Source organism: Steroidobacter flavus, from assembly GCF_042651805.1.
Taxonomy (GTDB): domain Bacteria; phylum Pseudomonadota; class Gammaproteobacteria; order Steroidobacterales; family Steroidobacteraceae; genus Steroidobacter; species Steroidobacter flavus.
On record NZ_JBHSDU010000001.1, the window covers coordinates 864,549 to 979,891 of the forward strand.

The 115,343-nt window shown below is 61.9% G+C and carries 110 protein-coding genes and 1 tRNA gene (2 of these 111 cut by a window edge); 31 read left to right on the plus strand and 80 right to left on the minus strand.

The features are described 5' to 3' along the window. Nucleotides 1-9: the 5' portion of a hypothetical protein gene (locus tag ACFPN2_RS03380; protein ID WP_380594964.1), read on the minus strand. The gene continues 426 nt to the left of window position 1, outside the view; 9 of the gene's 435 nt are visible here — the first part of the coding sequence; it begins with the start codon at nt 7-9; the stop codon falls past the left edge of the window. Nucleotides 10-39: 30 nt separating this feature from the next. Here ACFPN2_RS03380 and ACFPN2_RS03385 point away from each other — a divergent pair, with 30 nt between their 5' ends. Beyond that, entirely contained in the window at nt 40-744 is a 705-nt protein-coding gene (locus ACFPN2_RS03385) for a TetR/AcrR family transcriptional regulator (RefSeq protein ID WP_380594966.1), read from the plus strand. Here ACFPN2_RS03385 and ACFPN2_RS03390 read toward each other — a convergent pair. From ACFPN2_RS03390 to ACFPN2_RS03400, 3 genes are all read right to left on the minus strand, one after another. Beyond that, a complete protein-coding gene (locus ACFPN2_RS03390) occupies nt 734-1,894 on the minus strand; it encodes a PEP-CTERM sorting domain-containing protein (protein WP_380594968.1) in 1,161 nt (386 codons plus the stop codon). The two genes, ACFPN2_RS03385 and ACFPN2_RS03390, sit on opposite strands and share 11 nt — an antisense overlap. Nucleotides 1,895-2,008: 114 nt before the next feature. Then, a complete protein-coding gene (locus ACFPN2_RS03395; RefSeq protein WP_380594970.1) occupies nt 2,009-2,638 on the minus strand; it encodes an alpha-ketoglutarate-dependent dioxygenase AlkB family protein in 630 nt (209 codons plus the stop codon). A 58-nt stretch (nt 2,639-2,696) separates the two neighbouring features. Beyond that, nucleotides 2,697-4,643, minus strand: a complete 1,947-nt coding sequence (locus tag ACFPN2_RS03400) for an alpha/beta hydrolase family protein (protein ID WP_380594972.1) — start codon at nt 4,641-4,643, stop codon at nt 2,697-2,699. Nucleotides 4,644-4,783: 140 nt separating this feature from the next. On the opposite strand from ACFPN2_RS03400, the gene ACFPN2_RS03405 reads away from it, so the two are divergent. Further along, entirely contained in the window at nt 4,784-5,047 is a 264-nt protein-coding gene (locus ACFPN2_RS03405; RefSeq protein ID WP_380594974.1) for a hypothetical protein, read from the plus strand. Nucleotides 5,048-5,177: 130 nt separating this feature from the next. Next, nucleotides 5,178-7,538, plus strand: a complete 2,361-nt coding sequence (locus tag ACFPN2_RS03410) for a TonB-dependent receptor plug domain-containing protein (protein ID WP_380594976.1) — start codon at nt 5,178-5,180, stop codon at nt 7,536-7,538. Here the strand turns inward: ACFPN2_RS03410 and ACFPN2_RS03415 are convergent. Then, nucleotides 7,535-8,551: an AraC family transcriptional regulator gene (locus tag ACFPN2_RS03415; RefSeq protein ID WP_380594978.1), complete on the minus strand. Its 1,017-nt coding sequence runs from the start codon at nt 8,549-8,551 to the stop codon at nt 7,535-7,537. The genes ACFPN2_RS03410 and ACFPN2_RS03415 overlap by 4 nt on opposite strands. Between ACFPN2_RS03415 and ACFPN2_RS03420 the strand changes: the two genes are divergently transcribed. Continuing rightward, on the plus strand, nt 8,550-9,365 hold the full coding sequence (locus tag ACFPN2_RS03420; RefSeq protein ID WP_380594980.1) for an SDR family oxidoreductase: 816 nt from the start codon (nt 8,550-8,552) through the stop codon (nt 9,363-9,365). The two genes, ACFPN2_RS03415 and ACFPN2_RS03420, sit on opposite strands and share 2 nt — an antisense overlap. Before the next feature lie 66 nt (nt 9,366-9,431). After that, the gene (locus ACFPN2_RS03425; protein ID WP_380594982.1) at nt 9,432-9,809 is read left to right on the plus strand and encodes an MmcQ/YjbR family DNA-binding protein; all 378 of its coding nucleotides are present in this window, start codon (nt 9,432-9,434) and stop codon (nt 9,807-9,809) included. Nucleotides 9,810-9,812: 3 nt separating this feature from the next. On the opposite strand, the gene ACFPN2_RS03430 is transcribed toward ACFPN2_RS03425, so the two are convergent. The 18 genes from ACFPN2_RS03430 to flgB all read right to left on the minus strand — a co-directional run bounded on the left by ACFPN2_RS03430 (nt 9,813) and on the right by flgB (nt 24,329). Next, a complete protein-coding gene (locus ACFPN2_RS03430) occupies nt 9,813-10,070 on the minus strand; it encodes a hypothetical protein (RefSeq protein WP_380594984.1) in 258 nt (85 codons plus the stop codon). Nucleotides 10,071-10,205: 135 nt separating this feature from the next. After that, nucleotides 10,206-11,255, minus strand: coding sequence for a hypothetical protein (locus tag ACFPN2_RS03435; protein WP_380594986.1), 1,050 nt, complete (start codon nt 11,253-11,255; stop codon nt 10,206-10,208). 6 nt (nt 11,256-11,261) lie between these two features. Further along, nucleotides 11,262-12,425, minus strand: coding sequence for a hypothetical protein (locus ACFPN2_RS03440; protein WP_380594988.1), 1,164 nt, complete (start codon nt 12,423-12,425; stop codon nt 11,262-11,264). A 91-nt stretch (nt 12,426-12,516) separates the two neighbouring features. Beyond that, the gene (locus ACFPN2_RS03445; RefSeq protein WP_380594990.1) at nt 12,517-13,677 is read right to left on the minus strand and encodes a serine hydrolase domain-containing protein; all 1,161 of its coding nucleotides are present in this window, start codon (nt 13,675-13,677) and stop codon (nt 12,517-12,519) included. 29 nt (nt 13,678-13,706) lie between these two features. After that, nucleotides 13,707-14,012 (minus strand): hypothetical protein, encoded by a 306-nt coding sequence (locus ACFPN2_RS03450; RefSeq protein WP_380594992.1) that lies wholly within the window; start codon nt 14,010-14,012, stop codon nt 13,707-13,709. Nucleotides 14,013-14,092: 80 nt separating this feature from the next. Next, entirely contained in the window at nt 14,093-14,638 is a 546-nt protein-coding gene (locus tag ACFPN2_RS03455) for a GNAT family N-acetyltransferase (RefSeq protein ID WP_380594994.1), read from the minus strand. Nucleotides 14,639-14,658: 20 nt separating this feature from the next. Then, a complete protein-coding gene (locus ACFPN2_RS03460; protein WP_380594996.1) occupies nt 14,659-15,654 on the minus strand; it encodes a hypothetical protein in 996 nt (331 codons plus the stop codon). A 12-nt stretch (nt 15,655-15,666) separates the two neighbouring features. Further along, complete coding sequence (locus ACFPN2_RS03465; RefSeq protein WP_380594998.1) at nt 15,667-16,578, minus strand: flagellin N-terminal helical domain-containing protein; 912 nt, start codon at nt 16,576-16,578, stop codon at nt 15,667-15,669. Nucleotides 16,579-16,590: 12 nt separating this feature from the next. Beyond that, nucleotides 16,591-17,970 carry a flagellar hook-associated protein FlgK gene (gene flgK / locus ACFPN2_RS03470; protein ID WP_380595000.1) on the minus strand — a complete coding sequence of 460 codons (1,380 nt, stop codon included), beginning with the start codon at nt 17,968-17,970 and terminating at the stop codon, nt 16,591-16,593. Nucleotides 17,971-18,015: 45 nt separating this feature from the next. Continuing rightward, nucleotides 18,016-18,312: a rod-binding protein gene (locus ACFPN2_RS03475; protein ID WP_380595002.1), complete on the minus strand. Its 297-nt coding sequence runs from the start codon at nt 18,310-18,312 to the stop codon at nt 18,016-18,018. 3 nt (nt 18,313-18,315) lie between these two features. After that, a complete protein-coding gene (locus tag ACFPN2_RS03480; protein ID WP_380595004.1) occupies nt 18,316-19,446 on the minus strand; it encodes a flagellar basal body P-ring protein FlgI in 1,131 nt (376 codons plus the stop codon). 12 nt (nt 19,447-19,458) lie between these two features. After that, nucleotides 19,459-20,118, minus strand: a complete 660-nt coding sequence (gene flgH, locus ACFPN2_RS03485; protein ID WP_380595006.1) for a flagellar basal body L-ring protein FlgH — start codon at nt 20,116-20,118, stop codon at nt 19,459-19,461. A 5-nt stretch (nt 20,119-20,123) separates the two neighbouring features. After that, nucleotides 20,124-20,912: a flagellar basal-body rod protein FlgG gene (gene flgG, locus ACFPN2_RS03490; RefSeq protein WP_380595008.1), complete on the minus strand. Its 789-nt coding sequence runs from the start codon at nt 20,910-20,912 to the stop codon at nt 20,124-20,126. A 21-nt stretch (nt 20,913-20,933) separates the two neighbouring features. Beyond that, the gene (locus ACFPN2_RS03495; protein ID WP_380595010.1) at nt 20,934-21,662 is read right to left on the minus strand and encodes a flagellar basal body rod protein FlgF; all 729 of its coding nucleotides are present in this window, start codon (nt 21,660-21,662) and stop codon (nt 20,934-20,936) included. 10 nt (nt 21,663-21,672) lie between these two features. Next, nucleotides 21,673-22,860 (minus strand): flagellar hook protein FlgE, encoded by a 1,188-nt coding sequence (locus tag ACFPN2_RS03500; RefSeq protein WP_380595012.1) that lies wholly within the window; start codon nt 22,858-22,860, stop codon nt 21,673-21,675. 21 nt (nt 22,861-22,881) lie between these two features. Continuing rightward, nucleotides 22,882-23,535, minus strand: a complete 654-nt coding sequence (locus tag ACFPN2_RS03505; protein WP_380595014.1) for a flagellar hook capping FlgD N-terminal domain-containing protein — start codon at nt 23,533-23,535, stop codon at nt 22,882-22,884. A 2-nt stretch (nt 23,536-23,537) separates the two neighbouring features. Further along, complete coding sequence (flgC, locus tag ACFPN2_RS03510) at nt 23,538-23,960, minus strand: flagellar basal body rod protein FlgC (RefSeq protein WP_380595016.1); 423 nt, start codon at nt 23,958-23,960, stop codon at nt 23,538-23,540. A 3-nt stretch (nt 23,961-23,963) separates the two neighbouring features. Beyond that, nucleotides 23,964-24,329, minus strand: coding sequence for a flagellar basal body rod protein FlgB (gene flgB, locus ACFPN2_RS03515; protein WP_129779124.1), 366 nt, complete (start codon nt 24,327-24,329; stop codon nt 23,964-23,966). Nucleotides 24,330-24,339: 10 nt separating this feature from the next. On the opposite strand from flgB, the gene flgA reads away from it, so the two are divergent. Next, complete coding sequence (flgA, locus tag ACFPN2_RS03520; protein WP_380595019.1) at nt 24,340-25,044, plus strand: flagellar basal body P-ring formation chaperone FlgA; 705 nt, start codon at nt 24,340-24,342, stop codon at nt 25,042-25,044. 3 nt (nt 25,045-25,047) lie between these two features. Here flgA and flgN read toward each other — a convergent pair whose 3' ends face one another. From flgN to ACFPN2_RS03600, 16 genes are all read right to left on the minus strand, one after another. After that, entirely contained in the window at nt 25,048-25,479 is a 432-nt protein-coding gene (gene flgN, locus ACFPN2_RS03525) for a flagellar export chaperone FlgN (RefSeq protein WP_380595021.1), read from the minus strand. Continuing rightward, on the minus strand, nt 25,476-25,745 hold the full coding sequence (flgM, locus tag ACFPN2_RS03530; protein ID WP_380595023.1) for a flagellar biosynthesis anti-sigma factor FlgM: 270 nt from the start codon (nt 25,743-25,745) through the stop codon (nt 25,476-25,478). The genes flgN and flgM overlap by 4 nt, the downstream gene beginning before the upstream one ends. Before the next feature lie 30 nt (nt 25,746-25,775). After that, the gene (locus tag ACFPN2_RS03535; protein ID WP_380595025.1) at nt 25,776-26,768 is read right to left on the minus strand and encodes a flagellar motor protein MotB; all 993 of its coding nucleotides are present in this window, start codon (nt 26,766-26,768) and stop codon (nt 25,776-25,778) included. Beyond that, a complete protein-coding gene (gene motA, locus ACFPN2_RS03540; RefSeq protein WP_380595027.1) occupies nt 26,749-27,681 on the minus strand; it encodes a flagellar motor stator protein MotA in 933 nt (310 codons plus the stop codon). Before motA ends, ACFPN2_RS03535 begins: the two co-directional genes overlap by 20 nt. Before the next feature lie 16 nt (nt 27,682-27,697). Then, on the minus strand, nt 27,698-28,408 hold the full coding sequence (locus ACFPN2_RS03545; RefSeq protein WP_380595029.1) for a FliA/WhiG family RNA polymerase sigma factor: 711 nt from the start codon (nt 28,406-28,408) through the stop codon (nt 27,698-27,700). 15 nt (nt 28,409-28,423) lie between these two features. Next, nucleotides 28,424-28,900, minus strand: a complete 477-nt coding sequence (locus ACFPN2_RS03550) for a flagellar basal body-associated FliL family protein (protein WP_380595031.1) — start codon at nt 28,898-28,900, stop codon at nt 28,424-28,426. Next, nucleotides 28,897-30,012: a flagellar hook-length control protein FliK gene (locus ACFPN2_RS03555; protein ID WP_380595033.1), complete on the minus strand. Its 1,116-nt coding sequence runs from the start codon at nt 30,010-30,012 to the stop codon at nt 28,897-28,899. Before ACFPN2_RS03555 ends, ACFPN2_RS03550 begins: the two co-directional genes overlap by 4 nt. Then, nucleotides 30,009-30,320: a hypothetical protein gene (locus ACFPN2_RS03560; protein WP_380595035.1), complete on the minus strand. Its 312-nt coding sequence runs from the start codon at nt 30,318-30,320 to the stop codon at nt 30,009-30,011. The genes ACFPN2_RS03555 and ACFPN2_RS03560 overlap by 4 nt, the downstream gene beginning before the upstream one ends. A gap of 4 nt (nt 30,321-30,324) precedes the next feature. Continuing rightward, nucleotides 30,325-30,711, minus strand: coding sequence for a flagellar export chaperone FliS (fliS, locus tag ACFPN2_RS03565; RefSeq protein ID WP_380595037.1), 387 nt, complete (start codon nt 30,709-30,711; stop codon nt 30,325-30,327). 33 nt (nt 30,712-30,744) lie between these two features. Then, nucleotides 30,745-32,097, minus strand: coding sequence for a flagellar filament capping protein FliD (gene fliD / locus ACFPN2_RS03570; RefSeq protein ID WP_380595039.1), 1,353 nt, complete (start codon nt 32,095-32,097; stop codon nt 30,745-30,747). 82 nt (nt 32,098-32,179) lie between these two features. Further along, complete coding sequence (locus ACFPN2_RS03575) at nt 32,180-32,608, minus strand: flagellar FliJ family protein (RefSeq protein WP_380595041.1); 429 nt, start codon at nt 32,606-32,608, stop codon at nt 32,180-32,182. Continuing rightward, entirely contained in the window at nt 32,605-33,915 is a 1,311-nt protein-coding gene (gene fliI / locus ACFPN2_RS03580) for a flagellar protein export ATPase FliI (protein WP_380595043.1), read from the minus strand. The genes ACFPN2_RS03575 and fliI overlap by 4 nt, the downstream gene beginning before the upstream one ends. Further along, entirely contained in the window at nt 33,912-34,610 is a 699-nt protein-coding gene (fliH, locus tag ACFPN2_RS03585) for a flagellar assembly protein FliH (protein ID WP_380595045.1), read from the minus strand. The genes fliI and fliH overlap by 4 nt, the downstream gene beginning before the upstream one ends. Beyond that, nucleotides 34,607-35,626 carry a flagellar motor switch protein FliG gene (locus ACFPN2_RS03590; protein ID WP_380595047.1) on the minus strand — a complete coding sequence of 340 codons (1,020 nt, stop codon included), beginning with the start codon at nt 35,624-35,626 and terminating at the stop codon, nt 34,607-34,609. Before ACFPN2_RS03590 ends, fliH begins: the two co-directional genes overlap by 4 nt. Continuing rightward, a complete protein-coding gene (fliF, locus tag ACFPN2_RS03595) occupies nt 35,610-37,244 on the minus strand; it encodes a flagellar basal-body MS-ring/collar protein FliF (protein ID WP_380595049.1) in 1,635 nt (544 codons plus the stop codon). The genes ACFPN2_RS03590 and fliF overlap by 17 nt, the downstream gene beginning before the upstream one ends. 70 nt (nt 37,245-37,314) lie before the next feature. Continuing rightward, nucleotides 37,315-37,671 carry a flagellar hook-basal body complex protein FliE gene (locus ACFPN2_RS03600; protein ID WP_380595051.1) on the minus strand — a complete coding sequence of 119 codons (357 nt, stop codon included), beginning with the start codon at nt 37,669-37,671 and terminating at the stop codon, nt 37,315-37,317. 399 nt (nt 37,672-38,070) lie between these two features. Between ACFPN2_RS03600 and ACFPN2_RS03605 the strand changes: the two genes are divergently transcribed. From ACFPN2_RS03605 to flhA, 7 genes are read left to right on the plus strand one after another with little or no spacing between them, the layout of a single operon-like run. Next, nucleotides 38,071-38,949: a FliM/FliN family flagellar motor switch protein gene (locus ACFPN2_RS03605; RefSeq protein ID WP_380595053.1), complete on the plus strand. Its 879-nt coding sequence runs from the start codon at nt 38,071-38,073 to the stop codon at nt 38,947-38,949. A 9-nt stretch (nt 38,950-38,958) separates the two neighbouring features. After that, nucleotides 38,959-39,333 carry a FliM/FliN family flagellar motor switch protein gene (locus ACFPN2_RS03610; RefSeq protein ID WP_380595056.1) on the plus strand — a complete coding sequence of 125 codons (375 nt, stop codon included), beginning with the start codon at nt 38,959-38,961 and terminating at the stop codon, nt 39,331-39,333. Continuing rightward, entirely contained in the window at nt 39,330-40,106 is a 777-nt protein-coding gene (gene fliP / locus ACFPN2_RS03615; protein ID WP_380595058.1) for a flagellar type III secretion system pore protein FliP, read from the plus strand. Before ACFPN2_RS03610 ends, fliP begins: the two co-directional genes overlap by 4 nt. Before the next feature lie 15 nt (nt 40,107-40,121). Then, nucleotides 40,122-40,394, plus strand: a complete 273-nt coding sequence (gene fliQ / locus ACFPN2_RS03620; RefSeq protein ID WP_129779088.1) for a flagellar biosynthesis protein FliQ — start codon at nt 40,122-40,124, stop codon at nt 40,392-40,394. 11 nt (nt 40,395-40,405) lie between these two features. Beyond that, nucleotides 40,406-41,176, plus strand: coding sequence for a flagellar biosynthetic protein FliR (gene fliR, locus ACFPN2_RS03625; protein ID WP_380595060.1), 771 nt, complete (start codon nt 40,406-40,408; stop codon nt 41,174-41,176). Nucleotides 41,177-41,180: 4 nt separating this feature from the next. After that, entirely contained in the window at nt 41,181-42,305 is a 1,125-nt protein-coding gene (locus ACFPN2_RS03630; RefSeq protein ID WP_380595062.1) for an EscU/YscU/HrcU family type III secretion system export apparatus switch protein, read from the plus strand. Between the two features lie 6 nt (nt 42,306-42,311). After that, nucleotides 42,312-44,414, plus strand: a complete 2,103-nt coding sequence (flhA, locus tag ACFPN2_RS03635; protein ID WP_380595064.1) for a flagellar biosynthesis protein FlhA — start codon at nt 42,312-42,314, stop codon at nt 44,412-44,414. Here flhA and ACFPN2_RS03640 read toward each other — a convergent pair. From ACFPN2_RS03640 to prpB, 6 genes are all read right to left on the minus strand, one after another. Further along, a complete protein-coding gene (locus ACFPN2_RS03640; RefSeq protein ID WP_380595066.1) occupies nt 44,395-45,675 on the minus strand; it encodes a hypothetical protein in 1,281 nt (426 codons plus the stop codon). The genes flhA and ACFPN2_RS03640 overlap by 20 nt on opposite strands. Before the next feature lie 130 nt (nt 45,676-45,805). Further along, on the minus strand, nt 45,806-46,705 hold the full coding sequence (locus ACFPN2_RS03645; RefSeq protein WP_380595068.1) for a flagellin N-terminal helical domain-containing protein: 900 nt from the start codon (nt 46,703-46,705) through the stop codon (nt 45,806-45,808). Between the two features lie 170 nt (nt 46,706-46,875). After that, nucleotides 46,876-48,066, minus strand: coding sequence for a 2-methylaconitate cis-trans isomerase PrpF (gene prpF, locus ACFPN2_RS03650; protein ID WP_380595070.1), 1,191 nt, complete (start codon nt 48,064-48,066; stop codon nt 46,876-46,878). 54 nt (nt 48,067-48,120) lie between these two features. Beyond that, entirely contained in the window at nt 48,121-50,715 is a 2,595-nt protein-coding gene (gene acnD, locus ACFPN2_RS03655) for a Fe/S-dependent 2-methylisocitrate dehydratase AcnD (protein WP_380595072.1), read from the minus strand. A gap of 39 nt (nt 50,716-50,754) precedes the next feature. Next, nucleotides 50,755-51,918, minus strand: coding sequence for a bifunctional 2-methylcitrate synthase/citrate synthase (prpC, locus tag ACFPN2_RS03660; protein WP_380595073.1), 1,164 nt, complete (start codon nt 51,916-51,918; stop codon nt 50,755-50,757). Between the two features lie 47 nt (nt 51,919-51,965). Further along, complete coding sequence (prpB, locus tag ACFPN2_RS03665; RefSeq protein ID WP_380595075.1) at nt 51,966-52,844, minus strand: methylisocitrate lyase; 879 nt, start codon at nt 52,842-52,844, stop codon at nt 51,966-51,968. A 198-nt stretch (nt 52,845-53,042) separates the two neighbouring features. On the opposite strand from prpB, the gene prpR reads away from it, so the two are divergent. Then, nucleotides 53,043-54,974, plus strand: a complete 1,932-nt coding sequence (gene prpR / locus ACFPN2_RS03670; protein ID WP_380595077.1) for a propionate catabolism operon regulatory protein PrpR — start codon at nt 53,043-53,045, stop codon at nt 54,972-54,974. Here the strand turns inward: prpR and ACFPN2_RS03675 are convergent. The 5 genes from ACFPN2_RS03675 to ACFPN2_RS03695 all read right to left on the minus strand — a co-directional run bounded on the left by ACFPN2_RS03675 (nt 54,971) and on the right by ACFPN2_RS03695 (nt 60,798). Continuing rightward, nucleotides 54,971-55,336, minus strand: coding sequence for a hypothetical protein (locus ACFPN2_RS03675; protein ID WP_380595079.1), 366 nt, complete (start codon nt 55,334-55,336; stop codon nt 54,971-54,973). The two genes, prpR and ACFPN2_RS03675, sit on opposite strands and share 4 nt — an antisense overlap. Before the next feature lie 8 nt (nt 55,337-55,344). Further along, on the minus strand, nt 55,345-56,898 hold the full coding sequence (locus tag ACFPN2_RS03680; protein ID WP_380595081.1) for a S41 family peptidase: 1,554 nt from the start codon (nt 56,896-56,898) through the stop codon (nt 55,345-55,347). Nucleotides 56,899-56,999: 101 nt separating this feature from the next. Then, the gene (locus tag ACFPN2_RS03685; RefSeq protein ID WP_380595083.1) at nt 57,000-58,346 is read right to left on the minus strand and encodes a M20/M25/M40 family metallo-hydrolase; all 1,347 of its coding nucleotides are present in this window, start codon (nt 58,344-58,346) and stop codon (nt 57,000-57,002) included. 120 nt (nt 58,347-58,466) lie between these two features. Beyond that, nucleotides 58,467-60,137: a flotillin family protein gene (locus ACFPN2_RS03690; RefSeq protein ID WP_380595085.1), complete on the minus strand. Its 1,671-nt coding sequence runs from the start codon at nt 60,135-60,137 to the stop codon at nt 58,467-58,469. A 31-nt stretch (nt 60,138-60,168) separates the two neighbouring features. Then, nucleotides 60,169-60,798: a YqiJ family protein gene (locus tag ACFPN2_RS03695; protein WP_380595087.1), complete on the minus strand. Its 630-nt coding sequence runs from the start codon at nt 60,796-60,798 to the stop codon at nt 60,169-60,171. A gap of 179 nt (nt 60,799-60,977) precedes the next feature. On the opposite strand from ACFPN2_RS03695, the gene ACFPN2_RS03700 reads away from it, so the two are divergent. From ACFPN2_RS03700 to ACFPN2_RS03710, 3 genes are all read left to right on the plus strand, one after another. After that, the gene (locus ACFPN2_RS03700; protein WP_380595089.1) at nt 60,978-61,502 is read left to right on the plus strand and encodes an SRPBCC family protein; all 525 of its coding nucleotides are present in this window, start codon (nt 60,978-60,980) and stop codon (nt 61,500-61,502) included. Between the two features lie 69 nt (nt 61,503-61,571). Then, nucleotides 61,572-62,180, plus strand: a complete 609-nt coding sequence (locus ACFPN2_RS03705) for a TetR/AcrR family transcriptional regulator (protein ID WP_380595091.1) — start codon at nt 61,572-61,574, stop codon at nt 62,178-62,180. After that, complete coding sequence (locus ACFPN2_RS03710) at nt 62,177-63,385, plus strand: glycosyltransferase (RefSeq protein ID WP_380595093.1); 1,209 nt, start codon at nt 62,177-62,179, stop codon at nt 63,383-63,385. Before ACFPN2_RS03705 ends, ACFPN2_RS03710 begins: the two co-directional genes overlap by 4 nt. Here ACFPN2_RS03710 and ACFPN2_RS03715 read toward each other — a convergent pair. The 5 genes from ACFPN2_RS03715 to napE are packed head-to-tail and all read right to left on the minus strand — an operon-like array spanning nt 63,374 to nt 67,487. After that, on the minus strand, nt 63,374-64,027 hold the full coding sequence (locus ACFPN2_RS03715; protein ID WP_380595095.1) for a cytochrome c3 family protein: 654 nt from the start codon (nt 64,025-64,027) through the stop codon (nt 63,374-63,376). The genes ACFPN2_RS03710 and ACFPN2_RS03715 overlap by 12 nt on opposite strands. Next, nucleotides 64,024-64,506, minus strand: coding sequence for a nitrate reductase cytochrome c-type subunit (locus tag ACFPN2_RS03720; protein ID WP_380595097.1), 483 nt, complete (start codon nt 64,504-64,506; stop codon nt 64,024-64,026). The genes ACFPN2_RS03715 and ACFPN2_RS03720 overlap by 4 nt, the downstream gene beginning before the upstream one ends. A gap of 11 nt (nt 64,507-64,517) precedes the next feature. Beyond that, nucleotides 64,518-67,016 carry a nitrate reductase catalytic subunit NapA gene (gene napA / locus ACFPN2_RS03725; protein ID WP_380595099.1) on the minus strand — a complete coding sequence of 833 codons (2,499 nt, stop codon included), beginning with the start codon at nt 67,014-67,016 and terminating at the stop codon, nt 64,518-64,520. Continuing rightward, a complete protein-coding gene (locus ACFPN2_RS03730) occupies nt 66,982-67,335 on the minus strand; it encodes a chaperone NapD (protein WP_380595101.1) in 354 nt (117 codons plus the stop codon). The genes napA and ACFPN2_RS03730 overlap by 35 nt, the downstream gene beginning before the upstream one ends. 8 nt (nt 67,336-67,343) lie before the next feature. Next, on the minus strand, nt 67,344-67,487 hold the full coding sequence (gene napE / locus ACFPN2_RS03735; protein WP_380595103.1) for a periplasmic nitrate reductase, NapE protein: 144 nt from the start codon (nt 67,485-67,487) through the stop codon (nt 67,344-67,346). A 188-nt stretch (nt 67,488-67,675) separates the two neighbouring features. Between napE and fdnG the strand changes: the two genes are divergently transcribed. The 5 genes from fdnG to selB are packed head-to-tail and all read left to right on the plus strand — an operon-like array spanning nt 67,676 to nt 75,156. Beyond that, entirely contained in the window at nt 67,676-70,777 is a 3,102-nt protein-coding gene (fdnG, locus tag ACFPN2_RS03740; RefSeq protein WP_380595105.1) for a formate dehydrogenase-N subunit alpha, read from the plus strand. A 10-nt stretch (nt 70,778-70,787) separates the two neighbouring features. Beyond that, nucleotides 70,788-71,702, plus strand: coding sequence for a formate dehydrogenase subunit beta (fdxH, locus tag ACFPN2_RS03745; RefSeq protein WP_380595107.1), 915 nt, complete (start codon nt 70,788-70,790; stop codon nt 71,700-71,702). Further along, on the plus strand, nt 71,695-72,360 hold the full coding sequence (locus ACFPN2_RS03750; RefSeq protein ID WP_380595109.1) for a formate dehydrogenase subunit gamma: 666 nt from the start codon (nt 71,695-71,697) through the stop codon (nt 72,358-72,360). The genes fdxH and ACFPN2_RS03750 overlap by 8 nt, the downstream gene beginning before the upstream one ends. Continuing rightward, complete coding sequence (gene fdhE, locus ACFPN2_RS03755) at nt 72,329-73,267, plus strand: formate dehydrogenase accessory protein FdhE (protein ID WP_380595111.1); 939 nt, start codon at nt 72,329-72,331, stop codon at nt 73,265-73,267. The genes ACFPN2_RS03750 and fdhE overlap by 32 nt, the downstream gene beginning before the upstream one ends. Then, on the plus strand, nt 73,264-75,156 hold the full coding sequence (selB, locus tag ACFPN2_RS03760) for a selenocysteine-specific translation elongation factor (protein WP_380595113.1): 1,893 nt from the start codon (nt 73,264-73,266) through the stop codon (nt 75,154-75,156). Before fdhE ends, selB begins: the two co-directional genes overlap by 4 nt. A gap of 43 nt (nt 75,157-75,199) precedes the next feature. Here the strand turns inward: selB and ACFPN2_RS03765 are convergent, their stop codons facing one another. The 8 genes from ACFPN2_RS03765 to ACFPN2_RS03800 all read right to left on the minus strand — a co-directional run bounded on the left by ACFPN2_RS03765 (nt 75,200) and on the right by ACFPN2_RS03800 (nt 86,770). Beyond that, nucleotides 75,200-76,858 carry a hypothetical protein gene (locus ACFPN2_RS03765; protein ID WP_380595115.1) on the minus strand — a complete coding sequence of 553 codons (1,659 nt, stop codon included), beginning with the start codon at nt 76,856-76,858 and terminating at the stop codon, nt 75,200-75,202. 21 nt (nt 76,859-76,879) lie between these two features. Beyond that, nucleotides 76,880-78,175: a conjugal transfer protein TraF gene (gene traF / locus ACFPN2_RS03770; protein WP_380595117.1), complete on the minus strand. Its 1,296-nt coding sequence runs from the start codon at nt 78,173-78,175 to the stop codon at nt 76,880-76,882. A 110-nt stretch (nt 78,176-78,285) separates the two neighbouring features. After that, the gene (locus ACFPN2_RS03775) at nt 78,286-79,581 is read right to left on the minus strand and encodes a peptide MFS transporter (RefSeq protein ID WP_380595119.1); all 1,296 of its coding nucleotides are present in this window, start codon (nt 79,579-79,581) and stop codon (nt 78,286-78,288) included. Then, entirely contained in the window at nt 79,578-80,576 is a 999-nt protein-coding gene (locus ACFPN2_RS03780) for a dipeptide epimerase (protein ID WP_380595121.1), read from the minus strand. Before ACFPN2_RS03780 ends, ACFPN2_RS03775 begins: the two co-directional genes overlap by 4 nt. 21 nt (nt 80,577-80,597) lie before the next feature. After that, nucleotides 80,598-82,535 (minus strand): serine hydrolase domain-containing protein, encoded by a 1,938-nt coding sequence (locus ACFPN2_RS03785; protein WP_380595123.1) that lies wholly within the window; start codon nt 82,533-82,535, stop codon nt 80,598-80,600. Beyond that, the gene (locus ACFPN2_RS03790; RefSeq protein ID WP_380595125.1) at nt 82,535-85,114 is read right to left on the minus strand and encodes a TonB-dependent receptor; all 2,580 of its coding nucleotides are present in this window, start codon (nt 85,112-85,114) and stop codon (nt 82,535-82,537) included. The genes ACFPN2_RS03785 and ACFPN2_RS03790 overlap by 1 nt, the downstream gene beginning before the upstream one ends. Nucleotides 85,115-85,206: 92 nt before the next feature. Continuing rightward, nucleotides 85,207-86,241: a FecR family protein gene (locus ACFPN2_RS03795; protein ID WP_380595127.1), complete on the minus strand. Its 1,035-nt coding sequence runs from the start codon at nt 86,239-86,241 to the stop codon at nt 85,207-85,209. Continuing rightward, nucleotides 86,234-86,770: an RNA polymerase sigma factor gene (locus ACFPN2_RS03800; RefSeq protein WP_380595129.1), complete on the minus strand. Its 537-nt coding sequence runs from the start codon at nt 86,768-86,770 to the stop codon at nt 86,234-86,236. Before ACFPN2_RS03800 ends, ACFPN2_RS03795 begins: the two co-directional genes overlap by 8 nt. A 147-nt stretch (nt 86,771-86,917) precedes the next feature. Here ACFPN2_RS03800 and ACFPN2_RS03805 point away from each other — a divergent pair, with 147 nt between their 5' ends. Both ACFPN2_RS03805 and ACFPN2_RS03810 read left to right on the plus strand, forming a co-directional pair. Then, complete coding sequence (locus tag ACFPN2_RS03805) at nt 86,918-87,604, plus strand: DUF3313 family protein (RefSeq protein ID WP_380595131.1); 687 nt, start codon at nt 86,918-86,920, stop codon at nt 87,602-87,604. A 16-nt stretch (nt 87,605-87,620) separates the two neighbouring features. Continuing rightward, on the plus strand, nt 87,621-88,424 hold the full coding sequence (locus tag ACFPN2_RS03810; RefSeq protein ID WP_380595133.1) for a hypothetical protein: 804 nt from the start codon (nt 87,621-87,623) through the stop codon (nt 88,422-88,424). 6 nt (nt 88,425-88,430) lie between these two features. Here ACFPN2_RS03810 and ACFPN2_RS03815 read toward each other — a convergent pair whose 3' ends face one another. After that, nucleotides 88,431-89,993 carry a phospholipase D family protein gene (locus ACFPN2_RS03815; protein ID WP_380595135.1) on the minus strand — a complete coding sequence of 521 codons (1,563 nt, stop codon included), beginning with the start codon at nt 89,991-89,993 and terminating at the stop codon, nt 88,431-88,433. Between the two features lie 25 nt (nt 89,994-90,018). Between ACFPN2_RS03815 and ACFPN2_RS03820 the strand changes: the two genes are divergently transcribed. From ACFPN2_RS03820 to ACFPN2_RS03845, 6 genes are read left to right on the plus strand one after another with little or no spacing between them, the layout of a single operon-like run. Beyond that, nucleotides 90,019-90,564 (plus strand): glutathione peroxidase, encoded by a 546-nt coding sequence (locus ACFPN2_RS03820; protein WP_380595137.1) that lies wholly within the window; start codon nt 90,019-90,021, stop codon nt 90,562-90,564. A 15-nt stretch (nt 90,565-90,579) separates the two neighbouring features. Further along, nucleotides 90,580-91,932, plus strand: coding sequence for an SWIM zinc finger family protein (locus ACFPN2_RS03825; protein WP_380595139.1), 1,353 nt, complete (start codon nt 90,580-90,582; stop codon nt 91,930-91,932). Nucleotides 91,933-91,935: 3 nt separating this feature from the next. Then, on the plus strand, nt 91,936-93,477 hold the full coding sequence (locus ACFPN2_RS03830) for a DUF5691 domain-containing protein (RefSeq protein ID WP_380595141.1): 1,542 nt from the start codon (nt 91,936-91,938) through the stop codon (nt 93,475-93,477). Continuing rightward, nucleotides 93,474-94,559: an AAA family ATPase gene (locus ACFPN2_RS03835; RefSeq protein WP_380595143.1), complete on the plus strand. Its 1,086-nt coding sequence runs from the start codon at nt 93,474-93,476 to the stop codon at nt 94,557-94,559. The genes ACFPN2_RS03830 and ACFPN2_RS03835 overlap by 4 nt, the downstream gene beginning before the upstream one ends. 1 nt (nt 94,560) lies before the next feature. After that, nucleotides 94,561-96,768 carry a DUF5682 family protein gene (locus ACFPN2_RS03840; protein WP_380595145.1) on the plus strand — a complete coding sequence of 736 codons (2,208 nt, stop codon included), beginning with the start codon at nt 94,561-94,563 and terminating at the stop codon, nt 96,766-96,768. Continuing rightward, nucleotides 96,765-97,892, plus strand: a complete 1,128-nt coding sequence (locus ACFPN2_RS03845; RefSeq protein ID WP_380595147.1) for a VWA domain-containing protein — start codon at nt 96,765-96,767, stop codon at nt 97,890-97,892. The genes ACFPN2_RS03840 and ACFPN2_RS03845 overlap by 4 nt, the downstream gene beginning before the upstream one ends. Before the next feature lie 6 nt (nt 97,893-97,898). On the opposite strand, the gene ACFPN2_RS03850 is transcribed toward ACFPN2_RS03845, so the two are convergent. From ACFPN2_RS03850 to ACFPN2_RS03870, 5 genes are all read right to left on the minus strand, one after another. Beyond that, the gene (locus tag ACFPN2_RS03850) at nt 97,899-98,816 is read right to left on the minus strand and encodes a pyridoxal-phosphate dependent enzyme (protein ID WP_380595149.1); all 918 of its coding nucleotides are present in this window, start codon (nt 98,814-98,816) and stop codon (nt 97,899-97,901) included. A 57-nt stretch (nt 98,817-98,873) separates the two neighbouring features. Continuing rightward, on the minus strand, nt 98,874-100,037 hold the full coding sequence (locus ACFPN2_RS03855; protein ID WP_380595151.1) for a tetratricopeptide repeat protein: 1,164 nt from the start codon (nt 100,035-100,037) through the stop codon (nt 98,874-98,876). Then, entirely contained in the window at nt 100,027-100,485 is a 459-nt protein-coding gene (locus tag ACFPN2_RS03860) for a hypothetical protein (RefSeq protein ID WP_380595153.1), read from the minus strand. Before ACFPN2_RS03860 ends, ACFPN2_RS03855 begins: the two co-directional genes overlap by 11 nt. A 203-nt stretch (nt 100,486-100,688) precedes the next feature. Continuing rightward, entirely contained in the window at nt 100,689-101,528 is an 840-nt protein-coding gene (locus ACFPN2_RS03865; protein WP_380595155.1) for an FRG domain-containing protein, read from the minus strand. Between the two features lie 301 nt (nt 101,529-101,829). Beyond that, nucleotides 101,830-102,591, minus strand: a complete 762-nt coding sequence (locus ACFPN2_RS03870) for an ABC transporter permease (protein ID WP_380595157.1) — start codon at nt 102,589-102,591, stop codon at nt 101,830-101,832. Nucleotides 102,592-102,815: 224 nt separating this feature from the next. On the opposite strand from ACFPN2_RS03870, the gene ACFPN2_RS03875 reads away from it, so the two are divergent. Continuing rightward, nucleotides 102,816-102,892, plus strand: a tRNA-Met gene (locus ACFPN2_RS03875). Nucleotides 102,893-103,116: 224 nt separating this feature from the next. On the opposite strand, the gene nuoN is transcribed toward ACFPN2_RS03875, so the two are convergent. The 11 genes in view from nuoN to ACFPN2_RS03930 are tightly spaced (at most 38 nt apart) and all read right to left on the minus strand, a layout consistent with a single transcriptional unit that may run on beyond the window. Further along, on the minus strand, nt 103,117-104,559 hold the full coding sequence (gene nuoN, locus ACFPN2_RS03880; RefSeq protein ID WP_380595159.1) for an NADH-quinone oxidoreductase subunit NuoN: 1,443 nt from the start codon (nt 104,557-104,559) through the stop codon (nt 103,117-103,119). A gap of 19 nt (nt 104,560-104,578) precedes the next feature. Beyond that, on the minus strand, nt 104,579-106,114 hold the full coding sequence (locus ACFPN2_RS03885; RefSeq protein ID WP_380595161.1) for an NADH-quinone oxidoreductase subunit M: 1,536 nt from the start codon (nt 106,112-106,114) through the stop codon (nt 104,579-104,581). Nucleotides 106,115-106,133: 19 nt separating this feature from the next. Next, nucleotides 106,134-108,257, minus strand: coding sequence for an NADH-quinone oxidoreductase subunit L (nuoL, locus tag ACFPN2_RS03890; RefSeq protein WP_380595163.1), 2,124 nt, complete (start codon nt 108,255-108,257; stop codon nt 106,134-106,136). 18 nt (nt 108,258-108,275) lie between these two features. Next, entirely contained in the window at nt 108,276-108,581 is a 306-nt protein-coding gene (gene nuoK / locus ACFPN2_RS03895; protein WP_129649173.1) for an NADH-quinone oxidoreductase subunit NuoK, read from the minus strand. Beyond that, on the minus strand, nt 108,578-109,201 hold the full coding sequence (locus ACFPN2_RS03900) for an NADH-quinone oxidoreductase subunit J (protein ID WP_380595166.1): 624 nt from the start codon (nt 109,199-109,201) through the stop codon (nt 108,578-108,580). Before ACFPN2_RS03900 ends, nuoK begins: the two co-directional genes overlap by 4 nt. A 2-nt stretch (nt 109,202-109,203) precedes the next feature. Beyond that, complete coding sequence (gene nuoI / locus ACFPN2_RS03905; protein ID WP_380595168.1) at nt 109,204-109,695, minus strand: NADH-quinone oxidoreductase subunit NuoI; 492 nt, start codon at nt 109,693-109,695, stop codon at nt 109,204-109,206. Nucleotides 109,696-109,714: 19 nt separating this feature from the next. Continuing rightward, nucleotides 109,715-110,734, minus strand: a complete 1,020-nt coding sequence (gene nuoH / locus ACFPN2_RS03910; protein WP_380595307.1) for an NADH-quinone oxidoreductase subunit NuoH — start codon at nt 110,732-110,734, stop codon at nt 109,715-109,717. Between the two features lie 38 nt (nt 110,735-110,772). After that, nucleotides 110,773-112,953, minus strand: a complete 2,181-nt coding sequence (nuoG, locus tag ACFPN2_RS03915; RefSeq protein ID WP_380595170.1) for an NADH-quinone oxidoreductase subunit NuoG — start codon at nt 112,951-112,953, stop codon at nt 110,773-110,775. Nucleotides 112,954-112,964: 11 nt separating this feature from the next. Next, nucleotides 112,965-114,299, minus strand: a complete 1,335-nt coding sequence (nuoF, locus tag ACFPN2_RS03920) for an NADH-quinone oxidoreductase subunit NuoF (protein WP_380595172.1) — start codon at nt 114,297-114,299, stop codon at nt 112,965-112,967. 35 nt (nt 114,300-114,334) lie between these two features. Further along, a complete protein-coding gene (nuoE, locus tag ACFPN2_RS03925) occupies nt 114,335-114,925 on the minus strand; it encodes an NADH-quinone oxidoreductase subunit NuoE (RefSeq protein WP_380595174.1) in 591 nt (196 codons plus the stop codon). Next, nucleotides 114,922-115,343: the final stretch of an NADH-quinone oxidoreductase subunit D gene (locus tag ACFPN2_RS03930; protein WP_380595176.1), read on the minus strand. 832 nt of this gene lie beyond the right edge of the window; the window shows 422 of its 1,254 coding nt (coding positions 833-1,254); its start codon lies off the right edge, out of view; the stop codon is at nt 114,922-114,924. Before ACFPN2_RS03930 ends, nuoE begins: the two co-directional genes overlap by 4 nt.

A 115,343-nucleotide genomic window follows, 5' to 3' on the forward strand; every position in this document is an offset into this window, starting at 1 on the left:
CGCAAACATTGAGCCCGCCCAAATGACTCCTCCGAGAATGTGAAGTACGCGGGCGAGCAGCAGGAGCGTGACGGTGGCCATGGGTCCCTCGAATGGCGAATTGAATATACACACTGTATAACTAATTTTATGGCAGTCAAGTCGAAACGCAGGACTTATCGCAGCGACGTGCGCGCGGCATCGGTTGATGAAGGACGGGCACGAATGATCGAGGCGGGACGGAAACTACTGAACGGCGGCAAGGGAATGCCGGCGTTCTCGATCGACGCTGTGGCTCGCGAAGCGGGCGTCACGCGCGCGACGGTCTACAATCAGTTCGAATCGAAGCACGTGTTGCTGGCAGCGATCTTCGATGACATCGCCCAGAAAGGCGGGCTGTTCGAGCTGTCGCAAGTCTTTTCAGAACCGGATCCCGAGAAGGCGCTACGGCGCGCCGTAGCGATCTTTGCGAAGTTTTGGGGAATGCATGCGCAGAGCATGCCGAAGTTCACGGCATTCAGTCAGCTGGACGAGGAAGTCGCGACCATGCTGAGCGAGCGCGCGGAACGCCGACGCAAGTTGTTGACCGCAATCGTGGAGCGAATCAGCGCTGTGCGCTCCCCCGCCGATCTCGTCGACGTGTTGTACGCGCTGACCGGCCCGGAATTTTACCGCTTGCTCGCGATACACGGCCGCGGCGCCAAGGCTGTCGAAGAGCTCACCTGGCAAGCCGTGACCGATGCAGTGAGACGATTTACGAAGTAGCAGCCTCGCGACGCCGCCGAGCAAACATCATTCCCGCCGCGCTCGCGAGCAACAACCCGAGCGTGCCCGGCTCGGGCACGTTGTGAGGAACGTTGTTGATCGTGAAGGTGCCGGTCCAGTCGGTGCCGAAGGTGAATCGATTGCTGAACCAGTTGCCGTCGAGCAGGTAGCCGCTCAACAAGCCGTTGACGAAGGTGAGATCCCAGCCGGTCACGCTGAAGTTCGATAGGTCGTCAAAGAAAAAACCCAGACCCGCTTCGTTGTAGCCCCACTGACCGCCGAAAATGTCGAGCGAAGCCGCCGACGAGCTCCAGCTCAACGAGTTCGACATCGAGAACAGATAATCGCCCGCCACCGTATCGAAGCGCCCGCCCGTCACGTCCAGACTGCTACCGCTGCTGGTATTGCCGTAGAACTCCATGCCACCGTCGATCTTGCCACCGCTGATCGTGCCGTCGACATCGTCGCCGGTGCGAAATCCGTTGGCGATGTAGCCGCCCGTCATCGACAGGTCGACGAGCCCGGCAGCGCCGCGAAATCCACCGAGAATCGCACCGCCTGACATGTTGAATGCATAGTCGTTCAAGCCGCCGAACGAAACGGCGCCCGCGACTTCGCCACCGGTCATGTTGAGTCGGATGCTGCCATTCTCGGCATTGACGATATTGCCGTTGATGCGGCCCTGATCGTGCAGATCGATGTAGCCGGCGTAGCGAACGTTGCCGTTGATCGTGGCCTGGTTTTGCACGATCAGGTGGGTACCGACGGTGTAATCCATGACGACATTGCCATTCACGGTCGCTTGATCGGACAGCCTGACGGTTGCAGGTTGGCCGCGCATGCTGATCGCCACTTCCTGGCCGACGCCTGCCTCGATCCGGCCGTTGCCGGAGACGTTCAACGTTCCGGCTTGAGTGCGCACTGCGCCGAGCAACGTCGGATCGTTCACTCCCTGCACCACGCCGCCCGACTGCACGTTGAGGACGGCAGCGCTGTTATTGACGATGATGTTGTCGGTGACCGTCGTGTTGATGACGTAGGTCGTCGGGCCGGTGTAGATGATGGTTGCGTTGGCCGCCGACGCGAGACACGTCGCGATCGCCAAACCGAGAAGAGCCGAGGTTCGAATCTTTCCGTGCCGAGCGCTCATGCGTTCCTTGGAGCTGATGAGAACGCCGCGTACCGCAGCAAGTCGTGTGCCACAGCAAAAGAAACAAAGTCTCCTCAGGACATTGAGTTAAGGAGCAACGATGCGGAGCGACCGCTATGTAGCCCCTGTCGACACCAGTATCTGCCGAAAAGTCAGATTCACCCGCGGGCCGCACGGGCGCGCGAGCTTGTTGATTCCATGTTTCCAATGATGCTGAGTCGCGCCTTTCATCAGCAGCAGGCTGCCCGACTCCAACGTCAGCTGAACGGACTTCAGATCCTTCTTGAATTTGTGTTTCAGGACGAACGTTCGCTGCTCACCGAAGCTCAGCGACGCGATCGTTGGATTCCGTCCCAGCTCCGGCTCATCGTCGCTGTGCATGCCCATGCTGTCGCGATGATCCCGGTAGTAGTTCAGAAGCACGCTATTGAAGGAAGCTTCAGACAACGCCTCGACGCGACTTCTCAGCGTCGACAGCAAATCGGTCCACGGCAATGGCTCGAGCGACAATCCCGAGTAGGTGTAACGCGCGCCCGCGTCTCCGAACCACGCGGCCAGACGGGGTTGCTGGTATTCCTTACCCCAAAGATTGATGACCTCGCTGCGCCAGGGAATCTGCTCGATGAGCTGTTTTAGAACGAAGTCGGGCGCCGCGCCAAAATCAACGCGCGGCGCGTAATAGATTTCGGCGTCTGGAATATCGAGCAGGTCCAGGCCGCCGCTCGCGAACAGGTCTTGGGTCACCCGCGCACACTAGCGCAAGCCGAAGGAATCCTCTACGTGGAGGATGCACCCGATCCTCTCAGCTCCCCGTCCCCAGGTTCTGTGCCAGGAACTTCTCCAACTCCGTCAGCAACGTCACGCGATCGGACTTTCGATTCAGCTGATGACCGGCGTTTTTGAGGAAGATGGCCTGATGGGGCTTGCCGGCGCTCTTCAGGGCCGAGGCCATCTGGCGGGAATGGTCCACATCCACCTGGACGTCTCGGTCGCCGTGGATCAGGAACACCGGGATGGAGATGTTCGCCACGTGACGCAACGGCGAATCTTCCTTGAGCTTGTCCTTGTTGGTACCGAGCTGCTCCCGCACGATGGCGCGGTTGCTGAAGGCACGGGCCTCGGCCAATAGATCCTTCAAGTCGCTGACGCCCGCGATGCTCGCCGAGCAGCGATACAAATCGCTGTTACGAACGGCGGACAGCAGCGCCGCGTAGCCGCCGAAACTCCAGCCGACGACGCAGACCCGTTTCGGATCGGCGATGCCTTTCTCGATGGCCCACTTGGTGCCGTCGGTGATGTCGGTATAGGTCAAGCCACCCCAATCCTGGTGTGCGGCGTGAAACCAGTCGCCGCCGTAGCCGGACGAGCCCCGGAAATTCATCTGTAACACCGCGTAGCCGCGACTCACCAGAAACGCACGCAGGAAATCGAAGTCCCAGGAGTCGCGAGCGATCGGGCCGCCATGAGGCATGACGATCAGCGGCAACTTCTCGGCCCGCACGCCCGGCGGCACTGTGAGATAGCCGGGAATCTCCACGCCATCGCTGGCCTTATATGAAATCGATTGCATACGACCGATGGTTTTCGGATCGAGCTCCGGATAGGCCGTATCGATCTTGTAGATCTTCTTGTCGCCGGCGCGTAACAGATAGTAAGTCGGGCCTTTTACATCGCTATAGGAGCGCACGACATACACTTTCCGATCGTCGGAATAGTCGCTGAGCACATTGAAGGTGTCCGGCAACACGCGATTGATCACGTCGACCTGCGCTCGCGTCGCGTCGTCAGTGTAGTGCACGAACGGCCGATCGGTCTCGTAATAGATGCCGATCAGTTTTCGATCCGGCGTGAGAATCGGGTCCGACGCGTCGACATGCGGATGGGAGAACACCAGCTTCGGCTCGACCTGGTCCGTCAGATCCATTTCCCAGAGCGCATCGCGGCCCTCGTAAGTCCCCTGCGCGAATGCGCGATTGGTACCAGGAAGAATGGCAATCGGCACGAGCTCGTCACTGCCGCCGAACGCTTTGACTTTGGCGAGCGGCAGCCATTTCTTCTCGTTGTCCATGCGCGCGAAATATTCCAGCACCGGGCTGTCGCGCCGGTAGCCGTAGCCGAAGCGGACGTTGCCGGCACCGTCGGTGGCATAGCCGCGGATCGGGTAGTAGTCACGGTTGCGTATCAGGCGACGGCCGCTGTTTACGTTGACCTCGTAGATCGCCGGGTAACCGGTGCGTTCCATATCGAGCGCCATCAACACCGTGTCAGGCTCGTTCGGGGTCCAGTCGAGGATGTCGTCCTGGAACTGCGTGCGCCCTGCTTCGGATTCCTGGAGCAGGACTTTCTGGTTGGCACCGTCGGCATCGACGCCCACCATGCGCGAGATACTGTAAAGGACCGTGCCCTCGCGCACCGTCGCCGTCACACCGCAAAGAATGCGTTTGTTATTCGCCCAGCCGCACCAGCTCAGATCGTAGTCGCCGGGCTTGGATGCGAAGATGAATTTCGGCGCGCCACTGAAATCGACGGACACGGTTGCCACGGCTTCCTGGTCGTCGACGCCGGCGATCAGCAGGAGCTGCTTGCCATCCGGCGAAACGGCGACGTTGCGAATGGCAGGAAGGCGGGCGAAGGCGTCGATGGGCGACGGCGTGGCGGTGTCGGCGTAGGCCGAGGTCACCCCAGCCAACAGACACAGCGACAGAAAAAGAAACTTTCGAGGACTAATTCCGTTAGTGCTGGCGTTCATTGTGTCCGACCCGCTGCAGGGACCGCGCGATTCTATACAAACGGATGACTCCTGATATAGTCGCTCGCCTGCCCCGCGCCCAAACAATGAGAACTCTCCCGCAGTCCTGGTCTCTGAACCGCCGATCCCGACATCGGTTCATGGCCATTGCGGTCGTCGCGCTGTTCGCCTGGCTGCTCGAGTTCGCGACTCATAGTCACAACAGCGATCCCGTCAGCCAGACGTCGACGCAGAGTATTCATTGCCACGTTTGCGCGGGCTTCCAGGCTGGCGCGGGGCCGATGCCCTCGCTGCCGACGCTCGAGTGGGTAGCACCCTCCTTCGAACCCATCGCGCTGCCCGAGTTTCCGCCCTCCGCAACCACTGTCTCTCCTTATCGCAGCCGCGCCCCACCTCGCGCGTGATCCTGCGACTTAGTTTCCAACGCTGAATTCATTGGCGACCGCCAAGGTCCGCACGCTCCAACGCGCGCGGCCATGAGCGCGCTCGCGTGTCTTTTTAAAGCCCGAGCGTCAGCTTGGGAGGAGAGCTTTTGTGCGTGTGTTTTTCAGGAACTCTGCCGCGGCCGCCGCGGTGATGTCGGCTACGTTGAATCCAGTCTCTGCGCAGGAACCGGAGAATGAGGTCGAGGAAGTTGTGGTGACGGGCACGAACCTGCGCGGCCTGCCCAGGGAGTACGTGGCCAGCCCCGTGTTCACTTATTCGATCAAAGAGATGGAGCAGTCGGGACTGGGCTCGCTCTCGGAATACATACAAACGCTGCCACAGAACTTCATCGGCGACTTGAGCGAAGCGGCCACCACCGGCGTCGGATTCGGCACCGGCCTGGGCGGCGCAGTCTCGGAGAATCAGTTCGACGGCTTCTCCGCTTTCAGCCTGCGAGGCCTCGGCTCGGATGCGACGCTCACACTGCTAAACGGTCGACGCCTGGCCAATGCCGGCATGACGGAAACGCCCACCGTCTCCTTCATTCCCGCCGCGCTGATCGAGCGCATCGAAATCGTTCCCGACGGAGCCTCGGCCAACTACGGCGCCGATGCCGTCGGTGGCGTAGTCAACCTCGTGACTCGACGCGAGTTCGACGGCGTGGAGATCCGGCTGCGAGGCTCCTCGGCCACCGAAGTCGATCGCGACGAGTATCAAGGCAGCATCGCGGCCGGCCACACCTGGGATGGCGGCAATGTTTATGGCGCAGCGGCCTGGCAGGATCGCGAGCCCTTCGTGGACGATCCGGTGCGAGTGGGCAGCAACGATTATCAAATCACTGCCACGCCCGACGAAACCGTGCAAAGCATTTTCGCGGGCGCCAGTCAGCAGTTCGGTCCGGCCAAGCTCACCGTCGAAGGCATGTACTTCGACAGCGATCGCAGCTCCTACCAGCTGACCCTGCCCGCCAACCGTCGCACGTTCCTCACCGAGTCCGACGGCTATTCGCTCTACAGCACGCTCGAGTGGCAAGTCGGCCGGGCCACGTTCTTCGACGTGATGCTGGATTATCACGAGAACGAAACGTTGAATGAAACGCGCCGGCGCGGCACGCTGCAAGCCCGTCGCAATCATCACAACCGACTCGTCTCCGCCGAAGCACGAGGACAAACAGAACTGTTCGACCTGCCCGGCGGCACGATGCGCACAGTCGGCGGCCTGCAGTACCGACGAGAGACGCTGCGCACCGACGCGCTGATTTTCTTCTCGAACGGCGGCGGCGAAACGGAAGTAACGTCGGGGTTCGTCGAAGCTTACTTTCCGATAATGAAATCGCTGGTGCTTTCCACCGCCGCGCGCTACGACGACTTCGGCTCGAAGCTCGGCTCGCAGGTGTCGCCGAAGTACGGCCTGCGCTGGGGAGTGACCAAGGATCTGAGCCTGCGCGCCACCTACTCCCAATCGTTCCTCATTCCCAAGCTGAGAGATCGGGCCGGCGTCGCAGAGCAGGTTTCCTTCCAGGCGGTGCCGGATGCTTATCTGGATCCAGCCAACCAGGACCCTCGCCTGCCGCAGGGCTACGCGCTCGCAATGTTTCGCGCCGGCTCCAATCCGGATCTGGAATCGCAAGATGCGGAAACGTTGACCGCGGGATTCGATTACTCGCCGGCATTCATCGACGGGCTCGATATCAGCCTGGGCTATTACCGCACGAAATTGACCGACCGGGTGTCCAGTCCTTTTCCGGATGACATGCTCATCGAGCCCGGCTTTCAGATCTTCGTGACTCGCGATCCGAGCACGACTCAGCTCGCCGCCCTGCTGAACAATCCCCAGGTCAATCGGATCTTCGCGGCCGACGTGCCCTTCATTGCCAACGGCGAGGTGCAGATCTTTTCCGGCCCGGACGCGGTGCCAGCAGAGCTGCTGTCGAACGTGCACGTGGTTGCTGACTCGCGCAGTCAGAACTACGCCACGCAATTCACCGATGGCATCGATCTGGATGTGAGTTACGCGACACCGCTACTCGGCGGCGACGCGTCGGTGCGGCTGCGAAGCCAATACATTCTGACGTTGGAAAGTCAGACCACGCCAGGCGTACCGGCCACGTCGCGACTCGGGACCATCTACAACCCGACCGATCTCACGCTCACCAGCACCTTCGGATGGCGGCGCGGCCCGTTGTCGCTCGGGTCGGTGGTGTATCACAGTGCCGGCTTCAAGGACGTGCGCTCGGGACAACAGAACGCTCGCATAGGCTCTTACACGACAGCGAGCATCGCGGTCGGTTGGAACTTCGATCGTGCGCACTCCTCTGCATGGCTCGCCGACTCTTCCATCGCACTGGTCGTGTCGAACGTGTTCGATCGCGAGCCGCCGCGCGTCGAAGATGAAGTGCTCACTTATAGCCCGCTGAACACACCTGCGAATCCCCGCACGGTCGCATTGGTGTTGAACAAGAAGATCTAGCGAGGCTCGGATCGGCCGCCAGGGACGGCGGCCACGAACTCTTTCGGCGACGTGCCCGTTTCCCGACTGAACGCCGTACTGAATGCGCTCGCCGACTGATAACCCACCGCCAATGCGGTTTCGGCCACCGACATCTGCTCATGCGCCAGCAGGTTCTTGGCGACCGCGATCCGCCATTGCAGTAAATAATTGAGCGGCGTGGTGCCGATGATCCGGGCGAATCGATCGGCGAAGGACGATCGGGACATGCCCGCCTGACGCGCGAGGGAATCCAGCGTCCACGGATGCGATGCCTTCATGTGAATACCGCGTAACGCGATGGCGAGCTGCGTGTCCCGAAGGCCCGCCAGCAACCCGCCCGATTTCGGCTCAGACGGCGCCGAGCGCAATGCTTCGACCAGCATGATCTCGATGAGACGGGTCAGCACCAGCGCCTGCCCCGGCCGCTTGTCGCTCGCTTCTCGTTTGATGAGCTCGACGATGGGTGCAACGTTGCGGCTCGCAGGAGCGCTGGCCTGGATGTGCAACATCGGCGGTAACAGATCGACCAGCATCGACGCGTTGATCGGATCGAACGCGAAGTAGCCGCCGAGCAGCGTCACAGACGGCGCGACGCTCACATCGCCATGAACGATCTCGTCGACGTGCTCGGTTGGAATCTTCAGCAGCTTTGGCTTCACTTGCAGATCGCTGGCCAGCGCAAAGCCGGGCGTCGCAGGAAACAAGATGAAATCGCCAGTCTCGAGCTTGGTCGGCCGCGCCTTCTCCGCGGTGAGCCAGCACGGTCCAGCAATGACCAACGCAAAGCTCGGTTGCCCGAACGCGGGATAACGAATGCCCCAGCGACCGCCGCCGCGGACGACCTTGGACAAAATGGTTTGTGGCTTCAGCAGCGTGACGACAGCGGCCAGCGCATCCATTTCGGACTCTCGCAAACGAAACTTGGACTGCCTCTTATAGCTCGTCCAGCGAGCCGGGGCTACTGTCTCGCCATCAACCACGGAGACATCCATGACTCACACCGTCCTCATCACCGGCTGCTCTTCTGGCTTCGGCCTCGCGAGCGCGAAACTGTTTCTGGCCCGCGGCTGGAATGTGATTGCCACGATGCGCTCGCCCGACCCGACGCTGTTCGAAAGCCATGACCGGCTGCTGGTGACCGCACTCGATGTCACAGCTCCCCACAGCATCGCAGAGGCCGTCGCGAAAGGGATCGCGCGCTTCGGACGCATCGACGTCCTGGTCAACAATGCGGGCGTCGGATTGTTCGGTGCCGCCGAAGCGACGCCCGCCGAACTCACCCAGCAAGTGTTCGAAACAAACACCTTCGGTGTGATGGCTGTCGCTCGCGCCGTGATCCCTCACATGCGAGAGCGTGGATCGGGCACGATTGTGAATGTGACCTCGAGCGTCGGCATCGCGCCGATGCCGCTGGTTGCGGTCTACACCGCGAGCAAATATGCGATCGAGGGTTACTCCGAAGCACTGGCGCATGAGCTGGCTGAGTTCGGCGTTCGCGTGAAGATCGTCCAACCCGGCTTTGCGCCGACCACGAGCTTCGCTGCCAAATCCGGCGGTCGCAGGGACGATCTGCTTCCGTCCGCTTACACCTCCTTCGCGGGGCGCTATCTCCAGTCGATGCAGAATTATCCGACTGCGTACACGGCCGAGGCAGATGTTGCCGAAGCTACCTACGCCGCAGCGCTCAGCAGTGACGACAAGCTACGCTACCCGGCCGGCGCCGACAGCGTCATGCTCGCTCAGTTGCGCCAATCGCTTCCCGAAGCCGATTTCATGAGCAGGATGCGAACGATGACCGGCGGCTGATTGTAATTTCCCAGGCTGCGGTGTAACCATCCGGCACGGAGACCCTCGCAAGGAGCCGTGCCGTTCATGAGCCGAAAGCCTTCCGCCGATAAGGTCCGCACCCGGGTCGCCGCGATCGTCGAGCGCTTGCCCGAAGCCAAAGCCGTGCGCTCCGGCGAGCATCTGAGCCTGGAAGTTCGTCAGCGCAGATTCGGCTGGTTCCTCGCCGATCATCATGGCGACGGTCGACTGGCGCTCAGTTGCAAAGCGCCGCCCTTGCTCGTGGGGCAACTCCAGCAGCTCGTGCCGGAACAATTTCATCTGCCCAAGTACGTCGCCAGCAAAGGATGGATTGGCCTGTGGCTGGACGTGCCCAAGGTCGACTGGGATCAGGTGGAGATTTGCCTGGTGGAGGCGTATCGAATGGCGGCGCCAAAGACGCTGGCGGCCCAGCTCAGCGGCTGATCGTTATTCGCTTTTTTCTTTCTTCATGGCGCGCTTCGCTTCTTTCGCGCCTTCTTTGACAGCCTCGCCCACATCTTTGGCGGCAGCGCCGACGGCCTTGCCAACCTGCTTGGCACCGTCACCCACTTCGCGCGCGGCGGTGCCAACGGCCCGGCCAACGTCCTTGGCGCCTTCTTTGAGCGTGTTTTCCTCGGCAAAGCTCGGAGCGGCCAGACTGGCGGCCAGCAATACAGTGACACTCAGCAAGGCGGGCAATTTCATGTTGCAGGCCCATCCATCAAGAAAGAAGGCACATGTACCTCCGCCCGGGGCGATTGTCCATAGTGCGGTCCCCGAAATGGGGACACCCTTCCTATATTGGCCCGACCCGCTGACTGGCGCCTGAACGCGGCTCCGTCATTGCAGGGGCTGCACCAGATCGCCGCGCTTGAAGTGGTCGTTGAGCCCCGGGATCGCGCGCCACAGGAAATCGATTCGAAACTCCTTCGGCTCGAACGGCTGCGGGGCGTCGGAGGCGACGGCATAGAAATACGCGCGCGTCCGGTCGTGATGGCGCTCATTCAACAGCGCGATCATGCGCGACGATAACGCCGGCGTGCCGTCCACTTCCCACTCCTCGCCGTCCCATTGGAATGTCACCAGCTCCGGCCAGTTGGGAACATTGGGCGGCGTGGTCGGATTGAGCGTGCGGAAGCTGCGTGCCGCCGGCAATGTGCCGAGCGGATGGACCGCCGTAATCATCTCGCCCCAATGCGAATGGATGTAGCAGTCGTAGAGCGTGCCGTCGCGCTCGACGATAGGTCCGTCCACTTTGTATGGAACGGTGCGCATGGCAAGCAACTTCCGTAACGCCGCTCGATACCGCTCCGTGAGCAAGCGCGGTCGATCCGACGCGAGCGACAGATAGTCAGCCACGGGCACACGCTGCTCGAAACTCGCGGCCGTCGCTTCGATCAGCTTGATTTGGTCTTGAGTGGAGAACGAGCGCTTCACCCATGTCATGTGACCGATCGTCAGCTGACGATCCGGGAATTCACGCACGACGATGCGAGCATCGTGCTTGCTGGTATTTACTTCATGCACGCCTTCGCCGACGCGGTACTCGCCTTGTGTAGTCCACTTGATGTTGTCGGTGCGATCGGCGACGCGAGTCGTCAACGACTTCAAAGCGGCGGCTCGACTATCTCGATGCCACGCGGCGATCGCGAGCACTTCCGAGACCGGCCGGTTGCTGCCCATCAAGAAAATGGAATTCGGCGTCTGATCGAACGAGAACAAGGCGTAGCCCTCGCCTTCCCGGGTCGCATAGGGATCGAGGCGGCTCGGCACATCTACGAACCCCAGCTCGGCCAGCGGCTGACGCTTGGAGCCCGATCCAAAGAACATGCCCGCGCTGGCCACGGAAATGCCGCCGATCACGAGCGCCACGATCCAATAGAGATGCATAGGTCCTCAGGAAACGAACCAGGCGAGCGGACCCGGCGCATCGAACAGCAACGGCTGCCAGGTCCAGCCGGCCTCGGTGACGGTGCGAATCAACGGCCCCGTCATCTGTTGTAAATCAAGGCCCGGGCCCTGACGGAAGAACGTGATGCCCATCTGCAACTTCCAGTTGTACTCACCGGAGGGCGATGCACGACTGCCCAGGTACTCGAGCACCTTGACTCGATGATTCGACTCGTCGAGCTCGAGGACATATCGATGCGTGCCGACCTCGCCGGTGGTGTCGTAATTGACCCGCACCTCCCATCGCCCATCGCTCAGGCGAGTGACCGGCACCGTGGCCGAAGCAAGCGTTGCGATACGTTGATCGAGCTCGGCTGCGCTGGCGGGCATTTGTACGACACTGCTCGGCTCGACGCGCCCTGCCCAAGCCGCACCTTTCAAGAACCAGAACGAGGCGACGATGACCAGGATCGCGAGGGCCGCACCCGCCACGCGCCAGCTGTCGAATGCGGTAATCCATGCCGGACGAGCGTCGCTCGGTGTCGTCATCACGCGGGCCTGACGCATGCGATCTTCAATCGCCGCACGGTCCGGCCCTGTCCACATGAAAACCGCGCGACCGAGTCGTTGAAGCGCAATTTTGTCACCGATGGGCGTGCGGGTGCCGAAGGTCGTCGTGCCATCGCCGGAGGTGTTTCTGGGCGAGAACATCGTCCACAACGCAGCGGCGCCGACGCGAGCCGCCTCTTCATCGGCGAATCGGGCAGCGACTACCGTTTCGCCATTGAAATGTATCAACAGCTGCGCGACCTCGGCCCCGCTCAACGCTTCGACGAACACTGCCCGCGCATCCTGCAGACGAGCCCGATCGACCTCGGTACCGAAGATCAATTCCGGCCGGGCAAACGCCCCGACGCCGGCAATCGCGGCCTCGTCGAGTGCGGGTTTTGCCTTAGGCCAAAGAGCCATCGCCCCGTGCCCGAGGAGTTGGGGCACACAGATAATGGCGAAAAACACGCCGATGAAGACCACCGGCCGCAGCGACAGCCCGGCACTGCGCATTAACAATGCAACGGCGGCCAACACCAGGGCGGCGACCAGCATCACTGCACTGACGATGACCAGACCCAAATGGTTCTGGACCAGATTGTTTTGAATCAGAGCGCCCACCCGGCCCCGCAGTGTTGTTATTTGTCGGTCGTGGCGCGGGGACTGTAGTCAGGCGCGGGCGGCGGTTCAAGTGCCGCTTGGTACGAGGCGACTACGGCGGGGGTGGAAACGTCCGCGCGACGCGCCCCATCCAATCCTTCAAAGCGCCGGAACGCAGATCCTTCTCCGGCGTCATGCCGAGGCGCACGACGATGAGATCTTTGGACGGCACGACGAGCGTGTACTGGCCTTCGAAGCCTTGCGCGCTGAAGCCGTCGCGTTCCGGTCCCGTATCGACATAGATAGGATACGGCCGCCCGCCTCCTTCCTTCGGTGCGAGCCACCAGCCCGCGCCATAGATATCGGCGTTCTGACCGGTGCCATGCGTGCGCGCGAAGTCGACCCATCCTTCCGGCAGGACCCGTCGTCCGTCCCACATTCCATCGCGCAGGTAGAGCAAACCGAATCGCGCGAAATCGCGCGCCGATGCATAGATCAACGCGCTGCCATACAACAGGCCGGTGGCATCGAACTCCGGCTGGGGCTTCATGCCGATGACATCGAACAAACTCACATTCATCCACTTCATCATCGTCGCACGACGTTGTTCCGGCGATGCAGGATTGGGAACAATGGCGCGTGTGAGCGCATCCGCTGTGAGCACGATGCCGCAGGAATTGTAATTCCAGTGCGTACCCGGCTCGTGGATCAGCGGCAAGCCGGCGCAGTAATTTGCGACATCCAGACGACCCGGACCGAACAACTTTCGCGAGGCGTCGCTCTCAGCAATGGCCTTCGCTTCGATCTCGAGATATCGCTGCCCATCCGTCATTTGCAGCCACTGACGCCACGGAATCTGCGAACGACGATCGTCAGCGCTCCAATGCGGGCTGCCCATGGGCTTGTCGATATCTATTTTTCCCTGCGCGACGGCGACGCCCACCAACGCTTGCGTGATCGATTTGGCCATCGACCACGAGACCAGTCGCATGCTCGTGCTGTAACCGGGCGCGGCACGCTCATAGATGAGTCGCCCGCCGCGAATGATGACGACCTCGCGCGTCTCTCCCAGCCCGGGAGCGTGGTTATCGAAGGCGTCCGCAATCGCGGCGCTGAACGCTGCTGTATCCATCTGCGCTGGCAACGAGCCGACCGGCCATTCCGTGGTCGGCCAGGGCACGTCGGGCGCTTGCGCAGGCAACGGCACCAATTGCGCATTCGCATGCGATAACGGTGCGGCCAGCAACATCGTGACTAACAGAGATCGCAACATCGCGAGTTCCCTCCCGCTCGAGTCGAGCCTCAGTTCACCGGATGGCAGCCGTATTCTTTTTCGAACTGCGCCCGCGACGAGATCAAGCCGCCGAGCGCCGAGACTGTTACAGCACTACCGCCGATGACAACATCGAGCGGTCGCAGTGCTTCGGGATCGAAATCGGTGCGGCAGGAATCGAGAGGACGGCCGGCGACAAACAGGCACGAGCAGGTTTGTTTGGCGACGTAGGTTGTACCGATGCGTGCGGTGGCAAATGTATCCCTGGCGCTCCATACACCAATACCGACCAGCAGCACGAGCATGCTGGCGAGCAGCTGCCATTTGCGCTTCATGCGGCCTCCATGCGCTTGAATGAGCGCGCCGATCCTAGCGCAATTACTTCATGAGTAACAGGCGGGGCCGGGGCGCCCGTTCAGGTCGCCGAGCGCTGCTTCGTCATCGGCACAAAGGTGATGCTCAACCCGCCCGGCAATGGATGCTCGAGCGTTTGGTCGCCGACATAGCCGCAGACTTCATAAAGACGTTTGCCGGGCAACGTCGCCATCAACGCAAACCGGGTGAAGCCGGCCCGCGCAGCTTCGGCTTCACAGCGATCCAGCAACATGCGTCCCAGCCCGCGACGGGCGTGGCGTGAATCGATGAAGAACGCGCGAACGCGAGCGGCGTCGACAGCAGGGTCCAGATAGGAATCATCCCGGATCTCCCGGGTGTCGCTGCCGAACAGTGTTTTGCGCCGGCTCCAGCCGCCGCAGCCGACGATCTCGCCGGCGTCGGATTCAATGACGAAGTAGGTTTGATCTCGAATCAGCGCGGTGTCGACGCCGAATGCTCCGAGCAGCGCGGCTTCGATTTGTGCCGGCGTGTAGTCGTCTGCGCCCAGGTCGCGAATGGAGCGCGCGATCAGGTCGTGAAGAACGGGTTCGTCGGCGAGGGTTGCCAGCCGCAATCGATAGTCCATGCTACCGATGCTAGCAAAAGTTAAGTCGGCGGAGCGGCCAGCAACGACGAAACTGTACGCTTGGAAATGCCGGCAACTGTCCGGACAGTCGTTGTAATCGCTTCGCCGTCGGCCCGTTCGAGCGTGTCAGCAAATCCATCCGCGAAGCCTTGCCAGTAGGCACCGCGAGCATCGGCCACCGTGCCGCCATCGATACTCTGAGCGGCCTCTGCCAACACGCCGCGCACGTCGCCGTACGACTTGCGAATCAGCAACTGAGCCTGGGAAATGTCTTGCAGCGCCTTGCGGGGATCCGCGGCATTCCATTGCGACGGTTGAATCGCCTGCTCCGCCACCACGGTGCGAACATGATTGAACTGACCGGTCGGAAAGCGTCGACCGCCGCCGCGAATGGCAAGCGAGTCGCGAATCTGCGGCCAGTCCTTTTCCGAGACACTAAACGCCAACTCCCCTTTCGCATCGCGCGTCGCGCGCACGCCCATGGGAGTCAATGCTCGATCCAGCGCGGTAACCATTGCTGCATCGGATTGAGTGGGATCGACCGTAACGGAGCTGGCCTGACGCGACCATTTGCCGACCGCGAAGCTCAGCGTTTCGGTATCGCCATTACGCAATGTTTCGAAGCTCAGGCCGCGCACGGAGAATTCCTGCTTCGCCTTCGCGTCCGAGTTGAACTTCAGATTGCCGTCCAGTGTGCCCGCGCTCGCGGCCGAGCGCTGCTGCCAGAACTGATTGAACTTCTCGATGGCGGCAGCCGCGTCGCCGCTGTTCATTTCCTTGCGAAGCACGCGCAGTCGCGCATCGGCTTCGGACAGAAACTGCAGCGCCTGCTGTGCGCCCGAGACCTGACGATTCAGCTGGCCATCGTAGGATTTGAGCCCGGGGCGCAGCGTGGTCGGAGCAACCGGCTCGACCTTGGCGACCGGCGCCGGCAATTCAGTACGGGTGAGCGAGACGCTCTCAACGGCGCCCCGCGACGTAACCTGACGGCCTGAATCGACGACTGAAAGTTGCATGAGAAAGAGAGATTAGATCGCGTTGAACAACGACAGCTTGCTCACCTGCGCGTACGCCTTCTGCGTCGCCTGCACCGCTGTCGTGTAACCGTTCAATTTCACCGCCGCGTCGCTGTAGTCGAGCTGACCCAACGTCAACGCCGCCTGCTTGTTCGCCAGACTGACGTTGGCATGGCTGGTCTCCAGCGTCGAAAGAATGTTCTGCGCGCCGCCCAGGCCCGCGATACGGCCGCTGATACTCTCGATCACATCGTCCAGCGAAGCCATCGCCGATTCGATATCGGCGCGCACCACCGGATCGTTCGCGGTAGAGCCGGTCTGTAACGTCGTGAGCGCCTGCTCCAGCCGATTGAGCATGCCCGCAACTTCCGGCAATGTGACATTCGAAGGCTGCGTCACGCCCGGACCGACCGCCACTCGCTGCGATTCAGTGTTGCCCGTGAAGGTGTAGCGCGAGCCCATCGGCGCGGCCGGATCGTAAGTGATGGTCGCCGAGTCGACTGCCGTGCCCGAGAAAACGTAGCGACCTTCCGCATCGGAGCTGTTCGCCACATAGAACATGCTGTCGAGCAGTGGCTGCAACGATCCAGCCATGGCGGCAATGTCTTCCGAGGTATTGGCGCCGTCGCCGGCCCACACCAACAGGTCGCGGGCACTCAACATGTCGTTCGACATGCTGGTGAGATAAACCTCGTTCTGCGTCAGACGGCTCTGCAAGGCGCCGATGTTGTCGCGATATTGATCGAGCGCGGCTTCTTCCCGGTACAGGCGCGACAGGCGCACCGTGGTCACGGGATGCTCGGAGGGCAGTGAGTATTTTTCGCCGCTGGCCATCTTCTGCAGAATGTCCTCCAGACGGAAGGACGCCTTCTGCAAGGCCGAGTTCATCGTGGTGTGATATTGCGTGCTGGAGATGCGCATCATGACTGGCTAGCCTCAACCCAACATGGCAAGCGTGTTATCGAACAGCTCGTTCGCGACCGCGATCACTTTCATGTTCGCCTGATACATCTGCTGGTACTGCATCAGGTTGATCGCCTCTTCGTCCTGGTTCACACCGCTGGTCGACTTCCAGCTCTCCTCCGCCTGATTGCGCACGGTCGTCGCGGTGTCCATGGCGGCCTGGTTCTGCTGACTGTCCATGCCCAGCTTCGCGACCAGCTGCGTCGAGGCGTCGGACAGCGTCACCGAGCCGAGTCCCGGCAACGTGATCGGCGAGGAGCGCACGCCGATCAGCGCCAGCAAGTTATCGCTGTTACCGCCGGCAGTGGCCGACGATGAGAATGCAAGTTGGCTGCCCTGAATACCCGGAGTCACGCGGAGCGTGCCGGTCGCGGTCGTCGAATCGTACACAAACAACGGGACACCCGGCGTACCGTCAGGCGCGAAGCCCGCGGCCAGCTGTGTGTTGACGGCATCCGCCAACTGCTCGGCCATATCGCCGATCGATTCGATCATCGGCATCAACGTCTTGGTCTCGTAATCTTCGAGACCGCCGAGCTCACCGCCCAAACCAGTTCTCGGCAGGACGAACGATTCCGACGCGAAGGCGACCTGCAATGTCTGCGAGCCGTCCGGATTGGTGACCGCACTCATGGTCGCGGAGCGTCCACCGACCACCAGCGGCTGACCGCCGCGCAACGAAATGCTACGGGTGCCGTCGGCCTGATCGACCACCTGCAGGGCCACGAGGCCGGCGAGCTCGTCGATCTTGTTATCGCGCGCATCCATGAGCGCCGACGGATTCACGCCGGTGCCCTGAGTAGCCGCGATCTCTTTGTTCAACTCGGCGATGTCTTTGGACAGGCCGTTGATCTGGGTGATCGTGGTGTTCCGCTGCTGCACGATCGCCTGGCGCTGATTCGACAGCACCTGCGTGAGGCTGTTGAAACGCTGCGCGAGCGCGTCGGCGGCGGTAATGATCTGTTGACGCAACGGGGTCGAGGTGGGATCGACGCTCGCGGCGTTCAGCGCGCCGAAGAACGCATCGAGTCCGTTGTTGATGCCGGACTCCTCATCGCCCATCACCTGCTCGAGCTGCGTGAGATACGGCTGCGCGGTCGTGCGCTGGCCCAGCTCGGAGGCGGAACTCCACATCTGGAGGCTCTTGTATCCGTCGCTGAAGCGAATCAGTGCCGGCACTGCCACGCCGCTACCGGCGCTGAGTACGCCCGTCTGCCGAGGCGCAATCGACGCCAGCAGCACGCCCTGGCGCGTATAGCCCGGCGTCATGATGTTGGCCACGTTCTGGCTGGTGGCGGCCAAGCCCGCCTGCGCTGCCAGCGCTCCCGACAATGCGTTATAGATGATGCTCATTGCTGGAATGGAAAGCGACCAGCGCCGCTCAAAACTTAAACTTTGTTATTTACTATTTTGCGGAAGCAGCTGACGCACGATCACGTCCGCGATACCGAATGCACGCTGCCTGGACATCACATCGGCAACCGACGTGTCCGCGTAGTCGAGCATGTCGCTGTTGGTGTTCTTGCCGTAGATGCTGTCTTCGCCGGCGATCTCTTTGGTCGCGCTACGCATCTGACGGAGCATCTGCGAAATGAAGAAGCTTTCGAACTTCTCCGCCGCCTGCTGCACCTTGGCACGATAGATAGTGTCCTCGTCGGACGGCGTGACTTGCGATGAGAGGGCGTTGACGTTCATGACTTAGATCACCGTCAGCTCGCCTTCGATCGCGCCCACTTGATCCAGCGCCTGCAGAATCGCCATCAGATCGTCCGGCGTGGCGCCCGTGCTGTTGACCGTATCGATGATGGCCTGGAGGCTCACGCCCTCGGGCCACTGGAACATCCGACCTTCATCCTGCGTGACCGACACATCGGACTGCGGCGTCACGACGGTCTGGCCCTGGCTCAGCGGATTCGGCTGACTCACCTGCGGATTCTCGCTGATGATGACTTTCAAGCCACCGTGAGAGATCGCAGCGGAACGCACCCGCACGCCTTCGGAAATCACCACCGTGCCGGTGCGCGAATTGAATACAACTTTAGGCAGCTGCGTGCCGACATCAACCGGCAACGCTTCCAGGCCGGCGACGAACGCAACTCGCTGCGTCGGGTCCATCGGCGCGGTCACTTCGACGCTCGTGGCATTGCGCGTCGTGGCGACAGTGCCGTATCGCTTGTTGATGGCTTGAACGATGTTAGTAGCCGTCTGGAAGCTAGGCAGCTTCAAGCTCAACAGCACGGTCGGACGCGTGTCGAAGTCGGTCTCGATCTCACGTTCGATGGTGCCGCCGTTCGGCACGCGGCCCGAAGTTGGCGAATTCACAGTGACGCTTGAACCGCTCTGCCCTTGCGCCGACAGACCGCCGACGACGAGGTTGCCCTGCGCGAGCGCGTAGACTTCAGAGTCAGCGGCACGCAGCGGCGTGAGCAGCAACAGGCCGCCACGCAAGCTCTTCGCATCGCCCATCGAAGAAACGGTGATGTCGATCTTCTGACCGCGACGATAGCCCGGCGGGAACACGGCGCTGACCATGACAGTCGCGACGTTACGCAGTCGAGGATCGGTCCCCTCGGGGAGCTTCACACCGAACTGCTTGAGCATGTTGGCCACGGACTGGCCGGCGAACTTCACCTGCGTGCCGTCACCGGTGCCCTGCAGGCCGACGACCAAGCCATATCCGAGCAACTGGTTCTCACGAACGCCTTCGATGCTGACCAACGAGCGCAATGGCTTGGTCGGCGGCAGCGGCGCCTTGGCGGTCGCATTGACGCTCGGAGCGCCGATCAGGAGCGCGAGCGCCAACGTGAGGAGAATTCGTTGCATCAACATGAATCCAGGTCCTTAGAACGGCATCCACGGACTGTTGAAGAAGCGTGTCAACCAGCCCGCCCGATTGGAATCGGCCAAGCTGCCCCGACCTGAATAGGCAATGCGTGCGTTTGCCACGCGTTGTGACGAAATACGGTTCTCGGCGTCGATATCCTCGGCGCGCACATACCCGGACACGCGCAGGAACTCTTCACCCTGATTCAAATTCAGGCTCTTCTCGCCATGCACGCGCAACAGCCCGTTCGGCAGCACTTCCTGCACGATGACGGTCAGCGCGCCCTGCAGAGCGTTCTGCTGAGTGCTGGTCGCGCCGCCCTGGAACGAACGGTCCGCCTGGATGCTGGTGTTCGCATCGATGGTGCTGTGACCGATCGTGAAGGCCGGAATGTCGACGCTGCTGCTCTTGTTGATGTTGGTGTCGGCGCTCTTGCGAGCCTGAGTCGTTTCCGACAGCACCACAGTCAACACGTCGCCCGGACGGAACGCACGCACGTCCGCCACCAATGCCCACGGCCGTTCCGTTGTAAACACACCGCCTGAAGTGCCCTTCGGCAAAGCAGTGAACTCGGGAACCGGCGGCTCCTCCTGCTTCGGCTGCACCCGAGACATCATCGAGCAGCCCGACAGCAGCAGTGCCGCACCGACGGCGACGAGCAACGTGCGAACGTTCATGATCATTACCGGACAGCCGCCGCCAGGTACTGGAGCATGTTGTCGGCCGAGGTCAGCACCTTCGTGTTCATTTCGTAGGTACGCTGAGCCGCGATCATGTCGACCATTTCTTCCACGACCTGCACGTTCGAGCCTTCCAGCGCGCCCTGCTTGAGCTTGCCCAGCGCGTCCTGACCGGGCGTGCCTTCGGTGGGCGTGCCGCTCGCGACCGTTTCCTGATACAGGTTGTCGCCGAGCGCCAGCAGGCCCGCGGGATTCATGAAATTCACCAGCGTGATCTGACCGACCTGCACCGGCTCGGTCTGGCCCGGCACGTTCGCGGACACCTGACCGTCCTGACCGATGACGATGTTGCTGGCGTTGGCGGGAATCGTGACTTCCGGCGCAATGGGCATGCCCGTCGCGGTGACCAGGCGCCCCTGATCGTTGACCGTCAGCGCGCCCGAGCGCGTGTACGCGAACTCGCCGTTCGCCTGCTCGACCTGGAAGAACCCCTGGCCTTCGATCGCCACGTCGTAGGTCTGACCGGTGGTCTGCAGATTGCCGGTGGTGAACACCTTCTGCGTACCGACCAGACGCGTGCCGTTACCGAGCTGCACGCCCGACGGCGACACGGTGTTGTCGTCGTTACGCGCGCCCGGCGGACGCTCGACCTGATAAAACAAATCCGCGAACACCGCGCGATCGCGCTTGAAGCCCACGGTATTCACGTTGGCGAGGTTGTTCGCGATGGCCTGCAGCTTGGCGTCCTGCGCCTGCACGCCCGTCTTGCTGATCCACATTGCCGGATTCATGGAAACTCCAAAAGCTATTCGTTAACCGCCGACCAGGCGATTGCCGGTCTCGGCCATGCCGTCCGCCGCGCGGTACAGCTTCATTTGAATCTCGAACTCGCGAGTGAGATTCATGACGGCGATCATTTCCTCGATGGCGGACACGTTGCTGCCTTCGAGATGACCGCTGCGGACAGTAACGGTCTCATCGCCCGCGAATGGCTGGCCGTTGCGCGCGACGATCAAACCGGCGGGATTCTTGGTCACTTCAGCCGCGTCCGGCTTTACCAGCCGCAGACGATCGACCTGTTGCATCTCGGTCGAGCCGGGCGACTGAATTGAAATCACACCGTCGCTGGCGATTTCCACGCGAGTGAACTGCGGCAGAACGATCGGGCCGCCGTCGCCGAGCACCGCACGACCGTCGAGCGTCAGCTGGCCATCCTGATCGACGACGAAATGACCGGCGCGCGTATACGCCTCGCCTTCGCCGAACTGCACCGTGAAGTAACCCTGGCCAGAGATCGCGACATCGAGATCCTGGCCGGTCTGACGCAACACGCCTTCGCGCGAGGCCACCGAGTTCGCTTGCAGCTGACTCATGTGGCGAGCGTCGTAGCCGTAGCCGGTGTTCACCGCCTTGCTGGTCGCCAGTTCTAGGTCGGCGCGAAAGCCGCCGGTCTCGAGATTGGCGAGGTTGTTGGCGTGAATCTGCTGAGCGCGCATCCCGCGCTCGGCACCGCTCATCAATGTAAAGATCAACGCATCCATGTAGGCTTACTCAGATCGCCTGCATCAGCGACTGCATCATCTCGTTCTGGGCCGTGATGACTTTGGAGTTGGCCTGATAGTTACGCTGCGAGTTCATCAGCTGCACCAGTTGCGAGGTCATGTCGACGTTCGACTGCTCCAGCGTGCCCGGGGTCAAACCGCCGGCCATGCCGACGCCCGGGGTCGAGTACAACGGCTGACCGGAGGCGCTCGAAGTCGTCCAGGCCGTATCGCTGACCTGGATCAGTGCGCCTTCCGCCGGGAAAGTGGCGACGGCGAGCGTGCCGATGCGCTGCTTCTCACCATTGCTGTACTGAGCCAGCACACCGCCGTCTTCGGCGAGCTGCAGGCCGAGATACGTGCCGGCGGGATAGCCGTTGGTGGAGTTCGTAGTCGTCGTCGCTTCACCGGCCGACTGCGTCGTGCCCGCGTAGCTCACGTTGAGCGTCAGCGGAGCCGCGCCGGTAGGAGTACCCAGTGCCAGCGCCACCGTGCCGGCCGGCGCAGTGAGTTGACCGCTGGTGTTGAAGTCGAGCACCGTCGTCGTCGGCAAAGCCGTGCCATCGGTGGTGTAGTGAACCGTCACCTGGTTGGTGCCGGTCCTCACAAAAAATTGAGTCACGCTGTGCTGAACACCGAGCGAGTCATATGCAACCGACACCATCGAGCCGTTGAACGACTGCGGATCGGTCGCGTCGAACGGCACCACCGTCGGCGTGGTCCAGTCAGCGGACAGGTTGCCGACGTAGTTCAGCGTCGTGCTGGCCTGTGCGGGAATCTGACCGGTCGACACTCGCAAGTCGCCGAACGCACCGAGCGCCGTGCTGTTGGCAAGAGCCGCGTAGCCCTGCACGCGACGACCGAAGCTGTCGGAGAGATAACCTTCTTTGTCGACCGAGAAGATGCCGACGCGCGTATAAACTTCGGCGCCCGACGTATCGCGCGTGACGAAGAAACCGCGGCCTTGCAAAGAGGCATCGAGGCTGCGACCCGTCGTGAGCACGCCGCCACCGACATCGATGCTCTGAGTCAGCGACGATGCTTCGGTACCCATCGCCTGCGAGCCCGCATACATCGCGGCGAAGTTGGCGCGGCTGGATTTGAAACCGTACGTGCCGGCGTTGGCGATGTTGTTGCTGATCGCGTCCAGCTCGGTGTTGATCGCGTTGATGCCGGACAGTGCAATGTTGAAGCTCATGGGCGCTCCTGAAAATAAAACTTACTGAGGACGGCCGTTGAAGGCCGTGATCGCGCTGGCACTGATGCTGCCCAGGGTGCTGACCTGGAGCACCGCGCCGTCGGTCGCGGAGATACGCACGCTCTGCAAGGTGCCCTGCACTTCGATGGCAGGCGTTTCCTTGCTCGCGGTCTCCACGCGCATTGAATACGTGCCGGGCGCGAGGCCCAGCGCTTCGGGATCGATCTGGAAATTGACTTCGCCGGGCTTGTGTGTGCCGAGCTGAATCCGGCGCTGCTGACCCGTGGAGTCTTCCAGCACGACAGTCGTCGTGGCGCTGGCGGATTCCAGCGTGAAGCGACCCGGGATCACCTCGTCGCCCACCACGACGCGGTCTGCCACCGCAGTCACATTCGAGCCGACCTGCGCACCGAGCGCCATGACCTGCATGCTCTCGAGCATCGAGGCGCTGGCCTTGGTCTGCGCGGCCATCTGCTGCATGGACTCGACCTGCGACAGCTGGGTCAGCTGACTCACGAACTGGCTCGGGTCGGTGGGCTCGAGCGGGTTCTGGTTCTTGATCTGCGCGATCAGCAGCTTGGTGAACAGCTGCGACATATCGCCGTTGCCGGTGATCGAGTTGGACGAGCTGCCGACGTTGCTGCCGGAATTCACTTCGTTGGTGGCGGCGGTCATGATTACTCCTCGCCCAGTCGCAGCAGCGACGTCTGCATCGACTTGAGCCGACTGAGCACTTCGACGTTGGTTTCGAACGCGCGCGAGGCAGCCATCATGTCGGTCATCTCGGCGACGGAATTCACATTGGGGTAGAACACCACGCCTTCGGCGTTGGCGAGCGGGTTGTCCGGCTCGTACGACTCGCGCACCGGCTCCGTGCTTTGCACGACATCCAGCACCTGGACCTTGGCACCGGCCATGGCTTCGTCGGTCGCGTTCCGCTCGAACACGGCGGCGAACACCGGCTTGCGAGCGCGATACGCTTCGGCTTCCGAGCTTGCGGCCGTATCCGCATTAGCCAGGTTGCTGGCGATGGTATTGAGCCGCACACTCTGTGCATTCATCGCGGAGCCCGCGATGTTGGCGATATCACGAAATGACATGCTTTAACCCTCGATGGCCTTGGCCAGCCCGCGCAGCTTCATGCCGATGAAGGTCAGGGAGGTTTGGAAGTCGGAGGCATTCTGCGAGAATGCCGCCTGCTCAACGCCCAGCTCGACGGTGTTGCCGTCGGCCGAGGGGTGGTTGGGCACGCGATACATCGTCTCGGCCGCACCGGTGTCGAGCACCAGGCCGCCCTCTTCGCTCGCCGCCGTGGCGCGAGCCAGGCTGGCGGCGAAGTCGATGTCGCGAGCCTGATAACCGGGCGTGCTCTCGTTCGCGAGATTCGACGCCAGGACTTTGGTGCGCTCGGCGCGCAGCCGCAGGGCGTCGGCGTGAATGCCCAGTGCTTTGTCGAAGTTGATGGCCATGGTCTTGTCTATGAAACCGTTCGAAACGTCGTGTTACTCGTTACTGCTGTTGCTGCTGCCCGCATCCGGTGCGTGGTCGGCCAGCTCGGTGGAGAGCGCAGTCGAACGAGTCGCACGAGAGCACGTAAATCGATACGCCGAATCCATCGGCTGGGCCGAGCCACAACTTAAGCTCAAATTGACTACAGGGAATCTCGGTGGGTGTCCCGACGATGCGAACATAGAAACAATTGACGTCCGACATCCGTCACGCATGCGCTTCGCGGCGATATGTAATGGCGAGAAGCGCGAGGTCGTCGTGCGAGCAACCATTGCAGCCAATGTCGTCGTATCTGCAGAGGATCTGAAAGCCGGCACACCGATCGATGCGTCGTCGTTGAAGCTGGAACGTCGCGATGTGACTGCGACACCCGGTGCCGTCACCAACATCGACGAGGTCGCCGGCAAGACCAGCCGACGCGCCATGCGAGCCGGACAGCTCGTGGATCGCCGCTGGTTGAACGAGAGCGTGCTGGTGAAGCGCAACGGCAAAGTCACCATCATCGCGCGCAACGCAGGCGTCGAAGTGCATGTGGCCGCGGAGGCTTTGCAAAACGGTCGGCGCGGCGAAGTCATCTCGGTCAAGAACTCAGCCAACGGCACTGTGCTACGAGCGCGCGTCATCGGGCCCGATGCTGTCGAGCCGCTCGAAATTCCTTCCGGAACGACTCGATAGCGCTCAGGCTGGCGCATATGTGCCACCGCCGTCCGTCTGCAGCACCCGCTGCAGGATTTCGTGCTGATTCATCAGCAGGTCGCAATTGCGCTGGTTGAGGCGCTTGCACTCCTGCACCAGCGTCTCGAGCGTCTGCCACCACTCGTCGAACGCCGGACGCGCATTCGCCGGCAATCGGGCCGAGACCGCTGAAATCGTCACAGCGCCCGGCTGCTTGCCGACCAGCACCTTGGCAAGCGCCAAACGCTCGGCGCGACGCTTTTCCATCTGAGTCGTCAGCACGGAGATGCGATCGGCGATGTCCGTGATCACGGCGGAGCGATGCTTGAGCGCAGCTTCGAACTGCACGTCCAGCAACTCACGCAGCGTGCGGTAGTCGCCGAGATCGGCGTGCACGCCTTTGATCAGACGGCCGAGCGCCTCGCGCACTGTCATCTACCGCTCCGGTGATAACGCTCGATCAAGGCCGCGAGCTTGGTCGGATTGAACGGCAGCTCGCCGCGCTCGAGCGCCGTCTTCAACGCCGCGACCTTTTCATGATCGATGTCGGGCATCTCGCTCATCGCCGCCATCGCGGGCTGAAGCACGCTCGACTGCAATTTCGACGCTGCACTGGACGCCGTCGTCACCGGCGTGCGGATTTCTGCGGCGGGGGCAATACCTGCGACCGGTGTGGCGGCAGAGCCCGGAACGACCTTCATGTTGGATCCTCGAGACTTGGTACGCATGACTCACATGTCCCTGTTATGCAGCTGGCCGCGCAGCTCTTCCAGAGCGGCGCTATCGGGCAAACTTGTGCTCACGTCATCGCCCAGCAGCGGCTCGGTGTCGGTGGCCGCGCCAAACATCTGAGTGATGCTGTGCGCCTGGCCGCGAGTGAGAATGAGCAGTTCGATACGACGGTTCTCAGAAGCCGTCGTGTCGTCGGTATTGATCGGAGCGGTGTCAGCCTGGCCGACCACCTGCAAGACGCTCTTCGCCGGCATGCCGCCCGCCAGCAGATAACTACGCGCCGCCATCGCGCGCTCGCTCGACAGCGTCCAGTTCGAGAACGCGTTGTAGCTTTGATCGGCGTACTGCAAGGAATCCGTGTGACCGACGATCAACAACTGATTGTCGATCTGCTTGAACAGCGGCCCGAGCTTCTTCAACAAGCGCAGGAAGCGCTCGTTCGGCATCGAGCTGCCCCGTTGGAACATGCCCCGCTTGTCCGTGTCGTGCATCAGCACGCGCAGACCGTACGGCGTAATGATGGTGCGAATGTTGCTCGACAGGCCGACTTCCTCGCCGAGTGCCTTCAGCACATCGGACAGCTCGACCATGTCGGCATGCGACTCGTAATGATGTTTCGACAGGCGCATGCCCTCGCCCGGACCGGCGGGATCGCGCTCGCCCGTATTGGCGGCGCGCTTGGAGAGCGTGTCGCCATCGCTCGGCAACGGATTGCGATCGATCAGACTGCCGCGCGGGCCGCCCATCGACATGGACACCTTGCCGCGACCTTCGTCGATCAGACTGCCGCCGGCCGCCTTCAACAAGTCCTGCAAATGCTCCTGCTGCCGCGAAGCCATCAGCCACATGACCAGGAACAATGCCAGCAACGCGAGACAGAAATCCGCGAAGGCGACTTTCCATGCCGCGCCACCGTGCCCCTCCTCGCCATGACCGCGGGAGACGCGCTTGACGATGGTCTGGTGACCTTTATCAAGCTGCTTGTTGAGCACGTAAGTCTCCCTTACGACGACGCGGCGTAGCCGGCTCTTCCGCCTCTTCGTCCCCGTTGTTCAGCTTGTCGATCCAGCCTTCCAGGCGCGCGAAGCTCGGCTTGGTATTCAACTGCACCAGACGACGGCCCGCGTCGATCGCGAGCAGCGGCGGCTTGCCCGCGACGTGAGTCACGAGCACGACCTTCACCGAGTCGAGCGCCATGCGCTCGTCGTCCACCAGCTGACGCATACGATTGGCGATCGGATCGAGCACGCCGTAACACATGAAGATGCCGATGAAGGTACCGACCATCGCGGCCGCCACCGCCATCGCGACTTCGCCCGTATCGGCGCCAGCGGCCACCGAGTTCATCGCCATCACGATACCGAGCACCGCGGCCAGAATGCCGAAGCCCGGCATGGCATCGCCGACTTTGCTCAAGGAGCGGGCCGGCTGCGCCATCTCTTCATGGATCGCGCCGATTTCCTGATCCAGCACGCCTTCCAGCTCGTGCGCGCTGATCTTGCCCATGGCCATCAATCGGAAGTTGTCGACAATGAAGTGCAACAGCTTGGGCTCGTGCAGGATCATCGGATAACGCTTGAACAGCTCGCTCTCATGCGGCGCTTCGACGTGCGCGTCGAGCGCCTTCAGACCGCCGGCCGCCGTCTGCAACAGTTCATACATCAGCAGCAGCAACTGGCGCTGGAACTCTTCGCCGTCTTTGCGACGACCGAGCACTTCCTTCACCTGCAGCCACATCTCGCTGAGCACGTGACGGGGATTGCCGAGAATGATGGTGCCGGCGCCGGCGCCGATGATGATGATCAGCTCGACCGGCTGCCAGATGACACCCATGTCACCACCGTGCAGCATGAAGCCGCCGAACACACACAGCAGAATGGTGGCTATGCCAATGAGCGACTGCATCGATCTATCCTCGCTGCTACTGCAGCAGCTCCCGTAACTTCTTCAGCGCCAGCTTGTTGATCTGGCACACCCTCGCCTCGGTCAGGTCCAACACGCGGGCAATCTCTTTCAGGCTCAAATCGAACTCGTAATACAGCTGCACGACGCGCTGTTCACGATCGTTCAAGCGACGCAGCGCCTGTTCGATGCTGCGTTGGAGCAGCAGATGCGACTCCGGCGAATGGCGCCGATCGCCCGACTGCTCGGTGAGCTGCTGTAACAGCTCATCGAAGTTGGCCAACTGCTCGGCGCTCTGCGCCAGCTGATATTCCTGGTACTGCTCGACCGTCAGGCCCAGCGCCTGCTGAGTCTCGGCAGGCGTCGGCTCGCGACCCAGCTTTCTCGCCAGCTCGCGCACACCATCGCGCACTCGATGCGTCTCCTGACGCACCGTTCGCGGACGCCAATCCTGCCGGCGCAGCTCATCGAGAATCGCTCCTCGCACGCGCACCGAGGCGTACGCAGGAAACTTGTCGTCGGGCGTGCCATAGCGACGAACCGCATCCAGCAATCCCATCAATCCGATCTGCTGCAAGTCCTCGCGATCGATGCCGCCGCCGGTCTGCAGCTCGAGCTGCTTGACCACGCGCTTCACCAGCGGCGCGAATGTCACGAGCAGACGTTGCTCATCGGCGGCGCTCAGGGGCGCTGCGACGAACTCATCCGCTACTGCATATCCAGCTTGCATGCTCGTATTCAAAACTTATTCGACGATGAGCTTGCCGATCATCACATCGGTGAACGGCCGGTCAGCCCGGTCCTTCGCATAGCGGTCCGCGAACGCCTTTTCCATCGTGGCGGTCAGCTCTTCCACCGTCATCTTGCCGGCGCGATCCATCGTCAGCGTCGACAGCTCTTTGACGGCGAGGCTGCGCAGCAGCGGCAGCTGTTCACGCGTGGCTTTCTCGTCTTCCTCGGGCGACTTGAACACCAGGTCGAGCGCGAGGTAGTGAGGCGCAGGTTCGCCTTCCACACCACGCAACATCACGATGACCTTTTCCAGGCTCACATACTTATAGATGCGGTCGTCGACCGGCTCCTCTTCCTTCGGCGCGGGCGCCGCTTCGGCCGAGGCGATGGCACTGCCACCTTTCATGAACCACCAGGTCGCGCCGGCACCGACGCCGACTGCAAGCACCGTCACTCCCAGGAGCGCGGCTACGATCTTTCCGAAACTCATGCGCCACGCTCCTCATCCACCGCGAGCGTGAACGACTTGGCTGACTCTTCATTCGATTCCGACAGCGCGCGGCCCGGGGCGGCGTCGCGCTGTGACTGAGACTGACGCTGGCCCTGCTGGCCGGCGCTCTGCTGTTCGCGCGAGCTGTCGGACACGTGCACGGACACATCGCCGTTCTGACGATGAATCAGGTCCTGACGCAACGAGTCGCCGATGCCCTGCAACTGACGCGCGACTTCAGAGTTGCTGGCGCGCAGATGAACCTGGATGTTGCCGGCTTCACGCTGAATCACGATCTCGATGGTGCCCATGGACGGCGGATCGAGACGAATGACCGCATGCTCGCTGCGCTGAGTGATCTGCAACTGCAAACGATCGCCCAACGCGACTTCGAGCGCCGAGCGCTGGATGTTCAAGGGCTGCGCGGGCTGGGTCGTAACGGGCGCCAGCACACCGGGCTGCTGGTTGAAACCTTCGACCAGCGCCTGCGCCAGGCCGGCATTGGTCAGCGACGCGAGCTGAGTCACAGGCAGCGTCGACTGATTGTCTGAAAGCAACGTGGCCGGATTGGCTTTCGTGGCCACCGACAACGCAGGAGCGTTGATCGTCATGGCGCCCAGCGCCGATGTTTCAGGCACCGCCGCCAGCACACTCAACAATGTTTGCTCGCGCGGAGCGACCGACTGAGCCGGCTGCGACACCGGTGCGATCGGCAACAGGTTCTGCGGGTTCGACGCCTGCTGAGAGAAATTCGTCGAGCGCTGTGCGTACTCGAGCGGCACCGCCACCGGCTGCGTAAACGTAATCAGGTTCGGGAATACGGGCAGCACGTCGGTCGACGCGGTGTCTTCCGCTCCCTCTTCGCTCTGCTCGACCGGCGCGCCATCGAACTTCGGCTGATCCGTCACGCGCGGCGTGAGGTTCAACGTAGCGAGCGCTTCGACACCGAGCGACTGACGCAACTGTTCGCCAAAGCGAATCGGCGTGATCTGTGCGGTCGGAGTCGACAACGCCGGCGTCTGAGCGACCGGCAGCAACGGCAACCCGGGCTGTGCTCCGGCAGTCGGAGCATCGATGCTGACGAGAGCTGCACCGAATGCGATGGCGGTCATGCCCGCTCCTCGGCGACTTCGCCGTGCATCGCGTAAGCCAGAAAGCCGGCTTTGTGCTCGCGCATCTGACCGAGTCGCGTCTGCATGGCCTGCGTTTCAGTGATACAGAGTTCGCGAGCCTGCTCGTGCGCCCGCTGTACGGCGGCGAGCGCCATCATTTCCTGCTGCGACCACTGGCCCCACTCGGAACGGCGGGTCAGCAGCTCGGCCAGCTGACGATCGACGCTTTCCAACAGCGTCCAGTCGCCGCGCTGAGAAGCGCTCAGCAGGTTACGGGCAATGCTCATGAGTTTGGCGTATCGATCCATGGCATCAACCCAGGCGCTGCTGCATACCCTGCCAGCCGCGACGCAAAGTCGTCAGCAGGCCAGACACCTCATCGATCAGGGCCGGATTCAGGTCGACACCGGCGCGATACAAGCGCTCGGCGCAATAGTCATAGAGCCGGCTCAGATTTTCGGACACCTCACCGCCCTTCTCGATATCCAGCGCGCTCGACAGGCCATTCAACATGTCGACGCAACGGTCGAGGCTGCGCGCCTTCAACTCGTAACGACGATGCTCGATATGCGCACGGGCGCGCACCAGCTCTTCGAGCAGGCCGTCGGTCAACAACAGCACCAGCTTCACTGGCGAGGCATGCGCGACCTGCGCACCCAGGTTGACGCTGTGATAATTGCGGTAGGCTTCTTGATTCACGGTCGTGTTTGCTCCTTAGGGGTCGCGCGGGACTTAGCCGGTGCTCACCTGCGCGAACAGGCCCGACGTCTGCTCCATCTGCGCCTGCAGCGTCGCCAGTTGCGTGAACTGCTGCAGATAGCGCTGATAGGCGCTGTTGTACTGGGCATCGAGACGCGTCTGACGCGTCGTGAGATTCTTTTGCAGGATCTGAATGCTGTTCTGGCGACTGGCGATCTGACCGCTGCCGCTGGTGAGCCACTGATCCAGATATTTGCTCATGCCGCCCAACAAGCCGGTGGGCGCGGACAGGCTGGCTTTGCCGAACACCTTGTCGAGCGCGGCCGGATCGGCTTGCAAAGCTTTTTCGAGGCGTGTCTTGTCGAGCGACAACTGGCCGTTGCGATCGGCTTTCACGCCCAGCTCGGTCAGGCTGATGCCGCTGTATTCGGTGCGCAGCAGGCTGTTGAGCTTGCTGCCCAGCGAGCGAATACCCGCATCCGAAGCGAACACGCCAGCGGTCGAATTTTCGCCGCCCGCCTTGGTGAGCGTATCGAGCGCGGTGCGCAGCGTGTTGTACGCCTTGATGAACTCTCCGACCTTGTCCGCAGTGCCGGACATGTCGTCACTGACAGTCAACGTAAGCGGCGACTCGCTCGCGGTCATGGCGCGAGTGAAGGTCAGACTCACGCCTTCGATGCTGTTGAACGTATTCGACGCCTGCTGCATGCGGACGCCGCCCTGACCGCCCAGCCACACCACCGCATCCTGAGCGGCAGTGAGCTCGCGCGGCGCATTGAACGCGTCCTGCAACGCGCCGGCCGGCAAGCTGCTCGCGTTGACGGTGATCTCGCCGCCTTCGCCGGTCTTGCCCGCGCTCAACAACAGCTGGGTCTGACCGCCGCTGGTGACCACCGAGGCAACGACCTTGCCCTGGTTATCGTTGGCCTGGTTGATGGCACGGGCGATCTCGGCTTGTGAGATCGTGCCGTTGGAATCGGAGTCCGCGGCCACCAGATTCACATTGAACGAGCTGCCGTCTTGCAGCTGGACCGTGATCGGCCCGCCCAGCGCCACCGGCACCGCCGGCAGATCTTCGAACACGACCTGGTGCGCCGTGGCGAGCTGCTCCACATGGAACTGATAGCTGCCGGCCTGCGCCGTCGACGACGTGGTCGCGGTGGCGATGCCGGAGTTGTTGAAAGAAGCGCTGAACTGCTTCAAGCCCTTGCTCGAGGACAGCGACGACAACGCGGTATCGAACGCGCTCAGCGCCGAGCGCAGCGTGTTCAGCGCGGTCGACTCTTTCTGCGCGGTCTGCGTCTGAGTCGTCAGGCGGGTCTGCGTCGCCTGCGTGTACGCCGTTGCCAGCTGGGTGGCTGTAGTGACTGGATCGAGTGTGGCCATTTGGTTCTTCCTCGGAAGCGGACTCCATCAGTCGTTGAAAGGCGACAGGAACCGCGAGGAAATTAAATTTTCGTCTGGGTCTTTACTTGTTACGCCACCAGACCTGCGACGCCAGCTCGTCCTGATGTTTCTGCTCCTTCACCTTTGTGACGTGCCGCACATTCGAGTGCTCACGTTGCAGAACCTGGTCCAGCGCTTCGTGACGGCGGGCCGCGTTGGCCAGCTCGCGCTGTGACAAGGCGAGCTCCGATTCGTGTAATGACAAATCGAGCCGGTGGTTGGCCGCCATTCTTAACATAGCCTGTTTGTAACCCGCCCGATTCATGGCCAGCACCGGCGAGCCGCCGGTCGGACCGCTGCCATGAGCCAGCTGTTCCAGCGTGGACAGATTGCGTAGAAAACGTTCGCGAGTCGCGCGCTTCTCGGCGACATCGGCACTGAGCCGATCCACCTCGCGACTCTGCAGATCGACCAGGCGACCCAGACTGCGCAAGCGCTGACGTTCGCTCATGCCATCAATCCTTCAAGTGCCGAAATGGTCTGCGTCAGCGGCGCCGCTTCACGCGTGCCCTGATGCAGGAAGGCTTCAATCTTCGGATACAGCTCGACGGCCTTGTCAGTTGCTGGATCGGCGCCGGGCACATACGCGCCCAGCGGCAACAAGTCACGAACCTGCGCATGCTTTGCAACCATCGCAAGCAGCGCACGCGAGGCGCGTTGATGCTGCTGAGTTGCAACCAGCGACATACAACGGCTGACGGATTGTGAGATATCGATGGCAGGGTAATGACCGCGCTCGGCGAGCTGACGGGTCAATACGATGTGTCCATCGAGAATGGCTCGCGCGGTATCGACGACCGGATCCTGTTGATCGTCGCCTTCGGCAAGCACGGTATAGATGGCGCTCATGCTGCCCTCCTCGCGCTCGCCGTTGCCAGCAGTCTCGACGAGTTGCGGCAACAGGCTGAACACTGAAGGCGGGTAACCGCGAGTTGCAGGCGGCTCACCGAGCGCCAGTGCAACTTCACGGCGCGCCATCGCGTAACGAGTCAATGAATCCACGAGCAGCAGCACGTCTTTGCCTTGATCGCGAAAATGCGCAGCGATCGAGTGGCAGATTTCAGTGGCGCGCAAACGCATCAGCGGCGATTCATCGGCCGGCGCGACAACGACGATCGCGCGCTTCATGCCCGCTTCGCCAAGCGACAGGTCGATGAACTCGCGCACTTCGCGGCCGCGCTCGCCGATCAGTCCCACGACGACGACGTCGGCGACGGTCTGGCGTGTGATCAATCCGAGCAGCACGCTCTTGCCGACGCCGCTGCCCGCCATCAAGCCAACGCGTTGACCTTTTCCAAGTGTGAGAATGCCGTTGATCGCGCGCACGCCCACATCGAGCGCTTCCTTCACCGGCTTCTTCTTGAGCGGATTGACTCGCGGCGGCTGCATGTCGAGCACATGCTCGCCGCCCAACCGACCGCGACCGTCAACGGGCTCTCCCAAGCCGTTGACGATGCGCCCCAGCCACGACGGTCCAATGCGCAGAACATCGCGATCTGTCTGCGGCAACACGCGTGCGCCGGTGGCGAGCCCTTCCGGTCGCTTGAAGGGCATCAGATAAGAAACATCTTCGCGAAAGCCCACGACCTGCGCGTCGATCCAAGCGCCGTTACCGGTCTCGACGCTGCAGCGCTGACCCGTGCTCAACGGACAGCCGCGGCTTTCCAGCAGCAGTCCGGACGCACCGACCAGGCGGCCGGTCGGTGTCGCAATCGGCACCGACTCCAGCTCGAGTCCCCGTAAGGCGGCACCGATCATGCAGCCACCTGCTCATCCTGGTGCGGCAACAACTGTTCTTCGATCTGTTCCATGCACGCGGCCAGGCGCTGACTGCAACCGGCATCCGCCTCGCGATGGCCTGCCTTCACGCGGCACTCGCCGAGCTCCAGCTTGTCGTCGGCCCACAAATTCCAACGCTCCGCCTGCGCCGGATCGAGCTCGATGATGCGCTCGAGATCCTGCGGATTCAGGTAGACGGCAATCTCATCCGCGGCGACGCGCGGCATCGTCAAAAGCGCTTCGTCGACCAGGGCCAGCAGCTGCATGGGCTGCATCTGGATTTCTTTGCGAATCACCTGGTGCGCGACTTTGGCGACCAGATCGATCACTTCCTTACGCATGGCCGTCTGATAGTCGGCCTGCATATGTTTCAACGCCTCGAGCATTTCAGTAACGGGCGCCGAGATCCGCTCGAAGCGAGCCAACGCTTCTTGTTTGCCGGCTTCGTGCCCCTGCTGTTTGCCCTCTTCCCGACCTTCGACACGACCGGTGTCCATACCCGAGCGCATGCCGGCCTCGTGGCCTTCGCGATAGCCGCGCTCCATGCCGCGCTGATAGCCATCGTGCATGGCCGATGTGACTTGCGACGGCATCGCACCCGGCCCGGCCCAGGCGTTCGGGTCCGCCAGCTGCGCCAGCGCAGTGAATCGATGTGAGCGCCAGACGCGGCTCATTCCAACACCGCCTCGGCGAACAGCTGCACTTCGATCTCACCGGCATCGGCCAGCGCTTTGACCTGCGCCATGATCTCGTCGCGCGCCTGCTCGACTCGGCTGCGCGAGACTGGACCACTGCGACGCATGGTTTCTTCGAAGCTCTGCGCCTGACGACGCGGCATCGCCCTGATGATGGAATCGCGAACGGCGGGCTCGGCACCCTTGAGCGCAATCGCCCACTGCTCGACCGGCACTTCTTCCATGATTCGCAACAGAGTCGCTTCGGACTGGCGCGACAGAATGAAGAAGTCGTACATGCTGCGCTCGATCTCGGCGACCACTTCGGCATCGTGACTGCGCAACACTTCGACCATCTTGGCGCGGTTGTCCGGCAGGCGATTGAGAATCTCCGCCACCTGACGCACACCCTCCACGCTCGTGCTCTGCAAGCCCAGGCTCGCGAGGCAGCGCTCGACCAATTCATCCAGCTCGACCAGCAACTCGTGATCGACTTCGTTCAAGCGTGCCAGGTTCACGAGCACCAGATCGCGAGTACCGGCCGGCAATGCGCCGATGACCTGACCTGCGAGTGCCGGCGGCAGGAACGCGAGGAACACGGTCTGCATGCGCACGTGTTCCTGGCTGATGCGCTCGGCCAGCCACTTCGGCGATGCCCACTGCAAACGCGCGAGCTTCGGACGAATGGCATCGCCATAAATGCTGTTCAAGACACTGTCGGCAATGTCCGAGCCGAGCGCCAGGTCCAGCGAACGTTTCAGATAAGAGCGGGACGCGCCGTGCACACCGCTCTGCTGACGGTATTCATCGAAGAAACGTTGCAGCGAGTTCTTCACCGCTTCGACTTTGATACCGCTGATTCGTGACATCACTTGCGTCACTTCCAGCAGCTCGTCGCGAGACAGGCAACGAAGCACGGCCGCGGCCGGCTCCTCGCCCATGCTCAGCAACACGATGGCGGCCTGCTCCAGCGGAGACGCGGCCACTTGAGCGACTGCATTACTCGCGTCGGACATTCTTCTGCACCCACTGCTTCACGACTTCGGCGACACGCTCCGGCTCCTTGGCCGCCAGCGCACGCAGATGATCAACCATCACGTCGACCGGCGAGCCCGGAGGCGGCAGGTCGTAATCTTCCAGGAGCGGACCGACCGGGATCGGGCCCTTGCTCGTATTCGGGGTCGGCAGCGCGGCCGCCGCGACAGCAGCGCCCGCAGGAGCCGCGGCCGGGACCGGCGTCGCTTCAATCTGTTGCACCGTCGGCGCCGGCAATTCCAGGCGCTGCTTGGCCATGCGCAACAGCGGACGCGCGATGAGCAGATAGGCGAACAACGCAGCCAAGGCGTACGCCACATACACACCGATATCGACCATGCGCTCAGGCTGCTGCCACCACACCGGCGGAGCCGCCGGCTTCGGGAAGCCGAGCGAAGAAACAACCAGGCTGTCGCCGCGAGCCGTGTCGATGCCGAGACCGCTGCGAAGAATCTTGTCGATGTTCGCGAGCTGAGCTTCGCTCCAGGCATTGCCACTCGGAGCGGCAGCGTCGTTGAGCACAACCGCGACGCTCAGTTTCTTCAGGCGGCCCTTACTGCGCTGAATCTGCGTGACGCTACGGTCATAGGCGAACTGGCGGGTCGCGGCGTTCCGCTGCGTACTGCTCTCCTGACCCGCCGCTTGCGTATCCGCGCCGACATCGATGGGCCGATTGCTCAGCGAGCCCGGCACGCCGAGCGCCAGCGGATCGGTGTCGTTCTCGGCACGCGTCGATTCATTAGTAACTTTGGGCGTATCGCCGTACTGCTCGTGGGTCTCCTGGACCTTGTCGTTGTCGACATCGGCGGTGACGCTGAGCTTGAAATTGTCGTTGCCGACGATAGGCGCGAGCAGATTCTCGGCGCTGTGCAGAGTCTCGTCCCGATAGTGACCGGCGGCGTCGTTGACCTGCGCCTCGAAGCCTTCCGCCAGATCCACCCGCGACGACAACAGGTTGCCCGATTGATCGACCAGAGTGACGTTGGCGGGATCGAGTCCGGTGGCGCTGCTCGCGACCATTTTCACGATGGCGGCGATCTGCTCATTGGACAGCTTGCGACCCGCCTTCAGGCCGAGCACCACCGACGCGGAGCTGGGCTCGGCGGTGTTGACGACGAACGACGAAGACTTGGCGATCGCGATGTGAACCCGCGCCGTCTCGACGGCGTCGATGGTCATGATGCTCTGAGCGAGCTCGCCTTCGAGGCCGCGACGGAAGCGCACGTCCTGCACGAACTGGCTGACGCCGAGCGGATCGCTGCGATCCATGAGCTCGAGACCGGCGGGCAGCTGTGCGACCACACCTTTCGATGCGAGCAGCATGCGCACTTCGCCGAGTCGATTGCCGGGCACCAGCACCTGACCGGTGTCGGGATGAATGCGATACGGGATGCCGGCGCCATCGAGCACCGTCATCATGTCGGCGGCCGCGACTTTCTCGCGTGCACCGAATAGAGGCTTGAATGAAGACTGATCGCGCCACGCGAACATCAACACCACGGCGGTGATGACCGTCGCCAGCAACACCAGAGGCGCGAGGCCGCGTAACAACGCGGACAATTCGAACGGGGCCGGTGCGCTGGCAGTGCCGTTTGGCACGCTCGCAGCACCATTGCGTGGCCAGAACCTGGCCACTGCCGATTTCAACGTGTTCGTCACTGGGTCGGGCCTACAGCGGCAGCTTGATCAGATCTTCCATGGCCCCGACCACTTTGTTTCGGGCCTGCATCAGCATGGAGAAGGACAGACTCGCCTGTTGGCTGGCCAGCATGGCGCCGACCAGATCGTCGCTGCGACCGGCATCGACAGCAGCCATCTTGTCGGCGGCGGCGCGATCCTGGGCATCGACGTTGTGCACGGCTCGCTCGAAGAACGAGCCGAAGCCGGCGATGGGTTGAGCTTGATCGCTCGCGACAGCGGGCGATGGCGCGAATTGCCGAAGGGATGCGGCGTCGTCGGTAATTCTCGATTGGACCGCTTCGATCGCGGCCGCCATCGGACTGTGAGAAAACTGCGTTACGGGCATCGCTTCATCCTTTGACTCGTCTGGGTCGCTCAGAGTCGCCGCAGTGCGCTGAGCCGTCCGTAGCATCGACGCGCGCTTGACCCAAGTTAAGGACGCGTCCGGCCTTTTGCTACGCGACGCACACTTTTCCTCGTGAATTCAGCGCATTCGAGCACACTCATCTACGACCAACCCTTAGCGGGCTACTGAGGCCGAACATGATCGCGTCATCAGCGGCGCAAATCGCAGACACTATTGCGCCTGCAACGGGCCCATAGCGGCCGGACTGCACTGTCGATTAAGCCGGCGAGCTCAGTTAGTGACGTGAATCACAAGAGAACAGCACTTAGTGGTTCGCCTCATAAAGAATTTCTAACGCACACGCGATAAGAGGCTCGTTAGTTTTTTTGACGACATGCGATGACAAACAAACAGCCCACCGTCCGCGCGCATACAGTCATCGACCCGCGCACGATGGGTCGTCCGGTGCATTTGCTGGGCGGCTTCGCCAACCAATTGCGGGACGATGTTGCCGATTTCTTACGATCGCGCATCAATCGTCGTTACAAAGCAAACTTTCAAATCGATGCAATCTCCTTTGTAGCGGCTCCGGCGGACTCGCAACGCTGGTTGAGCTACAGCGCGAATGACGGACGTATTCACTTCTCAATCGAGCGGCCGCTGCTGCTGTGTTTGTTACGTTATCGTTACGGCTCGGTGATGCCCGAATCCAGTGCACCGGTCGAGAGCAGCGCGCCGCCTCCGACGCCGCTCACCGATGAGCCCGAGACCGCGACCGAAGAGCGTCTCGGCACCATGTTGGGTCAACAACTCTCCGAGCTCGCCGTGCGACGGATCGAATCCGTGCAACGCGAGCCGGTGGAAACACCCGCCGCAGTCACGTTTACCGAAGCCGCCCTGCAAGGCGCGAGCGACGGCGAGTGGCTGATGACACTGACGCTCAGCGAAACCCGCTGGAACGTCAGCGGACATATCCTGCTGAAGATTTCCGCGGTCTGGATGAATCGCCTGTTACAGGCGCTCGCTCCCAGCCGCGACCGGCGAAAAGAACGTACGGCCACGAAGCCGTTTCCAGCCCGTCTGCAGCTGACTTTGCGGGCCCGGATGCTGGAGAAGGAAGTGTCGCTCGGGACACTGCTCGATCTACGCCTGGGGGATGTATTGCCGATCAGCGTGGGAGATGCCGATGTCCTGATCGGCGACTCGCGCCTCTTCACCGCCAGCGTCGCCGAACATCACGGCAAGCTGTGCCTCACTTCATTAGCCGATGTAGATTGACCCCAGGGATTGAACACCGTGAATACCGCATCGAATCCTTCCGACGACAATTTGCTGGCTGATCTGGAAGACGTGCTCGAGGACGAAGCGCCCACGGCTGCCCCGCCCGCTCCCGCTCCGGCGAAGCGCAACTTCGCCGCGATGATGCGCCGGATCCCGGTGACGCTGACGCTCGAAGTCGGCTCCGCCAAGCTGTCGCTGCAGGATCTCGCCGATATCGAGCGTAGCAGCGTCATCGAGCTGGACACCCTCGCCGGCGAACCGCTGATCATCAAGGTCAACGGCACCGTCATCGGCCGCGCCGAAGTCGTGGTCAGCGGCGAGAACTACGGCCTCAAAGTGGTCGAGCTCAGCGATCTGGATCTGGATTCGCTGACGCCATGATCTTTACGCAAGCGCAGGCTCTCCTGCGCTGGAAGTGGTCGCGCGTAATCGCAGCGGCCGCGGTGCTGCTCGGCCTGTGTTCGGTGGCGGGCGCGGCGCCTATCGAGATCATCGGTACCAGCGCCGACGGCAACACCACCGAGTTCACGGTGAAGACGCAAGTCCTGATCATCATGACGCTGCTTGGGCTGCTGCCCATTCTGGCGTTGATGATGACCTGCTTCACGCGCTTCGTGATCATCCTCGCGTTGTTGCGTCAGGCGCTCGGTCTGCAACAGGGCCTGCCGAACCGGATCATCACCGGCGTCGCGCTCATTCTGACGTTGCTGGTCATGCGCCCGGTCGGCGAGCAGATCTACAACGAAGCGCTGGTGCCGTTCGACAACGAGCAGATCTCTTTTCAACAGGCGCTGAAGAATGCCGAAGAGCCGCTGTCCCGCTTCATGCTGGCGCAGACTCATAAAGGAGCGCTGACTCAGATGGCGCAGCTCGCCGGCGAAGCGCACATCACCGATCCGAAACAACATGGCTTCCTGGTGAAGCTGTCCGCATTCGTGCTGAGCGAGCTGAAGACCGCGTTCCAGATCGGCTGCATGCTGTTCGTGCCGTTCCTGATCATCGACCTGGTCGTGTCCTCGGTGCTCATGGCGATGGGCATGATGATGCTGTCGCCACTAGTCATCTCGCTGCCTTTGAAGCTGCTGCTGTTCGTGCTGGTGGATGGCTGGACGCTGACGGTGCAGACACTGGTCGGCAGTATTCAGGCGTATTAGCGAGGCGAACCGCAGATGAATGCCGATATCGCCGCCGACCTGGTCGCCTCCGCGCTCCGACTGACGATGCTGTTGGTCAGCGTGCTGGTCGTGCCCGGCATGCTGGTGGGTCTGGTGATCGGTTTGTTTCAAGCCGCGACCCAGATCAACGAGCAGACGCTGAGCTTCCTGCCCCGCTTGCTGGTGACGTTGCTGGCCATTGCTTTGACCGGTCACTGGATGGCGGCGCAACTCATGGACTTCTGTGTCGCCGTGTTCAGAGGCGCCGCGCAGTTGGCGGGCGGCTGAGACGACACACCATGGAAGCGGTGCTGCTCCAACAACTGCCGAATCTGCTCAGCGCGGTGTGGTGGCCATTCTGCCGCGTGCTGGGCATGCTCAACGCGGCGCCCATCATCGGCGAGAACATGGTGCCCATCACCGTGCGCGTCCTGCTGTCAGTGGTGCTCGCGGTGATTTTTATTCCCGTGGCCCAGCCGGCGACGCCGATCGACCCGATGTCGCTGCAAGCCATCGTCCTGTCCGCGAACCAGGCGCTGATCGGTTTCGGCCTCGGCCTCGCCTTTCATCTCACGATGGCGGTGATGCAGATGCTGGGCTTCGTGGTGTCCTCACAGATGGGCCTGTCCATGGCCGTCATGAACGATCCAATGACTGGCACGTCATCGGATGTGATCGCCACCATGCTTTATCTGCTGAGCGTGCTCGTGTTCTTCAGCATCGACGGTCATCTGGTGATCGCGCAGGTCATCGGCGCGAGCTTCCACACCTGGCCGGTCGGCGGACCGCTCGACATCAACACACTGCGCGATATCGCGTACAACGTCGCCTGGGTTTTCTCAGCCGCGTTGTTGCTCGCCATCCCCATCGTGTTCTCGACGCTGGTGGTGCAAATGGGCTTCGGCTTGTTGAACCGCATCGCGCCGGCGCTGAATCTGTACTCGCTCGGCTTCTCGGCCATCATCATGTTCGGGCTGTTCATGCTGGGCTATCTGGCGCGAGTGGTGCCCGGCCATTATTTGCGACTGACGCAGCAAGTGCTCGAGCTGCTGCGCCTGAAGACGGGGTGACGCCATGTCAGAAACCTCGCAAGACGATAAGAGCGAAAAAGCATCAGCCCAAAAGCTGCGCAAATCCCGAGAGCAAGGTCAGGTTGCGCGCTCGCGCGACTGGACCACGGCGCTCGGCATCTTTCTGTGTCTGCAGCTGATCGTGTTTCTGCTCCCCGGCTATCTGCAGGACTTCCGCGAGCTGTTCGCGCGTAGCTTCGTGCCCATGCCGCAGGCCGGCGATCTGGAGAACGCGAACTCCACGCTGTTCTCCGCCAGCATGGTGCTGCTGTTCAAGATGGTGCTGCCGCTGCTGGTCATTCCGTTGCTGGTGGGCATCGGCTCGCTGTTCCCGGGCGGCTGGGTGATGAGCCTGGAGCCGATGAAGCCGAAGCTCGACAAGCTCAATCCCCTCTCCTATTTCAAGCGCATGTTCGGCCAGCGCCACATGATCGAGACGCTGACGTCCATGGTCAAAGCCACGGTGCTGATTGCGGTGTTGTGGTGGGTGGCTCGTGGCAGCGTCGTCGATTACTTGCAGCTGCAGACCCGCCCGCTGCCCGATGCGATCAAGGGTGGCGCCGATCTGATGCTCGGCGGTGTCATGGCGCTGTGCGCGGTGTTTGTCGTGTTCGCCCTCATCGACCTGCCGGTGCAGACCTTCGTGTTCTTGCGCGAGCAGCGCATGACCAAGCGCGAAGTCAAGGAAGAGCACAAGACCAGCGAAGGCCGGCCCGAAATCAAACAGCGCATCCGACAGATTCAACAGAAGATGTCGCGCGGCGCGGTTCGCAAAGCCGTGCCGACCGCCGATGTGGTCATCGTGAACCCCGAGCACTACGCCGTCGCCGTGAAATACGACGAGAAGCGTGCGCAAGCGCCGTTCGTCATCGCCAAGGGCGTCGACGAGATGGCGCTGTTCATCAAAGCCGTGGCCATCGAGCACGACGTCGAAGTCGTGACGCTGCCGCCGCTGGCCCGCGCCGTTTACAACACCAGCCAGGTGAATCAGCAGATTCCGGCGGCGTTGTACGAAGCGGTCGCCAGCGTGCTGGCGTATGTGCTGCAGATCCAAGCTTTCCGCAAGGGCCGTCGCAACGTGTTGCCGACGCTGCCCAGCGATCTTTCATTTCCACGTTTCGAAGGGTAGCCGTGCATGAGCGCGCCACCGCCTGACAATTTCCTGAGTCGCGCCGTCCACTCGCTGCGGCAGCATCGCGCGGCCGTGCCCATCTTCCTGATGGCTCTGCTGGCAATGATCATCTTGCCGCTGCCGCCGCTGCTGCTGGACGTGCTATTCACGTTCAACATCGTGCTGGCTTTGATCGTGGTGCTGGTCAGCGTCACCAGCCGTCGGCCGCTGGACTTCTCGATCTTCCCGACCATCATTCTCGCCACGACCTTGATGCGACTGGCGCTGAACGTCGCCTCGACGCGCGTCGTGTTGTTGCACGGTCATGAAGGCACGCACGCCGCCGGTAGCGTCATCGAAGCGTTCGGTCATGTGGTGATCGGCGGCAACTTCGTCGTCGGCCTGGTGGTGTTCGTCATCTTGATGATCATCAACTTCGCGGTCGTGACCAAGGGCGCGGAGCGCATCTCGGAAGTGTCGGCGCGCTTCACCCTGGACGCGTTGCCCGGCAAGCAGATGGCCATCGACGCCGATCTGAACGCCGGCCTGATCAATCAAGAGAAGGCGCAGCAGCGCCGTCGTGAAGTCGCGATGGAAGCGGACTTCTACGGCGCGATGGACGGTGCGTCGAAGTTCGTGCGCGGCGACGCCATCGCCGGCATCCTGATCCTGCTGATCAACATGATCGGCGGCGTGCTGATCGGCTCGCTGATGCACGACCTGTCGTTCGGCGAAGCGTTCAAGCTGTACGCCCTGCTCACCATCGGTGACGGCCTGGTCGCGCAGATTCCGGCGCTGTTGCTGTCCGCCGCGGCGGCCATCATCGTCACTCGTATCAGCGACTCGGGCGATTTCGAGCAGCAGGTCGGCTCGCAGATGCTCGCGTCGCCGAGCGTGTTGTGGGGCGCGGCCGCCATGATGTTGGTGCTGGGCTTGATCCCCGGCATGCCTTGGCTGACGTTCCTGTCGTTCGCTGCCGTGCTGGCATTTGCCGCGTGGCGCATGACCAAACATGCGCAAGAGAAGCCCGATACGAATGCAGCGGCCGAAGCTGCGATCCTTGCGCAGCCGGCACCGGAACTGGATTGGCGCAGCCTGCCGTTCGTCGAGCCGCTCGCCGTCAGTGTCGGCTACAAGCTCGTGAATCTGATCGATCGCGGTCAAGGCGCGCCGCTCGACGGCCGTCTCAAAGGCATTCGTCAACAGATGAGCGAGTCGATGGGCCTGTTGCTGCCGCCGATTGGCGTGCGTGACGATCTCACATTGCCGCCGACTCAATATTCCGTGCTGTTGAATGGCAGCGTGATCGCCGAGGCTGAGATTCAACCCGACAAGCTGATGGCCATTGCGTCGGCGCAGGTGTACGGCCCCATCGATGGCGTCCCCGGCGTCGAGCCGGCGTATGGCATGCCGGTGATCTGGATCGCAGCGTCGGAGCGCGCCAATGCGCTGGGCCTCGGCTATCAAGTCGTCGATAGCGCCAGCGTGATCGCCACGCATGTTTCCAAGCTGGTTCGCGAGCACTTGTCGGAAGTGATTCGTCACGAGGACGTGCCTGCCCTGCTCGAACGACTGGCGGCGATGTCTCCCAAGCTCTCGGCCGCGGTCGAGAAGGCGCTCACCCACAGTCAGCTGTTGAAAGTATTCCGACTGTTGCTGGCCGAGAACGTGTCGTTGAAGGACATCGTGCCCATCGCCACGACACTGCTGGAAAGCGCCGAGACCACCAAGGATCCGATTCTGCTCGCCGCCGAGGTGCGCTGTGCCCTGCGCCGGCAGATCGTGAGCTCGATCCTGGGCAAGTCGCCGCAGATGAGAGCATTCAACCTGACCGGCGAGCTGGAAAACATGTTGCTCGGCTCGCTCAATCAAGCGACTCAGTCCGGCAAGGTCGCTCTGGACAACTACCCCGTCGATCCGAATCTGTTGTCGCAACTGCAGACCAACATGCCGGTCATGCGCGAGCAGATGAAGCAGCAAGGCGTCCCGCCGCTGTTGCTGGTGATGCCACAGATTCGTCCGCTGCTCGCGAGATACGCGAGGTTGTTTGCGCCGGGACTTTCGGTGCTTTCGTACAACGAGATTCCGGAGCACAGGGACATCAGCATCATCGGGTCGCTTGGTTAAGCTCTGCTCTGGGTCGTAGCTGCAGGATCACGATCGCGGCTTCGGCCGCGGATCGAAACAGCGACGACGACGGCAACTCGACATCGAGATGCTGTGGCAGCATGCTCGATGTGTTCTCATTCACCACGCTCAGCAAGGCGTTGCCCTGAGTGACCTGCGCCCGTCGCAGTCGCAGCCCTGCCCGGCTCAATGCCGAAGCGATGCTCGGCAACGCCTGTTGAATCGCGAGCAAGCTCGGACGCTGCTCGCAGGCGACCAACAATTCCACATCCTCACCCGAGGATTGAAGATGCAGCACGATGCCGCCCATCGACGGGGGCGACAGGCCGAGCTGCAACGCCAACGGCAAGCCCTTACGCTGCGGCTTGCGGCGCGCCCGATCGATCGCAACGACCAGACGTAACATCAACTGCATTCCCGCCCACGCGTAGACCGGCAGCACCCACCGGTCTTGCGTCGTGGGATTCGCCATGAAGGCCGGCTCACGAAATAGCGCGGCTGTGCCCGCCCGCGCCGCCGCCGAGTCAGCGCCAGTGAAATCCGCCGCACGAGCCCACTGTTCTCCTGTCGCACGCGCCCATTGCTCGCCCGCCTGGCGTGTCCCTTGCTCTCCTGGCGGTCGCGTCCAATGATCGCCTGCCGGGCGCGGTCCCTGCTCTCCGCTCGATCGTGTCCATGGATCGCCTGCGGGGCGTGGCCCCGACTCCCCTGTCGTACGAGTCTGTTCGCCTGCCGGGCTGGGTCCTGGCTCTCCTGCGGGCCGTGCCCAATACGCTCCGGTCGCATGTGCCCATTGCTCTGCTGGGGGTCGCGTCCAGTGCTCTTGGGCGAGCAAGCGCCACGCTGTCGCCAGTGCGGCTGGATCGGGCAATTGCCAGGCGATCTGCTTCAGCACGGCTTGGTCCAACTGCATGGCTCTGTATTGAGCCAGCGGCGGCGCGGAGTTGCCGCTGGAGGTGTTCGCGCTCGAGGTTGAATTCGGACTGGGCGATTCGCGGAATCCCAGCTCCAGATGCGGCTCGGTCGCGAGCACCTGCATCGTCAGGGTATCGCCACGTCGCAATCCCTCGGTCAGGCGATTCAATCCCACCAATCGCAGCTCGGTGCCGTTGGCCATGGTCACGAGCAGGTCGTCGCCGGCAACGTCGGCCAGCGTCAGTAACAAATTCTCGCCGGGCGTGGGCAGCGTTCTGCGTTCGCCGGCGCGCTGTTGCGCGATGCGCGGCTGAACTATTGCGGCGACTCTATCCACCACTGCCATGTCATCCCCGGGGTCTTATGTCGCCCTGTTATAAACAAAAGGAGCCAACCGTTTGCAGGGTTGGCTCCCCCAGTTCTGCGTGAACCAGTATCGTGAGTGCCGCGCCATCAGGACCGCGGCGGCTCACTTATTACTGCATCAGAGACATGACCAGCTGCGACAAGCTGCTGCTCTGCTTGAGGGCCGACGTACCAGCCTGCAACAGCAGCTGCTTGCTGGTCGAGTTCGACGTTTCCGAGGCATAGTCCACGTCCATGATGCGACCCTTCGAAGCGGTCGTGTTGGTCATCATGTTGCCCAGGTTGTTGTACACGTGGTCGAGGCGGTTCGAAGCAGCACCGAGCTGCGCACGCACCACGCCGACAGCGTCGATCGCGTCGTTGATGTCACCGATGATGGCATTGGTACCACCCGTCAGTTCCGTGCCCACGGCCGGAGCGGCAGCAGCGTAGTTGCCGCTCACTGCGTCCAGCGCGCTCGCCAGATCCTGCAGACCCGTTTCAGTGTCGACCACCATCGTCTCGTTCGCGGTGGCGCCGATCTGGAACGTGATACCGCCAGCGGTACCGAGCAGACCAGCAGCGGCACCCGCGGCCGGCACAGCCGTACCGTCGGTGCTGAACAGGTTCTGGCCGCCGAACGCGGTGCTCTTGATGATGTTCGCAACTTCAGAGCCCAGCGCGTCGTATTCAGCCTGCAGGGCGTCCTTGTCGTCCGCCGTCGAAGAGGCGTTGAACGCTTCGGTCGCGAGGTCTTTCATACGCAGCAGCACGTTGGTCAGCTCGGAGAACGCGCCTTCGGCGGTCTGCATCATGGAGATGCCGTTCTGCGTGTTGCGCTGAGCGACGGCCATGCCGCGGGTCTGCGCATCGAGACGGGTAGCGATCTGCAAGCCGGCGGCGTCGTCCATCGCGCTGTTGACGCGGAAGCCGGTGCCGAGGCGGGTCAAAGAAGTGGTCAGGGACTTCTGGGTGCTGCCGACCGAGTTCTGCGAGGACAGAGCCGCGGCGTTAGTGTGAAGAGAAAGCATGTCTGAAACTCCTGGTGGTTGTCGTGTTGAGCGCGACAACCGTTCGGTTCCTCGCGCTCTCAGACCTTGAAGGCGGCGAACCGTCCGGAGTTCTTAAATGGCGACACCGCAAGAATTTTTGTGACGGGTGTCACAGTTGGAGCGGCCCGAAGGCCGCGCCATACATATTGTTAGAATGCGTCGCCCGGGATGCGCACCCAACCTTCCATGAGTACGCGGGCGCTGCGGCTCATGATGGCCTTCGTGACCGTCCATTCGCCGTCGACCTTGCCGGCCTCGGCGCCCACCCGCAGCGTGCCGGACGGGTGACCGAAGCGAACCGTGTTCCGCTCTCCCCCACCCGCCGCGAGATTCACCAGCGTGCCTGGGATCGCCGCCGCTGTGCCGATGGCCACAGCAGCCGTGCCCATCATCGCGTGATGCAGCTTGCCCATCGACAACGCGCGCACCAGCAAATCGACATCGCCCGCCTGCACGTGCTTGCCGCTGGAAGACACATAACTCTTCGGAGGCGCGACGAACGCCACCTTCGGCGTGTGCTGACGCTTCGCGGCTTCTTCCAGCGTCTTGATGAGGCCCATGCGGATCGCACCGTGCGCACGAATGTTTTCAAACATCGCGAGCGCCTTGCCATCGCTGTTGATCGCTTCCTGCAGCTCGATGCCGGTGTAGCCGATGGCATCGGCATTCACAAAGATGGTGGGAATGCCGGCATTGATCATCGTGACTTTGAGCGTGCCGACGCCCGGCACCTCAAGGTCATCGACCAGATTGCCGGTAGGAAACATCGCGCCGCCCGCGCCTTCTTCATCGGCGGCCGGGTTGATGAACTCCAGCTGCACTTCAGCGGCCGGGAACGTCACGCCGTCCAGTTCGAAATCGCCGGTCTCCTGCACGGCGCCGTCGGTGATCGGCACGTGCGCGACGATGATCTTGCCGATGTTCGCCTGCCAGACACGAATCGTCACCGTGCCGTTCTTGGGAATACGGCTCGGATCGATCAATCCGTTGCTGATGGCGAACGGCCCGACCGCGGCGGACAAGTTGCCGCAGTTACCGCTCCAATCGACGAACGGTTTGTCGATGGACACCTGGCCGAACAAATAATCGATGTCGTGATCCGCGTTCGTGCTCTTCGAGACGATCACGGTCTTGCTGGTGCTGGAAGTCGCGCCGCCCATACCATCGATCTGCTTGCCATACGGATCGGGGCTGCCGATCACGCGCTGGAGCAACGCATCCCGCGCCGGCCCCGGCAACTGAGCCGCCGCCGGCAGGTCCTGCAAACGGAAGAACACGCCCTTGCTGGTACCGCCACGCATGTAGGTGGCGGGGATTTTGATCTGAGGTGCGTTGGCCATGATGTCAGCGCTTACTCTATTTCGTGACGCTCGTATGCATTACCGAAGGCGGCGCTATGCCACCTTCGATGACTCCAAGAAGTCCTGCGCGAATCTTTGCAGGACCCCGCCGGCCTCATAGATGGATACTTCTTCGGCAGTATCCAGTCGGCACGTCACCGGGACATCGACGCGCTCGCCGTTGCGGCGATGGATCACCAATGTCAGATCCGCACGCGGCTTGCGCTCGCCGATGACGTCATAGGTCTCGGTGCCGTCGATGTTGAACGTCTTGCGATTCACGCCCGGCTTGAATTCCAGCGGCAGCACGCCCATGCCGATCAGGTTGGTGCGATGAATGCGCTCGAAGCCTTCGGCAACGATGGCTTCCACACCCGCGAGACGCACACCCTTCGCCGCCCAGTCACGCGACGAGCCCTGACCGTAGTCAGCACCCGCGATGATGATCAGCGGCTGTTTGCGATCCATGTAGGTCTCAATCGCTTCCCACATACGCGTGACCTTACCTTCCGGCTCGATACGCGTGAGCGAACCTTTCTTGACCTGGCCATCCACGACAGCCATTTCATTGACCAGCTGCGGATTCGCAAACGTCGCACGCTGCGCGGTCAGATGATCGCCACGATGGGTCGCGTAGGAATTGAAGTCTTCCTCCGGCAAGCCCATCTTCGCGAGATATTCACCCGCGGCGCTGTCCAGCAGAATCGCGTTGGACGGCGACAAATGATCGGTCGTGATGTTATCTGGCAGCACCGCCAACGGACGCATGCCTTTCAACGTGCGCTCACCCGCGAGCGCGCCTTCCCAATACGGCGGACGGCGAATGTAAGTGCTCTGCGGCCGCCACTTGTACAGCGGATCGATCTTCACAGCGCTCGCCGCGCTCGGCGCAAACATCGGCTCGTACACCGTGCGGAAGTGCTCGGGCTTGACGCTCTTGGCGACGATGGCGTCGATCTCCGCATCGCTCGGCCAAATGTCCTTCAGGTAAACCGGCTTGCCACTCTTGTCGTGACCCAGCACGTCTTTCTCGATATCGAAACGAATAGTGCCCGCGATAGCGTAAGCAACCACCAACGGCGGCGAGGCAAGGAACGCCTGCTTCGCATACGGATGGATACGACCGTCGAAGTTACGATTGCCGGAGAGCACCGCCGTCGCATACAGATCGCGATCGATGATTTCCTGCTGGATCTTCGGATCCAGCGCGCCGGACATGCCGTTGCAGGTCGTGCAGGCAAACGCGACGATGCCGAAGCCCAGGCTTTCCAGATCGGGCAGCAGCTTCGCCTCTTCCAGATACAACTGCACTGCCTTCGATCCCGGCGCGAGCGAAGACTTCACCCACGGCTTGCGAGTGAGGCCGCGAGCGTTTGCGTTACGCGCGAGCAGGCCCGCAGCGATGACGTTACGCGGATTGCTGGTGTTCGTGCAGCTCGTGATCGCTGCGATGATCACCGCGCCGTCGGGCATCTGGCCGGGGACTTCTTCCCACTTGCCAGCGATGCCGCGCTTGGCCAGCTCAGCGACCGGCAGGCGCTTGTGCGGGTTCGAAGGACCCGCCATGTTACGAACGACCGAAGACAGATCGAACTTGAGCGTGCGCTCGTACTCGGCAGTCGTCAGGCTGTCCGCCCACAGACCGGTCAACTTTGCGTAGTTCTCGACCAGCTTCACCTGCTCGTCGCTGCGGCCAGTGAGCTTGAGATAGTCGATGGTCTGCTGGTCGATGAAGAACATCGCCGCCGTGGCGCCGAACTCCGGCGTCATGTTGGAAATGGTGGCGCGATCGCCCAGCGTCAGCGCCGAAGCACCTTCGCCGTAGAACTCGATATACGCACCGACGACCTTCTCTTTACGCAGATACTCCGTCAGCGCGAGCACCACGTCGGTCGCGGTGATGCCCGGCTGAGGCTTGCCCGTCAGCTCGACGCCGACGATGTCCGGCAAGCGCATCCAGGACGCGCGACCGAGCATCACGCTCTCCGCTTCCAGACCGCCGACGCCGATGGCGATCACGCCAAGAGCGTCGACGTGCGGAGTGTGACTGTCGGTGCCGACCAGCGTGTCCGGGAAAGCCACGCCGTCCACCGCATGAATCACCGGCGACATCCGCTCCAGATTGATCTGGTGCATGATGCCGTTGCCCGGCGGAATCACATCCACGTTCTGAAACGCCAGCTTGGTCCAGTTGATGAAATGGAAACGATCGTCGTTGCGACGATCTTCCACCGCCCGGTTCTTCGCAAACGCATCCTTGTCGTAGCCCCCGTATTCGACCGCCAGCGAGTGATCGACGATCAGCTGCGTCGGCACGACCGGATTGATCTGCGCGGGATCGCCGCCCTTGTCGGCGATGGCGTCACGCAAACCGGCCAGGTCGACCAGCGCCGTCTGCCCCAGGATGTCGTGACACACGACGCGGGCCGGGAACCACGGGAAGTCCAGATCCCGCTTGCGCTCGATGAGCTGCTTCAACGACGCGGTGAGCGTCGCTGGATCGCAGCGACGCACCAGGTTCTCGGCGTGCACCCGTGAGGTGTACGGCAACTTGGCGTAAGCATGCGGCTTGATCGCATCGACGGCTTCACGCGCGTCGAAGTAATCCAGCTGGGTTCCCGGCAGACGTTTGCGATGAGCTGTATTCATAAACCTTTGGCGATGGCGATTGGCTTACTTGCGCCGGTCTTACTTACGATCAGCGATGGGCACGAACTTCTGGTCCTCTGGACCGGTGTAGTTGGCGCTCGGTCGGATGATTTTACCGTCAATGCGCTGCTCGATGATGTGCGCGCTCCAGCCTGAGGTGCGGGAGATCACGAACAACGGCGTGAACATGGCGGTCGGCACGCCCATCACGTGATAGCTGACGGCGCTGAACCAGTCCAGGTTGGGAAACATCTTCTTGATTTCCCACATCACCGTTTCCAGGCGCTCGGCGATATCGTACATCTTCGTGTTGCCTGCCTCCTTCGAGAGGTCCAGTGCCACCTGCTTGATGACTTTATTGCGCGGGTCGGAGATCGTGTAGACGGGATGGCCGAAGCCGATCACGACTTCCTTGCGCTCGACGCGGGCGCGGATGTCCGCTTCCGCCTCGGCCGGCGTGTCGTAGCGCTTCTGGATCTCGAACGCGACCTCGTTGGCACCGCCGTGCTTCGGGCCACGCAGGGCGCCGATGCCGCCGCAAATCGCCGAGAACATGTCGGAGCCGGTGCCAGCGACGACGCGAGACGTGAACGTCGACGCGTTGAATTCGTGCTCGGCGTACAGGATCAGCGACGTATGCATCGCACGCACCCACGAGCGCGGCGGCTTCTGCTGATGCAACAGGTGCAGGAAGTGACCGCCGATGGAGTCTTCATCCGACTCTGTCTCGATGCGCTTGCCGTTGTGAGCGTAGTGATACCAGTACAGCAGCATGGAGCCGAGCGACGCCATCAGCTTGTCGGCGATGTCACGCGCGCCGGCGTGATTGTGATCGTCCTTCTCAGGACTCACACAGCCGAGCACAGACACGCCCGTGCGCATCACGTCCATCGGATGAGCCGACGGCGGCAACTGCTCGAGCGCCGTCTTCACCGCAGCCGGCAGGCCACGCAACGCCTTCAGCTTGGTCTTGTAAGCCGCCAGTTCAGCGCCGGTGGGCAACTTGCCGTGCACCAGCAGATGGGCGATTTCTTCGAACTCGGACTGAGCGGCGAGATCCAGAATGTCATAGCCGCGATAGTGCAGATCGTTGCCGCTGCGACCGACCGTGCAAAGCGCGGTGTTGCCGGCGACGGTGCCGGACAGTGCAACTGACTTTTTCGGTTTGAACCCAGCCTGAGTGGGAGCGTCGGTCATCTTCATGTCTCCTGGTCGTTTGTTACTTAAGGGCGCCCGGTTATTTCTTCGCTTTACTTTTTAGATTTGAAGAGCGCATCGAGATGCTGTTCGTAAGCGTGATAACCGATGCGCTCATACAGTTCTTCGCGCGTCTGCATCGTGTCGATCACATTCTTCTGATGACCGTCGCGGCGGATCGCTTCATAAACATTCTCCGCGGCCTTGTTCATGGCGCGGAAGGCGCTGAGCGGATACAGGACCATCGCCACACCCGCACTCTTCAGCTCGGGCACGGAGAACAATGGCGTCTTGCCGAACTCAGTGATGTTCGCCAGCACCGGCACCTTCACCGCATCGACGAACTTCTGATATGTCGGCAGATCGTAGGCCGCTTCGGCGAAGATGGCGTCGGCGCCCGCTTCGACACATTTGATCGAACGCTCGATCGCGGCGTCGATGCCGAACGAGGCGATCGCGTCGGTGCGCGCAATCAAATAAAACGACGGGTCGGTCTTCGCATCGGCGGCGGCCTTCACGCGATCCACCATCTCTTCGGTGGACACGAGCTCTTTGCCGGGACGATGGCCGCAACGCTTGGCGCCAACCTGATCTTCGATGTGACAGCCGGCGGCGCCGAACTTGATCAGGCTCTTCACGGTGCGGGCGATGTTGAACGCGCTCGGGCCGAAGCCGGTGTCGATGTCGACGATCAGCGGCAGATCGCACACATCGGTGATGCGACGGATGTCGGTCAGTACGTCGTCGAGGTTGTTGATTCCTAAGTCGGGCATGCCCAGCGAACCGGCCGCCACGCCGCCGCCCGACAGATAGATCGCGCGATAACCGGCCCGCTTGGCGAGCAGCGCGTGATTCGCATTGATCGTGCCGACGATCTGCAGCGGTTGCTCGGCGGCCAGGGCGGAGCGGAAGTTTTGTCCGGCGGATGCCATGGAAGTCTCCTGCGAAACGGTCGAAAGCTCGGGTTGCAGAGGGAGAGCAAGACTTATGCCACGCGCCTGGCGCCAAGACTCGCGCTTAACCCATTGATTGGCCGCTGAATGCCGTGTGCGCCCCGGCGCAGCCGGCCGCTGGCAGTTTCATTTCTGAAACGCTACAGTTTCGCCACTGTAACAGATGCAACCCCGGCCATGAACGCCAGCGTCGTACGCCCCAATGACCCGCTCCGGATCGTCGCCGTCGGCCTGCATCGGCTGAAGGATCTGTTCCGGGACCTCGCCCCCACTTACGCCCAGGTTGCCCGGGTCGAAGTGCTCGACAGCGGCTTCGAGACCGCCGTCGACACTATTAATGAGCTGAGCCGCCAGCAGCCCATCGATGTGCTCGTGGCCGCCGGGTCCAACGGCGCCTACCTTCGACAACACGTCGAGCTGCCGGTGGTGCTGGTCCGAGTCGGCGGCTTCGACATCCTGAGCGCGCTCGGTCGGGCTCGCGGTATCTCGTCGCGGATCGCGTTGGTGACGCACGGCGCCCTGCCCGTCGAGCTCGAACGATTCAATGAACTGTTTGGGCTCGGCATCGAGCAGCGGAGTTATCGAACCACCGACGAGGCCAGGAACTGCGTGCTCGAGCTGCGCGCTCGTGGCATCGAAGTCGTCGTCGCGCCGGGCTTGATCGCGGATCTCGCCGAAGCGGCCGGCATGGCCAGTGTCTTTCTCTACTCTGAAGACGCTGTTCGCGAAGCGCTCGACGACGCGGTCGAAATGGCTCGCCTGTCACACATGGAAGGCGCGAAGCGCGAACGGTTGAACACGATCATTGGCCAGCTGCGCGATGGCGTGGTCGCGGTCGATATGGATGAGCGGATCGAGATCTTGAATCCCGCGATGGCGCGGTTGTTGGAACGGCCGGCATCCGATCTCATCGGTCACAAGCTCAGTGACATTGCACCGGAGCTGTCACTGGCCCGCACGCTGCGCGAGCCACGCGCCGAGATCGATGAGCTGCAGAAGCTAGGTTCGCGAGCTGTGCTCACGAGTCGGCTGCCGATTACTGAGCAAGGCACGCAAACAGGGGCCGTGCTCACCGCCCAGGATCCGGAATCGATTCAACGCGTCGATCGTGACCTGCGCGCCCGCCGTCACAAGCCCGCCGCCAATGTTCGTTATCGACTCACCGATCTGGTCGGCACCACGCCCGGCATCGTTCACACCCGTTCATTGGCGGCCCAATACGCTCGCAGCGATGCGACTGTGCTGGTCTTCGGCGAAAGCGGCACGGGTAAAGAACTGCTCGCTCAAGGTATCCACGCCGCGAGCAAACGCGCGAATCAACCTTTCATCGCCATCAATTGCGGCGCCTTTCCGGAGGCGCTGTTGGAAAGCGAATTGTTCGGTTACGAGGAAGGCGCCTTCACTGGCGCACGCCGTGGCGGCAAGCTCGGCCTGTTCGAAGCCGCGCACACCGGCACGATCTTCCTGGATGAGATCGGCGAGATGCCAGTGTCGCTACAGACCCGCTTGCTCCGCGTGCTGCAAGAGAAAGAAATATTGCGTATCGGTGCGATTGAGCCGACACGCGTCGACGTTCGCGTAATCGCGGCCACGCATCGCGACCTGACCGAGCGCATCGTCACCGGCGACTTTCGCCGTGACCTTTACTATCGACTCAACATCCTGCGCCTGGAGTTGCCGGGACTGCGCGACCGTCGACAGGATCTGCCCGAGCTGGTCGCACACCTCGCGCGAAAGATTGCGGCACGCACCGGCATCGACATCACGCATGATCCTCGCGTGCAAACGCTGCTGGACGCAGCTTGGAACTATGAATGGCCAGGCAACGTGCGTGAGCTGGAGAATCTATTGGAACGCGTGGCGATGCTGGCCAGCCCGAGCGACACGACACTCAGCGACATGCAGCTACGTGAACTGATGCCGGAGATCGCAGCGGTGGCGCCGCTCAAAGTCACCTCGTCCATCGCCGCGCATCGCGCCGACTCAGAGATCGATTTAATTCGGCGCGTGCTCGAAGAGAGCGACGGCTCTTACGCCAAGGCGAGCGAGCGACTCGGCATCAGTCGCACGACGCTGTGGCGTAAGTTGAAGAAGGAACGATCCGTTTAGGGCAACAGCCGGCACTTGGCGCTAAGCAGCTGGTACTCGGTTTTAGTTCGCTCGTACACGAGAAAGCAGCGGTTGTTGGCTCGAGTGAGCTGGAAACGTTCGGGCTGGGACATCTCCCGACCTTGCACCCTGCGACCGCCCGCGTCGCGGACAGGTGTGCGCTCGATCACCAGCTCGCTCTCTTGGGTAAGCGCATCGTCCGCGATCGTCACGGTCGGAACGTTCAACGCCGCGCTCACGACCTTCACCAACTCCGCGCGTGACGCCTCCGTCGACTCCGTCAGTACGGCCGGGCCATCGTGGCCGGCGACAGACGCACACGCCGACAACATCACCAGAGCGCCGAGCGCGACGATGCGCATGACCTGCCCTATTCGCGAAGGATTCGATTGGTGCGTGCCGGCACCTTCAACATCTCACCTTCCGTGCTGGACAGCGTCGTCTTCGAGCTGAAGGTGCTGCCCGGCGTAAAGCCGCTCGCCGCCGGACAGCTTTGATTGTTGCTCGCACGGAAGCTGAGCGCGGCCTGCAACCGAGCTTCGTTGGTGTCGCCCAGGGCATGTGTGAAATCGTCCGCCACCGAGCAGCCCGGCAGATCGACGCTGGCGATATCGGGCGAATTCGCCGGCGTGAAGCCGTCCGGATAGGTGGCGAAGCCCTTGGCATTGCGCCCTTCGAACTGAATCGAGAAGTACGTGGTGCCGCAGTTGTTCTTGGGATAGAAGCCATACGGCTTGCCGCAGGTGGTCGAGCCGATCTGATACACCTCCACGTCGATGCCGCGCAGGCTGTTGATGATGGCCTCGCTGGCCGAGCAGGTGTTCTGGCTGGTGATCACATAGACCCGATTCAGATTGAGCGTCGGCAACGGCGTGCCTCGGGGAACGCTGAAACCCTGCCCCGTGGAATGAAATGGCGTGGGGGTCAACGCTCCGCCCTCGACCGGATTGGTGTTCGGGTACTTGTCGTTGAACGCCGAGCGCTCGAAGGTCTGACCGGCGGTCAGGCTGCCGGCGATCATGTAGCCCACCTCGGCCGCCATATCCAGATAACCGCCGCCGTTGTAACGCAGGTCCAGAATCAAATCCTGGACGCCGGCGGTACGGAACGAAGTGAACGCGTTGACCAGCTGCGACTCCGCGGTGGCGATGTGATCGTTGAACAGCAGATAGCCCACCGGCACACCGGACGCGTTGAGGGTGCTGGAAACGAGCACGGGCGTATGAGTCACGGCGACGCTGGTGAGCGTGATCGTGCGCAACGGGCCATTGTTGGCCTCGCGAATCTGGAAGGTATGGGTCTCGCCCGCCGTTTCGGGGAAGAACGCGGCATTCAGCGCAGTGCTGTTGCCATTCACCACGTCGACGCCGTCGGCCACCAGCACTTCAGCGCCACGAGGAACATTGGCGTTGCCCGCGGGAGTGCTCGGTTCCGAGTAGGCGACGACCACTTTGCGAGGCGGTGTGCTCGCAATCAGAACAAACTCCGCGCCATAGCCGATCTCGACGCCGGACTGGGAAAGCTGCTCCCACTCCGTGGTCGGGTAAGTGAAATGAAATTGATCCTTGGAGCGACCTGACGCGGTGATCGCCGGCGTCTTCAACGCGGCAAAGTAGTCCGCCGTCGAAGACAGGCTCGGATCGCGGTCGGGCACTTCGGAATACCAGAGATACAGCTCGTTGGTCCACGAGCGCAAAAACATGTTCTGGGTGACCGTCGAGCTGCACTGATTGGCGAAGCTGGAGGACGGCTGGAACTGCCCGGCCGCATAAGTGGGATTCGAGCTGAGCGAACCGCCGGAGCCGCCCAGCGACCCGCCGGACCCCAGCGAATTGCTGCCCCCGCCACCATCGCCTCCGCCGCCACAGCCCGCCACTGTGAACAACGCGACTGCCAGCACCGCACCCCGGGCCATCCATTCCATGTAAAAACCGCTCCCATTCGTTCGATGGGTGCGGTTGTACTACAGACGTCACATCAACAGTAGTACCCGCCGCACATCTGGCCTCGCCCGGGCGTCTTCATTCAGCGACGGCGCGGCAACAAAGGCTTCGGGCCGCCTTCGATGCCGGTTAATGCCAGGGTCGTCAGCAACACGCCCTGGGGACCGAGCCACGCGTCGATGGGCTCGTACCATTCATCTAACGAATGTGCCTTGTCGGCAATGCCGCCGCCCGAAGCGGTGATGGCCGGAATGCCCAACCCCATCGGAACATTCGCATCGGTGCTGCTCGCAACCGGCACCGGCGGCTTCTGACCCAAGGTGACCATCGCACCGATCCAGGTGGACGCCATGAGACCGTCATTGCTGCCCGCGCCCGCCGGCCGATCGCCGAGCAGAGTGCGCTCGACCCGCACAGGATCGGCGCCCCAGCGCTTCCCCTCATCCACACCGGCTCGGTCAGCCGCGGCCATGATTTGTTCTTCCAACGCAGCGAGCGCGGCCGAGGATTCTGAACGGATGTCGAGTTGAAGCTGAGCTTTCTCGGCGATGGCGTTAATTGCCGTGCCGCCCGACACGATCGCGACCGTGAACGTCGTCTTCGGCTCGGTCGGCGCCTGCAAATCCGAGATGGCGGCGATCGCGCGTCCCATCGCATGCACGGCACTGGGCGTACCGAAATTCCCGTAGCTATGGCCGCCCGGCCCGGTGAATGTGATCTGCCAGCGATGACTGCCGACAGCACGCGCCACCACTTCGGATTCTCCGGCGGGAGTCTCCGGCGATTCGGTGCTGTCGACGGAGATGAATCCGTCGAGGTCGGTGCGATCGCGGAACAACGCCTTCACGCCCCGCAGATTCCCCAAGCCCTCCTCGCCCACAGTCGCGACGAATAAAACATCGCCCTGCGTGCGAATCTTGTTTTCCTGCATCGAGCGCAACACTGTCAGCAACACGGTGAGACCGCGAGCATCGTCGCTTATGCCCGGGCCGTGATAACGATTGCCTTCTTTGCGAACCTTCACGTCGGTGTCCGCGCCGAACACCGTATCCAGATGCGCCGACAACACGAGCGTCGGCCCATTCCGGCTCGTGCCAGGACGTCGTGCGATGACGTTGCCTTCGGAGTCAGTGGCGACTTCAGTGAGACCGAGCTCGCGCAGACGGCGCATGTAATCGTTGGCGCGTCCTTCTTCCTTGCGCGAAGGCGCCGGAATCTCGGCGATCTCGATCTGCTCGCGCAGCGTGCGCTCGTCTTCTCGACGAATCTGTGCCAGCGCGGCCTTCACCGCGGGCTTGCTGCTGATGGTCTTGAAAACGGCCTGATTCTTCGCCGCTGCGTCCGCGGCCTGTGCTTCCAGCCCGAGTAAAGCGCTGAACAAACACAGCGCGCAGGCAAGCTTCACGCTCGCTGATTTGATCGATGTCATGAACCGATTCCGTCTGACGCCTGGCCGGCCGATCGCGGAATCATAACGGACTGGAGATCGTTCTCTTCACCAAAAGGTCCGCGCCAACGCATGGCGCGGACCTCGTTTCTCGTCAGGACATCAGGACGGCATCGGCACCGGCGGGGTCGCCGGCGGCGTGATGGCCGCCGAAGACTTGATCAGGCCGTCCAGGCCATTGCCGGACAAGCCCACTTCCTTGATGAGCTGATCGACCACCGGGGCGTAAGCGCGATATTTCAAAGCCGCGCCCACCGCCTGTTCGGCGAGATTGCCACTGCCCGTGCCATTGCCCTGATCGCCGGCCTGCGCACCGGCGGCGCCAGTGTTGAGACCGTCGACCTGCATGATGCGGATCGAGTCGATGTTCTGCATCGGCCGCACCGCCTCTTCGATGATCTTCGGCAGTGCCTGGATCAACGCGAGCTTTTCCTGCAGCGAAATCTGCGCGTTCGAGAGCGTGTTGATGGCCTCGTTCAACGCGCGCTTACCGGCAGCTTCCGCTTCGTAGTTTTCGCGGTTCGCCTTGGCGAGCGTGCGGATGGCGTCGGCCTTCGCTTCCGAAGCTTCCTTTTCCGCCAGCGCCGAGACCTTCACGCTGATGGCCTGACGTTCGGCTTCCTGCGACGCCAGCACCAGCGTCACCTGCTTCTCACGTTCGGCCTTGGCCACTTCCTCGGCGGTCTTCACGGCCTGCTCGGACTTCACGGCTTCAGCCAAAGCCAGGTTGGCGCTGGCCTGAGCCTTGGACTGTTCCTCGGACTTCTGCGCGATCGAGATCGCTTTGTTCTGATCGGCGATTTCCGTGGCACGCAACTGTTCGATGGTGGCGATCTTCACTTCGCGCTCGGCTTCGACCACGCGCTGGCGCACGGCCTGTTCCTTGGCGACTTCCGCCTCGCGAATCTGACGAGCGGCGGTGATCTTCGCTTCCTCGGATTCCCGAGAGCGCTCGGCCTGCACCTTGGCGACGATCGCGTTCTGCTCGGCCTCGCGAGCCGCGACTTCCTGCGACTGGGCCAGCTCGGCGAAGCGCTTCTGACGATCGATCTCCAGCTGCAGCGTCTTGGCTTCGAAGTTCTTACGCGAGATCGCGACCGACGTGTCCTGCTCGATCTCGTTCCGCTCGCGGCTGCGACGCTGCGTCTGTTCGGTGAGGCGCGTCAGACCTTCGGCGTCGAACGCGTTGTTGGGATCGAAGAATTGCATGGCGGTCTGGTCGATGCGGGTCAACGACACGCTCTCCAGCTCCAGGCCGTTCTTCAGCAGATCTTCGCTCACGGCGTTTTGCACGCCCTGGATGAAGTCCTGACGCTTGTCCAGCAGCTCTTGCATGGTCATCGACACGGCCGCGGCACGCAGCGCGTCGACGAACTTATCTTCCACCAGCTGCGACAGCTGCTCCGGATCGATCGTACGTTGACCCAGGGTTTGCGCGGCATTCGCGATGCCTTCCTTGGTCGGCACGACCCGCACGAAGAACGCGACGACCACGTCCACGCGCATGCGGTCTTTGGTGAACAGCGAGTCCTTGCCGTACCGTGTGACTTCGAGCTTGAGCGTGTTCATGTTCACGAGGATGGTTTCGTGAAACACCGGAAAGACGATGGCACCGCCATCCATCACCACCTTCTGCCCGCCCAGTCCAGTGCGCACGAAGGATCGTTCCTTCGAGGAGCGGCGATACAGCCGCGAGAAAATGATTCCTATCAACAGCAGCGCGAAGAACGCGATGCCCGCGAGAATCAGATTTTGCACAGTCAGTTCCGACATTTGCTCACTCCCCAGCAACGTTGCCACTCCATCAGATCAGATCGGGCCAGGGATTGACCGCCCCGGCGAAACGGTTGCCGGCCAGCTGCTTGGTGAGCAACACCCGTTCCCCGCTTTGGAACGTCATGCCCTCGGCTTCCGGCTCAACCATTACATACAGAATCTGTCCGTGCTCATTCGGCACCTTCGCTTGCGCCGGATAACCGACGCGCGCGGTGCCGTTTACGACAGTCGCGACGCGGCCGACGAGCGAATCAAATGAAACAGCATACGTTTGATCCTGCGGAATAACGCGCGCCAGGCCCGCGCCCGCGAAGCGCACGACCGGCAGTGTGATGAGGAACGCGGCGATCACCGCGATCAACGGCGGCACCCAGAAACCGAACAATTGGCGCACGACCAGATTGAGCGCAAAGCCCGTCAGCGCAAAGCTCGCGAGAAACACCACGAGCAGCACGAGCACCGGCACGCGGCCGAACGAGAGCCAGCCCAGTAACTTGTCGAACAGACCGGCATGCATGTCGCCGGGATCGGGAAGCAGATGTTGCAGCGACTGGGAGAGACTGGAGCCCACCACCATCGCGACCCCTTCCACGATCGCGATCAGCAGGAGCAGAAAGGTTGCCACGGTGAATGGCCAGGTCTCTGCGGCGAACAGCACGAGTTGTTTATCCCTCAACTAAAGAAGCTGTTGAGAGAAGTATCCGGACAGCAAGCCACCAATGCAACGCGCTGCCGGTGAATGGCCACACCTTACCGGCGAAATTTCACTCGCCGGTGGCCACAAAGCTGGCGGGGCCAGGACTGGCGCGGCATAGTCGAGCCCCCGAGGAGAATGTAATGAACAAATCTGAGCTGCATGCGCAGGGCGAGATATCGAACGTTCCCTGCGTCACCTTCACTCGCCTGCTGCCCGGCCCTATCGAGCGAGTCTGGTCCTACCTTACCGATCCGAAGAAGCTGCCCACGTGGTATGGCGAAGTCGCATCGATCGAGCCGCGTCAGGGCGGCAAGGTGCGGCTGGTCGATGGTCACATTCGTGGCATCGTCACGCAGTGGCAGCCACCGCATAGGCTCGTTTACACCTGGAATGTGTTCGATGCGACCGACGCCGAGGACGCCGTGTCTGCTTATCCTGAATCCTATCCAACGTTCGAGCTCGAAGCGCGCGGCACAGAGGTGCTGCTGACCTTCAAGCACTTCCCCATTCTCGAGCGCTTCATTCCCCAGAACGCCATGGGCTGGCACACCATGCTCGACATGCTGACCGCCGCGCTCAACGATCAGCCGGTCAAGGCGCGTGCCGACTATGTAGCGAAGAATGCGGCGATCTATGGCGTCGACCTGAAAAATCTGGCGCGCTGAGCAGTCGGCCTTGCGGCCGCAATTCTGAACGACGTACAATTCTATACGTCGTTCAATTTTGGCTGAGTCATGGCTGAATCGGGTCGCCGCGAGCGCAAGCGTCAGGAAAAGCTGGATCACATCGCACAGACGGCCTTCGGTCTGTTCGAGGCGCATGGCTTCGACGCCGTCACCATGGAGCAGATCGCGGCCGAAGCGGACGTCGCAAAAGGCACGCTCTACAGTCACTTTCCCGTGAAAGAGGCGGTGTTGGCGCGTTGGATTCACATGCAGCTCGAACAGGATCTCGAGCAGCTTCTGCCGCTCTGTCAAGCCGAGGGCAGCTTCAAGCGCGGCATGCGTCGACTGCTCGATGCCTCAGCCTCGGGGCTCGAGCAGCATCGCGAGTACCTGCTGCCCTACTTGCGCTACCGGTTCGTCAACGTCGGGCAACCTCACGCCGATGAAAACGACGCGCGATCCGATCTCGTGCGGGCATTCCTCGCTTTGATCACGGCGGGCCAGAAATCAGGTGAGCTGCGAAGCGCACAGCCGGCGGCACGGCTCGCACTGTTCTTTCATTTTCTATATCTCGCGGCGCTGATGCGCTGGCTGATGGATCAGAAGGCCGATCTGCACGATGAGCTCGCGGCGGTGCTGGATTTGTTTCTGAAAGGCTCACGCAGCTCGAAATCATGAAATTCCTGGTCCTGACCTACGGCACCGACGGCGATACTCGGCCCCTCGCAGCGTTGTCCCGTGCATTGATGGACGCGGGCCATGAAGCTCACTTGCTCGCGGACGATGCATCGCTTGGCACAGCGGCAGCGCTCGGCGTCCCGGCCACGCCACTTGCTGGAAATATCCGCGAAGCACTACGCCACGATGGCGCCGCAGCCGGCAGCGCCAACAACACGGCGAAGGAGCTGGCTCGACTCGCGAATGACAACGCCGAGAACTGGCTGCGCGCGGCTGTGCAAGTCGGCAAAGGGTGCGATGCCGTCATCATCTCAGGACTGGCGGGTTTCGTTGGCTTGTCCGCGGCTGAATATCTCGATGTGAAAGCCATCGGGGCGGGAATGTTTCCTCTGACGCCGACCGCCGCGTTCCCTTCTCCATTGCTACCGGGCAAGCTGCCCCGGATGTTCAATCGGCTGAGCCAGCAGCTCATCAACAAGCTGGTGTGGACGGCATTTCGCAAAGCTACCAATGACGCCCGTATACGCGTCTGCGGGTTGCCGCCGCGAAAATCACTCTGGGTCGGACATCCAATGTTATATGGCGTATCGCCGAGCCTGCTGCCGCGACCTGACGACTGGCCGGGCAATGCGTTCGTCTGCGGCCAATGGCTCATTCCGGCGAAGCACTACACTCCGCCCGAGCCCCTGAGCCGATTCCTCGCGGCCGGTGAACCGCCAATCTACGTTGGCTTCGGCAGCATGGCGGGATTGGCGCCGCATCGGATGTTTGACGCAATTGTCGGCGGCCTCGGAGGCCGGCGCGCATTGTTTTATCCGGGCTGGAGCGGCGTCGACACGTCGCAGCTGCCTGCAAACATCTTTGTCGTCGGCGACACGCCGCATGACTGGCTGCTACCGCAAACGTCGCTGGCCGTGCATCACGGCGGCTCCGGTACGACGCATTCAGCAGCACGCGCCGGCGTTCCCTCCGTAGTCGTGCCGTTCGCTGGAGATCAGGCTTTCTGGGCCGAACGCCTGTATCAGGCCGGTGTCGCGGCCAAGCTCTCCAGCTGGAAAGCCCTGAACGCCGAATCGCTCGCAGCAAGCATCCGCTTCGCCGAACGAGATGAGATCCGAGTGCGCGCCCGAGCCATGGGCGAAAAGATGCGTGCCGAAAACGGCCTCACAACAGCAGTCAACGCGATCGAAGCGCTACTTCGCTGACGGCCCTTCCGGCTCGCTCGAGGAAATCTGCTCGATCGGCGCGCCGTACAACATCTCGATGCCTTCCATGTTCGGCAGGCGATGCGCGATGCCCTTGTGACAATCGATACAAGTGTGCTCATTGCCCGCCAGCGCGGTCGAGTGAACGTACACAGCGCGCTGGCTCTGACGCGTCCAGTCCATGAATTTGTAGGCGTGACAGTTGCGGCACTCGAGCGAATCGTTCGCTTTCAAGCGTGCCCACTCGTGCTTGGCCAGGTCCAGGCGCTTGTCCAGGAATTTCTCGCGGGTGTTGATGGTGCCGAAGATCTTGCCCCACACCTCTTTGGAGGCCTGCATCTTGCGGGCGATCTTGTCGGTCCATTGGTGAGGCACGTGACAGTCCGGACAGGTCGCCCGCACGCCGGAACGGTTGCTGTAATGGATCGTGCTCTTCAGCTCGGCGAACACGTTGTCCCGCATTTCGTGGCAGCTGGTGCAGAACTTCTCGCTGTTGGTCGCTTCCAGCGCGGTGTTGAAACCGCCCCAGAAAATGATGCCGCCGATGAACCCGCCGGCCACCAGAAAGCCCAGGCTGAAATAGCGGCTGGGAGAGCTCAGCACCCGCCACCAGCGCACCGCCCTGTCGAATAGCGCTTTCACTCCTTCTTGTCCTTCGCTGCCGGCGCCGGTGGATCGGACGCCCGCTGCTCGCGCTCAACCAGCTCGTACACGTCGGTGAAGGTATTGCTCACCGGCGGCCGTGCATCCGTCTGCACCACATGACACTGCGTGCAGAAGTAACGTCGCGGCGAAATCTCGGCGAGGAAGTTCGCATCGCGATCCATGAAGTGAGTCGCGCTCACCATGGGCGCACCGAACTCCTCATTGCGCACGCGTGAGTGGCAATACATGCAGAAGTTCACATTGCGTGTGATCTCGTACCGATCGATGGCATGCGGAATGGTCGGCGGCTGACTCGTGTAGGCCCGCCCGCGCTTCACGTCGAAGTTCTCGACCGTCGCCATGCGCGGGGCCTTCGGCTCCTCATTGAGGGGCGAGGGACCGCGCAGTCCTTTGAGATTGTCCGCCGCCAGCGCCGCGCCGAAACACAGCACGCCGACGATTGCGATTCGCCGCATCAGGGGCTTCATCACACCGCTCCCACCGGCACGATTTTCACCGCGCACTTCTTGAAGTCGGTTTGTTTCGAGATCGGATCCGTCGCATCCAGCGTGCACTTGTTGATGAGTTGAGACGCATCGAACCAGGGCACGAACACGACCCCTCGCGGGGGCTTGTTCCGTCCGCGCGTTTCCACGCGCGTCCGCATCTCACCGCGGCGAGACACCACTTTCACTTCGACACCCCGACGCACTCCCAACGCCTCGGCATCGTCGGGATGCATGAACACGACAGCGTTCGGGAATGCCTTGTACAACTCGGGCACGCGGCCGGTCATCGAACCGGAGTGCCAATGTTCGAGCACGCGACCGGTCACCAGCCAATAGCCATATTCGGCGTCCGGCTCCTCCGGCGGCGGCTCGTACGGCAACGCGAAGATGTTCGCCTTGCCATCCTTGTTGCCATAGAACTGAAAGCCCGTGCCCGGCTTGACGTATGGATCGGTGCCTTCGCGGTAGCGCCACTTGGTTTCCGTGCCATTCACCACCGGCCAGCGCAAGCCAGGGACTTCGTGATACTTCTCGAACGGCGCCAGATCGTGCCCATGACCGCGGCCGAACGAGGCGTACTCTTCAAACAAGCCTTTCTGCACATAGAAGCCGAATGCTTTCGACTCGTGGTTCTCGTAGTCCTTGTTGAGCTCGCTCAACGGGAAGCGATTGACCTGACCGTTCGCGAACAGCACCTCGAACAGCGTCTTGCCTCGATACGTCGGGTTCTCGTTCAACAACTCGGCGGGCCAGACTTCGTCGGTCTTGAACCGTTTCGAGAACTCCATCAACTGCCACAGATCCGAGCGCGCCTGTCCCGGTGCATTGACGAGTTGATGCCAGAACTGCGTGCGGCGCTCGGCATTGCCGTACGCGCCCTCCTTCTCCACCCACATCGCCGCCGGCAGAATCAAGTCCGCGGCCTGCGTGGTCACGGTCGGATACGCATCCGACACGACGATAAAGTTCTTGGGATTGCGATAACCCGGCAGCCCTTCCTGATTGAAGTTCGCCGCCGCCTGCATGTTGTTATTGACCTGCACCCAATACGCGTTGAGCTTACCGTCGGTGAGCATGCGGTTCTGTTCGACCGCGTGATACCCCACCTTCGGGCTGATCGTGCCGTGAGGGATCTTCCACAGCTCTTCGGCGTGCTTGCGATGCTCGGGATTGGTCACCACCATGTCCGCGGGCAGTCGATGCGAAAACGTGCCGACTTCGCGCGCCGTGCCACACGCTGACGGCTGACCGGTCAGCGAGAACGGACTGTTGCCCGGCGTCGCGATCTTGCCGGTAAGCAAATGCAGGTTGTAACAAAGATGATTGGCCCACACGCCGCGCGTGTGTTGATTGAACCCCATCGTCCAGAACGACACGACGCGTATCTTCGGATCCGCGTACAGCTCGGCCAACTGCTTCAACCATGATTCCGGGCAACCGGAGATCTTTGCCGCGTGCTCCAGCGTGTAAGGCTTCACGAAGCGCGCGTACTCCTCAAACGACATCGGTGTGGAGTCGCCGGCCTGCTTGGCGTTCTTGGCTTTCTGCTCCAGCGGATGTTCCGGGCGCAAGCCATAGCCGATATCGTCATTGCCCTTCTTGAAGTTCACATGCTTGCCGATGAAGTCGCGATTCACGCGACCGGTCTCGATGATGTAGTTGGCGATGTAATTCATGATCGCCAGATCCGACTGCGGCTTCATGACCAGCGGAATGTCGGCGAGATCGAACGATCGATGCTCGAAGGTCGAGAGCACCGCGACCTTCACGGCTGGCGCGGACAATCGGCGGTCCGCGACTCGCGACCAGAGAATCGGATGCATCTCCGCCATGTTCGAGCCCCACAGCACGAACGCATCGGCCGATTCGAAGTCGTCGTAACAGCCCATCGGCTCGTCCATGCCGAAAGTTCGCATGAAGGCGTAGGCCGCCGACGCCATGCAATGGCGCGCATTGGGATCGAGGTTGTTGCTACGGAAGCCGGCCTTCATCAATTTGTTGGCCGCATACCCTTCCCAGATGGTCCACTGGCCGGAACCGAACATGCCTACCGACTCCGGTCCGTTGGCCTTCAGCGCCTCCTTGAACTTCTGCGCCATGATGTCGAACGCGGCGTCCCAGCTGACCGGTGTGAACTCGCCGTTCTTGTCATAGGCGCCATTGGTCATGCGTAACAACGGCTGCGTGAGCCGGTCCGCGCCATACATGATTTTGGACAGGAAGTAGCCTTTGACGCAGTTGAGACCGCGATTGACCTCGGCGTTGGCATCGGCGTGGGTTGCGACCACACGATTGCCCTTTACCGCTACACGCACGCCGCAGCCAGTACCGCAGAACCGGCACGGTGCCTTCGACCATTTCAGTTGGGTGAACTGAGATTCGGTGATGATGTTCTGCGCCGGCGCATTGGGGCTCGCCGCCGCAATGGCCGATGCGGCCGCGCTACGTCGCAGGAACTGTCGTCGATTCAGCGTCATGAGGTTCTTCCAAAGCCGAGGCGCTTTCCATCAGGTGCGCCACGATCGAAACGGTGAGCACACCGGGGAGTTGCTGTAATTCGGTGGTGGCATCGGCAATGGCCCGGCTGTCCGCCGATTCGAGCACGATGGCCAATTTGCCGGTCTGTCCGGTCTCGTGCAGCTCGGCGCCGGGCATGGAGCCGATCAACGCGCGCACCGCTTCGCAGCCGGTCTCGGTCGCTCGCACGAGCAGACTGGCGATGTGCACGATGGGCTCGTCCGCATCGCCAGCGGTACGCCCGAGTTTGAAAAAGTCACGACGTGAAAGTTCGCGCATGGTCTGTGTTACACGGATGGCGGACCGGCGATGAGTTGAACCATCCAGACCGCGAAGCCGTAGCCAGCCACGATCAGCACCGACAGGATCGGCGCCACAATGAATGTCAAAAAGATGAACACGGCCAGCTCGCGCCGTTTCTCGACTTGCATCTCGTTCTTCCAACCCCTTGAGTCCCGTGACTTTGTATTCGGTGATTGCGTAGGGAGGAATCACGGATTTCCGAGAGCGACCCCGAGGAGTCACGGAGCGAGCCGTTGAAAAGGCGGCGCATTGCGGGCCCTTCCCTGCAGGCATAAACTCAGTCCACCCACGTCATGCACGCACAGGAGTCTCTTCCATGAGCGATATGACAAGGCGCCAGTTCCTGGCGATCACCGGCAGTACGCTGGCGGGCTCCAGCCTGGCGCTGCTGGGGTTCTCGCCGGGCGAAGCGCTGGCCGAAGTTCGTGAGTTCAAGCTGTCCCGCGCCACCGAGACGCGCAATACCTGTCCCTACTGCTCGGTGTCCTGCGGTTTGCTGATGTATTCGCTCGGCGATAAAGCGAAAAACGCCAAAGCGAGCATCTTTCATATCGAAGGCGATCCCGATCATCCCGTCAATCGCGGCACCCTGTGTCCCAAGGGCGCAGGCTTGATCGACTTCGTGCACAGTCCGAATCGATTGAAATATCCCGAATACCGCGCGCCCGGGTCGGATCGCTGGCAACGCATTTCCTGGGATGAAGCGCTGGAGCGCGTGGCCCGATTGATGAAACAGGACCGCGACGCCAATTTCATCGCCAGGAACGCCGAAGGCCAGACCGTGAACCGATGGCTGACCACCGGCATGCTGGCGGCTTCGGCGAGCAGTAACGAAGCCGGCTACATCACGCACAAGGTCATTCGCAGTCTGGGCATACTGGCGTTCGACAATCAGGCGCGTGTGTGACACGGCCCGACGGTGGCAGGTCTTGCCCCGACGTTTGGCCGTGGAGCGATGACGAATCACTGGGTCGACATCAAGAATGCCGACCTGATCCTGATCATGGGTGGCAATGCCGCCGAGGCACACCCGTGCGGATTCAAGTGGGTCACTGAAGCCAAAGCACACAACAAGGCGCGACTGATCGTCGTCGATCCGCGCTTCACCCGCTCCGCGTCGGTCGCTGACGTGTATGCGCCGATCCGCCCCGGCACCGACATCGCGTTCCTCGGCGGCGTGATCACATATCTGCTGGCGAACGACAAGATCCAGCGCGACTACGTCAACAATTACACCGACGCCAGCTTCATCGTGCGGGAGGACTTCGCATTCAACGAGGGCCTGTACTCGGGCTACAACGCCGAGAAGCGCAGCTACGACAAAACGAGCTGGGAATACGAGATGGGCGCGGATGGCTTCGCGCGAACCGATCCGACGCTGGCGCATCCGCGCTGCGTGATCAATCTGATGAAACAACACTACTCGCGCTATACCCCTGAAATGGTCGAGCGCGTATGTGGCACGCCGAAAGAGAAGTTCCAGCAGATTTGCGAAATGATCGCGTCCACGGCGACCACGACGCGCGCCATGACGATCATGTATGCGCTCGGCTGGACTCAGCACTCGATCGGATCGCAAATGATCCGCTGCGCGGCCATGGTCCAGCTGCTCCTTGGAAACATCGGCGTCTCCGGCGGCGGCATGAACGCGTTGCGCGGCCACTCCAATATTCAAGGCCTCACCGATCTGGGCCTGCTCTCCAACACCCTGCCCGGCTACATCTCGTTGCCCTTCGACCGGGAGCAGGACTACGAGAAATACGTGGCCGTGCGCGCTCAGAAGCCGTTGCGACCGAATCAGATGAGCTACTGGCAGAACTTCCAGAAGTTCTTTGTCAGTCTGCAGAAGGCCTGGTGGGGCGATGCCGCCACCGCCCAGAATCACTGGGCGTTCGACTATCTGCCCAAGATCGACAAGCTGTACGACATGCTGCAGGTCTTCGACCTGATGGATCAGGGCAAGATGAACGGCTACCTGGCGCAGGGCTTCAATCCGCTCGCCGCCGCGCCGAATAAAGCGAAGATGACGGCGGCGCTGTCGAAGCTGAAGTATCTGGTGATCATGGATCCGCTGGTCACCGAGACCTCGGAGTTCTGGCGCAACTTCGGCGTCCACCACGATGTCGACTCGAGCAAGATTCAAACCGAAGTCATTCGGCTGCCGGTCACGTGTTTCGCCGAAGAGGACGGCACGCTGGTCAATTCAGGACGCTGGCTGCAATGGCATTGGAAAGGCGGCGAACCGCCGGGCGAAGCGCGCACCGACATCGAGATCATGGCCGAGCTGTATACGCGAATGCGTAAGCTCTATGAGCTCGAAGGCGGCGCGTATCCCGATCCGATCCTCAATCTGTCGTGGCGCTACATCCGTCCCAACCAGCCCACGCCCGAGGAGCTGGCCAAGGAATATTGCGGCCAGGCGCTGACCGATCTGATGGATCCGAAAGACACGAGCAAGGTACTTCGCAAGCGCGGCGAACAACTGGCCGGCTTCGGCGAGTTGCGCGACGACGGCACGACGGCCAGCGGCTGCTGGATCTTCTGTGGCGCATGGGGACCGAACGGCAACCTCATGGCGCGACGGGACAACTCCGATCCCACCGGCATCGGCCAGACATTGAACTGGGCCTGGTCGTGGCCCGCGAATCGTCGGGTGCTCTACAACCGCGCCTCCTGCGATACCAATGGCAAACCGTTCAATCCGGAGCGCATGTTGGTCGCATGGAACGGCAAGCAGTGGATCGGCTCGGATACACCGGACTACAAAGTGGATGACGATCCGGCACTCGGGATCGGACCTTTCATCATGAATCAGGAAGGCGTCGCGCGTTTCTTCGCTCGCGGCAACATGGTCGAAGGACCGTTCCCGGAACATTATGAACCCTTCGAATCGCCACTGGGCTACAACCTGCTCAGTCGCAACGAGCCGCGAGCCGTCAGCAATCCAGCCGCGCGTATCTTCAAAGCGGATCGTGATGCACTTGGCGACGCGACTAAGTTCCCGCACGTCGCCACGACGTATCGTTTGACGGAGCACTTCCACTACTGGACCAAACATGTCCGCCTGAATGCGATCACTCAGCCGGAGCAATTCGTCGAGATCGGCACCGCGCTGGCCGACCAGATCGGCGTGTCAGCGGGCGACCGTGTGAGAGTCAGCTCGAATCGAGGTCACATCGAAGCGGTCGCGGTCGTCACCAAGCGCATCAAGGCACTGAACATCGATGGCAAGACCGTGCACACCGTCGGCATCCCGATTCACTGGGGATTCACCGGTCTGGCGCGGCCCGGCTATATCGCCAATACGCTCACGCCCTTCGTCGGCGACGGCAATTCGCAGACACCGGAGTTCAAAGCGTTCCTGGTCAAAGTCGAGAAGGTCGACGGTGCCCCGGCACCTTCCGACCAGAAGACATGAGGAGCTCATCGTGGCGCTACAGTCACTCGATATCGTTCGACGCTCCGCCACCACCACTCACCCGCCGATCGCGCGACGGGCGCAAACCGGCACGGTCGCGAAGCTGATCGACACGACCAAATGTATCGGCTGCAAAGCCTGCCAGGTCGCGTGCATGGAATGGAACGATCTGCGCGACGAGATCGGCACCAACGTCGGCGGCTATCAGAATCCGCACGACCTCACCGATCAGTCCTGGACGCTGATGCGTTTCGCCGAGTACGAAAACCCCGCCAAGGGCGGCGACCTGGAATGGCTGATTCGCAAGGACGGCTGCATGCACTGCGCCGATCCCGGCTGCCTCAAAGCCTGTCCCGCGCCGGGCGCCATCGTGCAGTACTCCAACGGCATCGTGGATTTTCATGAGGAGAACTGCATCGGCTGCGGCTATTGCATCGCCGGCTGTCCGTTCAACATCCCGCGCATCTCCAAGCGAGATCACAAAGCATACAAGTGCACGCTGTGCTCGGACCGCGTCGCCGTCGGGTTGGAGCCCGCTTGTATCAAGGCCTGTCCGACCGGCGCCCTCGTCTGGGGCACCAAAGAAGCCATGCATGAGCACGCCGCCGAGCGAGTCGAAGATCTGAAATCGCGCGGCTTCGATCAAGCCGGCGTGTACGATCCGCCAGGCGTCGGCGGCACGCATGTGATGTACGTGCTTCATCACGCCGATCAGCCGGAGCTCTATAACGGCCTGCCCGTGGATCCGCACATCAGCACCTCGACCCGACTGTGGAAAGGCGTGACCAAGCCGCTGGCATTGGCCGGCATCGCGCTGACGGCGCTGGCCGGTTTCTTCCACTTCATCCGCGTTGGCCGCAATGAGACGCACGAAAGCGACGAGCAGGCCGCCGCACAAGAAACGGAGCGGACTCGCCATGGTTGATACCACCAGTGACCCCGGTCGTCGCACCCTCGAGCGCTACACGCCCAACGAGCGCACCAATCATTGGACGGTGGCGATCGTGTTCATCGTGACGGCCATTTCCGGACTGGCGTTGTTTCATCCCGCGCTCTACTGGCTGAGCGGCTTGCTGGGCGGCGGGACCTGGACCCGAATCCTGCATCCGTTCCTCGGCGTGCTCCTGGCGATCTTCTTCACGCTGCTGGCGGCGACGATGTGGAAGTTCAACACGATGGAACGTCGCGACTGGCAATGGCTGCGCCAGGGACGCGACATCCTCAATAACCGCGAGGCCCGCGCGCCGGAGGTCGGTCGTTACAACGGCGGACAAAAGCTGCTGTTCTTCGTGTTCGTGATCTGCGTTCTCTGCCTGCTACTTTCCGGCATCGTCATCTGGCGTCAGTATTTTTCCATGTACTTCTCGGCGAGCGTCGTTCGGGCCGCCGCGGTCGTGCATGCGGTCAGCGCCTTCGTGATGATTTGCGCCATCGTCGTCCACATCTATGCCGCCTTTTGGGTGAAGGGGTCGATTGCGGCCATGACGCGTGGTACCGTGACGCCTGGCTGGGCGTGGAAACATCACCGCGCCTGGTTCCGGGAAAAGATCCATGCAACGCATCCTCGAACCCGGTCAGATTGAGAGCTTCGCGCAGCGAGACATTCCTCGACTGCGCCTCCCCGATCGTGCGCGCGTGTTCTCCGCTCGCGCCGAGCGCCTGCGCGACCAGAGCGAAGGCGGCGCCATCGGACATGCCATCCGTGATTATCTGCACCTCATGGCGCATCTCGCCGATGCGCAGCAGGCCGCCCTGGAAAGCATCGATTCCAGGCCACCCGCCCTGCCCGACGACGAGCACATTGCCCACGCCCGGGCATTTCACATGCCGCTCGTGTCGGTGGCCAGCTGGCAGCGCGAGGCCCAGTGGCGACAATCGCTGGCATCCATCTGCGGCTCGCTCACAGCGCTGCCGAATCTTCCCCATCAAGTGCTGTTGGTCACGGATCACTTGTGCGCCATGACGGCGGAGCAGCTTGAAGCGCAGGCAGATAATTTGCTGGCCGTACAGCCATCGGAAGTCGACACAGCGACCGCGCCGTTCATCCTGGCTTCTTTGCAAGTGTATTGGGTGGCCCTTGCCAGCCGAATAAACATCGACGCCGTCCATGAGCTCGATGTTCCCGGCGTGTGCCCGACCTGCGGCACGCTGCCGGTGGCCAGCATCGTGCGCGCGGACTCACGACATCAAGGACTGCGTTATCTACACTGCGCCCTGTGCTCGACTGAGTGGCACATGGTCCGGGTGAAATGCAGCCATTGCCAGACCACCGAAGGCATCAGCTATCAGTCCATCGAGGATGGACCGCGGAGCATTCGTGCCGAGTGCTGCGACACCTGCCACGCCTATCGAAAGATTCTGTATCAGGAAGATGATCCCGCGGTCGAGCCGATCGCGGACGATCTCGCGAGCCTGACTCTCGACTTGCTGTTGAGCGACGGCGGCTATCGTCGCGCCAGCCCCAATCCGCTGTTGTGGCAGCAGCCATGATCGTCGGCACTGCCGGGCACATCGATCATGGCAAGACTTCGCTGATCCGCGCGCTGACCGGGATCGACACCGATCGGCTGAAAGAAGAGAAGGCCCGCGGCATTTCCATCGAGCTGGGTTACGCCTACACACCGCTGCCCAATGGCGATGTGCTCGGCTTCGTCGATGTGCCGGGTCACGAGCGACTGGTCCATACGATGGTCGCCGGCGCCTGCGGCATCGACTTCGCACTGCTCGTCGTAGCGGCGGACGATGGAGTCATGCCGCAGACTCGCGAGCATCTGGCGGTACTTCAGCTGCTCGGCATCACACGAGGTGCGGTCGCGCTGACCAAGGTGGATCGAGTGAATGAAGCGCGGGTGCGCGAAGTGGAGTCACAAATACGAGAGCTGCTTCAACACACGCCGCTCGCCAATGCTCCTCTGTTCGCAGTGAAGGCGATGTCTGCAGATGATCCAGGCACAGCGGCGCTTCGCAAGCACCTGCACTCGGTGGCGATGAGCATGCCGGCACGTAAGGACGAAGGTCTCTTCCGTCTGGCAGTGGATCGCGTCTTCACCCTGCCCGGCCACGGCACGATTGTCGCGGGCACGGTATTCTCGGGACGAGTTCAGGTCGGCGACAACGTCGTTGTGATGCCCGGCAACTTCTCGGCTCGGGTGCGAAGTATTCACGCACAGAATCATCCGAGTGAAAGCGGCGTCGCGGGTCAGCGCTGTGCACTCAATCTTGCTGGCGTCGAAAAGAGCGCGATCTCACGTGGCGACTGGCTCGGCGATCTGCGCGTGCTCGTTTCAACCAAGCGAATCGACGCGCGCGTTCAGTTGTTAGCGCAGGGCAAGCCGAAACTTACGACAGGCGCGACGATTCACGTGCACCTCGGCGCCGCGCACGCGACTGCGCACCTGATGTTGCTGGAGTCGGAAGATCTTCGACCGGGAGAATCGACGCGGGCCCAGCTCGTGTTCGAAACGCCGATGTGCGCGCTTCCCGGCGATCGATTCATCATTCGCGACGCGCAGGCGGCTCATACGATTGGCGGTGGCATCGTTCTGGACGCCTCCGCGCCGTCTCGTAAACGCCGTTCGGATCAACGTCTGCGTTATCTCGACGCGGTTGAAAAGCTACTTGCCGGAGAAGGTCTGTCGCAGTTATTGGCCAGCTCGCCGTACGGCGTGAGCATGGCGGATCTGCAGCGATTGACTGCTTCGGCGCACGTGACGATTCCGGCGGACGCTGTCGTCAGAGAGACGTTCGTCATGCCGACGTCGACGTGGGAATCGTTACGCGAAGACGCACTGATCGCCCTGCGTGAATTTCATGTCGAGTTTCCCGACGATCCCGGCCCCGACAGCGGCAGGCTGCGTCGTATCGCTCGACCAGATATGCCCGTTCCGCTTTGGACTACGCTCGTGGATGAGCTCACGCAAGACGGTTCCATCGTCCGCCATGGCCCGTGGTTACAACTGCCCCACCACGCCGCCGCGCTTTCGGAGAGCGACCAGGACCTCGCTCGACAATTGCAATCGCTCATCGTGCAAGCGCGGCCTGAACCTCCGTGGGTGCGAGATCTCGCCACGGCCGTTAAACAGCCCGAAGATCGTGTGCGGCAGATTCTTCGCAAGCAAGTCGCCTGCGGCGCCGTCTGTCAGATCGTGCATGACCTGTTCTACGACAGCGATCGCGTCGACACGCTCGCCGGCGTGGTCGCCTCGCTGGCTCACGAACGAGGCAGCGTGAATGCCGCACGCTATCGAGACGCGATCGGGCTCGGCCGCAAACGGACCATTCAGATTCTGGAGTTCTTCGATCGCGTCGGCTACACACGACGCGTTCAGGACGAGCACGTCCTGCGCAAGGACAGCGGCTGGATGCCGCATCCCCACTAACAAACAAAGGCAGGGCTCATCGCGAGCCCTGCCTTCGTTGCGATCAGGTCATTTGACCGAAGCGCTCGATCAGCGACGTTCTGCAAGCCGCATCGCTCGCCGGCACCGAACCGGCCGTGAAGCCGGCAGGCGCCGCGCCGCTCCAATCGGACAGGTCATCGCCGAAGTCGAAGCGATAGTCGAGCCCCGAGGCATTCGTGCCCACCGCCTTGAGCAGCAGCGAACGCACGCCGCCGGCGACATCGATGCTCAATGTCAGCGTGTGATCGTCCAGCAGGCTCCAATGACCGCCGACCAGCAGTGCGCCGTTCGGATCGGTGTTGCTCGTGGTATCGAAATCGCCGTTATCACTGCGATAGCGCACGCAGACCTTGATATCGCCCGACCGGGCGTTGACCGCGCCGCTGACGAAGAACAAGGCATCGCCCTGCTCATCGCGCTTGTCGAGGCTGACCGAGAACGCCGTATTCACCAGCGACGCAAAGGCCGTCGCCGCATCGGCCGGAATCTTCGCGCTGGCGCTGATTGAGTTGGAGTTCGGATCGAACGCGAAGCTCGGTGCGATCAGCGTGCTCAGATCGATGTTGTCTTCACCCAGCGCGGCGAGGTCGGTGCCGAGGCCGTTGCCCTGCGCGAGCTGGTTGCGAACCCAATCGGCCAGATTGTCCAGCTGCGGATCGCTCGGATTCGCCAACGCACGCTCGGCGGCCACCATCTGCAAGCGCAGGATCGCCTTCATGTCTTCTGGCGTGCCCGCGCCCTGCAGGGCGGCGACGATCTCTTCGTTCAGCGCGACCAGATCCGCAGTGACCTGCAACAGCGGCTCGAAGGAGCTCGGATTCGGCAGTTCATACGTGGAAGGCACGGCCTGCCCCGGATTCTGCGCCGAATAGAGGGTCCGGCGGGCAATCTCAGCCAACGTCTCGGCAGACCCGAAGGTCGCTTCGAACGTTTGCGAGGGGCCTACCTCGATGAGCTTCGACGCCATGGCGATATAGCCGGTCGCCCAGGCAGAGCTCTCAACGTCCTGGAACGTCGCCGGACCGACCGACAGATTGCCCACCTCGCCCATGACGCGCGAAATGATCGCCACGATCTGCGCGCGGCTCATCGCCTCGATGTTGCCGCCGGCCAGCAAGTCGTCATTCAACGAATTATCCAGCACGCCCGCTGCAATCAACGCATCGAGCTTGCTCTGCGCATTCGACGATGAATCCGCGACCATGCTGGTCTGTGGCGTCACCAGGCGCAGATCGTCGCGGTCCAAATCGCTCGAGCGCAGGCTGAGCACACCCTTGAACGGCAGCTGCGTGACCGTGTCATAGCCCCCCGTCACGCGGATGATCACTTCAGCGTTGGCGGCGATCGCGCCACGCAGACAGTACTGATTCAGTCCGCCGTCCGCGCAATAGTCGGCGCCGGTGCGATGGTTATAGGAGAAATAACCTTCGCTGTCCGTGAGTGCGCGGGGCTCGAATGCATCGAGCTTACCGTTGGCGTTCTGATCGACATACACCGATGCGCCGGCAAGATAGCCGTCGACCGCGCGGGCATAAAACACGCGGCTGCTGCTGGAGCCGGCGCTGTTGCCGCTCGCATTGGTGCCGGTGTCCTGCGTGCCTTTGCCGCCGCCACCGCACGCTGCCAGTCCCATCATGCTGCTGGCGATTGCTCCCGCCAGAATCTGTTTGCGAATTTTCATTCTGATTCTCTCCGTGCTTGATCAATAACCCATTTCGAAGCCGAGGTTGAACGCCGCCGTTCTCGGCACGGAGTTACCGTCGATATTGGTCGATTCCAGGGCGCACGAAACGTCGAGGTGCACGGCGCCGAAGAAAGTGAAGCCCAGCGACGCGCTGCTCAGCTCGCTGCCCGCCAGGTTCTTGCGATAGCCCACCCGCAAATCGGGCAGCCAATTGGTTTGTGTCTTGTAGCCGAGCGCCACCTTGAGATTCTGGTTCAGATCGCCGACCGGATCGTGCACGTCGTTGAGATCGACGCTGGCCGCGAGCGAGCCCTTGCCGGACGCAAAGAACACCGCGCCTTCCAGCGTTGCCAGACGCTCGAGCGTCCAGGTTTCGTTCAGAGCGATACGATTGCTGAAGTAAGCGGCGGTAAAACAGTTGTACTGCGCGCTGCCGCTCAGCACTCCGCAATTGCTCCCGATGGCGCCGTACTCGAAGTCGGGCTCGGTCAGATTCGCGAACGTCACGCCGACGCGATAATTGGAGGCGTCGTAGATGGCACCGACATCCACGGTCACGTTGCTCGACTTGTGCTCGTTCACGTCGTAGCTGTCTTTGAGCACGTCTTCCACGTCATCGTCTTCGTCGATCGCTTCCAGCGCCACGACTTCTTTACTGAGCGTGGCCTGCAGATAGCGCAGGTTGCCGCCGACGATCAGCCGTCGTCCGGGCTGCTGCCAGACCGGGCGGCTGAAGCCGAGCGCAATCTCATCCACCCGCCCTGCTTTGATGTACGCCGCCGAAGCCGTCTCGACCTCTTCAGACACCGAGTTGTAGGTCAGCGGCGAATCCAGGAATCCGAGACGCGCCTGCGCGCTGATATTCGCATCGAGCGTGAAGACGCCGAGGTTGCTGCGATAAAGGATCGGGAACAATGGCACCTGCACGCCGCCGTGCACTTTCACGTAACCGTCGCGGCTCAGCGGCCCCAGAATGGAATTGAAGCGATTGACCAGCGCGTTGCCTTCGGACAGGGTCAGGTCATCTCTGTCCAGTGCATCGATCAGGTCATCGATCTCGTCGGCGAAGTTGTCGACCGGGCCGACCTCCATGCCGATGCCGATCGAGCTGAGAATACCGAGTCGGAACGACGCGTCCGGCGCGATTGCGAATTCGGAGCCGGCCGGGTTGCGCGTGGCGTACAGCGCGGTCCAGGCGCCCGAGGCACCGTTATCCGAAAGGTTCGGCCCCGCATCGACGAATCCCGGCGCGGCGAACGACGCGCAGGAGAATAGAGCCGCGCTCACTGCGGCCGCGATGACAACACTCTTCACTAGAAAGACCTCCACTGCACTCGTTATGGTTTTCGTTGCATACGAGGCGGCAGCAACTGCACCGAACTGAAGCGCGAGCGGGGTCTTTGTCAGTAGAAACTAGACGTTGATCACGATGTATGACGAGGCTGCGGAATCTCCATGGCACCGGATTCAGGGAAACCTGCAACGCGTCCTCGAATGAGGAGCAACAGCGCTGAGGCCAACGCCGCGGTCACAGCCATCAGCGTAAAGAACGCTGCAGCGCTCATCGCACTCCAGAGCGAGCCCAGCACACCGGCCAACAAATTGCCGCCGAACGAGCCGAGAAACCACAGCGCCATCACGGTCGCCGCGAAGCGTCGCGGCGCCAGTTGACCGAACAGCGCGAGGCCCGTGGGCAGGATGAGCAACTCACCTGCCGTCAACAGAAAGACGAACAGCACGGCCCACGCCCAACTCACCACGCCAACGTGGACACTGAGCACGAGCGCCAACATGAGATACGCGACCGCGACAAGCGCAGAACCCATCGCCATTTTGGCGAGCGGCGATGGATCACGACCCCGGCGGCCGGCTCGAGTCCAATACACGACCAGCACGGGCGTGAGTAGAAATACAAACATCGGATTCAGCGACTGGAACCAGGTCATCGGAATGGTCAGTCCGGCCGCAATCTGACGATCCACGCCCTGATCGGCCCAGAGCGCGAACGTGTTGCCGAGCTGTTCGTAAGCGCCCCGGTACACCACGACGACCAGCGCGACGCTCACGAGCAGAATCATCTGTCGCTTCACATCACCCGACCGCTCGGCGTTCTTGTCGGTGGCAGTCCGCGGCGAGTCCGGCGGCAGGTACTTGGCACCCGCAACGTAGATCATCAATCCGAGCAGCATGCCGATGCCCGCGGCACCGAATCCATAGTGCCATCCGTACACTTCGCCCAACGTTCCGCAGATGAGTGGCGCTATGAACGCGCCGAGATTGATACCGGCGTAATAAAGGTTGTACGCAGGTCCGCGGCGCGGATCGCGCTCGTCGTACAGGCCGTGAATCTGACTCGGCAGATTGGGCAGAAACAGGCCATTGCCGAGCGCAATCGTGGCGAGCGCCGGTAGAAACAAACTCTCAGAGGCCATCATGAAGTGTCCCAGCGACATGATGGCGCCGCCCGCAATCACGGCGCGTCGCGTGCCCAGCCAACGATCCGCGATGTATCCACCGGCGATCGGAGTGAGATAAGCACACGCCGCGTACAGACCGTAGATCAGCGACGACTGCTCCTGCCCGATGAGCAATTGTTTGGTCATGTAATAGACCAGCAGCGTGCGCATGCCGAAGAAGGAGAACTTCTCCCACATCTCGGTCAGGAACAGGATGGTGAGTCCGCGCGGCTGACCGAACCAGGTGGCCTGACTCGTGCTCATGCGTGACTCGCCACAGCATCGCCCCACAAGGATTGCGGGCACGAGATCTGACCGTCCTGATAGATCACACTGGGCGTACGATCCTGCGCCAGGATCAGCGGGCCATCGAGATCGACGAAATCGCACCACTGCGCGAGCAGGAAGCCAGGCGCCATCGCGAGCGAACTGCCGCCCATATTGCCTACCATCACCTTGAAGCCGAGCTGCCTGCCGACGCGGGCCATCGCCAGTGCCTCCGTCAGGCCGCCGCACTTGTCGAGCTTGATGTTGATGACATCGAAGCGACCGACACTGCGCGGCAAGTCGGCGAGACACAACACACTCTCGTCCCCGGCGATGGGAATCGGCGATTGCACGGCCGCCAACCCGCTATCCAACGCCGGAGGAACCGGCTGCTCGATCAAACCGACATCGGCTGCGATGAACGCCGGCATCATGGTTCGCAGCGAGTTGATGTCGTAGCCCTGATTCGCATCGACCCCCATCCACACGTCGGGACGCGCAGCGCGTACTGCTTTCACGCGCTCGGCGTCGATCGGTTCGCCGGTCAGCTTGAGTTTCAGTGCACGCGCTTGCGAATACGCCCGCGCCTGTTCCGCCATTGCCCCTGGATCGTCCGCACCAAGCGTGTAAGTGGTGATCTTCGGCTTGGGCGACGGCAACCCGGCGAGCTGCCACGCCGGACGACCCGCACGCTTTGCTTCAAGATCCCAGAACGCGCAATCGAGTGCGTTACGTGCGCCGCCCGGGAGCAGAAGATGCGCGAGCATGCTTCGATCTGCACCCGCAGTCAGCACCGGACGGATCGCCTCGATCTGATTGACCATCCGCTCGGGATATTCGCTGCGATAGTAGATGCCGGCCGCTTCGCCTCGCCCGACAAACTCTTCATCGTGCAGCTCGACTACAACGACGGGCACTTCGATGAAGGTGTAACCCGTGATGCGAACCGGCGCACGCAGCGGCAGCCGTTCGACTCGAACCTCGATTTCCATGCGTACTCCTGCGCCGCCGATCTAATAATTCACGCCGGATCCGATCACGTTGAAAGCGAGGGCGAGCCACAGACTCACATCCATAGCCAACACCATCGCTACGGCCCATGCCTTCGAATACCAGCGCCGCGAACCGCGGATGGCTCGAATCGCATGCCATAGCGCGGCGATCACACCGCCCAGCACCGTGACGATGGAAATCGCCTGCAGCGTCCACAGCCAGCCGTCGACCTTTTGGGTGAGATTGGACAGGTCGGACATCATCGTGCCGATCGTCGCCGCCCACGCCAGCCACATCGCGATCGTCGCGATCGCCGCGATTCGCAGCCAGCGATGAGCTTTGATCTCCTGTGCCGAGCGAACATCCTTGACGTCATAACGACGGCGCATCAGCGCGCTCACCGGCCAGGCGACGGCGGTTGCAAACATCGCAACCAGAGAAGCAAGGAATGCAGGCAGCAGCCAGCCCGGCTTCGATGCCGGCGGCCGCTCGAACATCATGAACGGCGACACCTCATCGAATGAGAAGCGCGCCACCGCTCCATCACGCACTTCGGCAGACAGCAAACGGGAACTGCCATCGAGCTGCCACACGAACGGCTCAACCTCGCGCCACCGTCGCGGCGTGCCCGAGCCATTGCGGACCATCGACACGCCGATCGTGCCATCGCGATAGTCCGTAACGTCGACGCCGCTGGCGAGCGCGAGCAGGCTCATGAAGCTGGACTCGGAGCGTCGTGAGCTCAGGTAACGACCGGCGATGAGTTGCGCATGCACGCGCGCCGTTTGCTCATCGACGCCCGGCCCCGCGGTCCACTCGGGCACCGGCAAGTATCGATCGGCAAACGATTCGAACAGCTGGATACGCATGTCGATCGCGGCCATGCCCTTGCCCATGCTGCTACACACGACGAACATGCCGATGCCGTCGTCGATGTAGAGTCGCAAGTCACCGTGGAACCACTGCGTGTCGCCGCCGTGCCCGATCACTCGCCGGCCTTTGTAGTTTGCTTCCCAGAAGCCCAGCAGCATGCGATCCACGCGAGGCAGAATGGTCAGCGGCGTGCCGTGCATCAGCTCGGCAGTCTGCGGCCGCAGAATCTCTGTCTCGATCAACCGTCCCTGATTCAAATGCGCCAGCATGAACTGCGCGATATCGGTGGCAGGTGCCGACAACGCGCCCGCCGGTGCCAGTCCGACGATCTCGAACGGACGTGCCGGCCCGGAAGCCGCGGCGTATCCCTTGGCCATTCTCGGCTGCAACTCACTGGGCAGCGGCTGTCGAAAGGTGGAGCTCGTCATGCCGAGCGGACGCAGGATGCGAGCGTCCATGTAATCTTCCAGCGCCGTGCCGGAGACTCGTTCCACGATGTAGCCGGCGAGCGCCGTCGCGTAGTTCGAGTACGCAGGCGTCGTTCCGGGCGCATAGATCCGCTTCGGAATCCACTGCTTCAGAAGCGTTTCAAACTTGGGCGCCGTCGCAGGATCGTAGCTCAGCGCGTTCTTCATCTGCTCTTCGAATCCCGGCGTGTGCGTCATCAAGTTGCGCACAGTGATGGGCTGGCCATCGAGCGGCGGAATCTTGAAATCGAGATATGTGTTCACATCGGCATCGAGTGCCACCTGGCCGCGCTCGACCAGTTGCATCAATGCCGTCCACGTGAACAGTTTCGAGATCGAGCCCACGCGCATCAGCGTGCGCTCCGGATCCATGGGCTCGCGGGTCTCCAGATCGGCGTAGCCGAAACCTCGCTGCGTCAGGATGCTCCCATCCTTGACGACGACGACTACCGCTCCCGCAATGTCGCCTTGCTCGAGCGCGTACGGAACGTATCCGTCGAGCCATGCATCGACATCGGATTTCGTCAGTGCCGGCGCGCTATCGGCAAGCGCCAGCGTGTGACCCACGCACACCAGGATCGCCGCGATGGCGGCCTTCTTCAACGATGTGAGCATCATCAGAAGCTCACATCGACGCCAAGGCCATAGGTCCTTGGTTGCAAGATACTGACGTTCGCCGGCCCGCCCGCCAGCGACGTACCGGTGATCGCCGAGAGCTGACCGCGCTCATTGGTGACGTTCTTACAGAACAGCTGGAAGCGTGTGCTACCCACGGTGAGACCGGTGCGCAGATCGACGGCCGTGTAGTCCGGCAGCTCATACTGCGGCATGCCCACGCTCTGATTGAAGTTCGCATTCCGGTCGTCGACGTAACGAATCGTGCCGCCGGCAAATGCTTCGTGGTTGCTCACGTCGAAGCGATACTCGGCCGAGAGCGCCGCTGTGAATTCCGGTGTATCCGGCAAGGACTCTCCTTTCACACCGCCGAGGTCTGGCGCGTCCGCGGCCAGCTCGGCATTCGTGTAGCCAAACGTGCCCATCAGAGTGAGCTCCCGCACTGGCAGCGCCGTCAGCGTGAGCTCCACGCCTTCGCTCTGGGCCTTCGCGGCATTGGCAATCAGACCGAGACCGCCGCGGATGGCGGTGATCTGCATATCGTCCCAATCGACGTGATACAACGAAACATCGGCGTTGAAACGGCGGTCGGCGCTGCCGAACTTGACGCCCGCTTCATAGCTGGTGAGCTTGTCGTCATCGAACGTTGGCGCTGCAAGCGGTCGACCCTCCAGATCGTTGATCTCTGCGTTGGGTCCGCCCGGTCGATAGCCCGTGGCGAAGCGCAGGTACGGCATGAAGTTGTCGGTTACGCGATAACGAATGTTGGCGAGATACGTCGGCACGCTGTCGCTGGCCCGCCGCGTGGGCACCGGATTCACCAGCCGACCCGACCCCACCTGACTCTGCTGTTGTTCGTTGTGGGCATAGCGAACGCCGCCCGTGACATCGAGCTTGTCTGTCAAATGGAAAGTGAGATTGCCGAACGCCGCGTATTCCTCGTACTTGCTTGGGATGGTCAAAGTCAGCAGATCCACGGGCGACGGCGTACCGCTCGGATCTCGCGGCTGCAATTGCTGGAACTGTTCGCTGTCCTCGTTGGTGTAGAAGCCGCCAACCAACCAATCGACCACGTTGCCCGAGGCGGACAAGCGAACCTCCTGAGTAAACTTGTCCACATCGGCGTTGCGCGCCAGGCCGATGGCGCTGAACACGCTCGGCCCACCGAACGCCGGCACATACAACGCCGAGAAGTCGGTAATGGCATCGCTGCGAACCGTTTGATAGCTGCTGATCGACGTGAACGTGGCGAAATCGAACGAGTACTTCACCGTGGCGCTTGCCAGGCGGAAACTCTGCTCGAAAGTCTCGGGCATCTGGCGGCGCTGATCCAGCTCGCCATCGATAGCAACGCCCGTGGTGCGATTGAAGTCGGCGGCGATCGAGCCGTCGCGGTCGATGTCCTGTGCGAACGCAGTTACCCGCACCGACAAACGATCCGTCGGCGCGAACAGGAAGTCGACGCGCCCACCATACAACTCCGCCTGATCGACGTCTTTGTCGTGAAGCGTGAGATTGTCGATGTAGCCGCCGTTGTGCATGTAGAAGCCGCTCATGCGCAACGCGGCTTTGTCATCGGCCAACGGAATATTGACGGCACTCGACGCGTCGTAACCGACCCCGCCGTCCTCAGTGCTGGACACATTGGCTCGCACGCTGCCGCCATAGGCTGTCGTATCCGGCGCGTTTGTGACGTATTTGACCAGGCCGCCCATCGTGCTCGCGCCATACAGTGTGCCTTGTGGTCCGCGCAGGATTTCGACCCGGCTCATATCGAACAGGCCGACATCCAGCGCCAGCTGCGCACTCGCTACGAATGCCGTGCTGGAGCCGTACGGCACATCGTCTACATAAATACCGACGGTCGGCGAGACGTTATAGCCGCTCGTAATACCTCGCAGATTGACCTGCGTCTGCCCCACACCGCTGCTGGTGAAGTTCAAACTCGGCACGGTGTTCGCGAAGTCCACGAACTGCGTGGCGCCGAGCGCTTGCAGATCGCGGCCGGTGATCGCGGTGATCGACATCGGAATGTCGCGCAGACGTTCTTCGATCTTCTGCGCGGTGACGATGATTTCCTCGAGCGCTGCGACTTCGTTCGACGAAGCCGCCGCACCGGCCGGCGTGCTCGCAGTGGATTGAGCGCTGATCGCGCCCCTCTGCTCTGCCTGAGCAAGACGCAACGCCTGCGTAGCGGCGGCAACCCCTTCCGCTAACGAGAGGTTGTCTTGCGTGGAGGTCACGGCGCCGCTCTTCTGCGTCAGCTCTTGCGCCGTGACGACGATATATGCGCGATCGTTGAGCGGGCGATACGTCAGGCCCGTCGGTGCCAGCAACTCTTTCAGCGCTTGTTCGGCGGAGTAATTACCGTTGAGAGGACCGACCAGGGCGTCGCCTTTCACGGCATCGCTGAAACGAACGATCTGCAGCCCCGTCTGTTGCGCGAGATCCTTCAACGCGACGTCGAGGGGCTGCCGGGGAATATGCAGGTTGTGCCGAAGCACAGCGGCGGTGGATTCCGCCGCCAATGAAACGCTCACGACGCCGACGCACGCAAGCGCCGCGGCCACGCTGATCCGCATGATCTTCCCCGCCCTTATCAAGCATGAATATGTGGGCAGGCAGAAGACTGGACGACGGTTCGATTCCTCCCCCCGAGGCATCGAGACAACCTTCATCGAGCGGGCGTGCCGATGACAATCCCTGCCTCGGTCCGGGTGATGTTGACCTCGTTACCGCTCTGGCGAATGAAGGCCAGCAAGGTTTCCGAATCGGTGGCGTCGAACACGCCACTGACTTTGCGGGCGGCGAGCTGCGCATCGGTGATACTCAGCTGCACTCGATTGTAACGATTGAACTCCTGGACCACGTCGGCGAGCGTGTCGTTCTCGAATACGAGCTGACCTTGCGCCCAGGCCAGTGCCCGCGTGGTATCGACCGCACGCACGGGCGCGACGGTGCCGGAGTCCGGCACGATGACTTGTTGTCCGGCCGTCAGAAAAATTTCGGCACCGGACGAGCGCGCTTTCGGAGAATCGGCCACCGCCACTTTGCCTTCGGCGACGGTGACGACCACGCCTCGCGATCCGGTTTCCACTCCAAACGCGGTGCCAACGGCGCGTACCGATGTTTCATCCGCGCTCACCACGAAGGGCCGCTGCGGATTCTTCGCCACTCGAAACAGCGCGCGTCCCTGCTCGAGCTCGACTCGACGCAGCTCGTCTTCGTACTTCACTCGTAGCCGGGTCTCGGGCTCGAGCTGCACGACCGTGCCGTCTTCCAACATGACCTGGCGCCGCTCGGCTTGCTTCGACTCGATCAGGTCACCCCGGAGGCCGAGCGCGAACCACGCGCCGAGGATGGCGATCATGCAGGCGCTTGCGGCCACCGCCCAGAGCCGAACTCGCGAGCGGACTTCAACAGGACGATTCGATTGCTCGACGACGGGCTCGTCGTCATCGCGCAGCTGGACGACGTTGCCGGGCTCGTCGATCGCGCCGACCTCGACCTGATCCCACAAATTGAAACGTTCGAGCGAGTCGTGAACATGCGCGATGCGCAGAAACTCCGAGACGTGCAGCGGCGATTCCCGCAACCATTCCGTGAACGATTCGCGGTCCGACTGCGACACTTCGGTCTGCTTCAGAATACTGAGCCGATTCCACCACTGGGTGGCCTCGTGGGTCGCGCGCGTGCGCCGGTCATTCATGTCCATGCTGGAGCGCTCTGGTCAGTTCATCGTTGAGCTCGCGTCGTAGCTTGCCGTAGCTCTTTTCAAAATCACGTCGCACGATCCGGAACGAGACCCCCAATCGGGTGGCGATCTCCGGCTGGGTCAGGCCCTCCTCGAAATAAAGCTTCAATATGGCGCGCTCGCGGGGTGACAGCGTGTTGAGCGCACGCAGGATCTCGAGCTGCGCGACTTCGGAATCCAGGGTCCGCTCGGGGCTGTCCTCCGCGGCCAGCGAATCCAGCCAATGCGGCTCGTGAAACAGCCGGTTGCTGGAGCGAATGCTCCACTCGGCCGCGACGTTCGATGCCATCTTGAACAGGTAGGCCTGCGGATGCTCGACGATCTGGGCGGCGTCATAACGCAACAGACGCAGGAAGACTTCCTGCGCCACGTCGTCGAAATCGGCCGGCCGCACGGCGTTGCGGCTCGCCAGGAATCGACGCAGCGGCGTCCGCCAGCGGCGAAACCATTCCACCAGTCGATTCTGTTGCTCAACGTTGGACATAACTCTTGCGCACCTTCAGGCGCAATTCCGGTGCGCGTAAGACTGGGCGATAGTTTAAATCCTCCCCCTCCCCACCGCCGAAATCGGCACATTTTCCGTCCCCTTGCACGGATGGCCCGGCGTCGACCCACGCTTATAAGGGAAACGATGAAGCGTCCTCCTCCCATTCTGACCGTGCTGCTGTCGGCGACCGCTATGTGCGGGCTCATCGCCTGCCAGACCACCAAGCAATCGCCCATCGATGAGCTGTCAACCCAGGAAGGTCTGGAGCGCGCCGAGGTGAAGGGTGTGGACGCGGTGTACAAGCGCCCCGGGGCCAACCTGACTCCATACAACAAGCTGCTGGTGCGGCCGGTGTATGTGGAGTTCAGCAAGAACTGGAAACCCGAGCAGGATTCCGATCTGTACCGGATGAATGAGCCCGACCGCGAGAAAATTCGTCAGGGGCTCGCGGAAATATTCGCTGAAGTGATGGTCAACGAGCTGCAGACCAAGGGCGGTTATCAGCTGGTCAATGAGCCGGCGGCCGACGTGCTCGAAGTGCGTCCCGCCATCGTGAATCTCTATATCACCGCGCCCGATGTGTCTATGCAGACCGCCGGACGGGTGCGCACCTACACGGCCGACTCCGGCGAAATGACGTTGATCGCCGAGCTGCGCGATTCAGTCACCGGCACGTTGCTGGCCCGCGCGTTCGATCGACGCCAGGGCAACGATATGATGTGGCAATGGACCAATACGGTGACCAACACCGCCGATGCGCGACGAGTCATCAGCAGCTGGGCCGATACACTCAGAAACGCACTGGACGCTTCGCGCGGTAAAACCACCTGATTGACGGAGGCACACCATGCGTATTCGTGTGCTCCTTTGCTGTCTTCTCATCTCCAGCGCCGCACTCGCGCAGTCCGAAGATCCTTTCGATCATCGCTACTCCTTCAGTGCAGCGGGCTTCTGGCCCGACATCGACACGACCGCCAAAGCGAACGGCAACGGCGGACGCGTCGGCACCTCGATCGATTTCGAATCCGACCTGAACCTCAAGGATCGTGAGACTTTGTTCGCCGGCGGCATGACCTGGAATATCGCGCGCCGGCACAGCCTCGACCTGTTGTATTTCGAGCTGGGCCGCCGGGGCACAAATACCATCGAGCGCGACATCAACTTTCGCGATCAAACCTTCCCCGTGCAAAGCACCGTCAACAGCCTGTTCGAAACCGACGTGCTGCGACTGAGCTACGGCTACGCGTTCATCGCCGACGACCGCCAACGGCTGCTCGGACAGTTCGGCGTTCACTACACCAAGGTGAAGGCCGGACTGGATACTGCGACGGGCTCGGTCCGCGCCGAAACGGATACGGACGTTCCGTTACCGGTGCTTGGCATCGTCTATCAACGCCGCCTCGGCGAGCACTTCGCGTTCGATGTCCTCGCCCAGATCTTCCGTCTGGAGTTCGAAGGCATCGACGGCTCGCTCAACAACGCCGCGCTCAATTTCTATTGGGGCCCGGCACAGCACTTCTCGATGTACGTCGGCTACAACTATTACGAGATGGACGTCGACGCCAGGAAGGATAGTTGGAACGGCTCGTTCGACTTCGGTTACAAGGGGCCGTGGGCCGGCGTGGTCGTGGGATTCGGCTCGACGAAGTGAGCGGCGTTACAATTGCGCGTCGAGATGGAACGTGCGCGCGAACCAAGCCTGAAAGCGACGGCCGAGCGACGCGTCCGGTTCCTTGCTGAGACGTTCCTTGCCATCGCTCCACGACAGCTTGCCCTCCTCCAGCGAGACGCGCCACGCGTATGCGCCGTCCGTTTCCTTCTGAAAGATTTGTTCCAACTGCAACGCCAGTTCATCGTTCTCGACCAGCACGCCCTGCTCGCAGTTCAACCAGGCGGAGCGCGGGTCGAGGTTATAACTGCCGACAAAGAGCGCGCGGCCGTCGACCGCGAGCGCTTTCGTATGCAAGCTCGCACCGGATGAGCCAAAGAAGCTGGATTCCTTCTTGCCATCGGTCAGCGGCTTCAGCTCCCACAGCTGGACTCCCGCACTGAGCAACGGCTCCCGGTAGCGCGAGTAACCGCCATGCACCGCTGCCACGTCGTTCGCCACCAGAGAATTTGTGAGCACGCGAACGCTGCGCTCGGAACGCGCCGCCCCCGTCAGCACCTCTGTGCCACGGTCGCCTGGAACGAAGTAAGGAGAGATGATCGACAACCGTGACTGCGCCGCCTGCGCCAGCGGGACCAGTGCCGTCGCGACCTGCGCGCGATTGGCGTCCCGCTCTTTCATCGTGACCTTGTTCGGATCGTCCGCCACGAACTGATACTTGTGCGCCCACTGCATCGGCCAGTCGCCGCCGATCATGCGCTGGATCGCATCGTTCTCTCGCAACGCCTGGGAATAAGGACTCTGCTCCGCCTTCGCGGCATGCGCGGCCAACTTGGGCCGCAGCCGATTCAGCGCGTCGATGCTGACCTTGTCCGGATCCAGCACTTCCATGGGATATGCGGACGACGAGTTCCAATACTCGTCGAAGGACGCCGAGGCCTGACGCACGATCGGACCGACCATCGCGAAGTCCAGGTCCACGAAGTTCACTTCGTCGCTGGCACTGAAATATTCATCGCCGATATTGCGACCGCCGACCACCGCGAGCCGGTTATCCGCGATCCAGCTTTTGTTATGCATGCGTCGGTTGATGCGCGAGAAGCTGCTCAACCCTTCCGCTATCAAGCTGAACGTGCCACTGCGCGAGGCGAACGGATTGAACGTGCGGATCTCGATGTTGGGATGCGCCGAGAGCGCGGCAATCGCGTCATTGTTTCTGCGTGCATCGACATCGTCGAGCAACACGCGAACCTTGACCCCGCGATCCGCCGCCCGCAGCAGTTCATTGGCGAAATACATGCCGGTGAGATCGGCATGCCAGATATAACTTTGGACGTCGATGCTCCGCTGCGCCATGCGCGCGGTCTGGGCACGAACGGCAAACGCTTCGGTGCCCTCGACGACCAGCCGGAAAGCCGATTGATCGGGATAGCGCGCCTCGAACGGAGCCGTCGCCCGATCCAGCGGCGTGTCATCGGCAATCGCCAACGCCTGCTCTTCAGGCAGTGCCGGCCGCGGATCGAGCTGAGCGCAGGCCCCGAAATACGCCAGCAAGAATCCCAGGCCTACTATTGCTATGAAGCGCCGCACTTGCACTTTATAGTGCTCCAACCTTACGTCCCCTGAGAGCCCCGACATGAGCAATCTCTATGATATCCCGGTCAAGCGCATCGAAGGTACGGACGCCACGCTCGCGGCGTATCGCGGCAAGGTGCTGCTGGTGGTGAACGTCGCCTCCAAATGCGGCCTCACCCCGCAGTATGAGGGCCTGGAAAAGCTTTACCAGGACAAGCGTGCGCAAGGCCTGGAAGTGCTCGGCTTTCCGGCCAACAACTTCAAGGAGCAGGAGCCCGGCAGCGACGCCGAGATCAGTCAGTTCTGCTCGCTGACCTACGACGTGCACTTCCCGCTGTTCTCCAAGATCTCGGTCAAGGGCGCCGATCAACATCCGCTCTACGCCGCCCTGACGCGTGCGCAGCCGGCCGCCACCGGCGATGGACCGTTCCGCGAACGCCTCAAAGGCTATGGCATCGACACCGGCGCGCCCGGCGACGTGCTGTGGAACTTCGAGAAGTTTCTGGTCAATCGCCAGGGCCAGGTCGTGGCCCGCTTCGCGCCGGACACGACCGCCAACGATCCGGCATTGTTACAAGCGATCGATGCGGAGCTCGCGAAAAAGTAACGATATACTCAGCCCATGTCGGACTGGTCCATACAACGCGTAGAACAGCTGGCCACGGACTCGGCCGCCTTCAAGGCTGCGCAGGGTACGGCCAAGCCCGCCAAGTGGCAGAACCTGGGCCGGGACGACCGACTGGTCTGGGGCGAATGCCAGGGCAGCGGATCGACGCCGTATCAGGTGCGCGTCGATCTGATCGATGTGACATACAAGTGTAGTTGTCCGAGTCGCAAGCTGCCTTGCAAGCACACGCTTGGTTTGCTGCTGCTGGTGGCCGGCGGCGCCAAGATCAACACCGCCGCGCCTCCTGAATTCGTTGCCGAGTGGTCGGCAAATCGCGCCAAGCGCGCTGAAGCCAAACAAGCTCGCGAGTCCAAGGAAGCGACGGCACCCGATCCCGCTGCCAAAGCCAAGCGCGTCGAGAAACGTGAGACGCGCGTCGTCTCCGGCCTCGATCAATTGGAAGTCTGGTTGGCCGACATCATTGGCCAGGGTCTGGCGACCACGCGCGCTCAGGGCCCGTCGTTCTGGTCGCAAATGGCCAGTCGCCTCGTCGATGCGCAGGCGCCCGGCCTCGCTCGACGGGTTGGAGATCTCGGCGAGCTGGCGATGGCCAGCCAACAGTGGCAGGACGAACTGCTCGCTGGCCTCGCCCGCCTGCAATTGCTCATCGACGGTTACCGCGGCATCGATCGCCTGCCGCCGGAGCTCGCGGCGGAAGTGCGCTCAATCGTGGGCTGGACGCAAGAGCAGGATGTGTTACGAGCCCGCGAAGGTACACGCGATCGTTGGCAAGTGATTGCGCGCCGGCAGACCGACGACGAAACACTCAAAACGCAGTTCACCTGGCTGCACGGTGCGACCAGCAATGCTTTTGCATTGGTGCTCGAATTCGCTGTCGGTGCCCAACCTTTGCCGGCCACCTACTCTGTCGGCCAGGTCATCGATGCCGAGCTCGTGTTCTTCGATGGCTGCCCGCCGATACGGGCGCTCGAGAAAGAACGTTTCAGCGTCGAGCCGCGACAACTCACATTGCCCGCGCTGCGCGATATCGCGACGTTACAAACCGAATATTCCCGAATCCTAGCGACCAATCCCTGGTTCGAACGGATGCCGTTCGTGCTCGGACCGGTGCGTCCGTTGTTTCATGCCGGACGATTGCAGCTGCAGGACGCGGCCGATCGTCGCGTCCCGGTCTCGGCAAGTTGCCGGCACACGTGGGATCTGGTTGCACTCGCGGGCGGCGAGCCCGTTTCGTTGTTCGGAGAGTGGAGCGGGACCGCATTCGATCCTTACTCCGTGGAACGCGGCGGCCGGCTCTACACCCTCGCCCGCATCGCGGATCTGCCGTTGCTCTCGAGGGTTGCCTGAGCGATGTCAGCACCGCCTTCTCCTTGGGATCAGTTGGCGAGTCTGGCAACGCTGGGCACGCGCCGGGCGTCGATCGACAATCAGCCCCTATGGCCGGAAGCGTCGTTGTCTCCACTCCGCGAGCCCGCGTCGCCGGAGCGCACGCTACTGAGAGCTGCGTCCGCTCGAAAACTCTGGGACCTCGCTGGAGCACGAGCCGCGCCTGAAGCTGTTGTCGCCGCCGCGTCCCCTGCCCCGACTTCGAATGCGTCGGAACTGCCGGAAGCCGCAGCGATGCGCCTCGTTCGCATGATTGGCGGCGATCGTCGCGAGTTCATTCCCGAATGGTTCGAGCACGCCCGCGAGTCGAAACGCATTCTGCCGCCGCATTTTCTGCCGCTGGTGCTTGAGCACGTGCCTCCTGCGATTCGCGCCACCGCGAGTTCGGTTCTCGGCCCCACAGCGGCCTGGCTCGCACAACTGAATTCAACCTGGACCGTGACGCCCATCGTCGCCGAGCCCTCCGAGCAGCGCTGGCAAGAAGGCACGCTCGAGGAACGACGCGCAGAGCTCGCAGCGATGCGCGCCCGCGATCCGGCGCGTGGACGTGACTGGGTCACCGCGACTTGGGAAAGCGATCCACCCGAGGCCAGAGAAACATTCGTCCGGATTCTGCAGATCGGCTTATCCGATCAGGACGAGGCGTTCCTGGAGTCTGCGCTCGATGACAAACGCAAGGCTGTGCGACAGGCGGCCATTGAATGTCTGGCGAGATTGCCGCACTCCGCCCACGCGCAGCGAATGCGTTCGCGCCTCGAGCCGCTGGTGTCGTTCGAAGGTAAGTCCGGCCTGCTCGGTAAGTTCACCAAACGAAAACTCATCATCGAGTTACCGACTGCGCCCGACAAAGCCGCTCAGCGCGACGGCATCGATGTGAAAGTGCCCGCGCAACGCAAGATCGGTGAGCGCACGTATTGGCTCGTGCAGCTGGTGGAGCTATCGCAACCGAACGATTGGACGACGCGCTTTCAATGCGACCCGGCGACGCTGATCGACGCCGTAATGGCGACTGAGTACGCGACCGAGCTGCTAGGTGCGTTCAGCGAGGCAGCCAAGCGACATCGGGATTCCGCCTGGCTACGTGCGCTCTGCGATGCCTGGCTGAACTTGAAGCAGGAATCGTATATCGGTACGCAGGCAGTCGCTCAACTCGTCGCGGCGGCGAATGAGGAAGAACGCGGTGCTCTCATCGAAGCGCTGCTCGGCAAGAAGGATCACGACTTCGCGTTCACGCTGCTGGCAAGCATCGATGTGCCCTGGACCAGCGGGCTGACCGCGAAGGCGCTCGAGTTGCTGACGAATCGTGCGCGCGATGAGCGCCAGCAATGGTCACATAACCGGAATGCTCTCTCGCAGTGGGCATTGAACTGCGATGTGCCTACGGCGGCAAGCAAGTTACCGCGCATTCTGGAAGCCACGTCGACGGAATCGGCCTGGCGCAACGCTTTGGAAGAATTCAACGACCTCGTCGAATTTCGCGCGGCCATGAAACGGGAGATGGTGTGAAGACACAAGAAGTATTGCGGGCACCCGCGGAACAGGAATTCGCCGAGGAACTGGCGGCGCTCGCCAAAGTGGACGAACGGCAGAAGCCCACGAACTGGAAACTGTCGCCGTGGGCCGTCGTCACTTATCTGATCGGCGGCAAGCTCGATAACGGCTTTCAGATCAAGCCGAAGTACATCGGACAGCGACGTTTGATGGAGATTGCCGTGGCGACGCTCGCGACCGATCGCGCGCTGTTGCTGCTCGGTCTGCCCGGTACGGCGAAGAGCTGGGTCAGCGAGCACATCGCGGCGGCGATCAGTGGCGACTCCACCCTGCTGGTGCAAGGAACCGCCGGCACCGGTGAAGAATCGATCCGCTACTCCTGGAACTATGCCTTGTTGCTGGCGAAGGGCCCGTCACGCGAAGCGCTGGTCGCGAGCCCTTTCATGCGCGCCATGGAGGCCGGCTCGCTCGCACGACTGGAAGAGCTCACGCGCGTGCCTGCCGATGTGCAGGACACGCTGATTTCGTTGCTGTCTGAAAAGACGCTGCCGATCCCGGAGCTCGCTACCGAAATGCGCGCCGCTCGCGGCTTCAATCTGATCGCGACAGCTAACAACAAAGACCGCGGTGTGAACGACATGTCGAGCGCGCTCAAGCGTCGCTTCAACACGGTCGTGCTGCCCACGCCGGATTCTCTCGATGAGGAAGTCTCCATCGTACAGATGCGTGTCGATTCCATCGGACGCGCGCTCGAACTGCCGGCCGAGGCACCTGCGCTGGCTGAGATTCGTCGCATCGTCACCGTGTTTCGCGAGCTGCGCGAAGGCAAGACCGAGGACGGCAAAGCCAAGCTCAAATCGCCGAGCGGCACGTTGTCGACGGCGGAAGCGATCAGCGTAGTCAGCAACGGCATGGCGCTCGCAGGCCACTTTGGCGACGGTACGCTGCGCGCCGCCGATGTCGCGTCGGGCCTGGTCGGAGCGGTGATCAAGGACCCCGTGCAGGATACGATCGTGTGGCGCGAGTATCTGGAGACTGTCGTGAAGGAACGCGACGGCTGGAAAGATCTCTACCGGGCCTGCCGCGAGCAGAGCTGAGGTGGCCAACGTCCATCTCTTCGGCATTCGCCACCACGGACCAGGCTCAGCACGCAGCCTGGTGCACGCGCTCGAGCGCGTGCAACCGGATGTGGTGCTGATCGAAGGGCCGCCGGACGCAAACGATCTTATCCCGCTGGCTGCGCATGCGCAGCTCGTCCCGCCCGTTGCGCTGCTGATCTATGTGCCGAACGAGCCACGCCAGGCGGTGCTCTATCCTTTCGCACACTACTCGCCCGAGTGGCAGGCGATCCAGTTTGCCCTGGCACGCAAGCTTTCGGTGCGATTCATCGATCTGCCTCAGTCAGCTCGCCTGCGCGATTCATCTTCCGAAGAGATATCGAGTGAGGATGAAGCCGACGAGACGACACAAGACCCGCTCGCGCCGATGGCCATCGCCGCCGGATACAGCGATACGGAGCGCTGGTGGGATCATCTGGTCGAATCGCGGGCGGGCCATGATGTGGATGTTTTCAAAGCCATTCACGAAATGATGTCGGAGCTGCGCGGCGCACTCGAACGCCCCGTGCCGCTCGTTGAACAGCAGCGCGAAGCTCACATGCGAAAGTGCATTCGCGCTGCGAGCGCCGAAGGTTTTGCAAACATCGCTGTCGTGTGCGGCGCCTGGCACACCCCTGCTCTCGCCGATATGCCCAGCGCGAAGTCCGACGATGCGCTGCTGAAAGGCCTGCCCAAAGTAAAAACCGCGGCGGCCTGGACGCCGTGGTCGTACGAGCGGCTGTCCTATCGCTCCGGTTACGGTGCGGGTGTCGACTCGCCAGTGTGGTACGAGCTGTTATGGGACAAGCACACCGCACTCGGTGCGCGATGGATGACGCGTGCCGCGCGTTTGCTCCGGGATGAAGACATTCCCGTTTCGTCGGCCCATGTGATCGAAGCCTGTCGGCTCGCGGACGCGCTCGCTTCCGTGCGTGGTCGCCCGGTTCCGGGACTCGCGGAATACAACGATGCGGCTGTGTCGGTGCTGGGCTCGGGCGATGCGTTGGCGCTGCAGCTGATCCATCGTCGCTGGCACTTCGGCGATCGCCTGGGCATCGTTCCCGAAGAATTTCCAACGGCACCCGTTCAGCAGGATCTGGCCGCTCTCCAAAAGAAATTGCGGCTGCCGCCCAAAGCGGAAGAAAAAACCCTGGATCTCGATCTGCGCGAAGCCATCGATCGCGAGCGTAGTCAGCTGCTGCGGCGTCTGCGGCTGCTCGGAATCGAATGGGGCCGACAGCAAACTCACAGCGGCGGCCGTGGCACCTTTCATGAGTTGTGGCAGATCGGCTGGCGACCCGAGTTTGCCATCGCGCTGATCGAGGCGAGTCGTTACGGTCATACCGTCGAGCAAGCCGCGACGGGCTTGCTGGCCGAGCGTAGCGCCAACGCTGGCGCGTCTCTGGCATCGCTGATCGGACTCCTGGATGATGCCCTCTTCGCCGATTTGCCCACCGCGATCACGACGCTCGTTGCCGCGATCGAGAATCGAGCCGCCGTGGCGGTCGATGTACTGCAGCTTCTGGATGCGGTTCCGCCCCTGGCGAATGTTTGTCGCTACGGCAACGTGCGCGGTACGGATGTTTCTCTGGTCGCGGAGATCCTGAGCGGTCTCGTGCCGCGTATCACCGTTGGATGCCCAGCGGCGGCAAGTCACATCGACGACGATGCCGCGCAGAGTCTGTGGACCAAGCTCATCGAAACGAATCGTTCGTTGGAAATGCTGGGTAACGCCGACTTCATGGAAAGCTGGCGTGGGATGTTGCAACGGATCGCACAGAGCGACGCGGTGCATGCACTCATCGGCGGCTATGCGCACCGGATCCTCTACGACAGCGGCCTGCTCGATTTCGAAGCCCTGTCGCTCGCGTTCGCGCGCTCGCTCTCGCCCGGTAACGAGCCGGTCGTCGGCGCTCACTGGGTCGAAGGACTGCTGTCGGGCAGCGGCGCGGTGCTGGTTCATGACGATCGCCTGCGCGGCCTGATCGCCCAGTGGGTGCGCAATGCCCCGCCCGACAATTTCGTGCAAGTGTTGCCACTGCTGCGTCGGACGTTTGCACAGTTCCCAGCACCGGAGCGACGTCAGATCGGCGAGCGGCTGCGCGCCGGCCAACAGTTGCAAGCCACGGCCGCGAATGTCGAGTTCGACGAAGCAGCGGCGCGTGCGGTATTGCCCGTGTTGAAACGCATTTGGAATCTCAGCGAATGAGCTTGGACGACGAAGCAGCACGACGCTGGCGATTGATTCTCGGCGGCGATTCCGCGGACGGCATCGGCTGCTCGTTGAACCTGTCCGATGGCCGCATGGACCGGGCTCTGCAGGCGCTGTACGACTCCGATCGCAAAGGCGGGCTCGGCAGCTCGGCGCCGAATGTTTCTCGCTGGCTCGGCGACATCCGCGAGTACTTTCCCACGAGCGTCGTGCAAGTTCTGCAGCGGGACGCCATCGAGCGGTTGGATATGACTCGTCTGCTCATGGAGCCGGAAGTCCTCGAATCGCTCAAGCCCGATGTGCATCTGATCGCGGACCTGATCGCCATGTCCGGCATGATTCCCGCGAAGACGCGCGAGACGGCGCGGCAAGTCGTGCGCAAAGTCGTGAACGAGCTGCTGGCGAAGCTGTCCGAGCCGACGCGTCAATCGGTGCAGGGCGCGCTGAATCGTGCCGCTCGCAATCGCCGTCCGCGTCACAACGATATCGACTGGCCGAGAACGATTCGAGCGAATCTGAAAAACTATCAACCGGACTATCAAACCGTGATTCCGGAGGTGCGCTTCGGCTATGGCCGGCGGCGGCAGTCGATGCGCCACATCATCCTGTGTATCGATCAAAGCGGCTCGATGGCCGCCAGCGTCGTCTATTCCGCCATCTTCGGCGCCGTGCTGGCGACCTTGCCGTCGGTAATCACGTCGCTCGTGGTGTTCGACACCGCAGTGATCGATCTCACCGAAGAGCTCGAAGATCCGATCGATCTTTTGTTCTCGGTGCGACTCGGTGGCGGCACCGACATCAATGGCGCTGTGGGTTACTGCCAGCAGCTGGTGCGCTCACCGCAGGACACCGTATTTGTATTGATCAGCGATTTGTACGAAGGCGGCGTCGAAACCGAATTCATGAGACGCGCCACGAACATGGTCGCGTCCGGCATGCAGTTCGTGACTTTGCTGGCACTGAGCGACGAAGGCGCCCCTGCTTATAACGCCGATCTCGCCGGCAGACTCGCGACGCTCGGCGTCCCCGCCTTCGCATGCACGCCGGATAAATTTCCGGCGCTGATGGCGGCGGCCATCGAGCGACGAGATCTTAGGGAGTTCGTGGAGATGAGGAAGTAGCGAGGGTTAGCTGCGGAACTTCGTATCCCAATCCAGCAGCTGCTGATAGTTCACACCCACGCCGCCGCAAACCACTACGACCACGCGCTTCGCACGCGACAGCACCGATGACTTTTCGGTCAAGGCCGCTACCGAGGCGCCACAGGCCGGTTCCGTCAGAAGGCGGTGCTCTTCCAACAACGTGAGACACCCGGACACTGCCTGCGCGTCCGATACGACCACGCTTTCGATCTGCAACTGACGCGCAAACTCGACCGATCTGTCGCACACCGCACGCGCGCCCAGCGAGCTTGCGATGGATTCGATGGCCGGCAGCAGCACCGGCTTACCCGCCGCCAGTGCTTGTGAATACGAATCCGCGCCTCGCGTTTCTGCGGCAACGACAGCGACATCGTTCCAGCCATTACGCGTCAGTCCCTCGCACACTCCACACAGCAAACCGCCGCCGCCCACTGAGAGCACGATGGCATCCGGCTTGTCGGCCTGCCGGGCCAGCTCATCGACCAGCGTTGCATGGCCAGCCCAGAGCAAGGGATCGTCGAAGGGATGGATGAATGCGCTGTCGGCATCGACCAGCGTGAGCGCCATCGCGTTCGCCTCGTGCCACGAGTCGCCATGAACGATCACCTCCGCCCTCTCCATCTCGATCAGGCGCTTGGCTCGCGGCGTCGTCGTCTTGGGCACCACGACCGTCACCGGCACCCCGAGCCTCCGCCCTGAGAACGCCACGGCGAGCCCGGCATTGCCCCCCGACGAACTGATGAGGCGCTTGGCACCGCGCTTCTTGTATTCCACACAAGCGTGACCTACGCCGCGTGCCTTGAACGATCCCGTCGGTTGGACGGCCTCGAGCTTCAGAAAAGTTTGAATGCCGGCCTTCGCGCTCAGGGGCAAGGATTCGATCAGTGGGGTCTCGAGGTGCATCGACGCTCTATATACGAGCGCCGCGGATACTGCAACGAACGTCAATTGAGCCCGTCGTTATCCGACCCACTGGGAGCGCAGCACCTTCGCGGAGAACATCTTCAACTCGTCATCTGTGAGCCCGCAGACCTGCAGGAGCTCCGCCGGCGCTTTCCTGATGCGCCCGCAATCGGCTCGAAAGTCCGTCAAGCGTGCATTGACATCGTCGATCCCAAGCTCCTGAGCTATCGCCAATAGCCATACATCGGCATCGATCACTATCGGGTTGTCCGTCGCCAAGTAGCGTTGGCGTGCCACTTCCATGTGCATTTGTGCGCGGATCAGATTGGCTCGCTTGAGCTCGATGATGCTGGACCAGAAATGCGCCTCCGGATTGTCGCGCGCGAGGCGAACATATTCACGGCTATGAGCACTGGCGGCCGCCAGGTCATTCATCTGCAACAGCAGCAGGATGAAATTCCCGCGACCGATCGCGTTGTCCGGCTTGAGCCTGAGCGAATATTCGTAGAGGTGCCTGGCTGCCTCCAGATTACCCGCTTTACGCTCGAGGACACCGAGATTATCCAGCGCCTGATAGTACGCGGGACATGCTGCCAGCAGCCTGTTGAGCTCCGACCGCTCACGATCGAACTCACCTCGTGAGGAAAAGTTGTTCGCCGACGACATGAGACGATCGATTTCCGCCTGACCCCGCTCGTTGAATGCGTAGTGCAGATCCAATACGTGAACCGACTCATGAATAAATGTGAAGAGGAGGAAATCATGCGGTTCTGAATCGAAATCCCGCATGCGCTCCTCCATGGCTTCGGGGAAACCCGCCATCCTGCGCGCGAAATCCTTGGCAGAGCGCTTTAGTATCGACCCATCCACCAGGAATATCTGGTGACAAGCGTATGCCGCCCCGCCCGCCAATAGAACGGATTCCGAATAACTGCGCCACGCGATGGGCAGCAACCAGGATTTCGACACCGCCTCCGCATCGACCAGGAACGCCTGCGGCGGCGGCTGTCGAGAGTCGACTTCACGATTCAGCAGGATCTGCCGCTCCTGCGCATATTTTCGCAATCGCTCAGGCGGCTCGATCAGCAGATTCAGGCGCACGATCGTCTTCACAAACGGGTGCAATTGAAAGGGCTGAGTGTAGTATCGCCACAGCGCACTGACTGCAATCAGGGCGATCACGCCCAGCAGAATGGCAACGAACGCCGCCTTAGGTCTCATGACGGACCGCCGCCACCTCATTCTTCGAGTCGCGCTTGCCGATGACGACCTGCCAGAAAAATCCATTCTGGAACGCCATCAACGTGCCGATCATCGCGTCCGGATGTTCCGCGGCAATCGCGTAGCTGAACAATAATACAATGGGACTCACCACCAGCGGGGCCAGATTCCTCGAGCTCAGCTTGGTAATGCGCCCTTCGGAATATTCCCAAACGATGCTGGCAAGTATTCCGAACACCGTCGCCAGCGACAGTATCGTCGGCGCAAACAACGCAGCCACATTTGGCCCCATTACCTGCTCAACCAATACAGGCGCCTTGAAATGAGACCCTTCCTCTACCAAGGCCGTGTCCGTTGCCACAGGATCGCTCAAGAATGCTGCGAACACGGTGAAGCTGACGATCACCCCGAGCAACAGCACGCACGACAGCACTGCCTTACTGGACATCGCGACACTCCGATTGGCGCTAGCCTTCGATCTACTTGTTCTGCATGCCATCCAACTTCGGTAGACAGGATTCGAGGAGGACTTCAGCCCCGTTAGATGGCCATATATACCGAGCTCCCGCCCTACACAACGAGAATTTGCCGCCGGTCAGGGGTCGGCATCCGCCCTCCCCCCTTACGACGGTCCCTCGTCGCGATGCCGGCTCACGCGTGCGGGCGAATTTCCTTTTCAGCGAGTGTGCTCATCAACGCGTCCTCAGATCCAAACAGCGAGTACGAGTTGAGGTTAAAGTCATTCAATAGTTGCATTACTTTCGCACGCTCGATGCGTGGAACGGTGAACTTCCAGAGCTGATCTTGAGCGTGCTCGACCTTAAAGAAGTCTATCTTGTCAAAAACAGCGTCATGCCTTGCGTAGTGAAAATTGTATAGCTCGCCGCTGCGCGCATCTTCTTCGAGCCCGCCTTTTCTGTACTCCAGACACACCGTGTATTCACACTGTTGACGAAAATGCCGTGCATGCGTCCTCACATACTCAGGAAGTTGGCGTATTTGAGGGCGGCCACTGCTGTGCGACTTCATGTTGCCGGCGCGCTCCTGATATACAAATATCGCAACTCGGTCGCTGCTGCCGGTTAACGGCTGAAACGCAAAGAATGCGGCTACATACGGCGACCTCGACCAGTCCAGCAGCGGCGATGGGAATCCATGGTGTCTCAGGTACGCCATGAAGTCATATCCCTTCCACTCAGTCAGACCGGAGACAGCGTCATAACTCGTGACCCATCGACGGAATGTCTCAGGTGTGGGCAAGACCCAGCGGTGACCGGTGTGGGCCTCGATCGCAGGCCGCACTCGAAGAAGAACGCGATAGTAGTGCTCCAAGGAACATCCAGGATAACCGGCACGCTCCAGAGTGGTATCGAGCCCCCAGCCATCGTTGGATTGCCCGCGAAAGAGAAAATTAGATCCTGCGAACTCGGCGCGAAGCGCCTTCAACTTTTGATCAAACGCTGCCCAACGGTCGAGGTGTTCTGTTTGCATACGGCCGCTGCTCTATGTCGTTCTGAGGTCGTTGTGAGCGAGTCGACATTAGGCCGGGTGTAGCGCAGCATGCAACTTCCACCCGCACCTTTACGGCGCGGACATCTACCATCAGCAGACGGGCGGCCACTGGGCAAAGTCGTAGGGTGGGTGTCAGCGATCATCGGTGGTCAGTGACACCTCGACCCGCCGCTCTCGGCGCATGCGACATGCAAAGCATCGAGGGCGCGGAAAGCTAGAGCTTCCAGCTCGCGGCCACGCTGCCAGCAGTCGACTCGGTGCCTCTACTATGCTCCGTCATTCACTCGCGGATACCAATTCCACGAGCCATGATTTTCATCGCTGCAAACATCAGAACAACGCCAAGGGCGAGGATGATCGCAAGCGCCGTGCCTGCGGGACCGTCAGACACGCCGAGAAAGCCGTAGCGAAACGCATCCACCATATAAAACATCGGATTTGCCACGGAGAGGGCTTGCGCCCAGTCGGGCATCGTCGAGATGGAAACAAAGACTCCGCCCAGATACGTGAGAGGCGTGAGGACCGAGCCCTGGATCAGGTTCACCTGCTCGAAGGTCTTTGCAAACAGCGCGGTGATGAACCCACCAGCCGAAGCAACGAGGGCTGCCAACGAAAGGACCGATACGCTGACGAAGACCGAATGAATGCTCAGCTGTGTAAAGAGAAGAGTCGCGATGGTCGCGACCAACCCCACCAGTAGTCCTCGAACCATTCCGCCAGCGACATAGCCCATCATGACGACCCAGTTCGGCAGTGGCGTCACCAATATTTCTTCGATGAACCGGAAGGATCGCGCTCCCAGGAGCCCTGCCGCTGTGTGAGCGAATGAATAAGGAATCACCCACAACAAGATCAGGCCGGGTGACAGGTAATGGATATAGTCGACGCCGTGCCAGCCGTCGATTTGCTGTCCTACGACTCCACCGAAGATCGTGACATAGAGAGCCGTCATGACCGCAGGCGGAGCCAGCGTGACGATCCAGAAGCGGACGATCACTCCGCACTCGCGGCGGACCAGTGTCTTGAATCCGATCCAGCGCATTAGATTCACAACGCCGATCCGCCTCTGACGGCATTCGAGGATAACGTCGTCCTGGCGTGTGGACCAACACGCCGCGATCGGAGACGCGCGCCTTGAAAAACCCGCCGTCGGCTCCATTTACAACGTCAGCTGAGAGCTTTCACGCTGATTTCTCTGGGATTTCGATCCTGATTATTTAGCTTGTAATGTTCGTTGCGAGGCGCTTACAATGCGCGCCCTCCTGTTGCGGGGTGGAGCAGTCTGGCAGCTCGTCGGGCTCATAACCCGAAGGTCGCAGGTTCAAATCCTGCCCCCGCTACCAACCTCGTTGGCATTCTCGCCAACGAGTGGTTACCTGAATTGGCCGCCGCTCTCTCAGCCCGATCCGGGCCGCTGCGGCGTACCTGCACGCTTCCAAAGACGTTGGCACCGGCGCCCCTCAGGGGAGCATCGGTCTATGGTCGTTCCAGAAGAGGCTGAAGGATTCGCGCCGCTGCGGTTCGAGATAGAACCGGCAGCGGCGAATTTCGAGAGGCGGCTCGCGCCTTACGGCAGTACGCGAGCGCAAAGATCCAGCAAGACCGACGGGAAAATGCCGAGGGCCAGCACGGCGACGCCGTTGGCGCTCAAGACGGCGCGCAGGGTGCCGCCGGCTTCGATGGTGTAGGCATCGGATGGCTCGTCGAAGTACATGAGCTTGATAATGCGCAGGTAGTAGAACGCGGCCACCACTGACAGCAGCACGGACACCGCGGCCAGCCAGCTCAGGCCCACATTCACCACCGCGCCGAGGACGGCGAGCTTCGCCCAGAAGCCGACGAACGGCGGCACGCCGGCGGTGCTGAACATCAGCATCATCATGACCGCGGCGAACCACGGGCTCTTGCGAGCCAGGCCTTTGAAGTCTTCGATCTGGTCGCCTTCGAAGCCTTCGCGCGACAGCAGCAGGATCATGCCGAACGAGCCGACCGACATGATCACGTAGGTCAGCGTGTAGAACATCGAGGCGCGATAGCCGTCGGTCGTGCCGGCGAGAATGCCGAGCAGGATGAAGCCGACGTGCGAGATGGTCGAGTACGCCAGCATGCGCTTCAGATTGGTCTGCGCGATCGCGACCACGTTGCCGATGATCATCGACGCCACGGAGATCGCGATGAGCATGTGCTGCCAGCTCGCGACCATCGCATCGAGACCTTCGGCGAGCACGCGGATCGCGAGCACGAACGAAGCGATCTTCGGGGCCGAGCCGATGAACAGCGTCACCGGCGTCGGGGCGCCGTGATAAACGTCGGGCACCCACATGTGGAACGGCACGGCACCGAACTTGAACGAGATGCCGACGATCACGAAGGCCAGGCCGAAGATCAGGCCGAGGTTGCCCGCCCCTACTTCGCGCACCGCCACGGCCAGCTCATCGAGCTGCAGCGTGCCGGCGACGCCGTAGAGAATCGAGAAGCCATACAACAAGCAGCCGGATGCGATCGCGCCGAGCACGAAGTACTTCATCGCCGACTCGGCCGCGATGCCCGAGTCGCGATCGAACGCCACCAGCGCGTACAGCGACAACGCCAACAGCTCGACGCCCAGGTATACCGTCAGCAAGCTGCCGGCGGAAACCATCACCATCACGCCAAGCAGCGCGACCAGCGTCAGGATGAAGAACTCGCCGCGGAACAGGCCATGCCGCTGCAGGTATTCACGCGAATACAACAACGACACAGCGACCGTGCCATAGGTGAACAGCTTGAGCACGTCGCCCATCGGATCGGCGATGAACATGCCGTCGAACGCGACCACGCGGCTGTCGACCGAATAGCTGAAGGTGACGAACGCGCACCCGACCAGCGTCAGCATCGTGAGCCCGTAGGTGAGCCAGCGCTTGCTGTCGTCCAGGAACACATCGATCAGCAGGATCGCGCAGATCGCCGACAGCAGGAAGATTTCCGCCGCCGCGGCCTGCATACCAAAGTTTGTTACTACTGCTTCCATCACTGATGGCTCGATAAGTTCAGAGCTTGGAGACCGTGATCTGCTGCACCAGGTTTTCCACCGTGGGGCGCATCACGTCCAACAGCGGCGCGGGCCACAGGCCCAGGCCAAGTACGGCAAGTGCCAGCACGCCGAGCACGAGCAGTTCGCGACCGTTCACATCGGTCAGCTCGGCGACGTGATGATTGGCCACCGGACCGAACACCACGCGCTTCACCAGCCACAACGTGTAGGCGGCACCGAGAATCAGGGTCAGGCCGGCCAGGAACGCGTACCAGAAGTCGGCGCGGAAGCTGGCGAGAATGACCAGGAACTCGCCGACGAAACCAGAGGTCGCGGGCAAGCCGGAGTTCGCCATGCCGAACAGCACCATGAACGCCGCGAAGATCGGCATCGTGTTCACAACGCCGCCGTACGCGCTGATCTCGCGACTATGCACGCGGTCGTACAGCACGCCGACGCAGAAGAACATCGCGCCCGAGATCAGACCGTGCGAAATCATCTGCACCATCGCACCGTCGATACCCATCGCGGCACCGGTCGTGTCGCCGCTATTCACGCGCATCAACTCGAACGTAAGGAACGAGCCGAGCGTGACGAAGCCCATGTGCGCGATCGACGAGTACGCGATCAGCTTCTTCATGTCGTTCTGCACGAGCGCGACGAAGCCGATGTAGACCACACCGATCAGCGACAGCGAAATCACCAGCCAGTCGAGCGTGTCGCTCGCATCCGGCGTGATCGGCAGCGAGAAGCGCAGGAAACCGTAGCCGCCCATCTTCAGCATGATGGCCGCCAGGATCACTGAGCCGCCGGTGGGCGCTTCCACGTGCGCGTCCGGCAACCAGGTGTGCACCGGCCACATCGGCACCTTCACCGCAAACGCGGCGAGGAACGCGATGAAGATGAAGATCTGCTCGTTCAGGCCCAGCGGCAGGCGCTGGAACTCGGCGATCGCGTAGCTGCACTGACCGGCGTCGCAGGTCTGCAGATACATGTAGATCAGCGACACCAGCATCAGCACCGAGCCGAGGAACGTGTACAGGAAGAACTTGATCGTCGCGTACACCCGGCGCGGTCCGCCCCAGATGCCGATGATGATGAACATCGGGATCAGCATCGCTTCCCACAGCACGTAGAACAGCAACGCGTCGAGCGCCGAGAACACGCCGATCATCAAGCCTTCGAGGATCAGGAACGCCGCGTAGTACTGCGCCGGGCGCTTGTCGATCACGCTCCAGCCGGCAATCACCACCAGCGGCGTGATGAACGCCGTCAGCACGATCAGCGGCATCGCGAAGCCGTCCACGCCGAGGGCGTAGTACGAGTTGAAGAACGGGATCCAGGTGCGCTCCTCAACGAACTGCATCGCCGCGGTCGTGGTGTCGAAGTTCGTCCACAACAGGGTCGAGATGCCGAACGTGACAGCGGTGGTGATGAGCGCGATCCAGCGACCGAGCGCGATGCCCTTGTCGCCAAGCAGGATCATGGCCACGCCACCGGCGATGGGCAGCCACATCAAGACACTAAGAATGGGCCAGGTAATCGTCGACATATCGGGTTCTTACTTTGAATTACCGCAGCACATACCACGCCAGCAGCACGGACAATCCGATGATCATCGCGAACGCGTAGTGATACAGATAGCCGGACTGGATCCGGCGCATGACGCCCGACAACCAGCCGACCGCCCGCGCCGAGCCATTGACCGCCGCGCCGTCGATGATCGCCACGTCACCCACGCGCCACAGCGCGGTGCCGAGACCGACGCTGCCCTTCGCGAACACGGCCTGATAGATCTCGTCGAAGTAGAACTTCTTGGCGAACAACTGATACAGCGCCGCGAACTTGCCCGCGATCACGGCCGGCAGATCCGGACGCTTCACGTACAGGAACCACGCCAGCGCCCAGCCCGCGAACGCGAGGTACACCGGCGGCTGCTTCATCGCGTGCACGATGAACATCAGCGGACCGTGCCACTCTTCGCCGATGTGGCCGAGCACGTTGTGCTCTTCGCTCACGAACAACACGCCGTTGAAGTAATCGCCGAACAGCATCGGGCCGATCGTGAATGCGCCGATGAACAGCGACGGAATCGCCAGCAGGATCAGCGGCAACGTGACAACCCACGGCGACTCGTGCGGCTCGACCGGGCCGTGATGACCGTGATCGTCATGCTTCGCGTGATCGTCGTGACCATGCGCAGTGGCGTGTGCGCCGGCAGCCGCGTGGCCATGATCGTCATGCGTATCAGGCTCATGACCGGCATCCGCATCGCTCGTCAGGTGCGTGCTGTTGCTCTCACCATGAGACTCATGCGACACCTCGCGGAAGCGCTCCGGACCGTGGAACGTCATGAACACCAGACGGAAGCTGTAGAACGCGGTGATGAAGACACCGAGGAACACACACCAGTACGCGTAGGTCGCGCCCGGAATGTGAGAAGCGTGCACCGCTTCGATCAGCGCGTCCTTCGAGAAGAAGCCCGACGTGCCCGGGAAGCCAATCAACGCGAGCGTGCCGATCGCCGACGTCCAATACGTGATGGGCATGTACTTCTTCAGGCCGCCCATCTTCCGCATGTCCTGCTCGTGATGCATGCCGATGATCACCGAGCCCGCGGCCAAGAACAGCAGCGCCTTGAAGAACGCGTGCGTCATCAGATGGAACAGCGCGCCAGCGTAAGCGGACACACCGAGCGCCACCGTCATGTAGCCGAGCTGCGAGAGCGTCGAGTACGCGACCACGCGCTTGATGTCGTTGTTCACCAAACCGAGCAGGCCCATGAAGAACGCCGTCGTCGCACCGATGACCAGCACGAAGGACAACGCCATTTCAGACAGCTCGAACAGCGGCGACATACGCGCCACCATGAAGATGCCCGCGGTCACCATGGTGGCCGCGTGGATCAGCGCCGAGATCGGGGTCGGGCCTTCCATCGAGTCCGGCAGCCACACGTGCAGCGGCACCTGCGCCGACTTACCCATCGCGCCGACGAACAGGCAGATACAAACGACCGTGATCGCCTGCCATTCCACGCCCGGGAAAATGGTCATCGTGTTGGCGACGATGGCGTCGCGCGCGTTGAACACGGTCGCGTAGTCGAGCGAGCCGGTGTAGTACGCGACGCCGGCGATGCCGAGCACGAAGCCGAAGTCGCCGACGCGGTTGACCAGGAACGCCTTCAGGTTCGCAAAGATCGCCGAGGGGCGCGTGTACCAGAAGCCGATCAGCAGGTACGACACCACACCCACCGCTTCCCAGCCGAAGAACAGCTGCATGAAGTTGTTGGACATGACCAACATCAACATCGAGAAGGTAAACAGCGAGATGTAGGCGAAGAACCGCTGATAACCGGGGTCGTCCTTCATATAGCCGATGGTGTAGACGTGCACGCACAGCGACACGAAGGTCACCACGGTCATCATCATGGCGCTGAGGTTGTCGATCAAAAAGCCGACTTCCATGCGAATGCCGTCGCTCACCAGCCAGGTGTAGACGGTCTGATTGACGATGGGCGCGCCGTCGACGAGCAACAGCTTCAGCACGTATGCCGACAGGCCGAACGCGATGGCGACGCCGGCGATGGTGACGGTATGAGCACCGGCGCGGCCGATGACCTTGCCGGCGATGCCAGCGAGGATGGCCGCCAGCAGCGGTGCGAGAACGATGGTCAGGAGTACGGATTGCGAGATCATTTCTTGTTAATCCGGCGACTAGCCTTTCATCGTGTCGAGCTGTTCGACGTTGATGCTCTTACGCTCACGGAACAGCACCACCAGGATGGCGAGACCGATGGCCGACTCGGCGGCCGCGACCGTAAGGATGAAGAACACGAACACCTGCCCGCCGAGGTCGCCGAGCTGGCGCGCGAACGCGATGAAGTTGAAGTTCACCGCCAGCAGCATCAGCTCGATGCACATCAGCAGCAGAATCACGTTCTTCCGGTTCAGGAAGATGCCGGCGACGCTGAGCGCGAACAGAATGCCCGCCAGCATCAACACGAAGTTGAGGGAAATCATGACTGCTTCTCCCCTGCCTCGATCACCGGAGGCATCTTCACGATGCGGATGCGGTCCTGAGCACGCACCGACACCTGCGCACCGACGTCCTGCTGCTTGAGGCCGGCGCGCTTACGCATGGTCAGCACGATCGCGGCCACGATGGCGAGCAACAGAATCACTGCCGCGAGCTCGAACGGATACAGATATTTGCTGTAGAGCAGCTCACCGAGCGCGCCGGTGTTGCTGTAACCCTCTTGCGCGGCGACCGCCGTCACCGGCGTCACTTCCTGACCGAGGCTCTTCACGTACACGACGCTGCCGATTTCGGCGACGACGATCAGCGCGATCAGAATGCCCAGCGGTGCGTAGCGCGTGAAGCCCTCCTTCACTTGCGCGACGTTGATGTCGAGCATCATCACCACGAACAGGAACAACACCATCACGGCGCCGACGTACACGAGCACCAGCACGATGGCGAGGAACTCCGCTTCCAGCAGCATCCACAACACGGCGCTGTTGAAAAACGAGAACACGAGGAACAACGCCGCGTGCACCGGATTGCGCGAGGAAATGACGCCGACGGCTGACACCAGCAGCACGCCGGAGAACGCGTAGAAAAGAATTTCAGTGATGGACATGACTAGCGGTATCTCGCATCGGCAGCTTTGTCGGCCGCGATCATGGCTTCGTAGCGATCGCCGATGGCCAGCAGCTTGTCCTTGGTCATGATGTTCTCGCCGACATTCTCCATGTGGTACTCATGGATACGGGTCTCGACGATGGCATCGACCGGACAGGCTTCCTCGCAGAAGCCGCAGAAGATGCACTTGAACAGATCGATGTCGTAACGCGTGGTGCGGCGGGTGCCGTCGGCCGCGACATCGGACTCGATGGTGATCGCCAGCGCCGGGCACACCGCTTCGCACAGCTTGCAGGCGATGCAGCGCTCCTGGCCGTTCGCATAACGACGCTGCGCATGCAGGCCGCGATAGCGAGGCGATTGCGGGGTCTTCTCTTCCGGGTACTGCACCGTGATGTTCGGGCGCGCGACGAACTGACGCATCGTCACGTACAGGCCGACCAGCAGCTCGGTCAGGAAGAACGTCTTGAAAAAACTAGCAGGCGTTTTCATGGCTATCTCTTGGCTCGCCTTACTTGGACCAGGGCCCGATGTCGTAGGCGAAGAACACGCCCAGCACCGCCAGCCACACCAGCGTGACCGGGATGAACACCTTCCAGCCCAGCCGCATGATCTGGTCGTAGCGATAACGCGGGAACGTCGCACGGAACCACAGGTAGCAGAACAGGAAGAACGAGAGCTTCAGGAACAACCAGTGGAAGCCCGGCGCGGTCAGGAAGGCCGGCAGCGGATAACCCTCGAATGGCGACAGCCAGCCGCCGAAGAAGAAGATCGAGGTCAGCGCCGAGATCAGGATCATGTTCACGTACTCGGCGACGAAGAACACGGCGAACGCCATGCCCGAGTACTCGACGTGGAAGCCGGCGACGATTTCCGATTCGCCTTCCACCACGTCGAACGGCGCGCGGTTGGTTTCAGCCACGCCCGAAATGAAATAGACGACGAACAGCGGAATCATCCACCAGAAGAAATAGCTGAAGTAACCGCCCTGCTGCTTCTCGATGATCTCGCCGAGATTCAGCGAGCCGGCGGCCATCACGACACCGACGAGCGCGAAGCCCATGGCGATTTCATAAGCGACCATCTGCGCGGCGGCGCGCATCGCGCCCAGGAACGCGTACTTCGAGTTGGTCGCCCAACCCGCGAGGATCACGCCGTACACACCGGCCGAGCTCAGCGCGAGCAGATACAACAAGCCTGCGTTGATGTCGGCGACCGCGAAGCCCGGCCACAAAGGAACGACGGCCCACGCAGCGAGCGCGGGAATTACGGCCAGCAGCGGCGCGATGATGAACAGGAACTTGTTCGAAGCCGAAGGAATGACGATTTCCTTCAGCATCAGCTTCAACACGTCCGCGAACGGCTGTAACAAACCGCCCGGCCCGACTCGATTCGGACCGATGCGGGCCTGGATCGAGCCGATGACGCGACGCTCGGCGAGCGTGAGAAACGCCATCGTGAGAATGACGCTGATGAACAGGATCAACGCGACCACGCCGTAGAACACCACGGCGCGAATCCATTCCGGCAGGAATGGCAGTAGCGTGTTTACAAACTCAGGAACACCGTTCACGCGTTCTGCCCTCGCACGGTTTCGCGACCTTCACGCGTGTTCTGCAATGCCGACGAGCGACGAACCATCGCATCGACCTGATAGATGGGAACGTCACGCACGACCGGAGCGCCCGCCGCCTTCGCCTGCAACGTGCGAGTCACTGGTTTCGCCGTGAACGCGCCACTTTCATCGAGGGCTTCGCGAATGTCCGCCGTGACCTGGTCTGCCGCGGTGTATTCGAAGCCCGGCAGGTTGAGCAGATTGCCCAGCACGCGCAGAACCTTCCAACCCGGCCGCGACTCACCCACCGGCGACGCCGCGCCCGGCACGCTCTGCCAGCGACCTTCGAGATTCACATACGTGCCAGCCGTTTCGGCGAACGTGCCGATCGGCAGCACGACATCGGCAAACTGAGCCGCCGTCGAATACGGCGACAATGCGACGACGAACTCCGCAGCTTCAAACGCCGCACTCGCCGCCTCAGCAGCGATATCGAGCTTCGGCTCGATGGCGCCAAACACGATGTACGCCTTGAGCTTGGCCGCCAGCATGTCGGCGACATTCAGGCCGGGCGCTGAAACGGCTTGGCCGCCGATCGAACGCCCCGGCAGGAAGCCAACGATGTGCGCGCCTACGGCATTGCCGCCTTCCGGCAGATAACCGAGCGTTGCGCCCGTGACTTCGGCCAGCGCGCTCGCGACCAGACGTAGATCGGCGAAGGCCGGATCGCGTTGAGCAATCGCACCGAGCAGGATCAAACGACGCTCGCCTTCGCTCAGCTGCTGAGCAATGGCTTTGTGCGTGTCGTTCGGTTGAGCTTGACCGACCAACGACGCAATCGATGCCGGCGCGGACTTGCCACTCGCGTTGATGGCCGCAGCGGCCACAGCAACCAGATGATCGAGCGAGCCGATGCCGTTCGATGGGAGATAACCCGCGACCGGGAACAGATAGTCGTAACGCTGCGCGTTGATGAAGGACACCTTCCCGCCCTTCAGCGCAGCCTTACGGATGCGATGCGCGAGCAGCGGCACTTCCTTGCGAATGTTCGACCCAACAACCAACACCGAGTTGGCTGTCTCAAGATCTTTAATCGCCACGCCGAGCGACGGGAACAACGGATCGCTCGCGTCGTCGCGGAAGTCACTGCGACGCAGACGATGATCGAGGTTCGCGCTGCCCAGGCCACGCGTGACGCGCGCGAGCAGATGCAGCTCTTCGAGCGTCGAGTTCGGCGAAGCAAGCGCGCCGATCTGTCCGCCGCCATGTTGTTTGGCAATGCGGCCCAGCTTCTCGGCGACTTTCTGCAGCGCCGTTTCCCAATCGGTTTCCTGGAGCACGCCGTTCTCGCGAATCGACGGCTTCAACAGACGATCTTCGCTGTAGATGCCCTGATAGCTGAAACGATCGCGGTCGGCGATCCAGGTCTCGTTCACGTCCTCGTTGGCACGCGGCACGATGCGCATCACGCGACCACGCAGCACGTGTGCATAGATGTTGGTGCCGACGGCGTCGTGCGGAGAGATCAGCGGATGCTGAGTCATTTCCCAGGCACGCGCGCGATAACGGTACGGCTTGTTGTTCAACGCGCCGACCGGGCACAGATCGATGATGTTGGCAGAGAGCTCGTGATCGACGCTCTTCTCGATGAACGTGCCGATCTCGGTCATTTCGCCGCGGCCGACGGTGCCCAGTTCCTGGAAGCCCTGCACGTCCTGCGTGAAGCGCACGCAGCGGGTGCAGTGAATGCAGCGGGTCATGTCGGTGGACACGAGCGGGCCGAGGTTCTTGTCTTTGACGACGCGCTTACGCTCGCTGTAGCGGGAGATGTCGCGGCCGAAGCCCATCGCCAGATCCTGCAACTCACATTCGCCGCCCTGATCGCAGATCGGGCAGTCGAGCGGATGATTGATCAGCAGGAACTCCATCACGGCGCGCTGCGCGGCGATGGCTTTCGGCGACTTGGTGAAAACCTTCATGCCTTCGGCGACCGGAGTCGCGCAGGCCGGCATCGGCTTCGGCGCCTTCTCCACTTCCACCAGGCACATGCGGCAGTTGGCGGCGATCGGCAGTTTCTCGTGATAACAGAAACGCGGGACGTACACGTCGTTCGCGTCCGTCACCTGGATCACCATCTGACCCTTGCGCGCCTTCATCGGCACGCCGTTGACTTCAATGTTGACCTCGTCACTCATGCTTCGGTCTCTCAGGCGGCCTGCTGGCGGCGGTCTTTGTCGACCATGCTGTGACCATGCTCGATCATGTATTCGAACTCGTGCCGGAAGTGCTTCATGAAGCTCTGCACCGGCCACGCGGCGGCATCGCCGAAGGCGCAAATGGTATGGCCTTCGATCTTGTTGGCGACGTCGACCAGCATGTCCAGATCCGACTTCTTGCCTTGGCCCGCCAGCATTCGCTTCAACAGGCGGTTCATCCAGCCGGTGCCTTCGCGGCACGGCGTGCACTGACCGCACGACTCGGCGTAATAGAAACGGGAGATGCGCTCGAGCGCCTTGACCATGCAGGTCGAGTCGTCCATCACGATCATCGAGCCGGTGCCGAGGCTCGAGCCGGCTTTGCGCACGCCGTCGTAATCCATCGTGGCCGCCATCATTGCCTCGGCGGGCACGACCGGAACGGACACACCGCCCGGGATCACGGCCTTCAACTTGTGACCGGTGCGAACACCGCCGCAAATCTCCAGCAGATCCTTGAACGGAATACCGAGCGGCAGCTCGATGTTCTGCGGCTTGTTCACGTGACCGGAGATCGAAAAGATCATGGTGCCGCCGGCATTCGGCACCCCCAGATCGGTGAACCACTTCGGGCCGTTGCGCAGGATGGTCGGCACCGACGCATAGCTCTGCGTGTTGTTGATCGTGGTCGGCTTCCCATACAAACCGAAGTTCGCCGGGAACGGCGGCTTGAAGCGCGGCCGGCCCTGCTTGCCTTCCAACGACTCGAGCAGCGCGGTTTCTTCGCCGCAGATATACGCGCCCGCGCCGACGAACGAATACAGATCGAAGTTCACGCCCGAGCCCAGCAGATTCTTGCCGAGCAGGCCCGCGGCATACGCTTCTTTCAAGGCTTCTTCGAAACGCGGTACCGGCTCATCGAGGAACTCGCCGCGGATGTAGTTGTAACCAACGGTGGCGCCCATCGCGTAACCGCCGATGGCCATGCCTTCGATCAACGCGTGCGGGTTGTAACGCAGGATGTCGCGGTCGTGGCAGGTGCCAGGCTCGCTCTCGTCCGAGTTACAGACGACGTATTTCTGCGGCGCCTTGCTCGGGAGCATGAAGCTCCACTTCATACCGGTGGGAAAGCCCGCGCCGCCGCGGCCACGCAGGCCGGACGCCTTCACCTGTTCGATGATGGATTCGGGCGTGGGCTTCTCGCGCAGGATCTTCTCCCACACTTCATAGCCGCCCGTCTTCCGATAGGTATCGATCGACGACGGCTTGTCCTTACCGAGCGTCGCGAAGCACACGAAGTTGCTCGCGTACTTGCCCAACAGCAGTTTGTTTGATTCGTCAGTCATGATTGGCGATGGCTAGGTGTATCGCGTGGCGAGCGTTACTTGTGCCGATCCAGAATCTCGTCGATCTTCTCGGGCGTGAGATTCTCGTAGTACACGTGGTCGACCATCATCATGGGCGCGTTGTTACACGCGGCCAGGCATTCCTCTTCGCGCTTCAGGAAGAAGCGACCGTCCGGTGTGCTCTCGCCCACCTTGATGCCGAGGCGCTTCTCGACGTGCGACAGCATGTCTTCGCCGCCGCACAACATGCAGGAGATGTTGGTGCACACGGAGATGCTGTGACGGCCGACCGGCTTGGTCTCGAACATCGAATAGAACGTCGCGACTTCGTACACCTGAATCGGAGGCAGGCCGATGTACTCGGCGACCGCGTCCATCGATTCCTTGGTGAGATAACCGCCGATGTCGTGCTGGACGGCGCGCAGCGCGGCGATCACCGCCGAGCGCTTGCGATCCGGCGGGAACTTCGTCAGCCAATGATCGATCTCATGACGGGCATGCTCGGAGAGCACGCCTTTGTATGCGCCATGAGGCGCGTCGTGGGCGACGTTGCCGGTGTCGATTTCGTCCAGCTCCGGCGCGCTCTTGCCGCCGTCGTTGGAGCCTGGATCTTGCGTGCCGCTCATCGGTCAACTTCCCCGAATACGATGTCCTGCGTGCCGATCACGGCCACCACGTCCGCGAGCAAATGGCCCTTCACCATCTCCTCCAGCGAAGCGAGATGTGCGAAGCCCGGCGCGCGACACTTCACGCGATACGGCTTGTTGGCACCGTCGGACACCAGATAAATACCGAATTCGCCTTTCGGCGCTTCCACGGCGGCGTAGGTCTCGCCCGCCGGCACGCAGTAACCTTCGGTGAACAATTTGAAGTGATGAATCAGCGACTCCATGTCGCCTTTCATCTCTTCGCGCTTGGGCGCGGAGATCTTGTGATCGTCGAGCATCACCGGGCCGGGATTGGCGCGCAGCCAGTCGACGCACTGCTTGATGATGCGGTTCGACTGACGCATCTCTTCGATGCGCACCAGATAACGGTCGTAAC

Coding starts and splice junctions, on each gene's coding strand:
- ACFPN2_RS03390 (WP_380594968.1), bottom strand. CDS start 1,894: ATGAGCGCTCGGCACGGAAAGATTCGAACCTCGGCTCTTCTCGGTTTG.
- ACFPN2_RS03400 (WP_380594972.1), bottom strand. CDS start 4,643: ATGAACGCCAGCACTAACGGAATTAGTCCTCGAAAGTTTCTTTTTCTG.
- ACFPN2_RS03405 (WP_380594974.1), top strand. CDS start 4,784: ATGGCCATTGCGGTCGTCGCGCTGTTCGCCTGGCTGCTCGAGTTCGCG.
- ACFPN2_RS03420 (WP_380594980.1), top strand. CDS start 8,550: ATGACTCACACCGTCCTCATCACCGGCTGCTCTTCTGGCTTCGGCCTC.
- ACFPN2_RS03415 (WP_380594978.1), bottom strand. CDS start 8,551: ATGGATGTCTCCGTGGTTGATGGCGAGACAGTAGCCCCGGCTCGCTGG.
- ACFPN2_RS03425 (WP_380594982.1), top strand. CDS start 9,432: ATGAGCCGAAAGCCTTCCGCCGATAAGGTCCGCACCCGGGTCGCCGCG.
- ACFPN2_RS03430 (WP_380594984.1), bottom strand. CDS start 10,070: ATGAAATTGCCCGCCTTGCTGAGTGTCACTGTATTGCTGGCCGCCAGT.
- ACFPN2_RS03435 (WP_380594986.1), bottom strand. CDS start 11,255: ATGCATCTCTATTGGATCGTGGCGCTCGTGATCGGCGGCATTTCCGTG.
- ACFPN2_RS03445 (WP_380594990.1), bottom strand. CDS start 13,677: ATGTTGCGATCTCTGTTAGTCACGATGTTGCTGGCCGCACCGTTATCG.
- ACFPN2_RS03450 (WP_380594992.1), bottom strand. CDS start 14,012: ATGAAGCGCAAATGGCAGCTGCTCGCCAGCATGCTCGTGCTGCTGGTC.
- ACFPN2_RS03455 (WP_380594994.1), bottom strand. CDS start 14,638: ATGGACTATCGATTGCGGCTGGCAACCCTCGCCGACGAACCCGTTCTT.
- ACFPN2_RS03460 (WP_380594996.1), bottom strand. CDS start 15,654: ATGCAACTTTCAGTCGTCGATTCAGGCCGTCAGGTTACGTCGCGGGGC.
- ACFPN2_RS03465 (WP_380594998.1), bottom strand. CDS start 16,578: ATGATGCGCATCTCCAGCACGCAATATCACACCACGATGAACTCGGCC.
- flgK (WP_380595000.1), bottom strand. CDS start 17,970: ATGAGCATCATCTATAACGCATTGTCGGGAGCGCTGGCAGCGCAGGCG.
- ACFPN2_RS03475 (WP_380595002.1), bottom strand. CDS start 18,312: ATGAACGTCAACGCCCTCTCATCGCAAGTCACGCCGTCCGACGAGGAC.
- ACFPN2_RS03480 (WP_380595004.1), bottom strand. CDS start 19,446: ATGTTGATGCAACGAATTCTCCTCACGTTGGCGCTCGCGCTCCTGATC.
- flgH (WP_380595006.1), bottom strand. CDS start 20,118: ATGAACGTTCGCACGTTGCTCGTCGCCGTCGGTGCGGCACTGCTGCTG.
- flgG (WP_380595008.1), bottom strand. CDS start 20,912: ATGAATCCGGCAATGTGGATCAGCAAGACGGGCGTGCAGGCGCAGGAC.
- ACFPN2_RS03495 (WP_380595010.1), bottom strand. CDS start 21,662: ATGGATGCGTTGATCTTTACATTGATGAGCGGTGCCGAGCGCGGGATG.
- ACFPN2_RS03500 (WP_380595012.1), bottom strand. CDS start 22,860: ATGAGCTTCAACATTGCACTGTCCGGCATCAACGCGATCAACACCGAG.
- ACFPN2_RS03505 (WP_380595014.1), bottom strand. CDS start 23,535: ATGACCGCCGCCACCAACGAAGTGAATTCCGGCAGCAACGTCGGCAGC.
- flgC (WP_380595016.1), bottom strand. CDS start 23,960: ATGTCATTTCGTGATATCGCCAACATCGCGGGCTCCGCGATGAATGCA.
- flgB (WP_129779124.1), bottom strand. CDS start 24,329: ATGGCCATCAACTTCGACAAAGCACTGGGCATTCACGCCGACGCCCTG.
- flgA (WP_380595019.1), top strand. CDS start 24,340: ATGAAACCGTTCGAAACGTCGTGTTACTCGTTACTGCTGTTGCTGCTG.
- flgN (WP_380595021.1), bottom strand. CDS start 25,479: ATGACAGTGCGCGAGGCGCTCGGCCGTCTGATCAAAGGCGTGCACGCC.
- flgM (WP_380595023.1), bottom strand. CDS start 25,745: ATGAAGGTCGTTCCGGGCTCTGCCGCCACACCGGTCGCAGGTATTGCC.
- motA (WP_380595027.1), bottom strand. CDS start 27,681: ATGCAGTCGCTCATTGGCATAGCCACCATTCTGCTGTGTGTGTTCGGC.
- ACFPN2_RS03545 (WP_380595029.1), bottom strand. CDS start 28,408: ATGCAAGCTGGATATGCAGTAGCGGATGAGTTCGTCGCAGCGCCCCTG.
- ACFPN2_RS03550 (WP_380595031.1), bottom strand. CDS start 28,900: ATGAGTTTCGGAAAGATCGTAGCCGCGCTCCTGGGAGTGACGGTGCTT.
- ACFPN2_RS03555 (WP_380595033.1), bottom strand. CDS start 30,012: ATGACCGCCATCGCATTCGGTGCAGCTCTCGTCAGCATCGATGCTCCG.
- ACFPN2_RS03560 (WP_380595035.1), bottom strand. CDS start 30,320: ATGGATCGATACGCCAAACTCATGAGCATTGCCCGTAACCTGCTGAGC.
- fliD (WP_380595039.1), bottom strand. CDS start 32,097: ATGGCCACACTCGATCCAGTCACTACAGCCACCCAGCTGGCAACGGCG.
- ACFPN2_RS03575 (WP_380595041.1), bottom strand. CDS start 32,608: ATGAGCGAACGTCAGCGCTTGCGCAGTCTGGGTCGCCTGGTCGATCTG.
- fliI (WP_380595043.1), bottom strand. CDS start 33,915: ATGATCGGTGCCGCCTTACGGGGACTCGAGCTGGAGTCGGTGCCGATT.
- fliH (WP_380595045.1), bottom strand. CDS start 34,610: ATGAGCCGCGTCTGGCGCTCACATCGATTCACTGCGCTGGCGCAGCTG.
- ACFPN2_RS03590 (WP_380595047.1), bottom strand. CDS start 35,626: ATGTCCGACGCGAGTAATGCAGTCGCTCAAGTGGCCGCGTCTCCGCTG.
- ACFPN2_RS03600 (WP_380595051.1), bottom strand. CDS start 37,671: ATGCCCGTAACGCAGTTTTCTCACAGTCCGATGGCGGCCGCGATCGAA.
- ACFPN2_RS03605 (WP_380595053.1), top strand. CDS start 38,071: ATGACAAACAAACAGCCCACCGTCCGCGCGCATACAGTCATCGACCCG.
- fliP (WP_380595058.1), top strand. CDS start 39,330: ATGATCTTTACGCAAGCGCAGGCTCTCCTGCGCTGGAAGTGGTCGCGC.
- fliQ (WP_129779088.1), top strand. CDS start 40,122: ATGAATGCCGATATCGCCGCCGACCTGGTCGCCTCCGCGCTCCGACTG.
- fliR (WP_380595060.1), top strand. CDS start 40,406: ATGGAAGCGGTGCTGCTCCAACAACTGCCGAATCTGCTCAGCGCGGTG.
- ACFPN2_RS03630 (WP_380595062.1), top strand. CDS start 41,181: ATGTCAGAAACCTCGCAAGACGATAAGAGCGAAAAAGCATCAGCCCAA.
- flhA (WP_380595064.1), top strand. CDS start 42,312: ATGAGCGCGCCACCGCCTGACAATTTCCTGAGTCGCGCCGTCCACTCG.
- ACFPN2_RS03640 (WP_380595066.1), bottom strand. CDS start 45,675: ATGGCAGTGGTGGATAGAGTCGCCGCAATAGTTCAGCCGCGCATCGCG.
- ACFPN2_RS03645 (WP_380595068.1), bottom strand. CDS start 46,705: ATGCTTTCTCTTCACACTAACGCCGCGGCTCTGTCCTCGCAGAACTCG.
- prpF (WP_380595070.1), bottom strand. CDS start 48,066: ATGGCCAACGCACCTCAGATCAAAATCCCCGCCACCTACATGCGTGGC.
- acnD (WP_380595072.1), bottom strand. CDS start 50,715: ATGAATACAGCTCATCGCAAACGTCTGCCGGGAACCCAGCTGGATTAC.
- prpC (WP_380595073.1), bottom strand. CDS start 51,918: ATGAAGATGACCGACGCTCCCACTCAGGCTGGGTTCAAACCGAAAAAG.
- prpB (WP_380595075.1), bottom strand. CDS start 52,844: ATGGCATCCGCCGGACAAAACTTCCGCTCCGCCCTGGCCGCCGAGCAA.
- prpR (WP_380595077.1), top strand. CDS start 53,043: ATGAACGCCAGCGTCGTACGCCCCAATGACCCGCTCCGGATCGTCGCC.
- ACFPN2_RS03675 (WP_380595079.1), bottom strand. CDS start 55,336: ATGCGCATCGTCGCGCTCGGCGCTCTGGTGATGTTGTCGGCGTGTGCG.
- ACFPN2_RS03680 (WP_380595081.1), bottom strand. CDS start 56,898: ATGGAATGGATGGCCCGGGGTGCGGTGCTGGCAGTCGCGTTGTTCACA.
- ACFPN2_RS03685 (WP_380595083.1), bottom strand. CDS start 58,346: ATGACATCGATCAAATCAGCGAGCGTGAAGCTTGCCTGCGCGCTGTGT.
- ACFPN2_RS03690 (WP_380595085.1), bottom strand. CDS start 60,137: ATGTCGGAACTGACTGTGCAAAATCTGATTCTCGCGGGCATCGCGTTC.
- ACFPN2_RS03700 (WP_380595089.1), top strand. CDS start 60,978: ATGAACAAATCTGAGCTGCATGCGCAGGGCGAGATATCGAACGTTCCC.
- ACFPN2_RS03705 (WP_380595091.1), top strand. CDS start 61,572: ATGGCTGAATCGGGTCGCCGCGAGCGCAAGCGTCAGGAAAAGCTGGAT.
- ACFPN2_RS03710 (WP_380595093.1), top strand. CDS start 62,177: ATGAAATTCCTGGTCCTGACCTACGGCACCGACGGCGATACTCGGCCC.
- ACFPN2_RS03720 (WP_380595097.1), bottom strand. CDS start 64,506: ATGCGGCGAATCGCAATCGTCGGCGTGCTGTGTTTCGGCGCGGCGCTG.
- napA (WP_380595099.1), bottom strand. CDS start 67,016: ATGACGCTGAATCGACGACAGTTCCTGCGACGTAGCGCGGCCGCATCG.
- ACFPN2_RS03730 (WP_380595101.1), bottom strand. CDS start 67,335: ATGCGCGAACTTTCACGTCGTGACTTTTTCAAACTCGGGCGTACCGCT.
- napE (WP_380595103.1), bottom strand. CDS start 67,487: ATGCAAGTCGAGAAACGGCGCGAGCTGGCCGTGTTCATCTTTTTGACA.
- ACFPN2_RS03750 (WP_380595109.1), top strand. CDS start 71,695: ATGGTTGATACCACCAGTGACCCCGGTCGTCGCACCCTCGAGCGCTAC.
- fdhE (WP_380595111.1), top strand. CDS start 72,329: ATGCAACGCATCCTCGAACCCGGTCAGATTGAGAGCTTCGCGCAGCGA.
- selB (WP_380595113.1), top strand. CDS start 73,264: ATGATCGTCGGCACTGCCGGGCACATCGATCATGGCAAGACTTCGCTG.
- ACFPN2_RS03765 (WP_380595115.1), bottom strand. CDS start 76,858: ATGAAAATTCGCAAACAGATTCTGGCGGGAGCAATCGCCAGCAGCATG.
- ACFPN2_RS03775 (WP_380595119.1), bottom strand. CDS start 79,581: ATGAGCACGAGTCAGGCCACCTGGTTCGGTCAGCCGCGCGGACTCACC.
- ACFPN2_RS03780 (WP_380595121.1), bottom strand. CDS start 80,576: ATGGAAATCGAGGTTCGAGTCGAACGGCTGCCGCTGCGTGCGCCGGTT.
- ACFPN2_RS03785 (WP_380595123.1), bottom strand. CDS start 82,535: ATGATGCTCACATCGTTGAAGAAGGCCGCCATCGCGGCGATCCTGGTG.
- ACFPN2_RS03790 (WP_380595125.1), bottom strand. CDS start 85,114: ATGCGGATCAGCGTGGCCGCGGCGCTTGCGTGCGTCGGCGTCGTGAGC.
- ACFPN2_RS03795 (WP_380595127.1), bottom strand. CDS start 86,241: ATGAATGACCGGCGCACGCGCGCGACCCACGAGGCCACCCAGTGGTGG.
- ACFPN2_RS03800 (WP_380595129.1), bottom strand. CDS start 86,770: ATGTCCAACGTTGAGCAACAGAATCGACTGGTGGAATGGTTTCGCCGC.
- ACFPN2_RS03805 (WP_380595131.1), top strand. CDS start 86,918: ATGAAGCGTCCTCCTCCCATTCTGACCGTGCTGCTGTCGGCGACCGCT.
- ACFPN2_RS03810 (WP_380595133.1), top strand. CDS start 87,621: ATGCGTATTCGTGTGCTCCTTTGCTGTCTTCTCATCTCCAGCGCCGCA.
- ACFPN2_RS03820 (WP_380595137.1), top strand. CDS start 90,019: ATGAGCAATCTCTATGATATCCCGGTCAAGCGCATCGAAGGTACGGAC.
- ACFPN2_RS03825 (WP_380595139.1), top strand. CDS start 90,580: ATGTCGGACTGGTCCATACAACGCGTAGAACAGCTGGCCACGGACTCG.
- ACFPN2_RS03830 (WP_380595141.1), top strand. CDS start 91,936: ATGTCAGCACCGCCTTCTCCTTGGGATCAGTTGGCGAGTCTGGCAACG.
- ACFPN2_RS03845 (WP_380595147.1), top strand. CDS start 96,765: ATGAGCTTGGACGACGAAGCAGCACGACGCTGGCGATTGATTCTCGGC.
- ACFPN2_RS03850 (WP_380595149.1), bottom strand. CDS start 98,816: ATGCACCTCGAGACCCCACTGATCGAATCCTTGCCCCTGAGCGCGAAG.
- ACFPN2_RS03855 (WP_380595151.1), bottom strand. CDS start 100,037: ATGAGACCTAAGGCGGCGTTCGTTGCCATTCTGCTGGGCGTGATCGCC.
- ACFPN2_RS03860 (WP_380595153.1), bottom strand. CDS start 100,485: ATGTCCAGTAAGGCAGTGCTGTCGTGCGTGCTGTTGCTCGGGGTGATC.
- ACFPN2_RS03865 (WP_380595155.1), bottom strand. CDS start 101,528: ATGCAAACAGAACACCTCGACCGTTGGGCAGCGTTTGATCAAAAGTTG.
- ACFPN2_RS03870 (WP_380595157.1), bottom strand. CDS start 102,591: ATGCGCTGGATCGGATTCAAGACACTGGTCCGCCGCGAGTGCGGAGTG.
- nuoN (WP_380595159.1), bottom strand. CDS start 104,559: ATGGAAGCAGTAGTAACAAACTTTGGTATGCAGGCCGCGGCGGCGGAA.
- ACFPN2_RS03885 (WP_380595161.1), bottom strand. CDS start 106,114: ATGTCGACGATTACCTGGCCCATTCTTAGTGTCTTGATGTGGCTGCCC.
- nuoL (WP_380595163.1), bottom strand. CDS start 108,257: ATGATCTCGCAATCCGTACTCCTGACCATCGTTCTCGCACCGCTGCTG.
- nuoK (WP_129649173.1), bottom strand. CDS start 108,581: ATGATTTCCCTCAACTTCGTGTTGATGCTGGCGGGCATTCTGTTCGCG.
- ACFPN2_RS03900 (WP_380595166.1), bottom strand. CDS start 109,201: ATGTCCATCACTGAAATTCTTTTCTACGCGTTCTCCGGCGTGCTGCTG.
- nuoI (WP_380595168.1), bottom strand. CDS start 109,695: ATGAAAACGCCTGCTAGTTTTTTCAAGACGTTCTTCCTGACCGAGCTG.
- nuoG (WP_380595170.1), bottom strand. CDS start 112,953: ATGAGTGACGAGGTCAACATTGAAGTCAACGGCGTGCCGATGAAGGCG.
- nuoF (WP_380595172.1), bottom strand. CDS start 114,299: ATGACTGACGAATCAAACAAACTGCTGTTGGGCAAGTACGCGAGCAAC.
- nuoE (WP_380595174.1), bottom strand. CDS start 114,925: ATGAGCGGCACGCAAGATCCAGGCTCCAACGACGGCGGCAAGAGCGCG.